This window comes from Streptomyces sp. NPDC055099, from assembly GCF_053607685.1.
Map to the genome: position 1 here is coordinate 112164 of NZ_JBSGUA010000012.1, position 113071 is coordinate 225234.

The 113071-nt window shown below is 69.8% G+C and carries 101 protein-coding genes, 2 tRNA genes and 3 pseudogenes (2 of these 106 only partly in view); 42 read left to right on the plus strand and 64 right to left on the minus strand.

Annotated elements, in window-relative coordinates:
* From ACWFRU_RS27535 to ACWFRU_RS27545, 3 genes are all read right to left on the minus strand, one after another.
* Positions 1-208, minus strand: the 5' end (the start) of a protein-coding gene (locus tag ACWFRU_RS27535; protein WP_453690823.1) for an ATP-binding protein. 2075 nt of this gene lie to the left of the window's left edge; only the first 208 of its 2283 coding nucleotides appear in the window; the start codon lies at positions 206-208; its stop codon lies off the left edge, out of view.
* Positions 198-989, minus strand: a complete 792-nt coding sequence (locus ACWFRU_RS27540; RefSeq protein ID WP_453690824.1) for a response regulator transcription factor — start codon at positions 987-989, stop codon at positions 198-200. Before ACWFRU_RS27540 ends, ACWFRU_RS27535 begins: the two co-directional genes overlap by 11 nt.
* Positions 990-1074: 85 nt before the next feature.
* The gene (locus ACWFRU_RS27545; protein WP_453690825.1) at positions 1075-1500 is read right to left on the minus strand and encodes a hypothetical protein; all 426 of its coding nucleotides are present in this window, start codon (positions 1498-1500) and stop codon (positions 1075-1077) included.
* 273 nt (positions 1501-1773) lie between these two features.
* Between ACWFRU_RS27545 and ACWFRU_RS27550 the strand changes: the two genes are divergently transcribed.
* Complete coding sequence (locus ACWFRU_RS27550; protein ID WP_453690826.1) at positions 1774-2283, plus strand: FxLYD domain-containing protein; 510 nt, start codon at positions 1774-1776, stop codon at positions 2281-2283.
* 1 nt (position 2284) lies between these two features.
* Here ACWFRU_RS27550 and ACWFRU_RS27555 read toward each other — a convergent pair whose 3' ends face one another.
* Positions 2285-2878 (minus strand): TetR/AcrR family transcriptional regulator, encoded by a 594-nt coding sequence (locus tag ACWFRU_RS27555; RefSeq protein ID WP_453690827.1) that lies wholly within the window; start codon positions 2876-2878, stop codon positions 2285-2287.
* Positions 2879-2988: 110 nt separating this feature from the next.
* Between ACWFRU_RS27555 and ACWFRU_RS27560 the strand changes: the two genes are divergently transcribed.
* A complete protein-coding gene (locus ACWFRU_RS27560) occupies positions 2989-3549 on the plus strand; it encodes an LppU/SCO3897 family protein (protein ID WP_453690828.1) in 561 nt (186 codons plus the stop codon).
* A 92-nt stretch (positions 3550-3641) separates the two neighbouring features.
* Here the strand turns inward: ACWFRU_RS27560 and ACWFRU_RS27565 are convergent.
* The 11 genes from ACWFRU_RS27565 to bldG all read right to left on the minus strand — a co-directional run bounded on the left by ACWFRU_RS27565 (position 3642) and on the right by bldG (position 19929).
* Positions 3642-3715 (minus strand) — tRNA-Thr (locus tag ACWFRU_RS27565).
* Between the two features lie 103 nt (positions 3716-3818).
* Positions 3819-5366 (minus strand): alpha/beta hydrolase, encoded by a 1548-nt coding sequence (locus tag ACWFRU_RS27570; protein WP_453690829.1) that lies wholly within the window; start codon positions 5364-5366, stop codon positions 3819-3821.
* A 95-nt stretch (positions 5367-5461) separates the two neighbouring features.
* Positions 5462-6667 (minus strand): DNA polymerase III subunit delta', encoded by a 1206-nt coding sequence (locus ACWFRU_RS27575; RefSeq protein WP_453690830.1) that lies wholly within the window; start codon positions 6665-6667, stop codon positions 5462-5464.
* 160 nt (positions 6668-6827) lie between these two features.
* Complete coding sequence (gene tmk / locus ACWFRU_RS27580; protein ID WP_453690831.1) at positions 6828-10052, minus strand: dTMP kinase; 3225 nt, start codon at positions 10050-10052, stop codon at positions 6828-6830.
* Positions 10053-10162: 110 nt separating this feature from the next.
* Complete coding sequence (topA, locus tag ACWFRU_RS27585; RefSeq protein WP_453690832.1) at positions 10163-13003, minus strand: type I DNA topoisomerase; 2841 nt, start codon at positions 13001-13003, stop codon at positions 10163-10165.
* A gap of 295 nt (positions 13004-13298) precedes the next feature.
* A complete protein-coding gene (locus ACWFRU_RS27590; RefSeq protein WP_453690833.1) occupies positions 13299-13496 on the minus strand; it encodes a hypothetical protein in 198 nt (65 codons plus the stop codon).
* 314 nt (positions 13497-13810) lie between these two features.
* Positions 13811-15343, minus strand: a complete 1533-nt coding sequence (locus tag ACWFRU_RS27595) for a DUF7059 domain-containing protein (protein WP_453690834.1) — start codon at positions 15341-15343, stop codon at positions 13811-13813.
* Between the two features lie 173 nt (positions 15344-15516).
* Positions 15517-16098 carry a small secreted protein gene (locus tag ACWFRU_RS27600; RefSeq protein ID WP_453690835.1) on the minus strand — a complete coding sequence of 194 codons (582 nt, stop codon included), beginning with the start codon at positions 16096-16098 and terminating at the stop codon, positions 15517-15519.
* A gap of 199 nt (positions 16099-16297) precedes the next feature.
* Entirely contained in the window at positions 16298-18706 is a 2409-nt protein-coding gene (locus ACWFRU_RS27605) for a sodium-translocating pyrophosphatase (protein ID WP_453690836.1), read from the minus strand.
* A 329-nt stretch (positions 18707-19035) separates the two neighbouring features.
* Positions 19036-19473, minus strand: coding sequence for an ATP-binding protein (locus ACWFRU_RS27610; protein WP_453690837.1), 438 nt, complete (start codon positions 19471-19473; stop codon positions 19036-19038).
* 114 nt (positions 19474-19587) lie between these two features.
* Positions 19588-19929: an anti-sigma factor antagonist BldG gene (bldG, locus tag ACWFRU_RS27615; protein WP_003975386.1), complete on the minus strand. Its 342-nt coding sequence runs from the start codon at positions 19927-19929 to the stop codon at positions 19588-19590.
* Between the two features lie 80 nt (positions 19930-20009).
* Here bldG and ACWFRU_RS27620 point away from each other — a divergent pair, with 80 nt between their 5' ends.
* The gene (locus ACWFRU_RS27620) at positions 20010-22469 is read left to right on the plus strand and encodes a DEAD/DEAH box helicase (RefSeq protein ID WP_453690838.1); all 2460 of its coding nucleotides are present in this window, start codon (positions 20010-20012) and stop codon (positions 22467-22469) included.
* A gap of 279 nt (positions 22470-22748) precedes the next feature.
* Here ACWFRU_RS27620 and ACWFRU_RS27625 read toward each other — a convergent pair.
* The 7 genes and pseudogenes from ACWFRU_RS27625 to ssd form a co-directional block, all read right to left on the minus strand.
* Positions 22749-22964 (minus strand): annotated as a pseudogene (locus tag ACWFRU_RS27625) (Rv3654c family TadE-like protein); the annotation flags it as partial.
* Positions 22965-23038: 74 nt separating this feature from the next.
* Positions 23039-23431 (minus strand): TadE family type IV pilus minor pilin, encoded by a 393-nt coding sequence (locus ACWFRU_RS27630; RefSeq protein ID WP_453690839.1) that lies wholly within the window; start codon positions 23429-23431, stop codon positions 23039-23041.
* Positions 23418-23621: a DUF4244 domain-containing protein gene (locus ACWFRU_RS27635; RefSeq protein ID WP_453690840.1), complete on the minus strand. Its 204-nt coding sequence runs from the start codon at positions 23619-23621 to the stop codon at positions 23418-23420. The genes ACWFRU_RS27630 and ACWFRU_RS27635 overlap by 14 nt, the downstream gene beginning before the upstream one ends.
* Before the next feature lie 85 nt (positions 23622-23706).
* A complete protein-coding gene (locus tag ACWFRU_RS27640) occupies positions 23707-24504 on the minus strand; it encodes a type II secretion system F family protein (protein WP_453690841.1) in 798 nt (265 codons plus the stop codon).
* Positions 24501-25346, minus strand: a complete 846-nt coding sequence (locus tag ACWFRU_RS27645) for a type II secretion system F family protein (protein ID WP_453690842.1) — start codon at positions 25344-25346, stop codon at positions 24501-24503. The genes ACWFRU_RS27640 and ACWFRU_RS27645 overlap by 4 nt, the downstream gene beginning before the upstream one ends.
* Complete coding sequence (locus ACWFRU_RS27650) at positions 25343-26518, minus strand: TadA family conjugal transfer-associated ATPase (protein ID WP_453690843.1); 1176 nt, start codon at positions 26516-26518, stop codon at positions 25343-25345. Before ACWFRU_RS27650 ends, ACWFRU_RS27645 begins: the two co-directional genes overlap by 4 nt.
* Positions 26515-27651, minus strand: coding sequence for a septum site-determining protein Ssd (gene ssd, locus ACWFRU_RS27655; protein ID WP_453690844.1), 1137 nt, complete (start codon positions 27649-27651; stop codon positions 26515-26517). Before ssd ends, ACWFRU_RS27650 begins: the two co-directional genes overlap by 4 nt.
* Positions 27652-28171: 520 nt before the next feature.
* On the opposite strand from ssd, the gene ACWFRU_RS27660 reads away from it, so the two are divergent.
* Complete coding sequence (locus ACWFRU_RS27660) at positions 28172-29011, plus strand: HAD family hydrolase (protein WP_453690845.1); 840 nt, start codon at positions 28172-28174, stop codon at positions 29009-29011.
* Positions 29012-29387: 376 nt separating this feature from the next.
* Here the strand turns inward: ACWFRU_RS27660 and ACWFRU_RS27665 are convergent, their stop codons facing one another.
* Positions 29388-30203, minus strand: a complete 816-nt coding sequence (locus ACWFRU_RS27665; protein WP_453690846.1) for an oxidoreductase — start codon at positions 30201-30203, stop codon at positions 29388-29390.
* A gap of 101 nt (positions 30204-30304) precedes the next feature.
* Here ACWFRU_RS27665 and ACWFRU_RS27670 point away from each other — a divergent pair, with 101 nt between their 5' ends.
* Positions 30305-31285 (plus strand): ATP-binding protein, encoded by a 981-nt coding sequence (locus ACWFRU_RS27670; RefSeq protein ID WP_453690847.1) that lies wholly within the window; start codon positions 30305-30307, stop codon positions 31283-31285.
* 28 nt (positions 31286-31313) lie between these two features.
* Here ACWFRU_RS27670 and ACWFRU_RS27675 read toward each other — a convergent pair whose 3' ends face one another.
* Positions 31314-32594 carry a hypothetical protein gene (locus tag ACWFRU_RS27675; protein ID WP_453690848.1) on the minus strand — a complete coding sequence of 427 codons (1281 nt, stop codon included), beginning with the start codon at positions 32592-32594 and terminating at the stop codon, positions 31314-31316.
* 398 nt (positions 32595-32992) lie between these two features.
* Here ACWFRU_RS27675 and ACWFRU_RS27680 point away from each other — a divergent pair, with 398 nt between their 5' ends.
* The 6 genes from ACWFRU_RS27680 to ACWFRU_RS27705 all read left to right on the plus strand — a co-directional run bounded on the left by ACWFRU_RS27680 (position 32993) and on the right by ACWFRU_RS27705 (position 40897).
* Positions 32993-35356, plus strand: coding sequence for a bifunctional SulP family inorganic anion transporter/carbonic anhydrase (locus ACWFRU_RS27680; RefSeq protein ID WP_453690849.1), 2364 nt, complete (start codon positions 32993-32995; stop codon positions 35354-35356).
* A gap of 49 nt (positions 35357-35405) precedes the next feature.
* Positions 35406-37409 (plus strand): acetate--CoA ligase, encoded by a 2004-nt coding sequence (acs, locus tag ACWFRU_RS27685; protein WP_453690850.1) that lies wholly within the window; start codon positions 35406-35408, stop codon positions 37407-37409.
* Between the two features lie 207 nt (positions 37410-37616).
* Positions 37617-39020, plus strand: a complete 1404-nt coding sequence (gene nhaA, locus ACWFRU_RS27690; protein WP_453690851.1) for a Na+/H+ antiporter NhaA — start codon at positions 37617-37619, stop codon at positions 39018-39020.
* Positions 39021-39118: 98 nt separating this feature from the next.
* Positions 39119-39625: a phage holin family protein gene (locus ACWFRU_RS27695; RefSeq protein ID WP_451215197.1), complete on the plus strand. Its 507-nt coding sequence runs from the start codon at positions 39119-39121 to the stop codon at positions 39623-39625.
* On the plus strand, positions 39622-40569 hold the full coding sequence (locus ACWFRU_RS27700; RefSeq protein ID WP_363210536.1) for an alpha/beta fold hydrolase: 948 nt from the start codon (positions 39622-39624) through the stop codon (positions 40567-40569). The genes ACWFRU_RS27695 and ACWFRU_RS27700 overlap by 4 nt, the downstream gene beginning before the upstream one ends.
* A gap of 139 nt (positions 40570-40708) precedes the next feature.
* Positions 40709-40897 carry a hypothetical protein gene (locus ACWFRU_RS27705; protein ID WP_451215195.1) on the plus strand — a complete coding sequence of 63 codons (189 nt, stop codon included), beginning with the start codon at positions 40709-40711 and terminating at the stop codon, positions 40895-40897.
* An 88-nt stretch (positions 40898-40985) separates the two neighbouring features.
* Here the strand turns inward: ACWFRU_RS27705 and ACWFRU_RS27710 are convergent, their stop codons facing one another.
* The 3 genes from ACWFRU_RS27710 to nth all read right to left on the minus strand — a co-directional run bounded on the left by ACWFRU_RS27710 (position 40986) and on the right by nth (position 44080).
* Positions 40986-42188 carry a MarP family serine protease gene (locus ACWFRU_RS27710; RefSeq protein ID WP_363210534.1) on the minus strand — a complete coding sequence of 401 codons (1203 nt, stop codon included), beginning with the start codon at positions 42186-42188 and terminating at the stop codon, positions 40986-40988.
* A 49-nt stretch (positions 42189-42237) separates the two neighbouring features.
* The gene (locus tag ACWFRU_RS27715) at positions 42238-43005 is read right to left on the minus strand and encodes an NUDIX hydrolase (protein WP_453690852.1); all 768 of its coding nucleotides are present in this window, start codon (positions 43003-43005) and stop codon (positions 42238-42240) included.
* 106 nt (positions 43006-43111) lie between these two features.
* Positions 43112-44080, minus strand: a complete 969-nt coding sequence (nth, locus tag ACWFRU_RS27720) for an endonuclease III (protein WP_453690853.1) — start codon at positions 44078-44080, stop codon at positions 43112-43114.
* 311 nt (positions 44081-44391) lie between these two features.
* On the opposite strand from nth, the gene ACWFRU_RS27725 reads away from it, so the two are divergent.
* Entirely contained in the window at positions 44392-45066 is a 675-nt protein-coding gene (locus ACWFRU_RS27725) for a Crp/Fnr family transcriptional regulator (protein WP_016642758.1), read from the plus strand.
* 711 nt (positions 45067-45777) lie between these two features.
* Here the strand turns inward: ACWFRU_RS27725 and ACWFRU_RS27730 are convergent.
* The 4 genes from ACWFRU_RS27730 to ACWFRU_RS27745 all read right to left on the minus strand — a co-directional run bounded on the left by ACWFRU_RS27730 (position 45778) and on the right by ACWFRU_RS27745 (position 48282).
* On the minus strand, positions 45778-46608 hold the full coding sequence (locus ACWFRU_RS27730; protein WP_453690854.1) for an MBL fold metallo-hydrolase: 831 nt from the start codon (positions 46606-46608) through the stop codon (positions 45778-45780).
* 64 nt (positions 46609-46672) lie between these two features.
* The gene (locus tag ACWFRU_RS27735) at positions 46673-47566 is read right to left on the minus strand and encodes an NUDIX hydrolase (protein ID WP_453690855.1); all 894 of its coding nucleotides are present in this window, start codon (positions 47564-47566) and stop codon (positions 46673-46675) included.
* 87 nt (positions 47567-47653) lie between these two features.
* On the minus strand, positions 47654-48124 hold the full coding sequence (locus ACWFRU_RS27740; protein ID WP_453690856.1) for a RidA family protein: 471 nt from the start codon (positions 48122-48124) through the stop codon (positions 47654-47656).
* Positions 48121-48282, minus strand: a complete 162-nt coding sequence (locus ACWFRU_RS27745; protein ID WP_010986011.1) for a DUF4177 domain-containing protein — start codon at positions 48280-48282, stop codon at positions 48121-48123. Before ACWFRU_RS27745 ends, ACWFRU_RS27740 begins: the two co-directional genes overlap by 4 nt.
* Before the next feature lie 82 nt (positions 48283-48364).
* On the opposite strand from ACWFRU_RS27745, the gene ACWFRU_RS27750 reads away from it, so the two are divergent.
* Together ACWFRU_RS27750 and ACWFRU_RS27755 are read left to right on the plus strand one after the other, a co-directional pair.
* Positions 48365-49345, plus strand: coding sequence for an ArsA-related P-loop ATPase (locus ACWFRU_RS27750; RefSeq protein WP_453690857.1), 981 nt, complete (start codon positions 48365-48367; stop codon positions 49343-49345).
* Positions 49342-50793, plus strand: coding sequence for an ArsA family ATPase (locus tag ACWFRU_RS27755; protein ID WP_453690858.1), 1452 nt, complete (start codon positions 49342-49344; stop codon positions 50791-50793). Before ACWFRU_RS27750 ends, ACWFRU_RS27755 begins: the two co-directional genes overlap by 4 nt.
* Positions 50794-50862: 69 nt before the next feature.
* On the opposite strand, the gene ACWFRU_RS27760 is transcribed toward ACWFRU_RS27755, so the two are convergent.
* Positions 50863-51207 carry a WhiB family transcriptional regulator gene (locus ACWFRU_RS27760; protein WP_167828965.1) on the minus strand — a complete coding sequence of 115 codons (345 nt, stop codon included), beginning with the start codon at positions 51205-51207 and terminating at the stop codon, positions 50863-50865.
* A gap of 416 nt (positions 51208-51623) precedes the next feature.
* Between ACWFRU_RS27760 and ACWFRU_RS27765 the strand changes: the two genes are divergently transcribed.
* Positions 51624-53900: a transglycosylase domain-containing protein gene (locus ACWFRU_RS27765; RefSeq protein WP_453690859.1), complete on the plus strand. Its 2277-nt coding sequence runs from the start codon at positions 51624-51626 to the stop codon at positions 53898-53900.
* Between the two features lie 156 nt (positions 53901-54056).
* On the opposite strand, the gene ACWFRU_RS27770 is transcribed toward ACWFRU_RS27765, so the two are convergent.
* On the minus strand, positions 54057-54521 hold the full coding sequence (locus ACWFRU_RS27770; RefSeq protein ID WP_365825907.1) for a GatB/YqeY domain-containing protein: 465 nt from the start codon (positions 54519-54521) through the stop codon (positions 54057-54059).
* Positions 54522-54596: 75 nt separating this feature from the next.
* On the opposite strand from ACWFRU_RS27770, the gene ACWFRU_RS27775 reads away from it, so the two are divergent.
* From ACWFRU_RS27775 to ACWFRU_RS27795, 5 genes are all read left to right on the plus strand, one after another.
* Entirely contained in the window at positions 54597-55523 is a 927-nt protein-coding gene (locus tag ACWFRU_RS27775) for a metallophosphoesterase (RefSeq protein ID WP_453690860.1), read from the plus strand.
* Between the two features lie 234 nt (positions 55524-55757).
* Entirely contained in the window at positions 55758-56540 is a 783-nt protein-coding gene (locus ACWFRU_RS27780) for a Pr6Pr family membrane protein (RefSeq protein ID WP_453690861.1), read from the plus strand.
* A gap of 49 nt (positions 56541-56589) precedes the next feature.
* Positions 56590-56663 (plus strand) — tRNA-Pro (locus ACWFRU_RS27785).
* Positions 56664-57081: 418 nt separating this feature from the next.
* The gene (locus ACWFRU_RS27790) at positions 57082-57399 is read left to right on the plus strand and encodes a hypothetical protein (protein WP_453690862.1); all 318 of its coding nucleotides are present in this window, start codon (positions 57082-57084) and stop codon (positions 57397-57399) included.
* A 276-nt stretch (positions 57400-57675) separates the two neighbouring features.
* Complete coding sequence (locus tag ACWFRU_RS27795) at positions 57676-59205, plus strand: hypothetical protein (protein ID WP_453690863.1); 1530 nt, start codon at positions 57676-57678, stop codon at positions 59203-59205.
* Positions 59206-59439: 234 nt separating this feature from the next.
* Here ACWFRU_RS27795 and ACWFRU_RS27800 read toward each other — a convergent pair whose 3' ends face one another.
* Entirely contained in the window at positions 59440-60600 is a 1161-nt protein-coding gene (locus tag ACWFRU_RS27800; RefSeq protein WP_453690864.1) for a hypothetical protein, read from the minus strand.
* Between the two features lie 97 nt (positions 60601-60697).
* Positions 60698-61041: pseudogene (locus ACWFRU_RS27805) on the minus strand (LacI family transcriptional regulator); the annotation flags it as partial.
* A gap of 386 nt (positions 61042-61427) precedes the next feature.
* Here ACWFRU_RS27805 and ACWFRU_RS27810 point away from each other — a divergent pair.
* Entirely contained in the window at positions 61428-62291 is an 864-nt protein-coding gene (locus tag ACWFRU_RS27810) for an aKG-HExxH-type peptide beta-hydroxylase (RefSeq protein ID WP_453690950.1), read from the plus strand.
* Between the two features lie 6 nt (positions 62292-62297).
* On the opposite strand, the gene ACWFRU_RS27815 is transcribed toward ACWFRU_RS27810, so the two are convergent.
* The 7 genes and pseudogenes from ACWFRU_RS27815 to ACWFRU_RS27845 form a co-directional block, all read right to left on the minus strand.
* Positions 62298-62894, minus strand: coding sequence for a pentapeptide repeat-containing protein (locus tag ACWFRU_RS27815; protein ID WP_453690865.1), 597 nt, complete (start codon positions 62892-62894; stop codon positions 62298-62300).
* Positions 62895-63249: 355 nt separating this feature from the next.
* Positions 63250-64542: an MFS transporter gene (locus ACWFRU_RS27820; protein WP_453690866.1), complete on the minus strand. Its 1293-nt coding sequence runs from the start codon at positions 64540-64542 to the stop codon at positions 63250-63252.
* A gap of 172 nt (positions 64543-64714) precedes the next feature.
* Positions 64715-65094 (minus strand): annotated as a pseudogene (locus tag ACWFRU_RS27825) (hypothetical protein); the annotation flags it as partial.
* A 74-nt stretch (positions 65095-65168) separates the two neighbouring features.
* Complete coding sequence (locus ACWFRU_RS27830) at positions 65169-65711, minus strand: flavoprotein (RefSeq protein ID WP_453690867.1); 543 nt, start codon at positions 65709-65711, stop codon at positions 65169-65171.
* The gene (locus tag ACWFRU_RS27835) at positions 65708-66553 is read right to left on the minus strand and encodes a WbqC family protein (protein ID WP_453690868.1); all 846 of its coding nucleotides are present in this window, start codon (positions 66551-66553) and stop codon (positions 65708-65710) included. Before ACWFRU_RS27835 ends, ACWFRU_RS27830 begins: the two co-directional genes overlap by 4 nt.
* On the minus strand, positions 66495-67190 hold the full coding sequence (locus ACWFRU_RS27840) for a YdcF family protein (RefSeq protein ID WP_453690869.1): 696 nt from the start codon (positions 67188-67190) through the stop codon (positions 66495-66497). Before ACWFRU_RS27840 ends, ACWFRU_RS27835 begins: the two co-directional genes overlap by 59 nt.
* Positions 67187-68236 (minus strand): helix-turn-helix domain-containing protein, encoded by a 1050-nt coding sequence (locus tag ACWFRU_RS27845; RefSeq protein ID WP_453690870.1) that lies wholly within the window; start codon positions 68234-68236, stop codon positions 67187-67189. Before ACWFRU_RS27845 ends, ACWFRU_RS27840 begins: the two co-directional genes overlap by 4 nt.
* 121 nt (positions 68237-68357) lie before the next feature.
* On the opposite strand from ACWFRU_RS27845, the gene ACWFRU_RS27850 reads away from it, so the two are divergent.
* The 3 genes from ACWFRU_RS27850 to ACWFRU_RS27860 all read left to right on the plus strand — a co-directional run bounded on the left by ACWFRU_RS27850 (position 68358) and on the right by ACWFRU_RS27860 (position 70795).
* Positions 68358-68780: a hypothetical protein gene (locus tag ACWFRU_RS27850; protein ID WP_453690871.1), complete on the plus strand. Its 423-nt coding sequence runs from the start codon at positions 68358-68360 to the stop codon at positions 68778-68780.
* A complete protein-coding gene (locus ACWFRU_RS27855) occupies positions 68777-69169 on the plus strand; it encodes a hypothetical protein (protein WP_453690872.1) in 393 nt (130 codons plus the stop codon). Before ACWFRU_RS27850 ends, ACWFRU_RS27855 begins: the two co-directional genes overlap by 4 nt.
* A 516-nt stretch (positions 69170-69685) precedes the next feature.
* Positions 69686-70795 (plus strand): NAD-dependent epimerase/dehydratase family protein, encoded by a 1110-nt coding sequence (locus ACWFRU_RS27860; protein ID WP_453690873.1) that lies wholly within the window; start codon positions 69686-69688, stop codon positions 70793-70795.
* Here the strand turns inward: ACWFRU_RS27860 and ACWFRU_RS27865 are convergent.
* Entirely contained in the window at positions 70792-71667 is an 876-nt protein-coding gene (locus ACWFRU_RS27865) for a glycosyltransferase family 2 protein (RefSeq protein WP_453690874.1), read from the minus strand. The two genes, ACWFRU_RS27860 and ACWFRU_RS27865, sit on opposite strands and share 4 nt — an antisense overlap.
* 89 nt (positions 71668-71756) lie before the next feature.
* Here ACWFRU_RS27865 and ACWFRU_RS27870 point away from each other — a divergent pair, with 89 nt between their 5' ends.
* Both ACWFRU_RS27870 and ACWFRU_RS27875 read left to right on the plus strand, forming a co-directional pair.
* The gene (locus ACWFRU_RS27870; RefSeq protein ID WP_453690875.1) at positions 71757-72491 is read left to right on the plus strand and encodes a transferase; all 735 of its coding nucleotides are present in this window, start codon (positions 71757-71759) and stop codon (positions 72489-72491) included.
* Between the two features lie 236 nt (positions 72492-72727).
* Positions 72728-73219: a hypothetical protein gene (locus ACWFRU_RS27875; protein ID WP_453690876.1), complete on the plus strand. Its 492-nt coding sequence runs from the start codon at positions 72728-72730 to the stop codon at positions 73217-73219.
* Between the two features lie 225 nt (positions 73220-73444).
* Here the strand turns inward: ACWFRU_RS27875 and ACWFRU_RS27880 are convergent, their stop codons facing one another.
* The gene (locus tag ACWFRU_RS27880) at positions 73445-74401 is read right to left on the minus strand and encodes a hypothetical protein (RefSeq protein WP_453690877.1); all 957 of its coding nucleotides are present in this window, start codon (positions 74399-74401) and stop codon (positions 73445-73447) included.
* A 426-nt stretch (positions 74402-74827) separates the two neighbouring features.
* Between ACWFRU_RS27880 and ACWFRU_RS27885 the strand changes: the two genes are divergently transcribed.
* A complete protein-coding gene (locus tag ACWFRU_RS27885; RefSeq protein WP_453690878.1) occupies positions 74828-75217 on the plus strand; it encodes a hypothetical protein in 390 nt (129 codons plus the stop codon).
* Positions 75218-76169: 952 nt separating this feature from the next.
* Here ACWFRU_RS27885 and ACWFRU_RS27890 read toward each other — a convergent pair.
* Positions 76170-76526 (minus strand): hypothetical protein, encoded by a 357-nt coding sequence (locus tag ACWFRU_RS27890; RefSeq protein WP_453690879.1) that lies wholly within the window; start codon positions 76524-76526, stop codon positions 76170-76172.
* A gap of 153 nt (positions 76527-76679) precedes the next feature.
* On the opposite strand from ACWFRU_RS27890, the gene ACWFRU_RS27895 reads away from it, so the two are divergent.
* A complete protein-coding gene (locus ACWFRU_RS27895) occupies positions 76680-77540 on the plus strand; it encodes an abortive infection family protein (RefSeq protein WP_453690880.1) in 861 nt (286 codons plus the stop codon).
* 399 nt (positions 77541-77939) lie between these two features.
* Here ACWFRU_RS27895 and ACWFRU_RS27900 read toward each other — a convergent pair whose 3' ends face one another.
* Complete coding sequence (locus ACWFRU_RS27900) at positions 77940-78206, minus strand: hypothetical protein (protein WP_453690881.1); 267 nt, start codon at positions 78204-78206, stop codon at positions 77940-77942.
* 79 nt (positions 78207-78285) lie between these two features.
* Entirely contained in the window at positions 78286-79260 is a 975-nt protein-coding gene (locus ACWFRU_RS27905) for a hypothetical protein (protein WP_453690882.1), read from the minus strand.
* A 484-nt stretch (positions 79261-79744) separates the two neighbouring features.
* Between ACWFRU_RS27905 and ACWFRU_RS27910 the strand changes: the two genes are divergently transcribed.
* On the plus strand, positions 79745-80344 hold the full coding sequence (locus ACWFRU_RS27910; RefSeq protein WP_453690883.1) for a GNAT family N-acetyltransferase: 600 nt from the start codon (positions 79745-79747) through the stop codon (positions 80342-80344).
* 48 nt (positions 80345-80392) lie between these two features.
* Here ACWFRU_RS27910 and ACWFRU_RS27915 read toward each other — a convergent pair whose 3' ends face one another.
* Complete coding sequence (locus ACWFRU_RS27915) at positions 80393-81241, minus strand: class I SAM-dependent methyltransferase (RefSeq protein ID WP_453690884.1); 849 nt, start codon at positions 81239-81241, stop codon at positions 80393-80395.
* Between the two features lie 176 nt (positions 81242-81417).
* On the opposite strand from ACWFRU_RS27915, the gene ACWFRU_RS27920 reads away from it, so the two are divergent.
* Positions 81418-83190: a S9 family peptidase gene (locus ACWFRU_RS27920; protein WP_453690951.1), complete on the plus strand. Its 1773-nt coding sequence runs from the start codon at positions 81418-81420 to the stop codon at positions 83188-83190.
* 135 nt (positions 83191-83325) lie between these two features.
* On the plus strand, positions 83326-84156 hold the full coding sequence (locus ACWFRU_RS27925; protein ID WP_453690885.1) for an SURF1 family protein: 831 nt from the start codon (positions 83326-83328) through the stop codon (positions 84154-84156).
* A 79-nt stretch (positions 84157-84235) separates the two neighbouring features.
* Here the strand turns inward: ACWFRU_RS27925 and ACWFRU_RS27930 are convergent, their stop codons facing one another.
* From ACWFRU_RS27930 to ACWFRU_RS27960, 7 genes are all read right to left on the minus strand, one after another.
* Entirely contained in the window at positions 84236-85531 is a 1296-nt protein-coding gene (locus ACWFRU_RS27930) for a hypothetical protein (protein WP_453690886.1), read from the minus strand.
* Positions 85528-86187 carry a SigE family RNA polymerase sigma factor gene (locus tag ACWFRU_RS27935; protein WP_363210486.1) on the minus strand — a complete coding sequence of 220 codons (660 nt, stop codon included), beginning with the start codon at positions 86185-86187 and terminating at the stop codon, positions 85528-85530. Before ACWFRU_RS27935 ends, ACWFRU_RS27930 begins: the two co-directional genes overlap by 4 nt.
* 366 nt (positions 86188-86553) lie before the next feature.
* Positions 86554-87612, minus strand: coding sequence for an aspartate-semialdehyde dehydrogenase (locus ACWFRU_RS27940; RefSeq protein ID WP_453690887.1), 1059 nt, complete (start codon positions 87610-87612; stop codon positions 86554-86556).
* Positions 87609-88880, minus strand: a complete 1272-nt coding sequence (locus ACWFRU_RS27945; protein WP_249588720.1) for an aspartate kinase — start codon at positions 88878-88880, stop codon at positions 87609-87611. The genes ACWFRU_RS27940 and ACWFRU_RS27945 overlap by 4 nt, the downstream gene beginning before the upstream one ends.
* Before the next feature lie 280 nt (positions 88881-89160).
* Positions 89161-89898 (minus strand): DUF5063 domain-containing protein, encoded by a 738-nt coding sequence (locus ACWFRU_RS27950; protein ID WP_453690888.1) that lies wholly within the window; start codon positions 89896-89898, stop codon positions 89161-89163.
* On the minus strand, positions 89891-90490 hold the full coding sequence (recR, locus tag ACWFRU_RS27955) for a recombination mediator RecR (protein WP_453690889.1): 600 nt from the start codon (positions 90488-90490) through the stop codon (positions 89891-89893). The genes ACWFRU_RS27950 and recR overlap by 8 nt, the downstream gene beginning before the upstream one ends.
* 79 nt (positions 90491-90569) lie before the next feature.
* The gene (locus ACWFRU_RS27960) at positions 90570-90911 is read right to left on the minus strand and encodes a YbaB/EbfC family nucleoid-associated protein (RefSeq protein WP_125514106.1); all 342 of its coding nucleotides are present in this window, start codon (positions 90909-90911) and stop codon (positions 90570-90572) included.
* Between the two features lie 258 nt (positions 90912-91169).
* Between ACWFRU_RS27960 and ACWFRU_RS27965 the strand changes: the two genes are divergently transcribed.
* Positions 91170-91976, plus strand: a complete 807-nt coding sequence (locus ACWFRU_RS27965) for an SLATT domain-containing protein (RefSeq protein WP_453690890.1) — start codon at positions 91170-91172, stop codon at positions 91974-91976.
* Positions 91977-92121: 145 nt separating this feature from the next.
* On the opposite strand, the gene ACWFRU_RS27970 is transcribed toward ACWFRU_RS27965, so the two are convergent.
* The 5 genes from ACWFRU_RS27970 to ACWFRU_RS27990 form a co-directional block, all read right to left on the minus strand.
* Positions 92122-92772 (minus strand): hypothetical protein, encoded by a 651-nt coding sequence (locus ACWFRU_RS27970; protein WP_453690891.1) that lies wholly within the window; start codon positions 92770-92772, stop codon positions 92122-92124.
* Between the two features lie 108 nt (positions 92773-92880).
* Complete coding sequence (locus tag ACWFRU_RS27975; RefSeq protein WP_453690892.1) at positions 92881-95307, minus strand: glycosyltransferase; 2427 nt, start codon at positions 95305-95307, stop codon at positions 92881-92883.
* Positions 95304-96017 carry a GntR family transcriptional regulator gene (locus tag ACWFRU_RS27980; protein ID WP_453690893.1) on the minus strand — a complete coding sequence of 238 codons (714 nt, stop codon included), beginning with the start codon at positions 96015-96017 and terminating at the stop codon, positions 95304-95306. Before ACWFRU_RS27980 ends, ACWFRU_RS27975 begins: the two co-directional genes overlap by 4 nt.
* A 237-nt stretch (positions 96018-96254) precedes the next feature.
* Positions 96255-97622 carry an aminotransferase class III-fold pyridoxal phosphate-dependent enzyme gene (locus tag ACWFRU_RS27985; protein ID WP_453690894.1) on the minus strand — a complete coding sequence of 456 codons (1368 nt, stop codon included), beginning with the start codon at positions 97620-97622 and terminating at the stop codon, positions 96255-96257.
* A gap of 174 nt (positions 97623-97796) precedes the next feature.
* Complete coding sequence (locus ACWFRU_RS27990) at positions 97797-98291, minus strand: hypothetical protein (protein WP_453690895.1); 495 nt, start codon at positions 98289-98291, stop codon at positions 97797-97799.
* Between the two features lie 72 nt (positions 98292-98363).
* Between ACWFRU_RS27990 and ACWFRU_RS27995 the strand changes: the two genes are divergently transcribed.
* Both ACWFRU_RS27995 and ACWFRU_RS28000 read left to right on the plus strand, forming a co-directional pair.
* Positions 98364-99092 carry a response regulator transcription factor gene (locus ACWFRU_RS27995; RefSeq protein ID WP_453690896.1) on the plus strand — a complete coding sequence of 243 codons (729 nt, stop codon included), beginning with the start codon at positions 98364-98366 and terminating at the stop codon, positions 99090-99092.
* Positions 99092-100456: a sensor histidine kinase gene (locus tag ACWFRU_RS28000; RefSeq protein ID WP_453690897.1), complete on the plus strand. Its 1365-nt coding sequence runs from the start codon at positions 99092-99094 to the stop codon at positions 100454-100456. The genes ACWFRU_RS27995 and ACWFRU_RS28000 overlap by 1 nt, the downstream gene beginning before the upstream one ends.
* On the opposite strand, the gene ACWFRU_RS28005 is transcribed toward ACWFRU_RS28000, so the two are convergent.
* Both ACWFRU_RS28005 and ACWFRU_RS28010 read right to left on the minus strand, forming a co-directional pair.
* The gene (locus ACWFRU_RS28005; protein WP_453690898.1) at positions 100389-101201 is read right to left on the minus strand and encodes a VTC domain-containing protein; all 813 of its coding nucleotides are present in this window, start codon (positions 101199-101201) and stop codon (positions 100389-100391) included. The two genes, ACWFRU_RS28000 and ACWFRU_RS28005, sit on opposite strands and share 68 nt — an antisense overlap.
* Entirely contained in the window at positions 101198-101863 is a 666-nt protein-coding gene (locus ACWFRU_RS28010) for a DUF4956 domain-containing protein (protein WP_453690899.1), read from the minus strand. Before ACWFRU_RS28010 ends, ACWFRU_RS28005 begins: the two co-directional genes overlap by 4 nt.
* 148 nt (positions 101864-102011) lie before the next feature.
* On the opposite strand from ACWFRU_RS28010, the gene ACWFRU_RS28015 reads away from it, so the two are divergent.
* The 4 genes from ACWFRU_RS28015 to ACWFRU_RS28030 all read left to right on the plus strand — a co-directional run bounded on the left by ACWFRU_RS28015 (position 102012) and on the right by ACWFRU_RS28030 (position 106914).
* Positions 102012-102608 carry a DJ-1/PfpI family protein gene (locus ACWFRU_RS28015; RefSeq protein ID WP_453690900.1) on the plus strand — a complete coding sequence of 199 codons (597 nt, stop codon included), beginning with the start codon at positions 102012-102014 and terminating at the stop codon, positions 102606-102608.
* Entirely contained in the window at positions 102605-103156 is a 552-nt protein-coding gene (locus ACWFRU_RS28020; RefSeq protein WP_453690901.1) for a MarR family winged helix-turn-helix transcriptional regulator, read from the plus strand. The genes ACWFRU_RS28015 and ACWFRU_RS28020 overlap by 4 nt, the downstream gene beginning before the upstream one ends.
* Before the next feature lie 79 nt (positions 103157-103235).
* Positions 103236-105215, plus strand: coding sequence for a serine/threonine-protein kinase (locus ACWFRU_RS28025; protein ID WP_453690902.1), 1980 nt, complete (start codon positions 103236-103238; stop codon positions 105213-105215).
* 151 nt (positions 105216-105366) lie between these two features.
* Entirely contained in the window at positions 105367-106914 is a 1548-nt protein-coding gene (locus ACWFRU_RS28030; protein ID WP_453690903.1) for a substrate-binding domain-containing protein, read from the plus strand.
* A gap of 6 nt (positions 106915-106920) precedes the next feature.
* On the opposite strand, the gene ACWFRU_RS28035 is transcribed toward ACWFRU_RS28030, so the two are convergent.
* The gene (locus ACWFRU_RS28035; RefSeq protein ID WP_190084094.1) at positions 106921-108204 is read right to left on the minus strand and encodes an adenylosuccinate synthase; all 1284 of its coding nucleotides are present in this window, start codon (positions 108202-108204) and stop codon (positions 106921-106923) included.
* A gap of 131 nt (positions 108205-108335) precedes the next feature.
* On the opposite strand from ACWFRU_RS28035, the gene ACWFRU_RS28040 reads away from it, so the two are divergent.
* A complete protein-coding gene (locus tag ACWFRU_RS28040) occupies positions 108336-109196 on the plus strand; it encodes a diacylglycerol kinase family protein (RefSeq protein ID WP_453690904.1) in 861 nt (286 codons plus the stop codon).
* A 58-nt stretch (positions 109197-109254) separates the two neighbouring features.
* Here ACWFRU_RS28040 and ACWFRU_RS28045 read toward each other — a convergent pair whose 3' ends face one another.
* A complete protein-coding gene (locus ACWFRU_RS28045; RefSeq protein ID WP_453690905.1) occupies positions 109255-109794 on the minus strand; it encodes a GbsR/MarR family transcriptional regulator in 540 nt (179 codons plus the stop codon).
* A gap of 93 nt (positions 109795-109887) precedes the next feature.
* Between ACWFRU_RS28045 and ACWFRU_RS28050 the strand changes: the two genes are divergently transcribed.
* From ACWFRU_RS28050 to ACWFRU_RS28060, 3 genes are all read left to right on the plus strand, one after another.
* A complete protein-coding gene (locus ACWFRU_RS28050) occupies positions 109888-110808 on the plus strand; it encodes an ATP-binding cassette domain-containing protein (RefSeq protein WP_453690906.1) in 921 nt (306 codons plus the stop codon).
* The gene (locus ACWFRU_RS28055) at positions 110805-112415 is read left to right on the plus strand and encodes an ABC transporter permease (protein WP_453690907.1); all 1611 of its coding nucleotides are present in this window, start codon (positions 110805-110807) and stop codon (positions 112413-112415) included. Before ACWFRU_RS28050 ends, ACWFRU_RS28055 begins: the two co-directional genes overlap by 4 nt.
* A 160-nt stretch (positions 112416-112575) precedes the next feature.
* Positions 112576-113071: the 5' end (the start) of a sensor histidine kinase gene (locus ACWFRU_RS28060; protein ID WP_453690952.1), read on the plus strand. Its footprint extends 776 nt past the window's final position; 496 of the gene's 1272 nt are visible here — the first part of the coding sequence; the start codon lies at positions 112576-112578; the stop codon falls past the right edge of the window.

Below are 113071 nucleotides of genomic sequence, written 5' to 3' on the forward strand. Positions count from 1 at the left end.
ACCCGGGCGCGGTCGCCGCGAGGCCGAGCAACTCGTCGTAGACACGCGCGTCGTCGGCGAGCACCTGCCCCTGCTCCTGCCGGATGGCGCCGGACGTGGTCTGCGCGGCGAGCCAGGCGGTGGCGGCGATCGACAGGACCGAGACGAGGACGGAAACCGCGAGCAGCCGAGGCAGCAGGCTCTTGCGGAACGGTATGTCACGCCCCACGACGCGCCGCCGCCCCGAGCGGCGCCCCGGGGGCCGCGGCGAAGGCCGCACCCGTGAGCTTGTAGCCGACACCGAAGACCGTCACGAGATGGCGCGGCCTACGCGGATCGACCTCGATCTTCTTGCGCAGATTCAGTACGTGTACGTCGACGGTGCGCACCGATATGTACCCCGACGATCCATGGATACGATCGAGCAGCTGGGGCCGCGTGAACACCCGCTCCGGCTCCGCCGCAAGCGCCGCGAGCAGCTCGAACTCCCCCGGGGTGCACTCGACGAGTCGCCCGTCGACGGTCACCTCGTGCCGCACCGGATCGACGGTGAGCCCACCGACACGCAGCACCCGCGGCACGGCTTCGCCGCCCTCGACGACGGGATGGTGCGTGCCCTGGGAACGCCGCAGCAGCGTACGGACGCGGGCCATCAGCTCGCGGGGGCTGTACGGCTTCGTCAGATAGTCGTCGGCACCGAGATCGAGACCGAGCAGCAGATCATCCTCGGTGGACCGAGCGGTAAGCATCAGAATCGGAATCCCGGGGGCGGGGCCGACCCCGCTCCCGTGCCCGCTCCCACCCCTCAGGACGCGGGTGACGCCGAGCCCGTCGACGCGCGGCATCATCACGTCGAGCACGAGCAGATCCGGCGGCCTGCGCCGCACCTCGTCGATCGCGGCGCGTCCGTCATGGACGACGGCGACCGTGTGGCCCTCGCGCTCCAGATAGCGGCGGACCAGCTCGGCCTGTTTCTCGTCATCCTCCGCGACCAGGACAAAAGCGCACATGGCGTCGAGCATAAGCGGGCCCGCACGGCCCCAACCGGAATCGGACAGCGGCCTGACAGGATCCACATAACTCCGGACCGGCCGCCTACGCCACGTGCTCGTCCTCGCCCTCGTCCTCGCCGTCGTGAGGCACGACCACGACCTGAAACTCATCCTCGTACACGACCCGCCCAGGATCCGAGGACCGCACCACCCGACACTCGACGCCGTGCGCGTCGAGAATCTCCAGGTAGCCGGGTACGCGCTCGATGAGATGGGTGGCGGTGACCTTGAACCAGGCGACGGCGCAGGGGTTCACTTCGGGGTCGTAGACGGTGGGGTCGACGGTCGAGGGGTCCGGATAGGCGCTGTCGTACCAATCGTTGTTGGTACGCCGAAACAGCTCTTGCTCGGCAGTCAACTTCCCCGCTTTGGCGAGGTTGTTGACCAGCCCGAACACCCCGGTGAAATGGCCCCGCTGATGGCGCGCGGGCGACTGAAACCGAACGTAGGACTCGACGTCATCAATCATCGCGGCATCCTCGCACTCCGCGACGCGGACGCAAGCACGATTTCCCCCTCCCACCGACCCGCCACCGTGCAACCGCTCCGCCGCCATCTCAACCGGACAGATATTTCCCACGCAGACGCAGGATTGGCCGGTTGGGGTGGGATTTTTCGGCGGGTGGGCGCGCGACGCACCCGACACCCCACACCGAGGTCACCGAGCCGGCGACGCCGCAGGCGCACCCATACGGCCCGCTCCACCTCGCGCCCACCCCCCACCACCCCGAAGGTGGTCCGCATGAACCGCACCAAGACCGCCCGCACCAAGCCCGCCCGCGCCCAAGCCACCCGCATCGCAACCACCGCAACCACCACAGCCCTCCTCACCCTCCTCGCCCTCTCCACCACCGCCTGCTCGGAGAGCGACGTGGACAAGGCCAAGGACAGGGCCGCCTCCGCCACGGCCAAGGCGGGCGAAGCCGTCTCGTCAGCGACGGAAGCCGCCGCCTCCAAGATGGCCGAGGTGAAGGACGGGGTGGACTCGAAGGGCGACGTAAAGGTCGAGGGCCCCACCAAGTCAGAGGGAGACAGAACAACAGCCGAGGTCACGGCCACCAACCCCAAGGACAAGAAGGCGGACTACACGATCTCCGTCAACTTCCGCGACAACGACGGCAATCTCCTCGACACGGCCGTCCTCAACATCACCGACGTAGAGCCCGGCAAGTCGAAGTCAGGCACGGCCCGCAGCAACCGCTCCCTCTCAGGCACCCCCAAGGCGGAAATCAGCAGAGCACTACGCCACTGACTCAAGGAACGATCGAGCGCCAGATCCTCTCCGGCAGGACCCGCGCGGCCTGGTCAAGATCCACGTCGTCGAAACCGGCGAGCCAACGACGGGCGGTGGCAACGACGGGCCCCAGGACCAGCCCCTCGAGCAGAGCCATGGGGATCGGGGCGACCTCACCCGAGTCGACGTGCTGCTGCATCCAGGCGGTCAGCGGCGACAGCCTGGCCTCCTGGGCGTCACGGATCTGCCGGGCCTGAGCCATCCCGAGCCGGTCGGCGTACGAGGAGTGCAGGAGACGGGCGGCCTCAGGGTTCTCCTGGATGAACTTCATGTAGGCCCGCACGAGGGCGCGGATACCGGTCCTGGCCGTACGGGACCGCTCCACGGAAGCAGCCATCTCGACGAGCAGCCGCCCGAGCCAGCGCTGCAACAGGGCGCTCATGAGCCCGTCGACGCTGCCGAAGTGGTGGTAGAGACTCCCGAGACTGACACCACTGGCCTTGGTGAGCGCACCGACGGTCACGCCTTGCTCGCCGGAGTCGGCAAACACCCGGAGCGCGGCATCCAGGAGTCGGTCGGCGGTCTCTTCGCCACGTTGTTGCTTGGGGCTCATGGTGGCCCAAGCCTAGAGCACCCACCCCCTAGGCCCAGCCAAGCCACTTCTAGAGCACTTTTCTAGAAAAACACTCCACCAACGCAGTCCACGGGCCCCATACTGACCCGGTGCCCGAACCCACGACGCCAGCACCACGACCAGCCCCCCGCCCGCGCAACTCCGGCCCCGGCTCCACGGCCCGCGGCTGCCTGACAGCACTGGGCGCCGTCGGCGCCGTGGTCGTTCTCATCCTGCTGCTGACCCAGGGGCAGGACGACAACACCGGCACCACCACCGACAACGCAGCCCCCACCCCCTCGACAAGCGGAACTCCCTACACCCCACCCACCAGCACAAGCACGCCCTCGTACACAAGCGCCCCCACCTCCCCCGCCACGGCCGCCCCCACGAGCCAGGCCCCCACCCCCTTCAGATCGGGCACCTGCCTCAACGGCACGCTGCCGGACTCCACGACGGCACAGGAGGTCAACGACGTGGAAGAGGTGTCATGCTCGGCGTCCGACGCCCACTACGAGGTGATCCAGACGATCCCCATGACATCGGAGATGAGCCGCTGCAACGAAAACCCCAGAACGCAGTACGCCTTCTCGTACCGCTACACCCTCAACGGCTCGACGATCAACGAGTACGTCTACTGCTTGATAGGCCTGGGCACCTACGCCCGCTGAGGCCGCCCCGCCCGGAATCCACGACGCCCCACCCGCAAAACGGCAAAGCAAAAGCCCCAGGTCACGGCGAGTGAGTCCTGGGGCTTCAGCGGAGCCGCCTTCGGGATTCGAACCCGAGACCTACGCATTACGAGTGCGTTGCTCTGGCCATCTGAGCTAAGGCGGCGCACGCGTCCCGCACCTATGGTGCGATCAGCAGCGACGCCAAGTCTACACAGTTTCCGGGGGTGCTCCGCACACCCCCGGCGGGCGGACCTCCTGGGCCCGCGTCAACCCTGTGAGCAGCGCTTTCCGTCGTCCGGGGCCTTGCCGTCCAGCAAGTAGGCGTTGATCGCCGAGTCCACGCACTTGCTGCCCCGGCCGTACGCCGTGTGGCCGTCGCCCTCGTAGGTGAGCAGCTTGCCGGAGGAGAGCTGGTCGGCCAGGGCCTCGGCCCAGCGGTAGGGGGTCGCCGGGTCGCGCGTGGTGCCGACCACGACGATCGGAGCCGCGCCTTCCGCCTTGATGCGGTGCGGCTCGCCCGTCGCCTTCACCGGCCAGTACGAGCAGTTCAGCGAGGCCCAGGCCAGGCCCTCGCCGAAGACCGGGGACGCCTTCTCGAAGTCCGGGAGCGACTTCTTCACGTCGGCGGGCGTCTTGAAGGCCGGGGGCAGGTCCAGGCAGTTCACGGCGGCGTTGGCGAACATGAGGTTCGCGTACGTTCCGTCGGCGTCGCGCTCGTAGTAGCTGTCGGAGAGCGAGAGAAGCGGCGCGCCGTCCTTTTCCTTCATCGCGGCGGACAGCGCCGTGCGCAGTTGCGGCCAGGCGCCCTCGTCGTACATCGCCGCGATCACGCCGGTCGTGGCGAGCGCCTCGCCGAGTTTGCGGCCGTCGGAGTCGCCCGCGGGGAGCGGCGCGCGGTCCAGTTCGTCGAAGAACGACTTGAGGCGCTTGCCCGCGTCCGTCGCGTCCTCCGTGCCCAGGGGGCAGTCCGACCGGCGCACGCACTCCTTCGCGAACGACGTGAACGCCGTCTCGAAGCCCGCCGTCTGGTCGCGGTTCATGCGGCGCGCCGGCAGGGACGGGTCCATCGCGCCGTCCAGGACGAGGCGGCCGACCCGGTCGGGGTAGAGCCCGGCGTACGTCGCTCCCAGGAACGTGCCGTACGAGGCGCCCACGTAACTCAGCTTCTCGTCGCCGAGGACCCCTCGCAGGATGTCCATGTCGCGGGCCGCCTCGACCGTGGAGACATGCGGCAGCACCTCGCCGGAGTTCTTCTCGCAGCCGGCCGCGAACTTCTTGAAGGAGTCCGACAGTTCGGCGGTTTCGCGCTCGTCGTCGGGGGTGACGTCGGTCTGCGTGTACGCGTCCATCTGCTTGCCGTCGAGGCAGGTGACGGGCTCGCTGCGGGCCACACCGCGCGGGTCGACGGCGGCCATGTCGTACCGCGCGCGGACCTCCTCGGGGTAGCCGAGGGCCGCGTACGACTGGAGGTAGCCGATCGCCGAGCCGCCGGGGCCGCCCGGGTTGACCAGCAGCGAGCCCAGGCGCTTGCCGGGGCCCGTGGCCTTCTTGCGGGAGACGGCGAGCTTGATCTGCGGGCCGTCCGGCTTCGCGTAGTCCAGCGGCGCCCGCATCGTGGAGCACTCGAAGCCGGGGGCGCCGCATTCGCGCCAGCTCAGCTTCTGGTCGTAGTACGGAGCCAGCTCCTGCGGGGTGGCACGGGGCAGCGCGGCCATGGACGCGTCCGCCGTCGAGCTCCCGGCCGAACAGCCGGAAATGAGCAGTCCGGCGGCCAGGAACACGGTCGCGGGGGTGCGGAGTCCTCTGATGCGCATCACGTGAGCCTAACGCTATGCGTTGACCGCGTTACGCAATGTGCTCGTACGGGTGACTGCGCCGACCGGGGTAGAACGAGGGGCAGCCCCTCGTTCTACCCCGCCCGCAGCGCCACCGTCATCGCCTCCACCGCCAGCAGCGGTGCCACATTGCGGTCCAGTGCGGTGCGGCAGGCGCTGATCGCCTCGATGCGGCGCAGGGTGGACTCGGGTGACGTGCCGCGCGCCAGGCGCTCCAGCATGTCGAGCACCTCCGTGTTGGCCAGGGCCACGCGCGAGCCGAGCTGCAGGGTGAGCACGTCGCGGTAGACACCGGTCAGTTCGATGAGCGCGAGGTCGAGGCTGTCCCGCTGGGTGCGGGTCCTGCGGCGCTTCTGGCGGTCCTCGAGTTCCTTCATGACGCCCGCCGTGCCGCGCGGCATCCGGCCGCCCTTCTCCGCCCCGAGCGCCGCCTTCAGGTCGTCGGTCTCCTTGACGTCGACTTCCTCGGCGACCTGCTTCGCGTCGTCGCCCGCCGTGTCGATCAGCTCCTGGGCGGCCTTGAGACAGCCGCCGATGTCCTGCACCCGCATGGGCAACTTGAGCACGGCGGCACGGCGCTCGCGGGCCCGCGGGTCGGTCGCGAGGCGGCGGGCGCGGCCGATGTGCCCCTGGGTGGCGCGCGCGGCGGCGGAGGCGACGTCCGGCTCGATGCCGTCACGCCGGACGAGTACGTCGGCGACGGCGTCCACCGGAGGCGTACGCAGCGTCAGGTGGCGGCAGCGGGAGCGGATGGTGGGCAGCACGTCCTCCAGCGAGGGCGCGCAGAGCAGCCATACGGTGCGGGGGGCGGGCTCTTCCACGGCCTTCAGCAGGACGTTGCCCGCGCCCTCGGTGAGGCGGTCGGCGTCCTCCAGGACGATGACCTGCCAGCGACCGCTGGCGGGCGAGAGCTGGGCCCGCCTGACCAGGTCGCGGGTCTCCTTGACGCCGATGGACAGCAGGTCCGTACGCACCACCTCGACGTCGGCGTGCGTGCCGACCAGACTCGTGTGGCATCCGTCGCAGAAGCCGCAGCCGGGGGCGCCGCCGAGCGCGCGGTCCGGGCTCGTGCACTGGAGCGCGGCCGCGAAGGCGCGGGCGGCGGTGGACCGCCCGGAGCCGGGCGGTCCGGTGAAGAGCCAGGCGTGCGTCATCTTCGACGCCTCGGGCCGCGGGGAGCCCGAGGCCACGGCGGTGACCAGTGTGTCGGCGTCACGGGCGGCGGCGCCGAGCTGCTCGCTCACCCGCTCCTGGCCCACCAGGTCGTCCCATACGGTCATCGGTCACCGCCTCCGCCCTGCACACCCTGCGTCGCGCCCCGCACGTCACGTCGCGCTGTCGAATTCATTGTGGAGCACGCCACTGACAACGCGGGTCGCGGCACTGACAACACGGTGACAGCGCCGCGACCACGCGGTCCGCTCGCCCGCCCGGCGAGGCTCAGCGCTTGTTCCGCCCCCGGCCGCCGCGACCACCACCGCGGCCACCGCCCCGGCCGTCCTCGTCCTCGTCCCGGTCCCCCAGCAACTCGTCCGCCAGGGTCGGCAGATCGTCCAGCGGAGTCTCCTCCGCCCAGTCCGAACGAGGCCGCTGGACGGGCTCCCCGTGCTCGTCGACCTGGGGCAGCTCACGGGTGCGGTCGTTGCCGCCCTCGGGCCGCTCGTCGCGGAAGTACCCCGGTGGCACCTTGTCCTCCCGTACGGAAGGCAGCACGGCCGTCTCGTCGGCGGCACCCGGCACGGGCGGCTGCGGCAGGACCTCGGTCTCCTCCGAGCCGCGGGTGTCCTGCACCTGCGGAAGCACCGCGGTCTCGTCGGCGGCACCCGGCGCGGACGCGGACGGCGCGGACGCACCGGGCTTCACGACGGGCGTGGGGATCGTCGTCTCGTTGTCCGGCACGGCATCCCGCACGGCATCCGAAGGGGCCGCGGCCTCGGACGCAGCGGGAGCCGCCTTCGAAACGGGACCCGCCTTGGGAGCCGGAGCAGAAGCCGGCTTCGGAGCCGGAGCAGAAGCCGGCTTCGGAGCCGGAGCCGCCTTGGGCGCCGGAGCCGCCGCGCTAGCCGCAGCCGCGGCAGCAGCCGCCGCCGAAGCCGCCGCGAGGCGTCGCGCCTCCTCGGCCCGCAGCAGTGCCTCTTCCGCCTTGCGCTGCTTCTCCACGCGGCGCGCCTCGGCCTCGGCCCGGAGCCGCGCCTCTTCCTCCGCCTCGCGGCGGCGTCGCGCCTCCTCCGCCGCCCGCACCTTCTCCTCGGCGAGCAGGCGGGCCTGCTCCTCCTCGGCCTTGCGCTTGGCCTCCTCGGCGCGCTGCCTGGCCTCCTCGGCCTGGCGCTCGGCCTCGCGGCGCTGCGCCTCCTCCAGCTCGCGGCGCTTGCGCTCCTCCTCCTCGGCGCGGAGCTTGGCGAGCTGCTCCTGGCGCTCGCGCTCGATCCGCTCCTCCTCGGCCTTGCGCGCGGCTTCTTCCTCGGCCTTGCGGCGCGCCTCTTCCTCGGCTGCCTTGCGGGCCTCTTCCTGTGCCTTCACCTCGGCCTCGGAGAGCGGCAGCATCAGGTCGAGCCGGTGCCGGGCGACGGTGGTGACCGCCTCCGGCTCCTGGGCGGCGTCGATCACCAGATAGCGCCCCGGGTCGGCGGCGGCGAGCGTCAGGAAACCGGACCGCACGCGCGCGTGGAACTCGGCGGGCTCCGACTCAAGTCGGTCGGGGGCCTCCGTGAACCGCTCGCGGGCGGCTTCCGGCGCCACGTCGAGCAGCACCGTCAGATGCGGCACGAGGCCGGCCGTCGCCCACCGCGAGATGCGGGCGATCTCGGTCGGGGACAGATCACGGCCCGCGCCCTGATAGGCCACGGACGAGTCGATGTAGCGGTCGGAGATGACCACCGCGCCCCGCTCAAGGGCGGGACGTACGACCGTGTCGACGTGCTCGGCGCGGTCGGCGGCGTACAGGAGCGCCTCGGCGCGGTGCGAGAGACCGGCCGACGACACGTCGAGCAGGATCGACCGCAGCCGCTTGCCGACCGGCGTGGCACCCGGCTCGCGCGTCACGACGACCTCATGGCCCTTGGCCCGGATCCACTCGGCGAGCGCCTCGGCCTGCGTGGACTTGCCCGCGCCGTCACCGCCCTCCAGGGCGATGAAGAAGCCCGTGGGGGCGATCCCCTGCACGGGGTCGTCGCCCCCGCGCAGCGCGTCCCGCAGGTCGTGACGCAGCGGCACGCCCTGCCGGTCGTCGATCTTGGCGAGGACCAGCGCGGCCACCGGCAGGAGCAGCGCGCCCACCAGCATCAGCGTGAAGGCGGCGCCTCCGTGGTCGAACACGAACTTTCCGTTGACGAAGCGGTGCGGCCCGATCGCCGCGGCGACCACGGGGGCGATGAGCGCGCCGAGCGCGACGAAGAGGCGTACGACCGCCTGGAGATGCTCCGTCGTGCGCGCCCTGCGGTAGTCCTCGACCTCCTGGTCGAGGAGCGCGTGCCCGGTGTGCGCGGCGACGCCCGCGGCCACTCCGGCGAGCGCGAGGAGCAGCAGCACGGTCGTCACGTCGGGCACGAGGCCCGCGGCGAGCAGCGCGACGCCGGTGAGGGCGATCGCGAGCGCGAGCAGCCTGCGGCGCGAGAGCGAGGGCAGCAGCGAGGGTGCCGTACGGATGCCGACGACGGTGCCGCCGGTCAGCGCGAGGACGACCAGGCCGTACGTGACGGGCCCGCCGTCCAGGTCCTTGGCGTGCAGCACGGCGACCGCGACGGAGGCCGCGACGGCCCCGGCGATCGCGGCGCAGGCGGCGACGAGCAGCGGGATCGCGCCGGTGCGGCCCCGGTCGGTGCCGCTGCCGGTGCGCGGCCTGCGCAGCCCTTCGAGCGGGCTACGCGCGCGTGGCGTCTGCGTGGCGGGAAGTTCGAGGACGACGACGATCGACAGCGAGGCCGCGAAGAGCCCGGCGGCGACGAACGAGGCGAGCCCCGCCTGGTGCGCCTCGAACCAGTCGAGCCCGGCGCCGAGGAGGTTCCCGATCAGCGTGACGGCGACGAGCGCGGCGGCCGCGATGGGCAGCGCCACGAAGCCCGTACGCAGCGACAGGCGCCGCAGTGCGTCCATGTGGTCCGGCAGCGGCCGCACCGTGGCGCCCTCCAGGGGCGGCGCGGGCAGCAGCGCGGGCGCCGCGCTCTCCCGGCAGACCGTCCAGAAGCGTTCGGCGACGCCGATCACGAAGGCGGTCACGAGCAGCATCGCGAGCGCGTTGTCCGGGGTCCAGTCGATCCACAGCGGCGCGACGATCAGCAGCGCGGCCCGCAGGCCGTCCGAGGCGACCATCGTCCAGCGCCGGTCGAGCGGCCCGTCCGGTGACGTGAGCGAGCTCAGCGGTCCCAGCAGAACCGCCCCGAAGAGCAGCGTCGCGAGAATGCGGGCCCCGAAGACGGCGGTGACCGCGAAGGCGACCCCGCGATACCCGCCCCCGAACGCCCCTTCGGCGATGGCCGCTTGCAGAGCGAGCACCACCAGGACAAGGAGGGCGAGGGCATCGCCGACACCGCCGACGAGCTGGGCGCTCCAGAGCCGCTTCAGTTGCGGCACGCGCAGCAAGGCGCGGACAGCACGCTCTCGGGAATCTGCGACCAGGGCGTCGTCGGGGGCCGGGTTTCCGACCGTTGGCTGCTCGGCACGCGTCATCCGTCCAGCCTATCCGGACGGTGTGACACTCCGAAGGGGCGCCCGAACAAACAGGCGCCCCTTCGGTTCACACATTCACATCGCCGTCACCAGGTGACGTACGCGGCTGCCTACTCGGCGTCGGACGCCTTCGCGGCCGAAGCAGCGGTCTTCTTGGCGGCCGCCGTCTTCGTAGTGGTCTTCTTCGCGGCCGTCGTCTTCTTGGCGGCCGTTTTCTTCGCAGCCGAAGCTGCCGTCTTCTTGGCGGCGGTCTTCTTGGCCGGGGCCTTCTTCGCCGCCTTCTTGGCGGTCTTCTTGGCCGGACCCTTCGCCCGCTTCTCGGCGAGCAGTTCGTAGCCCCGCTCGGCGGTGATGTCCTCGACGCTGTCGGCGGCCCGCAGGGTCGCGTTGGTCTCGCCGTCCGTGACGTACGCCCCGAAGCGGCCGTCCTTGACGACGACGGGCTTCCCGCTGACCGGGTCCTCGCCGAGCTCCTTGAGCGGCGGCTTGGCGGCGGCCCGCCCGCGCTGCTTGGGCTGGGCGTAGATCGCGAGGGCCTCTTCCAGCGTGATGCTGAAGAGCTGCTCCTCGGTCTCGATGGACCGCGAGTCCGTGCCCTTCTTCAGATACGGGCCGTAGCGGCCGTTCTGCGCGGTGATCTCCACGCCTTCGGCGTCCACCCCGACCACACGCGGCAGGGACATCAGCTTCAGGGCGTCCTCGAGCGTCACCGTGTCGAGCGACATGGACTTGAAGAGCGAGGCCGTCCGCGGCTTGACCGCGTTCTTGCCCGTCTTCGGAGTGCCCTCGGGGAGCACCTCGGTGACGTACGGGCCGTAGCGACCGTCCTTGGCGATGATCTCGTGGCCCGACGTGGGGTCGGTGCCGAGCGCGAAGTCACCGCTCGGCTTGGCGAGCAGCTCCTCGGCGTACGCGACGGTCAGCTCGTCCGGCGGCAGGTCGTCGGGCACGTCGGCGCGCTGGTGGCCCTCGGAGTCCTTCTCGCCGCGCTCGATGTACGGGCCGTAGCGGCCGACGCGCAGCAGGATGCCGTCGCCGACGGGGAAGGAGGAGATCTCCCGGGCGTCGATCGCGCCCAGGTCGGTCACCAGTTCCTTGAGCCCGCCGAGGTGGTCGCCGTCGCCGTTGCCCGCGCTGGAGGCGACACCGGAGTCGTCGCCCTCGCCGAAGTAGAACCGCTTCAGCCACGGCACGGCCTGCGCCTCGCCCCGCGCGATGCGGTCGAGGTCGTCCTCCATGCGTGCGGTGAAGTCGTAGTCGACGAGCCGCCCGAAGTGCTTCTCCAGGAGGTTGACCACGGCGAAGGACAAGAAGGACGGCACGAGGGCCGTGCCCTTCTTGAAGACGTAACCGCGGTCGAGGATCGTGCCGAGGATCGACGCGTACGTCGACGGGCGGCCGATCTCGCGCTCTTCGAGCTCCTTGACCAGCGAGGCCTCGGTGTAGCGGGCCGGCGGCTTCGTCGCGTGGCCGTCGACGGTGATCTCGTCGGCGGTCAGCGCGTCGCCCTCGTTGACCTGCGGGAGCCTGCGCTCACGGTCGTCGAGCTCGGCGTTCGGGTCGTCCGCGCCCTCTACGTAGGCCTTCATGAAGCCGTGGAAGGTGATGGTCTTGCCGGACGCGCTGAACTCGGCGTCGCGGCCGTCGGCGGCCGTGCCACCGATCTTCACCGTGACGGAGTTTCCGGTCGCGTCCTTCATCTGGGAGGCGACGGTCCGCTTCCAGATCAGTTCGTAGAGCCGGAACTGGTCGCCGGTCAGACCGGTCTCGGCGGGCGTGCGGAAACGATCACCCGAGGGGCGGATCGCCTCGTGCGCCTCCTGCGCGTTCTTGACCTTCCCGGCGTACGTACGGGGCTTGTCCGGCAGGTAGTCGCTGCCGTACAGCTGCGTGACCTGCGCGCGAGCGGCGGTGATCGCCGTGTCGGACAGCGTCGTGGAGTCCGTACGCATGTAGGTGATGAAGCCGTTCTCGTACAGCTTCTGGGCCACCTGCATCGTGGCCTTCGCGCCGAAGCCGAGCTTGCGGCTGGCCTCCTGCTGCATCGTCGTCGTACGGAACGGCGCGTACGGAGAGCGGCGGTAGGGCTTGGACTCGACGGAGCGGACCGCGAACCTGGTGTTCTCCAGGGCCGTGGCCAGCGCGCGGGCGTTGGTCTCGTCCAGGTGCAGGGTGTCGGACTTGAGCTGTCCGACCGAGTTGAAGTCGCGGCCCTGGGCGATGCGCTTGCCGTCGACCGTGGTGAGGCGCGCGACGAGCTGCGAGGGGTCGGAGGCGTCACCGGTGCGGCCGGTGCCGAAGGTGCCCGTCAGGTCCCAGTACTCGGCGGAGCGGAAGGCGATGCGCTCGCGCTCACGCTCGACGACGAGGCGGGTCGCCACGGACTGGACGCGGCCGGCCGACAGGCGCGGCATGACCTTCTTCCACAGGACCGGCGAGACCTCGTAGCCGTAGAGACGGTCGAGGATGCGGCGGGTCTCCTGGGCGTCGACCATGCGCTTGTTGAGCTCGCGCGGGTTGGCGACGGCGCCCTGGATCGCGGCCTTGGTGATCTCGTGGAAGACCATCCGCTTGACCGGGACCTTGGGCTTCAGGACCTCGAGGAGGTGCCACGCGATGGCTTCGCCCTCGCGGTCCTCATCGGTGGCGAGGAAGAGTTCGTCGGAGTCCTTCAGCAGGTCCTTGAGCTTCTTGACCTGCGCCTTCTTGTCGGCGTTGACGACATAGATGGGCTCGAAGTCGTTCTCGACGTCCACGCCGAGGCGGCGCACCTCGCCGGTGTACTTGTCGGGTACCTCCGCGGCGCCGTTGGGGAGGTCGCGGATGTGCCCGACGCTCGCCTCGACTACGTAGCCGGGGCCGAGGTAACCCTTGATCGTCTTCGCCTTGGCAGGCGACTCGACGATGACGAGTCGGCGGCCGCCCTTTGCGGTCTCGCTGGTCGGGGACAACTTCGCTCTTCTCTCCGGTCGGTACTCGGGGCCGTGCTGCGTGGCTTCGGGGCCATGCTGCGTGGCCTCGCTCGGTGCGCTTGAGTTGCGCTGACGCTGCGGAGTGTGACGGTACATCCCGCCCCCGTGTCAAACGGGAAAAGCCCGCAACGGCCACTCGAACGGTAACCCGACTACCGCCATTCCTGCCGCCCGGAGTGGCGACCTGCCCTTTGACCACCGGCTTCACCACCGGGTCGGCACCGGCGCCGGGCCTACGGCCCGTACGCGTCCCGCGGCCACCGGCCGCTTCCGGTCAGAGGCGAGTGAAACACCACAGTCCGAGCACCAGTGCGCCCGAGCCGGCGAGCGCGGCGAGTGTCGCCGATGCGACAGGGTTCACACCGTCGGCGACCGGCGCGCGGTGTGCCACGCGTGCCCCGGTCCACAGCAGCAGTCCCGCTCCGAACAGCGCGAACACCGTGCCCGCGAAGATCGCTGGTCCACTCTCCATGTCATTGCCTCCCCGTACCGAGTTCCCGGATCGGCAAACTGACACGCCCGGGAATCCGGGGCGCGAACCTCGGGTGAACGGAGGGCGCCCGGCCAGAAACACCGGCCGCCGCCCGGCCCGACTCGACCGGAACCGATCGCCGCGGGGCTGGTTCGTGCAGTCCACCTTCTCGATGTACGCCGGGCGGTCGCCGACGTCCATCCATCCCACCCACAACGCGGGATCCATCTCCGCGAAACGTACGAGACACGCCGTACGCGTACCGCCAACGGCCCGGCGGTCCCGCGCGTCGGCGGCAGGGGACGACAGGCCGCCTACAGGTCGACCGGCTCCAGGAAGCCCTGCTCGACGAGGAGCCGGATCTGCGCGGGCGTGCGGTCCCGCAGCAACACGGGGTCCTCGCCCACCAGTTGCGCGATGGCGTCGAGAATCCGCCCGGCGCTCAGCGTGCCGTCGCACACGCCGGCGAAGCCCGCGCCCACCGTGTCCACCTTGGTGGCCCGCCGCATCCCGCGGTGCTGGCGCAGCACGACGTGCTCGGGGTCCTCGGCGCCGGGCAGCCCGACCTGCTCCTGCACGACCTCGTCCGCGAGCTTGAAGTGCCCAGCGAGCAGCGCGGCGTCGTCGTGCGTCCGCAGGAAGTCCTGCCGCGCGAAGTGCTCCCGCACCGTCTCGCCCAGCGGCTGCTCGACGGGGTGCGGCCACTCCTCGACGGTCACGGACGGCTCGGCGGGCCCGGCCCCTGCCGCGGACTTGCGCAGCGTGATCCACCCGAACCCGACCGCGCGTGTCTTGCGGGCGTCGAACTCGTCGAGCCACGCGTCGTATCGCGCCGCGTACTCCTCGGGGTCCGTGCGATGGTCCCCGGCGTCGCGCAGCCACAGCTCGGCGTACTGCGTGACGTCCTGCACCTCACGCTGCACGATCCACGCGTCGCATCCGCGCGGCACCCATGACCGGAGCCGCTCGGTCCACTCCTCGCCTTCCACGTGCTGCCAGTTGGCGAGGAAGTGCGCATACCCCCCTTCGTTCAACCGCTCCCCTGCCTGCTGAACGAGCGACCGGCACAGATCGTCCCCGCCCATCCCGCCGTCGCGGTAGGTGAGCCGCGCTCCGGGCGAGATCACGAACGGCGGATTGGACACGATCAGGTCGTACGTCTCCTCGCCCACGGGTTCGAAGAGGGAGCCTTCGCGCAGGTCCGCCTCAGGAGCGCCGGACAGCGCCAGCGTGAGCCGCGTGATGTGCAGCGCACGGGGGTTGAGGTCGGTCGCCGTCACCCGCGTCGCGTGTTGCGCGGCGTGCAACGCCTGGATGCCGGAGCCGGTGCCGAGGTCAAGAGCGCTGGCCACAGGCGTACGCACGGTGAGTCCGGCGAGCGTCGTCGACGCCCCGCCGACTCCCAGGACGACGCCTTCGTCATGGCTGCCGATGCCACCGGCGCCGCCGACCGCGCACCCCAGGTCCGAGACGATGAACCAGTCCTCGCCGCCCGGCCCGCCGTAGGGCCGTACGTCCACCGTCGCCTTCAGCGCGCCCTCACCGTCCGCCGCCGACAGCCAACCGCTCTCCTGTAGAGGGCCGACCGGCAAAACGGCCGCCACGCGCGCGTGCGGCACCGAACGCTGCAGCAGGAAGAGCCGTACGAGCGTCTCCAGCGGGCCTTCGCCGCGGGTGGCCCGCAGTGCGGGCACGGTCTCGCTGCGGGCGAGCGCCGTGTAGGCGGGCGCCCCGAGCAGCTCCAGCAGCCCGTCAGCGGTGAAGTCGGCCTCCAGCAGGGCTTCCCGCAACTGGGCGGAGACGTCGGCACGATCGGACGAGGGCAGGGGGGCGCTAGCGATACTCACCCCCTCATTGTGACCCGCATTCGCTTGTATTTACCGCTGTGGGCAATCGTTCCGCAGGGCGGAACGGGTGGGCACAGCCCGAAGCTGCCGGGGCACGGGCAACGAGACGCTGCCCCGGCGCCGGGGGATCTTTCCCAAGGCTCCGGGGCAGCAGGCAAGAAGGGGGGCAACCCTTAGGCCGCCGAAGGCGTGGCGCTGGCCGACTTGCAGCTCTCCTGCTTGCTCATCGCCTTGCCCACCTCGCCCTCCTGCAACTTCTCCAGCGCCTCGTTGCCGCTCTTGCTCAGCTTGTCCAGCTCGCCCGCGACGCTCTTGAGTCCGTCCGCGAAGTCCGCCTGGTTCTTGGTGTCCAGGCCGTCGACCTTCTTCTTCAGGTCGCCGTACGACTTGGAGATGGCGTTCAGTTCCTTGACCGCGTCGTCGGTCTTCTTCTGGCCGCCGTCGACCGGCGGGGCGCCCGCGTCCTTCACCGCGGCGCCCATCGCCTTGTAGGCGTCGGACATGTCCTGGAACGCCTTGGAGTCGGTCTTCTGGACGTCCTCCGGCGAGCTGTTGTCCGAGGTCTCCTTCTGGATCGCGGCGTTGGCGGCGGCGATCTTCTTCGACTGCGGCTGAACCGAGTCACAGACGTCCTTGGCCCAGGAGTCCAGCTTCTCGTTGCCGTCGTCGCTGCAGCCCGACAGCGCCAGTACCAGTACCGCACCGCCGGACAGTGCGGCTGCAAGCTTCTTGTTCACCGGATTGGTCCCTTCCATGGCTCTCGGCCCCGGAACTTACACGCCAACCGGGTTACAACCGCATGCCGGGGGTCCGGTACCACCCCTATTGAAGCCATTTGCACCAAGGGGAGAGCGCATGAGAAGGCTCACCAGGCAGCGCACGGCACACACGAAAGGCGGACGCCGCGTCAAGACGCGCCGCCCGCCCCTGTGTTGGGCAGAGTCTGACCCGGCGTTACGAGACCACGGCCGGATCAGGCGAGCTTTTTACCGGCTCCGCACCACCCTCCTCCTCGTCGCCCACGGCGATGCCCCGCCTCTTGGAGACGTACACCGCGCCGATGATGACGAGGATCGAGAGCACCGCGATCAGTGCCCGCATCCCCGCGCTCGCGTCGTCCCCGTAGCTGAACTGGACGACCGCGGGCGCGATGAGCAGCGCCACCAGGTTCATCACCTTCAGGAGCGGGTTGATCGCGGGCCCCGCGGTGTCCTTGAACGGGTCACCGACGGTGTCACCGATCACCACCGCGGCATGGGCCTCACTGCCCTTGCCGCCGTGGTGGCCGTCCTCGACGAGCTTCTTCGCGTTGTCCCAGGCACCACCGGAGTTGGCGAGGAAGACCGCCATCAGCGTGCCGGTGCCGATCGCGCCCGCCAGGAACGAGCCGAGCGCGCCGACGCCGAGCGAGAAGCCGACCGCGATCGGCGTGAGCACGGCGAGCAGACCTGGCGTGGCCAGCTCGCGCAGCGCGTCCTTGGTGCAGATGTCGACGACGCGCCCGTACTCCGGTTCCTCGGAGTAGTCCATGATCCCGGGGCGCTCGCGGAACTGCCGCCGCACCTCGTAGACCACCGCTCCGGCCGACCTCGACACCGCGTTGATCGCGAGCCCCGAGAAGAGGAAGACGACCGCGGCGCCCAGGATCAGGCCGACCAGATTGTTGGGCTGCGAGATGTCCATGACCAGGTTCATCGGGGCGCCGTCGCCCATTTTCTCGCCGACGTCCTTGGCCGCGCTCGCGATGGCGTCGCGATACGAGCCGAAGAGCGCCGCGGCCGCGAGGACGGCCGTGGCGATGGCGATGCCCTTGGTGATGGCCTTGGTGGTGTTGCCGACGGCGTCCAGGTCGGTGAGGACCTGCGCGCCGGCGCCTTCGACGTCACCGGACATCTCGGCGATGCCCTGCGCGTTGTCGGAGACCGGACCGAAGGTGTCCATGGCGACGATCACGCCGACCGTGGTGAGCAGGCCGGTTCCGGCGAGCGCCACCGCGAACAGGGCGAGCATGATCGACGTGCCGCCGAGCAGGAACGCCCCGTAGACGCCGAGCCCGATCAGGAGCGCGGTGTAGACGGCCGATTCGAGCCCGATCGAGATACCGGCCAGGACGACGGTGGCCGGTCCGGTGAGGGACGTCTTGCCGATGTCCTTCACCGGACGCCTGCTGGTCTCCGTGAAGTAGCCGGTGAGCTGCTGGATCAGCGCGGCCATGACGATGCCGATCGCGACGGCGACGACCGCGAGGACCCGCGGATCGCCGTCGTGACCGGCGATCGCCGTGTCCGTGACACCGTTCAGGTCGGAGTACGAGCCCGGCAGGTAGACGTAGACCGCCGCGGCCACGAGCGCCAGCGAGATGAACGCGGAGATGAAGAACCCGCGGTTGATGGCGGTCATGCCGCTGCGGTCGGAGCGCCTGGGCGCCACCGCGAAGATCCCGATCATCGCCGTCACGACGCCGATCGCCGGAACGATCAGCGGGAAGGCGAGTCCGGAGTCGCCGAAGGCGACCTTGCCGAGGATCAGCGCGGCGACCAGGGTCACGGCGTACGACTCGAAGAGGTCGGCGGCCATGCCCGCGCAGTCGCCGACGTTGTCGCCCACGTTGTCGGCGATGGTCGCGGCGTTCCTCGGGTCGTCCTCCGGAATGCCCTGCTCGACCTTGCCGACCAGGTCGGCGCCGACGTCGGCGGCCTTGGTGAAGATGCCGCCGCCGACACGCATGAACATCGCGATCAGCGCCGCCCCGAGGCCGAAGCCTTCCAGGACCTTCGGCGCGTCGGCCGCGTAGACGAGCACCACACAGGAGGCGCCCAGAAGACCGAGCCCCACCGTGAACATGCCGACAACGCCGCCCGTGCGGAAAGCGATCTTCATGGCCTTGTGTGAAACGGCGGTGAGATCCTTTTCGGGTTCTCCTTCCGCCGGAGTGGCCTCTCGGGCGGCTGCCGCCACACGAACATTGCTGCGTACGGCGAGCCACATGCCGATATAGCCGGTGGTCGCCGAGAACGCCGCACCGATCAAGAAGAAGATCGATCGGCCGGCACGCTGATTCCAGTCGTCTGCGGGCAGCAGCATGAGCAGGAAGAACACCACGACGGCGAAAACACCGAGAGTGCGCAACTGCCTGCCTAGGTAGGCATTGGCGCCCTCCTGGATCGCCTTCGCGATCTTCTTCATGCTGTCGGTGCCCTCGTCGGCCGCGAGTACCTGGCGTACGAGCACCCAGGCGACCACGAGAGCCGCCACCGCGACGGCCGCGATGACCATCACGATGAGGCGGTTGTCGTCGGTCAGTACTGCGGCTGCGAAGGTTGAGGGATGGTCAAACTGATGAGGGGTAGAAAGCCCCGCCATTCGTCCTCCTTGACGCTTGGGCTGAGCTCAAGATGTGGACGGATTGTAGGGAGCTGAACCTGATCAAAACAGAGCGCCGCAAACGGAATTGGCGCGAGATTGCTTCCCAGCAAATGATCGCGACCACAGATTGGCCCCGAAAGCGGTAATGCCCCAAAAGCGTTGACGGCGACCGCCAGTCCCGAGGCAATTGACCGGGGCAATGATCCAAAAAGAAAAAGGCCCTGCTCCCGAACGGGGAGCAAGACCTTGATGTGGCGAGGTGGAGCCGAAAGCCGCCGGACCGGGGCCCGGCTCAGGAACCGGCGCGTGGACGGCTCAGGATTGGCTCAGACGAGCGGCACCGGGGCCGTCGGCCACGTCATCCGGATGAGGCCGCCGCCCTCGCCGGCGGTGACCTCCACGTCGTCCACGAGCCCGCTGATGACGGCGAGACCCATCTCGTCCTCACCCTCGGCCTCCGGATCGTCGGCCGCACCGGACCCCGAGCCGGATGTCCCGTCGCCGGGAGTCGCGTGGGGGGCCTCGTCGCCGACCTCGATGGAGAACTGCTTCTCGTCCTCGATCAGGGCCACCCGCACCGGCGCCGAGACGCCGCTGCTCTGGTGCAGCCCGACGGCGCGCGTGCAGGCCTCACCGACAGCGAGCCTGACCTCGTCGAGGACGGCCTCGTCCACTCCGGCCCTGCGCGCGACCGCCGCCGCCACGAGCCGAGCGGTTCTGACGTGCTCGGGCAGCGCGCTGAAGCGGAGTTCAACGGTGGCCATGCATTCCCCCTCGGACATACGCGCGTGCTGTCAGGGGGCCGGGCCGAGGGCCCGGTCCCCTGCTGTACTGCCACCCCCGGGCCGCGCAAGCAGGCGACCCGGGACATCCGGCTCTCAGTCGGTGGCCGCGACCGCTTCCTCGACCGAGGTGTGAATGGGGAACACCTTGGTCAGGCCGGTGATGCGGAAGATCTTCAAAATGCGTTCCTGGTTGCAGACCAGGCGCAGCGAGCCCTCATGGGCACGCACCCGCTTCAGGCCGCCGACCAGTACGCCGAGTCCGGTGGAGTCGAGGAAGTCCACGCCCTCCATGTCGACGACCAGGTGGAAACTGCCGTCGTTCACCAACTCGACCAACTGTTCGCGCAACTTGGGCGCGGTATAAACATCGATTTCGCCACCGACCTCGACGACCGTACGATCGCCGACGGTACGGGTCGACAGGGACAGGTCCACGGATCCTCCAGCACCTTGCTATCGAGCGGTCATCCCTCGGGACACCTCGGCAGAGCCCCCAGGACGGATCGCCAGCCGCGATGGCATTCAATCACTTACAGGCAGGCGTGCACGACGCCTTGGGACCATTGTCCATCCCGCCAGTGACACACTCGGTGCCGATGGCCAACTTTTCTCCGCCCGGAGGACCCGCCACGGGCGCCCCGGTACGCACGTCTCCACGGACGGTCCTGGACCGGCTCACCGCGGGGCCGAGCCGTGCTTCGCGCGTCACTCATACGGAGCACTTGCCCCCGCGCGAGGCCCGGTATGCAGTCTGGCCTGATCGCATTCGCTCCGAGGTCGTCGCCGCGGTGCAGTCTGCCGGGATCGAGCACCCCTGGGCCCACCAGGCACTCGCCGCCGAGCACGCCCTGGACGGCGAGTCGGTCGTCGTCGCCACCGGAACCGCCTCGGGCAAGTCGCTGGCGTATCTCACTCCCGTGCTCTCGGCGCTCCTGGACGGCTCCGAGGCCCCCAACGGGCGTGGCGCGACCGCGCTGTACCTGGCCCCCACGAAGGCCCTGGCCGCCGACCAGCGCCGCGCCGTACGCGCGCTCGCGGAACCCCTCGGCAACGCGATCCGCCCCGCCGTGTACGACGGCGACACCCCCGTCGAAGAACGCGAATGGGTACGTCAGTACGCCAACTACGTCCTGACCAACCCCGACATGCTGCACCGCGGGATACTCCCGTCCCACCCCCGCTGGTCCTCCTTCCTGCGCGCCCTGCGCTATGTCGTCATCGACGAGTGCCACACCTACCGCGGCGTCTTCGGCTCCCACGTCGCCCAGGTCCTGCGCCGCCTGCGCCGCCTCTGCGCCCGCTACGGCTCCGACCCCGTCTTCCTCCTCGCCTCCGCCACCTCCGCCGAGCCGGCCATCGCCGCGGAACGCCTCACCGGACTTCCCGTGAAGGAGGTCGCCGACGACGCCTCGCCCCGCGGCGACCTCGTCTTCGCCCTCTGGGAACCGCCGCTCACCGAACTGCCCGGCGAGAAGGGCGCGCCGGTCCGCCGCACCGCCACCGCCGAGACGGCGGACCTGCTGACCGATCTGACCGTCCAGGGCGTCCGCTCGGTCGCCTTCGTACGCTCCCGGCGCGGCGCCGAGCTGATCTCGGTGATCGCCCAGGAACGCCTCTCCGAGGTCGACCGCTCCCTGGCCCGCCGCGTGGCCGCCTACCGGGGCGGATATCTCCCCGAGGAACGCCGCGCCCTGGAGCGAGCCCTGCACTCCGGGGAACTTCTCGGCCTCGCGGCCACCACCGCCCTCGAACTCGGCGTGGACGTCTCCGGTCTCGACGCCGTGATCATCTCCGGCTATCCGGGCACCCGCGCCTCGCTCTGGCAGCAGGCGGGCCGTGCCGGACGCTCCGGGCAGGGCGCGCTGGCCGTCCTCGTCGCCCGCGACGACCCGCTGGACACGTATCTCGTCCACCATCCCGAGGCGCTCTTCCAGCAGCCGGTGGAGTCGACCGTCCTCGACCCCGACAACCCGTACGTCCTCGCGCCCCACCTCTGCGCCGCCGCAGCGGAGCTTCCGCTCACGGACGACGACCTGGCCCTCTTCGGCCCGGCCACCGAGGACCTGCTCCCGCAGCTCGAGGCCGCGAAGCTGCTGCGCCGCCGTACGAAGGCCTGGCACTGGACCCGCAGGGAGCGGGCCGCCGACCTCACCGACATCCGCGGCGAGGGCGGGAGGCCCGTCCAGATCGTCGAGGAGGGCACGGGCCGGCTCCTCGGCACCGTCGACGCGTCCGCCGCGCACACCGCCGTCCACGAGGGCGCGGTCCACCTTCATCAGGGCCGTACGTATCTCGTGCGCCGTCTGGACCTGGAGGACTCGGTCGCCTTGGTCGAGGAGGCCGGTCCGCCGTACTCCACGACCGCCCGCGACACCACGGCCATCTCCATCCTGGAGACGGACACCGAGATCCCCTGGGGTCCGGGCCGCCTCTGCTACGGCTCCGTGGAAGTAACCAACCAGGTCGTCTCCTTCCTGCGCCGCAAGCTGATCACCGGCGAGGTCCTCGGTGAGACCAAGCTGGACCTGCCGCCCCGCACGCTGCGCACCCGGGCGGTCTGGTGGACGGTCACCGAGGACCAGCTGGACGCCGCCCGGGTCAATCCGGAGATCCTCGGCGGCGCCCTGCACGCCGCCGAGCACGCCTCCATCGGCATGCTGCCGCTCTTCGCGACCTGTGACCGGTGGGACATCGGCGGCGTCTCCGTGCCGCTCCATCCGGACACGCTCCTGCCGACCGTCTTCGTGTACGACGGCCACCCCGGCGGCGCGGGCTTCGCCGAGCGGGCCTTCCACACGGCCCGGGAATGGCTGACGGCCACCCGTCAGGCCATCGCCTCCTGCGAGTGCGAGGCCGGCTGCCCCTCCTGCATCCAGTCCCCGAAGTGCGGCAACGGCAACGACCCCCTGCACAAGCGTGGCGCGATCCGTCTCCTCACCACCCTCCTCAAGGACGCGCCCTCGCCCGAAGGGTGAGAGGGCGCGAGCCGTCCGCCTCGGGTCTCGCTCCTGGCCTACGCGTCGAGGTGTGGGTCCCGCCCTCGCCTCAGGCTTCCGCCCAGCAAGCCCCACAAGGGCGTCTGGCCGCCCTCCGGCGCCGCGTGACGCCCGCACCTCCGGCCGCCACCCGGTGGGCGCCACAGCCCCTGCTACCGGCCTTGGCTCTGCCTCCGGCTCCGGAGTGACCGGTCCCGCCGGGCCCGCCCGGGATCTGACCTCCGTCACGAACGGGCCGAAGCCCGCTGCGGCCGTGACATCCGAGATCTCGCCGTGCACCGCGCACCGCACGAGGCTCGCCCCCTGGGCCTCGGCCACCCGACCGGCGGTGGCACACGCCCCCGTACGCCCCTCCATCCAGTGGTCGGCGGCCGCCAGTGCCGCCAAGTCGGCCGCGCCGCCCGCTCGATGGCGGGCCACGATCACCTGCCCCATCGCGAGGACCGCGCCACAGATCACGCACAGCACGGCCATCACGACGACGACCCACACGGTGGCGGCCCCCCGGTCCGAGGCCTTCCCGGCAGCCCGCCACCCGGCCCGCCCTCTCACGCGCCCACCCCCACCGTCTCCTCCGCCAACGCCACCGCCTCCGACCGCAGGCGCAGCCCGAGTCCCAGCACCCCGGGCCCCGGCGAGTCCGCCACGACCTCCACCCGCACCAGGTCGCCGTCACGCCGCACGGCCACCGCCGCGCCCCGCGGCGCCGTCTGCCGGGCCGCGGCCACGGCCGCGCTCTCGGGGTCCTGCCGAGCCATCACCCGCGCCCCTGCCCGCGCCGCGTCCACGCACTGGATCTGCGCGGACGCGGTCAGCAACGCCCAGACCAGCGCCATCGTGAACAGCACGAGCGTGGGCAGTACCACGGCCGCCTCGGCCGTCACGAAGCCCTGGTCACCGCCGCGGCCCCGCCGGCCCTGCGCCCGTTCAGAACTGGACATCGAGCGCCTTCTCCACGACCGCCTGCAACGCCGCCCTGACCTGCCCGCTCGTCACCACCTTGTAGAGCAGTCCGGCGAACCCCACCGCCGCGATGAGCCCCATCGCGTACTCCGAGGTGACCATCCCCGCGTCCCCTCGCACCCCGCGCGACCGGACCTTCGTCGCCCGCGCACACAGCTGTCCCCACATCACAACCCCCGTGTAATTTCCGTACGTTCTGTCATCGCGTTCCGTCATCGCGTTCTGTCATCGCGACTTCGATCGGTCGAGCCGCTCAGACGCCGCTCAACAACCCACCCGCCAGGCCGATCAGCACCGGCAGCACCCCCACCGCGATGAACGCGGGCAGGAAGCACAGCCCCACCGGCGCCGTCATCAGCACGCCGGCCCTGCGCGCAGCCGCCGTCGCCGCACGGCTCCGATCCGCCCTGCAGTCCGCGGCGAGACGCGCCACCCGCTCGGCCGCCGGAGCCCCGGAGTCCCCCGCCCGCTCCAGCAGGCGGGCCAGCGCCGCCGTGCCCGGTATCGCGGCCAACTCCCGCCAGGAATCGGCGGGTTCACCACCGAGCCGTACCTCCGCCGCGCCCTGCGCCAGCCGTTCACCGACCGGCCCCTTCAGCGCGTCACCCACAGCCTGAGCGGCCACGACAGGCCCCGCCCCGGCGGCGACGCAGGCCGCCAACAGGTCCGCGGCAAGCGGCAGGTGACGAGCGGCCTCCGCCGCATCGAGTTCGGCGACGCGCGCCCCTCGCCCCCGCCACCAGCGCCACACCCCATACCCGGCACCCGCCCCCACCAGAAGCCTTACGACACCGCCCACCAGCACCCACCCGGCACTCACCGCCCCGGCCACCGCCAGCCACCCCCGCACCGCGCCCCGCCACCGGAACCAATGCCTCCGCCGATCCCGATCCCGAGCCCCCGGCAGCCGCTCCACCACGCCGAGCACGACTCCCGTACGCGCCCGAACCTCCCGCTCTCGCCGCGCGGCCAGCGCAGCCGACATCAGCCACAGCACCGCCGCCACACTCCACAGACCCACCCCGAGCCCGTGGACACCAGCAAGGCTCATCGCTCCTCCGCCCCTCGTACGATCCGCAGCGCCCACCACACGCCGGCCCCTTCCAACGCCCCGCCCACCGCCAGGCACCCGACCCCCGCCCCGGTGTGCAGCAGCACCCGCAGAGGCTCCGCGCCCAACGCGCTCCCCATCAGCAGCCCGAGGACCGGCAGCCCCGCGAGCATCACCGCGGTCGACCGAGCCCCTGCCAACTGAGCCCGAAGGTCCGCGCGTTGGTCCCGCTCCACCCGGAGCGCTCCCTCCAACCGCTCGAGCCCCGCCGCCAGCCCGGCGCCACGGTCCACGGCCACCCGCCAGCACGCCGCGAGCCCCACAAGCCCCCGCGCCCCTGGCTCCCGCGCCGCATCCTCCAGCGCTGCCGGCACGTCACCGCCGAACCGCGCCGCCGCAAGGACCCCGGCCCGCGCCTCACCGAGCCCGGCGCCGGCCTGGGCCGCCACGGTCCGCAATGCCTCCCCCGGCTGCCGCCCGGCCCGCACCTCGCCCGCGAGCGACCCGCACAGCGCGATCACTTCAGTGGCCCGGCGCTCCTCGTCGAGCCGTGCGTCCCCGCCACGCCGTACGCGCCGTACCAGCGGCACTCCGGCCGCCCCTAGGGCCAGCGGAAGCACGGACTCCCCGAGGAGCGCGACCACGGCCCCGCCCACCAGCACCCACCATTCGTGTCCCACCCGGCCGCCGACGCGGGCCATGGCCCGCCGCCATGCCGAAGGCCCCGCCGAGACCTCACCCCCGAGCACCGCCCGCGTACGCCGCCACTCGCGGTCCCGTCCGATCCACAGCCAGGCCGAGCCTCCCGCGCACACGACCGCCGCCAAGCCCATCGCGCTCATGGCGCCTCACTCCGATCACCGCTCACCAGCAGCGACTTCAGTCGCTCCCAGCCCCGCTCCCGGACGAACTCCTTCTCGCCCCACCGCAGCGCCGGCACCGTCACCACGAGGCCGGAGGGATCTCGTTCCAGGACATGCACCTCGGCGATCCGCCGGCGGCCTGCCCGGTCCCGTACGAGATGGAGGACCACGGAGAGCGCGGCCGCCAACTGGCTGTGCAGCGCCGCCCGGTCGAGCCCCGCCGCCGTGCCCAGTGCCTCCAGCCGGGCGGGCACGTCCCCGGCGGCATTGGCGTGGACCGTGCCGCTGCCGCCCTCATGTCCGGTGTTCAGGGCGGCCAGCAGATGGACCACCTCCGCGCCCCGCACCTCGCCCACGACGAGCCGGTCGGGGCGCATCCGCAGCGCCTGCCGCACCAGGTCGTCGAGGCCCACCTGACCGGCCCCCTCCTGGTTCGCGGGCCTGGATTCCAGGCGCACGACGTGCGGGTGATCGGGGCGCAGCTCCGCCGAATCCTCGGCGAGCACGATCCGCTCGCCCGGCCCGACGAGACCGAGAAGGGCGCTCAGGAGCGTCGTCTTGCCCGACCCCGTCCCGCCGCTGATCACGTACGAGAGCCGGGCGTCGATCAGAGCTCGTAGTACCCGGTCCCCGCCCGGCGGCACCGTCCCCGCCGCGGTCAGTTCCGCGAGGGTGAAGGCCCGGGGGCGTACGACACGCAAGGAGAGGCACGTCGAACCCACGGCGACCGGGGGCAGCACCGCGTGGAGGCGGGTGCCGTCGGGGAGCCGTGCGTCCACCCAGGGCCTGGCGTCGTCGAGGCGTCGCCCCGCCACGGCGGCGAGCCGCTGTGCGAGCCGCCGCACGGCCGCCGCGTCCTGGAAGGACACCCCGGTCAGTTCCAGTCCGCCGCCGCGGTCCACCCACACCCGGTCGGGCGCGGACACCAGCACATCGGTCACCGAGTCGTCCGCGATCAGTGCCTCCAGCGGCCCTGCGCCCACCAGCTCGGATCGAAGCCGCTCGGCCGTCCCGAGGATTTCCGCGTCGCCGAGCACCCGTCCCTGGGCCCGCAGCGCCTCGGCGACGCGGGCCGGGGTCGGCTCCGTGCCGTTCTCCGCGAGCCACTGGCGCACTCCGTCCAGCATCCGGGCCCCGACGACGGCGCTCATGAGCCGCTCCCGGTGGCGTCCACCGGGACCCGGTCCCAGAAGGCGGTGCAGAACCGGGCCAGCGGGCCTCGCGCGACGCCTCCGGGCGGCATGCCCCCGGCCTGCGCGGCCAGCAGGTCCGCTTCCCTCGGTACCTCGCCGACGAGCGGCAGTCCGAGCAGCCGCGCGACCTCTTCCGCGTCGAATTCCCCGGGGCCGTCCTGCGCACCGAATCCGCGACCGGCGCCGCCCCTGCCGACCACCACCCGCAGGTCCTGGAGCACCATGCCCACCGCGGAGGCGACCCGCCTGGCGCCCGCGACCGCGCGCAGTTCCGCGGGCACCACCAGGAGCCCCAGATCCACCTGGGCCAGCGCCTCGGCCACCCCTTCGTCCACGCGGCGCGGCAGGTCCACGACCACCACCCCGCCCCGCCTGCGGGCCGCGGCGACCACCGCCCGCATGGCTTCGGGCGCGATGACCACCGCGTCACCCCGATCCCAGCTCAGGACCCGCAGGGAGTGCAGCTCGGGCAACGACTCCTCGAGCGCGCCCCCGCCGACCCGGCCCCTGGACTGCGCGAAGGCGGGCCAGCGGAGTCCGTCGGCGGTCTCGCCGCCCAGCAGTACGTCGAGTCCGCCGCCGAGCGGGTCGGCGTCCACGAGCATCGTGCGCCGCCCCGCGCGGGCCGCCGTGACGGCGAGGGCGCACGCCAGCGTCGAGGCTCCGGCGCCGCCGCTCCCGCCGATCACGCCCACCGTGAGCGCGGGCCGCCCCACTCCCTCGGCGACATCGGCGATGCGGTCCACCAGCCAGCGCTCGCCGTCGGGCAGGACCAGCACATGGTCGGCACCGATCTCCACCGCGCGCTGCCAGACCCCGGAGTCGTCCTGGTCCCGGCCGACCAGCACCACCCCGCGCCTGCGCACGGCGCCCCGCACCCGGTCCACCGCGTCGTCCCCGACGAGGATGAGCGGCGCCGCGTCCCAGCCGCCTCTGCGCTCCGGCACGCCGTGCCGCACCTCGGGCCGCGCCCCGGCCGCGGCGCACAGCCGCAGCAGGTCGTCCAGCAGGTCCACGTCTTCCGTGACGATCAGCGGTCCGCCCTGCCGTCCGTCGGACGGCGACCCGTCACGTGTCATCACTCCGGCCACGATCTCCAGCCCCCTCTCACTGCAAGCCCGTTGAATGCCGCGTTCCACATCAGCGATGAGTCGGCCAAAGCAATCCGGCCATGAACTTCGCGTGCAGAAGCGGCGGAATCAGCGTGCAGCGGTCCTGGATAACGTGTGGATCTTGGTCAATAACTGTGGACAAGGCGAGGGCTGTGAATATCCCCTTCACCCATACCGGTGACATCTCGAAGGTTTCCACAGAGCAGCCCGACAACTACACACCGTGACGGATCTTGGGCAGGCGAAAGATCGCCCAGAACGGCCGTCAGGCGGTGTCAGGCGATCAGTTGAGGGTCGAAAGAGGCCCGGAAAACCCATCCGGACATGCGACGACCCCCGCCGGGGGGGAGAGCGGGGGTCGTCCCCACGGTCCGACTCGGGGGGGGAGGAGCCAGACCGGGTTAGCACGGTCGCGAACGATCCGTGACTTCCATGGTGTACCCGAGAGCCTTCTCAGGCAAACCCACGCGCCTCACCTTACGCCGAATGGTGGGCGCCTATGCTCGGCCTCGTGGAAAACCACTCGTTGCCTCGCACAGCCGCCTTCTTTGACCTGGACAAGACGGTCATTGCGAAGTCGAGCACACTCACCTTCAGCAAGTCGTTCTACCAAGGCGGCCTGATCAACCGCAGGGCGGTTCTGCGCACCGCATATGCACAGTTCGTCTTCCTCGCCGGCGGAGCCGACCACGACCAGATGGAGCGGATGCGCGAGTATCTCTCCGCTCTGTGCCGTGGATGGAACGTGCAGCAGGTCAAGGAAATCGTCGCCGAGACGCTGCACGACCTGATCGACCCGATCATCTACGACGAGGCCGCATCCCTCATCGAGGAGCACCACACCGCAGGCCGGGACGTCGTCATCGTCTCCACGTCGGGCGCCGAGGTCGTCGAGCCGATCGGCGAACTGCTCGGCGCGGACCGCGTGGTGGCGACCCGGATGGTGGTCGGCGACGACGGCTGCTTCACCGGCGAGGTGGAGTACTACGCCTATGGCCCCACCAAGGCGGCCGCGATCAAGGAACTCGCGCAATCCGAGGGATATGACCTCGCCCGCTGCCATGCCTACAGCGACTCCGCGACCGATGTCCCCATGCTCGAATCCGTGGGGCATCCACACGCGGTCAACCCCGATCGGGCCCTTCGCCGTGAGGCTCTCGCGCGCGGGTGGCCGATTCTCGACTTCCACCGCCCGGTCCGGCTCAAGGAGCGTCGCCAGACACCCTCCCGGCCCGCACTCGTCGCGGTGGCGGCCGTGGGCGCCGCCGCGGCCACGGCGGGTCTTGTGTGGTTCGTGAGTCGTCGCCGGACCTCGCGCGCCCGATTCACCCTTGTTTGAACCTAAAAGTAAAGAAGTAGTGCCAGTACTTCCGCTTGTCCCAGGACAGGAGTACAAAGGAGTCAACGGCCCGCGAGACCAAGGACATCCGAGAGGATTACCTTTAAACGCAACCAAGGCCCCACGGACCGAAGCATGAACACCGAGCACCCACGCGACGTCGACCCGTCGATTACGGGCCAGCCGCACCAGGTGACGGGCCAAGTTCCCGACCTGATGGGCAACCTTCGAGGACGCTTGGTAACCCGGTGAACATGCCAGCGGCGGTACGAGAAGTTTCGTACCGCCGCATCTTTGTGCAAGCCGACCTCTGTGCGAGCCGACCTCTGTGTAAGCCAACCTCTGTGCAGGTCGCCGCAGCCCCGCGCGCAGTCTTCTACGCGGCGCCGCGCTGCATCGCCTCGCAGACCGCCGTCGACTCCCTGACCCCCAGTTCGACCGCACGCCCGCAGTGGGCGATCCAGGCCGCCATCCCCTCCGGCGTCCCGGACGCGTAGCCGTCGAGCGCCCCCACGTAGGCCGCGCGCCCCTGTTCCGCGTGCCCCGCCTCCGCCGGGCAGACGGACTTCGGGTCGAGGCCGCTGCCCACCAGGACGATGCGCTCGGCCGCCCGCGCGACCAGGCCGTTGTGCGAGCCGAAGGGCCGCAGGCTGAGCAGTTCGCCGTGCACCACGGCCGCCGTCACGAGGGCCGGCGCGGAGCCGCCCGCGATGATCAACTGCGAAAGACCCTCCAGGCGGCCCGCCACCTCGTCGGAGTCCGGCACCGCCAGCTCGACCAGCGGCTCGTCGACCGGCTCGCCCGCCAGGCGCGGCCGTCCCGCCGCCTCGTCGTTCTCGGCGGCGGCCACCAGGTGGAGGCGCGCGAGGACCCGGAGCGGCGACTGCCGCCAGATAGACAGGAGTTGACCGGCTTCCGCGGTCAGCCGCAGCGCCGCGCCGATTGTGCGGGCCTCGCCGTCGCCGCCGAAGTCGCTGCGGCGGCGTACTTCTTCGAGCGCCCAGTCGGCGCCGGAGAGCGCCGCCGAGCCGCGTGCGCCGCGCAGCGCCGCCTCGGAAGTGACCTCATTGCTGCGGCGCCGCATGATCCGGTGCCCGTAGACCCGGTCCACGGCCTTGCGCACGGAGTCCACGGAGTCGGCCACGCCAGGCAGTGCGCCCAGGGCCGCGAGCGGATCGGCTGTCGTACTCATGAGTACGACCCTACGCACCTCGGACGCCCGCCCCACGAAGGAGTGGTCTTCTTCACGCCGCATCGATACGTCACGTGATCATACGGCTACCCTTGGTGAACATGAAGATCGCTTTCGTAGGGAAGGGCGGCAGCGGCAAGACCACGCTGTCCTCGCTGTTCATCCGCCACCTCGCCGCCACCGGAGCACCGGTCCTCGCGGTGGACGCCGACATCAACCAGCACCTGGGCCCCGCACTCGGACTCGACGAGGCCGACGCCGCCGCCCTGCCCGCCATGGGCGCGCGCCTCGCCCTGATCAAGGACTACCTGCGGGGCTCCAACCCGCGGATCGCCTCCGCCGACACGATGATCAAGACGACACCGCCCGGCGAGGGCTCGCGCATCCTGCGGGTGCGCGAGGACAACCCCGTGTACGACGCGTGTGCGCGGCCGGTGGAACTCGACGACACGGCCGTGCGTTTGATGGTCACCGGGCCGTTCACCGAAGCCGACCTCGGTGTCGCCTGCTACCACTCCAAGACGGGGGCGGTGGAGCTGCTCCTGAACCACCTGGTCGACGGACGCGACGAGTACGCGGTCGTGGACATGACCGCGGGTTCGGACTCCTTCGCCTCCGGCATGTTCACCCGCTTCGACATGACGTTCCTGGTGGCCGAGCCGACCCGGAAGGGGGTCTCCGTCTATCGCCAGTACAAGGAATACGCACGGGACTTCGGCGTCGACCTCAAGGTCGTCGGCAACAAGGTGCAGGGCCAGGACGACGTCGACTTCCTGCGCGAGCAGGTCGGCGACGACCTCCTGGTGACGGTCGGGCACTCGGACTGGGTGCGCGCCATGGAGAAGGGCCGCCCGCCCCGGTTCGAGTTCCTGGAGGACGACAACCGCCGCTCCCTGCAGGCCCTGCAGAGCGCCGTCGACACCTCGTACGACCGCAGGGACTGGGACCGCTACACCCGTCAGATGGTCCACTTCCACCTGAAGAACGCGCAGAGCTGGGGCAACGAACGGACGGGTGCCGACCTGGCTGCCCAGGTCGACCCCGACTTCGTCCTGCGTGAGCGGACCGTCGCCACGGCCTGAGCCAGGCCAGGGGCGCTGCGGCGAAGGGCTACGGCTTGGCTGCCGGAGCGCCCGGTACGCCCTTCGGGGCCGGTGCCGGCCTGGCGGAGAGAAAGGACTTCCAGCCCTCCTTGGGCGCCTTGCCGACCGGGAGCTTGGTGAGGCGCTGGACGGTCTGCGGGTCCTGGGCGTCGAGCCAGTCGGCGAGTTGCCGGAAGGAGACACAGCGCACGTCGGGCTTGGTGCAGACCGACTCGATCGTCTCCTCGATGGCGCGCATGTATGTGCCGCCGTTCCAGGACTCGAAGTGGTTGCCGATGATCAGCGGGGCGCGGTTGCCCTTGTAGGCGCGCTCGAAGCCCTGGAGCAGCCCGTCACGCATCTGGTCGCCCCAGTACTCGTGCTTGCTGGGGTCGCCCTGTGACGTCGTGCCCGACTGGTTCACCATGAAGTTGTAGTCCATGGTCAGCGTCTCGAACTTGCGGCCGGGGACGGGGACCAGCTGCATCGACAGGTCCCAGAGGCCTTCCTTCTTCTTGGGCCAGACCTGGTTGTTGACGCCGCTGGTGTCGTAGCGGAAGCCCAGGTCGCGGGCGGCCCGCATGAAGTTCTTCTGGCCTTCGAGGCAGGGCGTGCGGGCTCCGATGAGCTCCTTGTCGTAGTCGAAGGGCAGCGGCTGCGCCTTCTTCATGCCCGTGTTCGTCTTCCAGGCCTTCACGAACGACTTGGCCTGCTCGATCTCGCTCTTCCAGTCGTCGACCGACCATTCGCCCACGCCGCGGCCGGCGCCGCAGAAGTGGCCGTTGAAGTGGGTGCCGACCTCGTTGCCCTCGAGCCAGGCGCCGCGGAGCTGCTCCACGGTGTCCTTGATTCCCTTGCGGTCGTTGAAGCCGATGTCCGAGGCGCCGGACTGGTGTTGCGGCGGGTCGTAGAGCTTCCGCTTCGCCTCGGGGAGCATGTACACGCCGCTGAGGAAGTACGTCATCGTGGCGTCGTTGCGCTTGGCCACCTTGCGGAAGTGCGAGAAGAGCTTCTGGCTGTCCTCGCCGGCGCCGTCCCAGGAGAAGACCACGAACTGGGGCGGCTTCTGGCCGGGTCTCAGCCGTGCGGGCTCGGGCAGGTGCGGCTGGCGGCCGGTGAAGGCGGTGGAACCGTCGCCGATCATGCGGACCGCGCTCTTGGGGGCGGGGGCGGGAGGTGCCTTCTTGGCGCCCGGGGCGCCTGACTTGGAGCCGGTGTCGCCGCTGGAGCAACCGGCCAGTACCGCGACGCATGCCACGAGGGCGGTGGTGCCCGCGGCGATCCGCTGGATCCTCTGGGTGGCGGCCATCTTCCGCCCACCTTCTTCCTTCGAGTCGGCTTCGAATGGGGCACGGCTGCAGGGGACTGCAGGGAGCCCACGGGGGCACTTCAGGGGTCACCACCGGGAAGCGATTGGTCCGTAATTGCCCGGGAATGAACCACAGCGCCGCCAACGTCGCACGGGGTCATGAGCCCCGTGGTGCGACAAGCCGACAAAATGCTTTATTCACCCTTCGGAGTGATCTAGTGCCCCATTTGCCCCGCTTGTCTATCCATAGCCTTTACTCTCCATTACGATTCGTTTACCGAGAGTTGAGATATCCCGCCGCTGCAACGCCGTGACCCACGGCCGCGACCCCGCCCACCGGAGACCTCCGGAGGGCCCCCTGTTCCGCGACCGCGCTGCCCCGGAGGAGACGGGAAACCATGTCTGCCTGCGTCCCCACCCACGCCACCGACTCGGCCCACGACTCACGCGACCACGAGCCCCACGCGCCGCCGCCCGGCAAGATCCGCAAGGGTCGTAAGTTCCGCATCGCCGGCGCCGACGTATCCGCGTCGATCGCCGTCTTCTTGATCGCCCTACCGCTGTCCCTCGGCATCGCGCTCGCCACCGGCGCGCCGCTCCAGGCGGGCCTCGTCGCCGCCGCCGTAGGCGGCCTGGTCGCCGGCTGGGTCGGCGGAGCGCCGCTGCAGGTCAGCGGGCCCGCCGCAGGGCTCACGGTCGTCACCGCCGACCTCATCCACCAGTACGGCTGGCGGACCACCTGCGCCATCACCGTGCTCGCCGGGCTCTGCCAACTCGCCCTCGGCTGCCTGCACGTGGCCCGTACGGCGCTCGCCGTCAGTCCGGCCGTCGTGCACGGCATGCTGGCCGGCATCGGGGTCACCATCGCCGTCGCCCAGCTGCACATCGTGCTCGGCGGCACCCCGCAGAGTTCCGTGCTCGACAACCTCCGTGGTCTGCCCGCCCAGTTGGCCGACGTACATCCGGCGGCGCTGTCGATCAGCCTGCTGACCCTGGCGTTGCTGCTGCTCTGGCCGCGGATCCCCGGGCGCACGGGCAAGGCCCTGCGTGTCGTGCCGGCTCCCCTGGTGTCCGTCGCCGCCGCCACGGCCGTCGCCGTGGTCGCCGGGCTGAGCGTGGCCAAGGTCGATCTGCCGTCGTGGCGCAGTCACGCGCTGGTCGGCCTGCCGGAGGGGCCCGCCCTCGGGCTCGTCGCCGCCGTCCTCACGGTCACGCTGGTCTGCAGCGTGCAGTCACTGCTCGGCGCCGTCGCCGTGGACAAGCTGGTCTCCGCGCGGCGCGACCCGCAAGCCGGCGGCATCCGCTCCGACCTCAACCGCGAACTGCTCGGCCAGGGCGCCGCCAACGCCGTGTCCGGAGCGCTCGGCGGGCTCCCCGTCGCCGGGGTCGCGGTGCGCAGCGTGGCCAATGTGCGGGCGGGGGCGGTCAGCCGGAACTCCACGATGCTGCACGGCGTTTGGGTAGTAGTGGCCGCCCTGCTCCTGGTCCCCCTCCTGGAGCTGATCCCGCTCGCCGCGCTCGCCGCCCTGGTGATGGCGGTCGGCATCCAGATGGTGAGCCTGAACCACATCCGCACCATCACCCGCCACCGCGAGATCCTCGTGTACACGACCACGACGCTCGGCGTGGTCCTCCTCGGGGTGCTCGAAGGCGTGACCATCGGTGTCGCCGTGGCCGTGGCCGTCGCGCTGCACCGCCTCGCCCGCACCCGGATCACGCACACCGATGAGGACGGTGTCCACCACGTGCGCGTGCGCGGACAGTTGACCTTCCTCGCCGTGCCGCGCCTCAGCAGGGCGCTGCATCTTGTGCCGCACGGCGCTTCGGCCGTCGTCGAGCTGGACGGATCATTCATGGACCACGCGGCGTACGAAGCCTTGCAGTGCTGGCAGGACGCGCACACCGCGCAGGGTGGCGCCGTCGAGGTGACCGGGCGTGCCGGGACGCGGATCGCCGAGCCCGCCAGTTCGTCGCACTCCTGCTGCCGGCCCTGGACGGCCTGGCGCAACCACCACTGCGACCGCCCCCAGGAAGCGCCGCAAGGGGAGACACGTCCCAGCGGGCATCAACTGGCAAGCGGCATCAGCGCGTTCCAGCGCAACACTGCGCCGCACGTGCGGGGGGAGCTGGCCCGGCTCGCCCGCGAGGGGCAGCAGCCCTCGCAGCTCTTCTTGACCTGCGCCGACTCCCGGCTCGTGACCTCGATGATCACGTCGAGCGGTCCCGGCGACCTCTTCGTCGTGCGCAACGTCGGCAATCTGGTGCCCCTGCCGGGCGCCGAGAGCGGCGACGACTCGGTGGCCGCGGCGATCGAGTACGCGGTGGACGTGCTGCGGGTGCGGTCCATCACCGTGTGCGGGCACTCCGGGTGCGGGGCGATGCAGGCGCTGCTCACCACTCCGCCCGGGGGCGCCCAGACGCCCCTGAAGCGGTGGCTGCGGCACGGGATGCCGAGCCTCGAGCGCATGGCGGCCCACGAGAAGGAGGGCTGGGCGCGGCTCGCCGGGCGGGCGCCGGCCGACGCCGTCGAGCAGCTCTGCCTGACCAATGTGGTCCAGCAGTTGGCACATCTGCGTGGCCACGAGTCGGTGGCGCGGCGCATGGCCGAGGGCTCCCTCGAACTGCATGGCATGTACTTCCATGTCGGCGAGGCGCAGGCCTATCTGCTGACCGACAGCCCGGACGACGTATTCGACCAGGTGACGCCGTCACCGCACCAGGGAGAACCCCGCGAGGAGCCGCCGAGCCGAGTAAAGGTCTAAACCAATTTTCGGCAAGCTCTTGTCACCAGGGGTTCGGGTCTGATGAGCTGTGGCTTTGGACACAACGGACACCCTGGGAATGGGAGATGTCGTGAGCAACGAAAGCCTGGCCAACCTTCTTAAAGAAGAGCGAAGGTTCGCGCCGCCGGCCGACCTGGCGGCCAACGCCAACGTCACCGCGGAGGCGTACGAACAGGCCAAGGCTGACCGGCTCGGCTTCTGGGCCGAGCAGGCCCGCCGGCTGACCTGGGCCACCGAGCCGACCGAGACGCTCGACTGGACGAACCCGCCGTTCGCGAAGTGGTTCGCCGACGGCAAGCTCAACGTCGCGTACAACTGCGTGGACCGTCACGTCGAGGCGGGCAACGGCGACCGTGTGGCGATCCACTTCGAGGGTGAGCCCGGCGACAGCCGGGCCATCACCTACGCCGAGCTCAAGGACGAGGTCAGCCGGGCGGCCAACGCGCTGACCGAGCTGGGTGTCCGGCAAGGTGACCGTGTCGCCGTCTACCTGCCGATGATCCCCGAGGCCGTCATCTCGATGCTGGCCTGTGCCCGCATCGGCGCCGCGCACTCCGTGGTCTTCGGCGGGTTCTCCGCCGACGCCATCGCCAAGCGCGTGGCGGACGCCGACGCCAAGGTCGTCATCACCTCCGACGGCGGCTACCGCAGGGGCAAGCCCGCCGCCCTCAAGCCCGCCGTCGACGACGCCGTGTCGCGCGACGACAGCTCCGTCGAACACGTCCTGGTCGTGCGCCGCACCGGGCAGGACGTGGCGTGGACCGAGGGCCGCGACGTGTGGTGGCACGAGCTGACCGAGCGCCAGTCGGCCGAGCACACCCCCGAGGCCTTCGACGCCGAGAACCCGCTCTTCATCCTCTACACCTCGGGGACGACGGGTAAGCCCAAGGGCATCCTGCACACCTCCGGTGGCTATCTGACGCAGGCCGCGTACACCCACCACGCCGTCTTCGACCTCAAGCCGGAGAGCGACGTCTACTGGTGCACGGCCGACATCGGCTGGGTCACCGGGCACTCGTACATCACGTACGGCCCGCTGGCGAACGGCGCGACGCAGGTCATGTACGAGGGCACGCCCGACACCCCGCACCAGGGGCGCTTCTGGGAGATCGTCCAGAAGTACGGCGTCACGATCCTCTACACGGCGCCGACGGCGATTCGTACGTTCATGAAGTGGGGCGACGACATCCCCGCGAAGTTCGACCTGTCCAGCCTGCGGGTCCTCGGGTCGGTCGGTGAGCCGATCAACCCCGAGGCCTGGATGTGGTACCGCAAGAACATCGGCGCCGACTCGTGCCCCATCGTGGACACCTGGTGGCAGACCGAGACCGGCGCGATGATGATCTCGCCGCTGCCGGGCGTCACCGGGACCAAGCCGGGCAGCGCCCAGCGCGCCCTGCCCGGGATCTCGGCGACCGTCGTCGACGACGAGGCGCGCGAGGTGCCGGACGGCGGGGGCGGCTACCTCGTCCTGACCGAGCCGTGGCCCTCGATGCTGCGGACCATCTGGGGCGACGACCAGCGCTTCATCGACACCTACTGGTCGCGCTTCGAGGGCAAGTACTTCGCCGGTGACGGCGCCAAGAAGGACGACGACGGCGACATCTGGCTCCTGGGCCGCGTGGACGACGTGATGCTCGTGTCCGGGCACAACATCTCCACCACCGAGGTCGAATCCGCCCTCGTCTCCCACCCCTCGGTCGCCGAGGCGGCCGTCGTGGGCGCGGCCGACGAGACCACCGGACAGGCCATCGTCGCCTTCGTGATCCTGCGCGGCACGGCCGACGCCGACGACGAGGGCCTCGTAGCGGACCTGCGCAACCACGTCGGCGCCACGCTGGGGCCGATCGCCAAGCCCAAGCGCATCCTCCCAGTGGCCGAACTGCCCAAGACGCGCTCCGGGAAGATCATGCGACGCCTGCTCCGCGACGTCGCCGAGAACCGCGAGCTGGGCGACGTCACCACCCTCACGGACTCCTCCGTGATGGACCTGATCCAGACCAAGCTGCCGGCCGCGCCGAGCGAGGACTAGCCAGACCGCGGAACCGAGCCGAAGAGGGGCGCCCGGCAGCACGCCGGGCGCCCCTCTTGCGCATAAAGTGACGATCGCCGGATAGGTCCGGTCGCATGTTGGGTACGCTGAGGCTCGCGTCAACATCGCGACAAGAAGAACCTAGGTGCGCCGGGAAGTCTGGTCGGCAAGTGATTCGTCCTGCCCACCGACCGGAGGTCGACCCCCGTGGCCGCGCCCAGCAACGCACCCCGCAACAACCGCAAGGTCCTCGGACGGCTCTCGCTGCCCGAGCGGAACTTCGTCGCGAACGCGCTGCGTGCCGAGACCGTCGGTGGCGTCCTCCTCCTCGTGGCCGCCGTCACCGCGCTGATCTGGGCGAACACCGCCGGCGGGTCGTACGAGACCGTGAGCGGCTTCCACATCGGGCCCGCCTCTCTCGGCCTCGACCTCTCCATCGCGCACTGGGCGGCCGACGGACTGCTCGCCGTCTTCTTCTTCGTCGCCGGAATCGAACTCAAGCGTGAGCTCGTCGCGGGCGACCTGCGCGACCCGAAGGCCGCCGCGCTGCCCGTCATCGCCGCGCTCTGCGGCATGGCCGCACCGGCTCTCGTGTACGTCCTGGTCAACACCGTCGGCGGCGGCTCCATGGACGGCTGGGCGGTGCCGACCGCCACCGACATCGCCTTCGCGCTCGCCGTCCTCGCGGTCATCGGCACCTCGCTGCCGTCCGCGCTGCGCGCCTTCCTGCTCACGCTCGCCGTCGTCGACGACCTCTTCGCGATCCTGATCATCGCGGTGTTCTTCACCAGCGAGCTCAACTTCGCGGCGCTCGGCGGCGCGGTCATCGGCCTCGCCGTCTTCTGGCTGCTGCTCCGCAAGGGCGTACGCGGCTGGTACGTCTACGTTCCGCTGGCCCTGGTCATCTGGGGCCTGATGTACAACAGCGGCATCCACGCCACGATCGCCGGTGTCGCGATGGGCCTGATGCTGCGCTGCACCCGGCGCGAGGGCGAGGAGCACTCGCCCGGCGAGCACATCGAGCACCTGGTGCGCCCCCTCTCCGCGGGACTCGCCGTACCGCTGTTCGCGCTGTTCAGCGCCGGTGTGGCGGTGTCGGGCGGCGCGCTCGGGGACGTATTCAGCAAGCCGGAGACGCTCGGTGTCGTCCTCGGTCTCGTGGTCGGCAAGACGGTCGGCATCTTCGGCGGCACCTGGCTCGCGGCCCGCTTCACCAAGGCCGAACTCAACGACGACCTCGCCTGGGCCGACGTGTTCGCGGTCGCCTCGCTGGCCGGCATCGGCTTCACCGTCTCGCTCCTGATCGGCGAACTCGCCTTCACCGAGGACCCGCTGCTCACCGGCGAGATCAAGGCAGCCGTCCTGATGGGGTCTCTCATCGCGGCCGTGCTCTCGGGGATCCTGCTCAAGGTGCGCAATGCCCGCTACCGCGCGCTGTACGAGCACGAGGAGCGCGACGAGGACCTCGACGGCATCCCGGACGTGTACGAACAGGGCAAGCCGGAGTACCACCTGCGGATGGCCGCGATCTATGAGAAGAAGGCGGCCGAACACCGCAGGCTTGCCGAAGTGTCGGCCGGGGCACGCGCCGAAGACGACGGTCCGGCATGATCTGAGCAGACTTGACTGCGCAGACTGAGCTGAGCGGTCGTACCGGAACAGACGTATGTGAGCAGGCTTACGCAGGCTTACGGAGAAGGGGAGAAGCGATGAGCGCACCCGACGGGCCCGTCGGCACCGAACGCAGCCTCGGCCAGCTGGTCTCCACGGCGACGAGCGAGATGTCGGCGCTGGTGCACGACGAGATCGCGCTGGCCAAGGCCCAGCTGCGGCAGGACGTCAAGCGGGGTGCGGTCGGCGGCGGCGCGTTCGCCGCCGCGGGGGCGGTGCTGCTCTTCTCGCTCCCGATGCTGAGCTTCGCCCTGGCCTACGGCATCCGTACCTGGAGCGGCTGGAACATGGCCATCTGCTTCGTGCTGTCCTTCGCGGCGAACGTGCTGGTCGCGGGCGTGCTCGCCCTGATCGGCGTCGTCTTCGCCAAGAAGGCCAAGAAGGGCAAGGGGCCGCAGAAGGCCGCCGCTTCGGCCAAGCAGACGGCTGCCGTACTGCAGAACGTGAAGCCGCACCCGCGTTCGGTGGGCCCCGCGCCCGCCGTGGGCGCCACCCTCGACCGTGGCAGTGAGAAGCCTGCGGCTGTGGCACGCTCGTCTTCATGACGGACCCCGCCACGCCCGCCCCCCATCCGGCCCAACCGGCGTCACTCGTACGCATCGAAGGACCGTGGACCCATCGGGACGTCGCCGCCAACGGCGCCCGCTTCCACATCGCCGAGATGGGTGACGGGCCGCTCGTGCTGCTGCTGCACGGCTTCCCGCAGTTCTGGTGGACCTGGCGGCACCAGATGGTGGCGCTCGCCGACGCGGGCTTCCGGGCGGTCGCGATGGACCTGCGGGGCGTGGGCGGCAGCGACCGTACGCCGCGGGGTTACGACCCCGCGAACCTCGCGCTCGACATCACGGGCGTCGTGCGGTCGCTCGGGGAGCCGGACGCCGCGCTCGTCGGGCACGACCTGGGCGGCTACCTCGCGTGGACGGCGGCCGTGATGCGGCCCAAGCTGGTGCGCCGCCTCGCCGTCTCCTCGATGCCGCACCCGCGGCGCTGGCGCTCGGCGATGCTGTCGGACCGCAAGCAGACCGCCGCCGCCTCGTACGTGTGGGGTTTCCAGCGGCCGTGGGTGCCGGAGCGTCAACTCGTCGCCGACGACGCCGCTCTGGTGGGGCGTCTGGTGCGGGACTGGTCGGGGCCGCGGCTGCCGGACGACGAGTCGGTGGAGACGTACCGCCGTGCCATGACGATCCCGTCGACGGCACACTGCTCCGTCGAGCCGTACCGCTGGATGGTGCGGTCGATGGCCCGTCCCGACGGCATCCAGTTCAACCGGCGCATGAAGCGCCCCGTGCGGGTTCCCACGCTGCATCTGCACGGCTCGCTGGACCCCGTGATGCGCACGCGCAGCGCGGCCGGCTCGGGTGAGTACGTCGAAGCGCCCTACCGGTGGCGGCTGTTCGACGGTCTGGGGCACTTCCCGCAGGAGGAGGACCCCGTCGCCTTCTCCACCGAGCTGGTCAACTGGCTGAAGGACCCCGAGCCGGACCGGTAGGCCGTACGGACCCGTGTGCGGGGGTCGAATCCAAGCCAGGGGAACACCTGTTCTTCGAACGGCCAATTGCCTCCCGCATAGGCCAATTGGGGCCCGTGGGCGCGATTACCGACCTTGGGGCACGGGCACACGTCGGGGTATGGGCTGGACGCACGACTACAGTGACGCAGCACGCAACCGCCGCTCAGCCATCGCGCTGAACAGCCGTGAGAGGGGCGGTCCCCATGATCCGGGCCATGAAGGCCCCGCTCAAGGCATCGGCATCCCCCGCATCCTGCGCCGCAGGGCCCGCTGGGTCTCGGCGCGGCTGAGGCATACGCGCGACTGAGGCATACGCGCCGCCAGGGCATCACGCGGCCAGGGCGTACGCGCGACTCATCCGGACCGATCCGGCTGCTCCCCCGACTGCGCGCCGACTAGAGCGCGCAGCCCTCGCTGTCGACCTCTTGGTTGGCGGTGCGGCCTGCCTTGATGTCCTCGCGGACCTCGTCGGCGGTGAGGGCGTAACCGGTGTCCGGGTCGTCGAGCGACTTCGCGAACACCACGCCGTAGACCTTGCCTTCGGGCGTGAGCAGCGGGCCGCCCGAGTTGCCCTGGCGGACGGTCGCGTAGAGCGAGTACACGTCGCGGCGCACGGTGCCCCGGTGGTAGATGTCCGGGCCGTTGGCCGTGATGCGACCACGCACGCGCGCGGGGCGGACGTCGTACGGGCCGTTCTCCGGGAAGCCCGCGACGATCGCGTTGTCACCGCTGGCCGCGTCCTTCGACGTGAACTGCAGCGCGGGTGCGTCCAGCGTCGGCACGTCCAGTACGGCGATGTCGCGCTCCCAGTCGTAGAGCACGACCTTCGCGTCGTACGTCCGACCGTCTCCGCCTATCTGCACCGTCGGCTCGTCCACGCCGCCGACCACGTGCGCGTTGGTCATCACGCGGCGCTCGGAGAAGACGAAGCCGGTGCCTTCGAGGACCTTGCCGCAGCCGCGCGCCTCGCCCTGCACCTTCACGATGGAGCGCCTGGCCTTCGTGGCGACCTCGCTCTTGGCGAGCTTGGGGTCGGGGGCCTGGACCTCGGTGATGGGCTCGTTCGAGAACGGGCTGAAGACCTGCGGGAAGCCGTTGCGCGCGAGGACCGAGGAGAAGTCCGCGAACCAGGTGTCCGCCTGGTCGGGCAGCGTGCGCGAAACGCCGAGCAGGATCTTGGAGTTGCGTACTTCCTTGCCGACCGTCGGCAGCGTCGTGCCCGCGAGGGCGGAGCCGATCAGCCAGGCCACCAGGAGCATCGCCAGTACGTTGACCAGCGCGCCGCCCGTGGCGTCCAGGGCCCGGGCCGGCTGCCAAGTGATGTACCGGCGGAGCTTGTTGCCCAGGTGCGTGGTGAAGGCCTGGCCGATGGAGGCGCAGACGATCACGATGACCACGGCCACGACGGCGGCCGTCGTGCTCACCGCTCCCTCGTCGTCCGTGAGGGCGCCCCAGATGATGGGCAGCAGGTACACCGCGACGAGTCCGCCGCCCAGAAAACCGATCACCGACAGGATGCCGACGACGAATCCCTGGCGGTAGCCGACGACCGCGAACCACACGGCGGCGACCACCAAAAGGATGTCCAGCACGTTCACCGATTCAATCCTCGCCTCGCATCGCGGTCGCCACGTCCCCGCAACCTTGTCATGCGCGCCAGTCGAGCGGCACCTGCTTGGTGCGGTCCCAGGGGCGCTCCCAGCCTGCGAAGTGCAGGATTCTGTCGATCACTCCAGCCGTAAAACCCCAGACCAGAGCGGATTCGACGAGGAAGGCCGGGCCTTGGTGGCCGCTCGGATGAACCGTCGTCGCGCGGTTGCCGGGATCCGTGAGATCGGACACGGGGACCGTGAAGACGCGGGCGGTCTCGGCCGGATCGACGACGCCCACGGGGGTGGGGGTGCGCCACCAGCCGAGCACCGGGGTCACCACGAAGTCGCTCACCGGGATGAAGAGCTTGGGCAGCACGCCGAAGAGCTGGACACCCCGGGGGTCGAGTCCGGTCTCCTCCTCGGCCTCGCGCAGGGCGGCGCGCAGGGGGCCGTCGGTCAGCGGATCGCCGTCCTCGGGGTCGAGGGAGCCGCCGGGGAAGGAAGGCTGCCCCGCGTGCGAGCGCAGGTTCCCCGCGCGCTCCATCAGGAGCAGCTCGGGGCCGTGTGTGCCCTCTCCGAAGAGGATCAGTACGGCGGACTGGCGTCCGGCGCCGCTCTTCGGGGGCAGGAAGCGGCTGAGTTGGGTCGGCCGGACCGTCTCGGCCGCGTGTGCGACCGGATCCAGCCAGGCGGGGAGGCCTTCGGTGCTGAGGCGCACGGGTCCGATGGGGCTGCCGGTGCGGCCGGGGCCAGGACCGGGGCTGTGGCCGGGACCCTGGCCAGGGCCGTTGCCGGGGTTTTGGTAGCCGTTCCCATCTCTCATGTGCGTATTGCTCGTGTCCGTTGTCTCGCTCGTGTCACTCGCGTGCGTCATCGGCACCCCCGTCCAACTGTGGACAACGCCTGTGGCCCCTCGGTTGGTTCCTCGCTCATGCGGCGCCCAGCGGGGGCGCGGCCTTCCCCGGGTAGTCCGGCGGGGGCTTGAGGCGCTGGCCCGGCAGGCCGCCCATCTCGTACTTCAGGAGCTTCTTCGCCTTCTCCGGGTCGGTCTCGCCCTCCCCGTACGCCGGACAGAGATCGGCGATCGGGCAGGCGCCGCAGGCGGGCTTGCGGGAGTGGCAGATCCGGCGGCCGTGGAAGATCACGCGGTGCGAGAGCATCGTCCACTCGCTCTTCGGGAAGAGCTCGGCGACGGCGGCCTCGACCTTCACCGGGTCGGTCTCCTCGGTCCACTTCCAGCGCCTGACGAGCCGTCCGAAGTGGGTGTCCACGGTGATGCCGGGGACCCCGAAGGCGTTCCCGAGCACGACGAACGCGGTCTTGCGTCCCACGCCGGGGAGCTTGACCAGGTCCTCTATGCGGCCGGGGACCTCGCCGCCGTGGTTGTCCCTGAGGGCCTTGGCGAGCCCCATGATCGACTTCGTCTTCGCCCGGAAGAACCCGGTCGGCCGGATCAACTCCTCGACCTCTTCGGGGCTGGCGGCCGCGAGGTCCTCCGGGGTCGGGTACGCGGCGAAGAGGCGCGGGGTCGTCTGGTTCACCCGCAGGTCGGTCGTCTGCGCGGAGAGGACCGTGGCGATGAGCAGCTCGAAGGGGTTCTCGAAGTCCAACTCGGGGTGGGCGTACGAGTACACCTCGGCGAGCTCGCGGTTGATGCGGCGGGCACGGCGGACCAGGGCGGTGTGGGACTCGGGTTTGGTGGTGGCCTTGGGCTTGGGTTTGGGCTTGGCCGGTGCGGGCTTCTTGTCGGCGGCGGTCTTCTTCGCGGCTGGAGCAGTCTTCTTCGCGGCGGCGGTCTTCTTGGCTGCCGTGGCCTTCTTTGCCGCGGGGGCCTTCTTGGCCGGGGTGGATTTCGCCTCGGCGGGGGTGGCCTGAATCTGCTCCGAAGGCTTGCTCACCGGTGGCACCCTTGTCCCTTTTGTCGCATTCTCTGACCGAGTGGATGTATGTTCGCCCACAGCGGAATCCGGTTGGGCTGTAGCCTTCCCGGTACTCCTGGCCTGTGCTCCCACCGGCTTTTTGGACACCCGGCCAGCCTAGAGCCCGACACTGACATCCGCCCTGGACCCCATGGATCGGCCCCCAATTGGCCCCCTCCCGCACAGCATGCGACGTCAGTGCGGCAGACTTGTGACTGATCACACTGTTTGGACCGTCCGGCAAAATGGGGAGCACGGTCCCCTGATGCAGGTCGACAAGGAGAGAACTCGTGGACGACGTTCTGCGGCGCGCCCCGCTCTTCGCGGCGCTCGATGACGAGCAGGCCGCGGAGCTCCGCGCCTCCATGAGTGAGGTGACGCTCGCGCGCGGGGATGCGCTTTTCCATGAAGGTGACCCCGGAGACCGCCTTTACGTGGTCACCGAGGGCAAGGTGAAGCTTCACCGCACCTCACCCGACGGCCGCGAGAACATGCTCGCGGTGCTCGGCCCCGGCGAGCTCATCGGTGAGCTCTCGCTGTTCGACCCGGGTCCGCGTACGGCCACCGCCTCCGCGCTCACCGAGGTCAAGCTGCTCGGCCTGGGCCACGGCGACCTTCAGCCGTGGCTGAACGCGCGGCCCGAGGTGGCCGCGGCGCTGCTGCGTGCCGTCGCGCGGCGCCTGCGCAAGACGAACGACCAGATGTCCGATCTGGTCTTCTCCGACGTGCCCGGGCGTGTGGCCCGCGCCCTTCTCGACCTGTCGCGCCGCTTCGGCGTGCAGTCCGAAGAGGGCATCCACGTCGTGCACGACCTCACGCAGGAGGAGCTGGCCCAGCTGGTCGGCGCGTCCCGCGAGACGGTCAACAAGGCGCTGGCGGACTTCGCCGGGCGCGGCTGGCTTCGGCTTGAGGCTCGCGCGGTGATTTTGCTGGATGTGGAGCGGTTGGCGAAGCGGTCTCGCTGACGCGGTTTCGCTGACGCTGTTTCGTACGTGGATGGGGTCCCGCCTCTTTGAGGCTGGGCCCCATCCGTGCTTCCGCACAAGCTTTTCCCACCCACCCACCTGATTGCCCCGCGGTGAAGGGTGGGTGGGTTCGCGCCTTGGCGGGGTGGGCGGGTGCCGCCTTGGTGGGGAGCGGGCGGGTGGGTGGCGCCTCGGTAGCGGCGGGCGGGTGGGTGCCGCCTTGGTGGCGGCGGGTGGCCGGTGCCGCCTCGGTAGCGGCGGGTGGCCGGTGCCGCCTCGGTGGGGCGGGTGGGTGCCGCCTTGGTGCAAGTGGGCGGGTGGGTGCCGCCTCGATGCGGCGGGTGCGTGGGTGCCGCTCTCGTGAGGGTGGGTAAGTGCCGAGGCCGTTGTTGGTCGGTGGATCTGGTTCGGGTGGGTGGGCGCGTGGCCCCGGAGCAGGCGGGCGCGTGCCGGCTCGGGTGGGTGGGCACGTGGCTCCAGAGCGGGTGGGCGCGTGCCGACTGGGGTGGTGCGCGAGCGGGGCCTCAGTGTGGGTGGGCGCGTGCCGGCTCGCGTGGCCGGGCGCGCGGCCCCAGAACGGGGGGGGCGCGTGCCGCGTGAGGCAGGTGCGTACCCGCTGTACGGGGTGAGTGCCTGCCGCCTGGGCGGTGGGTGCCACTGGGAGCGCATCGCCCACAGCAGATGACGCCCGCCTGTTGCGGCTCGGTCAGATCAGATCAAGCCGTGTTCCCGGAGATAGTCCAGTTGCGCCCTTACCGACAGTTCCGCTGCCGGCCACAAGGAGCGGTCCACGTCCGCGTAGACGTGGGCGACCACGTCCGACGGGGCCGCGTGGCCGTTCTCCACGGCCGTCTCGACCTGGGCCAGGCGGTTCGCGCGGTGGGCCAGGTAGAACTCGACGGCGCCCTGGGCGTCCTCCAGGACCGGACCGTGGCCCGGCAGGACCGTGTGCACGCCGTCGTCGACCGTCAGGGACCGCAGGCGCCGCAGGGAGTCCAGGTAGTCCCCCAGGCGGCCGTCAGGGTGCGCCACGACCGTCGTACCGCGGCCCAGGACCGTATCCCCCGTCAGGACCGCCTGATCGGCCGGGAGATGGAAGCAGAGGGAGTCCGCGGTGTGGCCCGGCGTCGGGACCACCCGCAGTTCAAGGCCGCCCGTCGTGATCACGTCACCCGCGCCGAGGCCCTCGTCGCCCAGCCGCAGCGCGGGGTCGAGGGCCCGGACCTTGGTGCCGGTCAGCTCGGCGAAGCGCGCGGCGCCCTCCGCGTGGTCGGGGTGGCCGTGGGTGAGGAGGGTGAGCGCGACCCGTTGCCCGGCCTGCTCTGCCGTGGCGATGACGTGCCGGAGGTGCGCGTCGTCCAGGGGCCCCGGGTCGACGACGACCGCGAGCCCGGAGCCCGGCTCGGACACGATCCAGGTGTTGGTCCCGTCCAGCGTCATCGCGGACGCGTTGGGGGCAAGGACGTTGACCGCGCGGGCGGTGGCGGGACCGCTGAGGACTCCGCCCCGGGGCTGCCCGGGAAGGGCGGCGGCTTCGGTCATGCGGGGGTGACTCCCGTCCGGTTCGTGGCAGGGGAAGCAGGATCAGCCGTGACCGTGACCGTGGTCATGCTGTACCCCCCGTAGGGATGTGCTTGGTGAATTCCTCGTGGCCCGGCCACGTCAGCACCAACTCGCCGTCCTCCAGCCGCGCTTGCGCCAGCACCGGGGTGAGGTCGCGCTCCGGGGCCGCGGCCAGGGCGTCCGCGGCCGACCCGTAGGGGCTCAGTTGGCGCAGGGTCGCGATGGTGGGCGGCATCATCAGGAGGTCGCCCCTGTCGTAGCCCGCCGTGGCCTCCTCCGGAGCGATCCACACCGTACGGTCGGCCTCCGTGGAGGCGTTGCGCGTGCGCTGCCCCTCCGGGAGTGCCGCCACGAAGAAGAACGTGTCGTAGCGCTTCGGCTCGAACTCCGGAGTGATCCACCGGGCCCAGGCGCCGAGCAGGTCACTACGGAGGACCAGGCTGCGGCGGTCGAGGAACTCCGCGAAGGAGAATTCACGGGCCACCAGTGCCTCGCGGTCGGCCTCCCAGTCGTCGCCCGTGGTGTCGCCGACGACGCTCGACGGGGTCGGCCCCGCGAGCAGTACACCCGCCTCCTCGAACGTCTCGCGCACGGCGGCGCACACGATCGCCTGGGCGCCGGGCTCGTCCACGCCGAGGCGCGCGGCCCACGTCGCCAGGGACGGGCCCGCCCAGCGCACGAGGCGGTCGTCGTCACGCGGGTCCACTCCCCCGCCCGGATACGCGTACGCGCCTCCGGCGAAGGCCATGGAGGCGCGTCTGCGCAGCATGTGTACGGCGGGGCCCGCCACGGAGCCACGGGCATCCCGGGAAACCCGGGAGTCCCGCAGAAGCATGACCGTGGCCGCCCGGCGCGGAGTCGCCGGCGTCAGTTCGCCGCTGCTCAGCGCACGGATGCGGTCGGGCCACTCCGGGGGGTACCACTGCCCATTAGCCATGGGCGGAGGCTATCCCCTGGTGGGCTGATGTTCGAGAGGCAACCATCGGGTGCCAGAAGGCAGCGATCAAGCCAAGTAGAGGCCGGACTACGCCTCGGTCAGCTCCACCTGGATCTCGACCTCGACCGGCGCGTCCAGCGGCAGGACCGCCACACCCACGGCGCTGCGGGCGTGCACGCCCTTGTCGCCGAGCACCTCGCCGAGCAGCTCGCTCGTGCCGTTGAGCACCGCGGGCTGGCCCGTGAAGTCCGGGGCCGAGGCCACGAAGCCGACGACCTTCACGACGCGGACGATCCGGTCGAGGTCACCGGCGACGGACTTCACCGCGGCGAGCGCGTTGAGCGCGCACGTGCGGGCCAGTTCCTTGGCCTCCTCGGGGGTCACCTCTCCGCCGACCTTGCCGGTCACCGGAAGCTTGCCCTCCACCATCGGGAGCTGGCCCGCGGTGTAGACGTACACACCCGACTGGACGGCCGGCTGGTAGGCGGCGAGCGGCGGCACGACCTCGGGCAGCGTCAGGCCGAGCTCGGCCAGCTTCGCCTCGACGTTGCCGCTCATGCCTGCCTCTCGCGCTTCAGGTAGGCCACGAGCTGCTCAGGGTTGTTCGGCCCGGGCACGACCTGGACGAGCTCCCAGCCGTCCTCGCCCCAGGTGTCCAGAATCTGCTTCGTGGCATGGACGAGCAGCGGCACGGTTGCGTATTCCCACTTGGTCATATGGCCGACTGTAGCCGTTGTGAGGCACTGCTCACGGTGGCCTCCTGCTTAGCCCGGACGGCGACTGGTTAGGCTCGGAAGTGTGAGCAGGCTCCAGGTCGTCAGCGGCAAGGGCGGTACCGGCAAGACCACGGTGGCCGCCGCACTCGCGCTCGCCCTCGCGACGGAGGGCAAGCGCACCCTCCTCGTGGAGGTCGAGGGCAGACAAGGCATCGCGCAGCTCTTCGAGACCGAAGCGCTGCCGTATGAGGAGCGGAAGATCGCCGTCGCTCCCGGGGGCGGGGAGGTGTATGCCCTCGCCATCGACCCTGAACTGGCGTTGCTCGACTACCTCCAGATGTTCTACAAGCTGGGGGGCGCGGGACGCGCGCTCAAGAAACTCGGCGCCATCGACTTCGCCACCACGGTCGCGCCCGGTCTGCGGGACGTCCTGCTGACCGGCAAGGCCTGCGAGGCCGTACGCCGCAAGGACAAGAGCGGGCGTTACGCGTACGACTGCGTGGTGATGGACGCGCCGCCCACCGGCCGCATCACACGCTTCCTGAACGTGAACGACGAGGTCGCGGGCCTCGCCAAGATCGGCCCCATACACAATCAGGCGCAGGCCGTGATGCGCGTCCTGAAGTCTCCGGAGACGGCGGTTCACCTGGTGACGCTCCTCGAGGAGATGCCCGTCCAGGAGACCGCCGACGGGATCGCGGAGCTGCGCGCGGCACAGCTTCCCGTGGGGCGCGTCATCGTGAACATGGTGCGGCCCGCGCTCCTCGACGAGGCATCCCTGGAACTCGGGCTCGACCAGGCCCCGCGTACCGCCATCGCCAAGTCCCTGTCCGCCGCCGGGCTCGGCGGGGCCCGCCGCGGCGGCGTCGCCGAGCGCCTCGTCGACCCGCTCCTGGAGCAGGCCGCCGAGTACGCCGAGCGGCATGCCCTGGAGGGCTCCCAGCGGGCCGTTCTGGGCGATCTGGACCTCCCCCTGCACGAACTTCCCCTGCTGGCCGGGGGAATGGACCTGGCGGGGCTCTACGAACTCGCCACGGAACTGCGGAAGCAAGGGATCGCATGACCTCGGACCCGGCACGACACCCGGACACGACACGCCCCCTGGACCCGGCCCGCACGCTCGACGTGGACGCCCTGCTCGACGACCCGAAGACCCGCATCGTGGTGTGCTGCGGCTCCGGAGGCGTCGGAAAGACGACCACGGCCGCCGCGCTGGGCCTGCGCGCCGCCGAACGGGGCCGCAAGGTCGTCGTCCTGACCATCGACCCGGCGCGCCGGCTCGCCCAGTCCATGGGGATCGACTCGCTCGACAACGTCCCGCGCCAGGTCAAGGCCATCGAGGGCACATCGGGCGACGGCGAGCTGCACGCCATGATGCTCGACATGAAGCGCACGTTCGACGAGATCGTCGAGGCGCACGCCGACAAGGAGCGCGCGGCCGCGATCCTCGGCAACCCCTTCTACCAGTCGCTTTCGGCGGGCTTCGCGGGCACGCAGGAGTACATGGCGATGGAGAAGCTGGGGCAGCTTCGCTCCCGTGACGAGTGGGACCTGATCGTCGTCGACACGCCGCCGTCGCGTTCGGCCCTCGACTTCCTCGACGCGCCGAAGCGGCTCGGGTCCTTCCTGGACGGGAAGCTGATCCGGGTGCTCATGGCCCCCGCGAAGGTGGGCGGCCGGGCCGGGATGAAGTTCCTGAACGTCGGGATGTCGATGATGACGGGGGCCCTGGGCAAGCTGCTCGGCGGTCAACTGCTGCGTGACGTCCAGACGTTCGTGGCCGCCATGGACACCATGTTCGGCGGCTTTCGCACCCGCGCCGACGCCACGTACCGGCTGCTCCAGGCGCCGGGCACGGCGTTCCTCGTGGTGGCGTCGCCGGAGCGGGACGCGCTGCGGGAAGCGGCGTACTTCGTGGAGCGCCTGGCGGCCGACGACATGCCGCTCGCCGGTCTCGTGCTGAACAAGGTGCACGGCAGCGGCGCCGCTCAGCTCTCGGCCGAGCGGGCGCTTGCCGCCGCGGAAAATCTTGAAGAGAGCCGCATTGTGGATCAGGAGGACGGGAAGGAAGGTGTTCGTAACTCCCGCGAGGCTTCACCCGAGGCGTCCCACGAGACATCCCCCGAGGCTCCCGGCAACTCCCACGAAGTCCCCGGCAGTTCCGAGACTCCCGCACCTTCTGACGCACTTTCCGAAGAGACCGCCGAAGAGACCTCTGCGGCCACTGAGGCAGCCTCTGAAGCCTCCGCCGAAGAAGCCCTCGCCGAACCTCATGACAAGCAGCAGCCCGTGGCACAGCTGACCGCCGGTCTGCTGCGACTGCACGCGGAACGCATGCAGCTGCTCGCGCGCGAACAGCGCACGCGCGATCGCTTCACCGCGCTTCACCCCGAGGTGGCCGTGGCCGAAGTGACGGCGCTGCCGGGCGACGTGCACGACCTGGCAGGCCTCCGGGCCATCGGGGAACGGCTCGCGGCCGGTGCTGATGGTGATGCGGCCGGAGCTGCCTGAGCAGCAGGTTCCACCCACTGCCACGCGGTCGGTGGGGGCACTCCCCCACCGCCACGCGGCCGACGGGCGCTAACCCACTGCCGCGTAGCTCTCGTACGTCTCGTCGTCCTCCAAGTCCACGGGCAGCAGGCCCGCGCCACGCTCGTACTCGGAGCGCGCCGTCTCCAGCAGACGGCGCCACGAGGTGACCGTGGGACGCCTGCGCAGCAATGCGCGGCGCTCCCGCTCAGTCATGCCACCCCACACGCCGAATTCGACGCGGTTGTCCAGCGCGTCGGCCAGGCACTCCGTGCGCACCGGGCATCCGGTGCACACCGCCTTGGCCCTGTTCTGCGCTGCTCCTTGAACGAACAGTTCATCTGGATCGGTAGTGCGGCAGGCCGCCTGCGCACTCCAGTCGGTTACCCAGCCCATACCGGCGCCGTCCTCTCCCGAATCGAGGCTCCCCCACGGCGGCAGCGGCATATTCACCGCCGCCAGTTGAGGACGTTACGGAAGGTGGGCACAGCGCAACACCCCCTTCGGGCCCAATCTTGAATGGCCCGAACGGACTATGCGTAAGCGGCAGATCACCCGACGGAGTGAGCTGGCGACATGCGTGATTAACCCGGCAAATGCGGGCACTTCAGCTGAGTCACAACGGGCATCGAATGCCGCATGAGGCCAATTCGGGCACTTCCCCGGGCCGGCTGGATGAGCGGAGGGGGACCCCATTCGGGATTCGGGACCGAGAGAGGGGTTGTTGCCGAACCGCACTGCTGTGACAGTTGAGAGCAGCTTAGGCCAAGGCATTGAGGCGTGTCCGGCGAATCAGAACGTAGGCTGCCCCCATGGGAAAGAAGCGCTCGGGCGGTGGTCTGTCACCAACTCAGCAGGCCGCGAAGTTCCTAGGTGTCAGCGTGCTCGCGGGTGCCGTGCTGGCAGGTATCGCCCTGCCCGCGGCCGGTGCGCTCGGCCTCGCGGCGAAGGGTTCGGTGGAGGAGTTCGACGAGATCCCGTCCAACTTGGAGCAGCCGCCGCTGAGTCAGCGCACCACGATCCTCGACAGCGAGGGCGGCTCCATCGCCACGGTCTACTCGCGTGACCGCACGGTGGTCCCCCTCAAGGAGATCTCGCCGTACATGCAGAAGGCGATCGTCGCGATCGAGGACTCGCGCTTCTACGAGCACGGGGCGATCGACGCGAAGGGCATCCTCCGCGCGCTGAACCAGAACGCGCAGAGCGGCGGCGTCTCCCAGGGCGCGTCCACGCTCACGCAGCAGTACGTGAAGAACGTCTTCGTCGAAGAGGCGGGCAACGACCCGACGAAGGTCGCCGAGGCCACCCAGCAGACCCTCGGGCGCAAGATCCGCGAGCTGAAGTACGCGATCCAGGTCGAGGAGAAGCTGGGCAAGAAGCGCATCCTCAGCAACTACCTGAACATCACCTACTTCGGGCAGCAGGCGTACGGGGTCGAGGCCGCGGCCCAGCGCTACTTCTCCAAGCCCGCCAAGGATCTGCAGGTCCAGGAGGCCGCGCTGCTCGCCGGCATCGTGCAGTCCCCCAGCCGGTACGACCCCGTGAACGACTCCGAGGAAGCCACCAAGCGCCGCAACACGGTGCTGCAGCGGATGGCGGAGACGCACGACCTCACGCAGGCGGAGGCCGCGGAGGCGAAGAAGAAGCCGCTCGGCCTCAAGGTGAGCAAGCCCAAGAACGGCTGCATCACGGCGGTCAGCGGCGCCGGGTTCTTCTGTGACTACGTACGCGAGGTCTTCCTCTCCGACCCGGTCTTCGGCAAGACCCAGAAGGACCGGGCCAAGGTCTGGAACCAGGGCGGTCTGCGGATCAAGACGACCCTCGACCCGCAGGCCCAGGAGTCCGTGCAGGCCTCGATAAAGGATCACGTCTACCAGAAGGACGACGTGGCGACGGCGGCCACCATCGTCGAGCCGGGCACCGGCAAGGTCCTGGGCATGGGCCAGTCGCGGCCCTACGGGATCAATCTCAAGGACAACGAGACCTCGATGAACCTGTCCGTGGACAACGCCATGGGCGGCGGCGCGGGCTACCAGCCGGGTTCGACCTTCAAGCCGATCGTGGCGGCGGCGGCCCTGGAGGGCGGGATGCCCGCCACGAAGAGCTACGACTCTCCGTACGAGATGCCCTACCCGAGCAGCGTCGCGGCGTGCGACGGCAAGAAGTGGGCGAACACGGGGAACTGGAAGCTCACCAACGAGAACGAGTCCGAGGTCGGCCCGTACGACATGCGGGAAGCGACCGCGAAGTCGGTCAACACGTACTACGTGGAGATGATCGGCGACATCGGGATCTGCCCGGTCACGCAGATGGCCGAGAAGATGGGCGTCGAGCGGGCCGACGGCAAGAAGATCGACCAGGCGCCGTCGATCGCGCTCGGCACCCAGGAGATGTCGCCACTGACGATGGCGGGCGCGTACGCGACGTTCGCCGCGCGCGGCAAGTACTGCTCGCCCGTCGCGATCGAGTCGATCGCCGCTCCGGGCGGGAAGTCGCTGCCGGTGCCGAAGTCGACGTGCTCGCGCGCGATGTCGACGAAGACGGCGGACACGATCAACACCCTCCTGAAGGGCGTGGTCGAGGACGGAACCGGCAAGCAGGCCGGCCTCGGCTCGCGTGCGAGCGCGGGCAAGACGGGTACGACCGACTTCCGTTACGCCGCCTGGTTCGTGGGCTACACCCCGAACATGTCGGGCGCGGTGTGGGTCGGCGACCCGGAGCACAAGCGGCAGATGGTCGACATCACCATCGGCGGACGGCCGTACGGCAAGGTCTTCGGTGGTGAGGTCCCCGGTCCGATCTGGCGGGACGCGATGAGCGGTGCGCTCGCGGGCAAGCCGGCGCCGGGCTTCAACACCGTCCACATCCCGGGCGGCGACAAGGACAAGGACAAGCACCACGACGACAACAAGCCGCCGGGCGACGGTGGTGGCGGTGACGGCGGTGGAGGCGGCGGCACCAACGGCGGGGGCGGCGGGGGCGGCGATCCCTGGCCTGACATCTCCCTGCCGCCGGACGTCATCGGCGGCGGCGGGAACGGCGGGGGCGGCAACGGCAATGGGGGCGGGATCGGCGGTTGGGGTCGCTAGGCCCCCGGCCCCGGTCACTCCTTGTCTCCAGTGCGTGGATACGTGAATGGGGGCGCCCCCTTTGATCGGGGGGCGCCCCCATTCGCGTACACGCCTGCTGTATGTACGCGCCTGCTGGCCTGCGTGGGTCGCTGTCTGCTCAGCCCGCGAGCAGGCTCAGCCCGCGAGCAGCTTCTTGACGACGGCGGCGACGCGGCCGCCCTCGGCCAGGCCCGCGACCTTCGGGTTCACGATCTTCATGACCTGGCCCATGGCACGCGGCCCCTCGGCACCGGCGGCCTTCGCCTCCTCGACGGCCTGGGCGACGATCGCCTGGAGCTCGTCCTCGGAGAGCTGCTTCGGCAGGTACTCGGCGAGGACCTCGCCCTCCGCCTTCTCCTTGGCGGCCTGCTCGGCGCGACCGCCCTGGGCGAAGGCCTCCGCGGCCTCGCGGCGCTTCTTGGCCTCGCGGGCGATCACCTTCTGCACCTCGTCGTCGGAGAGTTCGCGGGCCGTCTTGCCCGAGACCTCCTCCTTCGTGATGGCGGTGAGGGTCAGCCGGAGCGTGGAGGAGCGCAGCTCGTCACGCCCCCTGATCGCGGCGGTGAGGTCTTCCTGAAGCTTCGACTTGAGCGTGGTCATGCGGTGATTGTCGCAGGTGCGTACGGCCCGACGCCCGCCGATTTACGGGGCCTTCGGGTCTGACACGATGGGAGGATGCGCGCGCAATACGCAGTACCCCTGGGAATCGCGGCGACGGCCGCCGCCGGTCTGGCCTACTCGGTGGGCATCGAAGCCCGCTTCTTCCGACTGCGACGGATCACCGTGCCGGTCCTTCCACCCGGGATGCGACCGCTCAGAGTTCTCCAGGTGTCGGACATCCACATGGTGTCGGGGCAGCGCAAGAAGCAGCGCTGGCTGCGTTCGCTCGCGGGTCTCCGTCCCGACTTCGTGATCAACACCGGGGACAACCTCTCCGACCCGGAGGGCGTGCCGGAGACGCTGGACGCGCTCGGCCCGCTGATGCAGTTCCCCGGGGCGTACGTCTTCGGCTCGAACGACTACTACGGCCCCAAGCCGCGCAACCCCGTCCGCTACCTGGTCGAGAAGTCGCAGGGCAAGCACGGCCTGAACGGCAACGCACCCGCCGTCGGCGTGATCCACAACCCGTGGGAGGACCTGCGCGACGGCTTCGACGCCGCGGGCTGGGTGAACCTGACGAACACGCGGGGCGCCCTGAAGATCGAGGGCTACGAGATCGGGCTCACCGGCCTGGACGACCCGCACATCAAACGCGACCGGTACGCGCGCGTGGCGGGCGGTCCGGACACGGGCGCCGACTTCTCGATGGGCATCGTGCACGCTCCGTACCTGCGCGCGCTCGACGCCTTCGCGGCCGACGGCTACCCCTTGATCCTCGCTGGTCACACGCATGGCGGCCAGGTGTGCATCCCCTTCTACGGGGCGCTGGTCACCAACTGCGACCTGGACACGGAGCGCGTGAAGGGCCTCTCCACGCACGAGGCGGAGGGCCGGACGTCGTACATGCACGTCTCCGCGGGCTGCGGCGCCAACCGCTACACCCCGATGCGCTTCGCCTGCCCTCCGGAGGCGACGTTGTTGACGTTGGTGGCGGGCGGCTGAGGGGCGCTGGGCGGTGGGCGGTGGGCGCCGGGTGCCTGTGGTCGGTGTCAGGCGCCCGGTGGGTGCCTGTGGCCGGCGTCAGGCACCCGGCGCCGGGTGTCTGTGGTCGGTGTCAGGCGCCCGGCGCCGGGTGTCTGTGGTCAGTGTCAGGCGCCCGGTGGGTGCCTGTGGCCGGCGTCAGGCACCCGGCGCTGACGGCGCGCGCGTGAGCGCAACGGTGCTTAGCGTGGGGGCATGATCGCGCGGACAACGTCGTCGTACGCCCCGACCGACATCACGGTGCCCGGACTGTGCCGCCCGGTGACCGCGGCCTTCCGGGCGCTGATCGCCCTGGCCGCGGTCACCGGCGTCGTCATCGACCTGGCCATCGGCAGCCCGCTGCGTGTGCTCAGCTACTTCACCCTCCAGAGCAATGTCCTGGTGGCGGTGGTCTTCGCGCTCGGCGCACGCCGCGCGTGGCAGGGCCGGCGCGCGCTGCCTCCGGTGGTGACCGGCGGCACGCTTCTCTTCATCTCGATCACGGGCCTCGTCTACCACTTCGTCCTGGCCAACGGCTCCAGCGGCTTCGCCATGACGGACGACATAGACGCGCTCTCCGGCTGGCGTTCGCTCGCCAATCAGCTTATGCACACCGTGACCCCGATCGGCGCGCTCCTCGACTGGCTCCTGCTGACACCGCCCCTGGCCCTCAGCTCCACCTCGCGCGGCGGCCTGCGCTGGCGCCACGCGGCGCTGTGGCTGCTCTACCCGCTCGCCTACCTGGGCTTCGCCCTGATCCGCGGGGCGCTCATGGCCCCCGGCTCACCGGCGCGCTACCCCTACCCGTTCCTGGACGTCGACGCCCACGGCTATACGGGAGTCCTCACCAACGCCGTCATCCTCGGCCTGGCCTTCTACGCCCTGGCCCTGCTCCTGGTGGCCCTGGACGGCCTCCGCCCGGGCCCACGCCGGCGCGGGCCCAGAACCCCGGCCCGCGAAAACCGGATTTCGTCTCCGGGCGCCGGTCCGCTAAAGTAATCGATGTCGCCACGGCCAGCAGCAATGCGGGCGGGTGGAGCAACGACATCGGGGTGTAGCGCAGCTTGGCAGCGCGCTTCGTTCGGGACGAAGAGGTCGTGGGTTCAAATCCCGCCACCCCGACAGCCGTAACACCAGGTCAAGGGCCTGATCCGCATTGCGGGTCAGGCCCTTCCTGCGTCTCAGGTGATCGTTTGGGAGAAATCTGGGAGAAGACCTTGGCCGGCTTCTCCCAGCGGTATCTGCCCTCCTCCCTTACGGTGAGGTGCCTAACAGGGACCGCCGTATGCGCGTTCGTGAATCGGCGGCCCCAAGACCAGCACGGTTGGAACCGAGCCAACCAGGGGGGCCAGTGGAGCCGAGAAGTGCAGCAGCAGTAGGAATCGACTTTCCGTACACCGCGCGTACCACCTGCTACATCGAGGTTCATGATGACGGCAGAGTCACTCATGGCAACGATCGGGCCGCCTACGAGCGCGCCGCCGCCGGAAAATCGCGGTTGTTCGCGGTCTGGCCCGGCGAGTGGTCGAGCCACCTTTTCGTGATCGACGACCTCGACGAGTACGCCAAAGCTCAGGGGATCAAGCACGACCAGAACAGGACCGGGCTGGAGGAACACGTCCACGACGTGGAGTGGACCGAGGCGACGGGCCGCAACCCCAATCCCCGGAGTCCGTACATCAGCATCCGGCTCAAGCTGACATGCGGATGCGAGATCCGTGACTTGGGCACGTTCGCGAGCCAGATGCAGGAGCAGCGGGGTTGGGCCATCGCGACCAGCGTTGGGTGGGGCAGCAGCAGTGGCCCCGAAGGTACGTCCTACTCCCTGCGGGTGCGACGGAAGAGTCTCGGCATCTAAGCACCTACAGCAAGGGCAGCAACCTTCCGAAAAACCGTCCGCGGGCCTCGTACCTACGGCAGGCTGACCGCAAGGAGGGTACATATGGGGCGGGCATCTCGAAAGAAGCGTGAGCAGCGGTCAGCAGGACAGCGCAGGCCGGCGCGGGCGGCTGTGCCAACACCTACAGATCCGCGCACCGAAGGTGAAGCCGCTCTGGGGCGGCTGATGCGCACCAACTCCCCAGGCAAGGTCAGCCTGGCAGGAGCGTACGCGTTCGGTTACGGAGCTCTAGGCATGGCGCAGTTGGAGGGGGACGACCAACCTTGGTTCCATGACATCGACCCCCTGGATGCCCTGTTCTTAGGCACCGCATGGCCGCAGAAGTTCAGGGACGAGTTCGAATTCGCCAACGCACGTGACGGCTGGCTCCGGATTCTTCGTGGCACGGTGCACTGGAAGGGCATCGAGAGCTTCGTCCGCGAGGTCGTTACCGCAAGCGAGGAATACAACCTCCCAGTGGATGAAGGGGAGTTGATGCTGAAGCTGACGGGCCGGTTGGAGGTGCTTGGCCTCGATCAGCGCAAGTTGCCCGTCAACTGCCTGCCGGGGTCGGCACTGGCCGGGACGCGTCCGATCGAAGGACCTCCTCCCGATCAGGTACTGCCGGAACCTTTGGTCGACGCAAACGACAGGATCGCTCGTTTCTGGGAGGGCACTCAGATCGACCTCCCCCACGACGGAACGCCCCTTGACGCACTGCGACATGGGGTCTACCTGCTCACCCAAATGGGTCTGCGCCTGGACGACGACCCCATGGCGCTCCTCCCTGCCCTCTATCTCGCCCTGGTGGCGAAGGACGGTGAAGAGATCAGCGATGCGGGCGAGCGGGCAGTGGCCTGGGCCTACGCGCTGCCTCCAGGATCTTCGCTGATTCCGGTCGCTGACGTCCTCCTCTTGGGACCTGCTCAAGGTCTGAGCACGAATGAGATGCTCACTCGGCTCTTCTCCCTCACCAACCTCGGGGAGCCCGTCAGCAGCGCGGACAGGCGATGGACCAGCTCTCCTGGCTGCGCGCTGATCGATCTCGCTTTCGAGCAAGGCTTCTCACAGGTCATCACTCGCAACGGCAAGGTCGTTCGCATCGACGACACCGCGGTTGCCTCCTTCAAAGCGCAGCTTCGTCGGTTCGAGGAGAAATTCGGCCGGCCTCCTGGCCCTGACGATCCCGTGTTCTTCGATCCCGACGCGGAAACACCCCAGGTGCCTTCCCTGAGGAGCATCGAGACCCACGGTGTCGAACTGCTGGAGACCATCGGCCTGTCTGCGGCCTGGATCTTTGCCTATCGCGAGACCAAGGGGTTGCTGCCGCGCCTTGATGGCACGTTTCTGACCGATCGCGATGCCTCTGAGTGGAACGCAGCGATCGCTCGTTACGTGGAACAGGCCGACGCCGAGTTCCCAGATTTCGAAGCCAACATGGAGATCCTTCGGACCAACTTCCTGGCCAGGGAAGTGATGACAGCGGTCCAGGATCCCGAGCACGGCCGCGAGCTCGTAGCCACCTTGGACGGTGGAAGTGGAGGGGAACTGCTCGGATCTTTCCTCGACCGCATGGCCCCCTCGCTGGAGGAGCTCGTACAGGAGGACCCATCGCTTCTGGACTCCGCTGCCGAGTTTGCCAGGGCTTGGGATGGCGCAACGCTGCAGGATCGGGTGTCCGTCATCGCTGGTGCGCTCTCTGATCTCGACCGGAAGGACACTGCGGCCGTACTCACCGTCGCTGCGGCGTTCTTTGCCAGCCAGACCGCGCCAGAGTCGGACTGAGTTGCTGAGTCAGGGGCCCGAACCATAAGCGAATCGAGCCCCTGGCTGGTGGCGGTGACCTTCCAGTGGGTGCCTCTGTCGATGTCCGCCGAGCAAAATCGATCCCCGCCGCGCGGGGCGACAGCTGGCGGAACTCTGTACGGCCTGCCCCCGTCTCCTGCACTACGGGCTGGGCGGACGCTCTAAGCAGCTACCACCGCGTCGCCAAGCGTTGTTGGGGGGATCGCGGCGTACTTACGCGTGGCCTCCAGTGTGCGCCGCCCCCTCGGGTTCATCCGCCGCGGACGGGTGGACGTACCTGCCCTTGTTAAACGGGGTGAACCACGCCTTGAACGACATCGGCGCCACGCCGAGAGCCTCTCCGACGGCGCTCTCGTCGATGCCGTCCATGGAGTCGTCATAGAGCCACTCGTGATCCATGTCCTCGTAAACGTTGTCAGCGAACGAGTCGAGTGCGGCCGAGACGCCGTCGTCGAGCAGCCCGAAAGTCTCCAGGGTCACGTGCGTCTCAGTCAGTAGTAGTTTCAGCGCGAGTTCCTCAGCGACGCAGCTCAGCTGCTGGAAGCTGCCGTCTGTGAAGCGGGTGGTCATGGCGATGACCGTCACCAGGAAGCGGCGAGCGAAACGGGCGTCGTACTGGAGGGCGTATCGCTCGGGAAGGTCCTCGAAGTGCCACAGGGGACCGTCGTATTCAGCAGCGGTGGTGTCCTCCTCCGTCAGAGTCTGCACGTCTTGGAACAGCTCGTCCACCAAGATGTCCGTCGCGTACACCAAAGCACCAGCAGCGAGTTTGGCGTCCTCCGGCGAAGTGGCGAACTCGCCGGCACCTTCTTCGTCCTCTTCGTCCTCTTCGTCGTCCAAGACGCCGAACATCACGGGTGGGAAGGAGCGCAGCTGATCCGCCCGTGCAAGCATCTGACCGCGTACCACCTCGGCTTGCGCCTCGGCGTCGTAGCCCTCGCTCTCGTCCTCGGGCGTGGGGCTCTCGGTATGCCGCGCCTTTCGGTCCGCCAGATTGTCGGGCGGGGCATCGGGACCGTCGGCAGCGGCGAGACTCTCCTGGGCGAGCTCCGGGTGCAGTTCGACCTCACATCGCTCGATCTGCCAGTCAGCCAACAGCTCGGATCGTTCCAGCAGTTCACCCACCACTGACCGGACGGCCTCCTCTGCGAACTCCAGAGCTGACGCATCCACAAACACCTTCAGAAGTGCGCCGCCTGGGTAGACGGCCACGATGGTGTCGAGAAGATCGACTTCCATGCCGTCGGGTCCCTCGATCGCCTCGACAGAGGCAAAACCATCCTCGATGAGCGCCACCGCGCCGGCGCGTTGAAGGGGGTCCATCTCCGGAGAGCTCTTGGGTATGAGGGCGTCCACAGTCACTACGTATGTCACGCCCCTGATCCTGGCAGCGATATGCCGGGTGACGGGAAGGAATCCGGTAAACGCCCGCAGTGCCCCGCAGCAGCACTGCGGGGCACTGCTGAGTTGCTCAGCGAACGCGCAGGAGGTCGTTGAACACGCGCACGGGGGACGTGGGACACATCGCGTGTCGGACGTCGAGCGCCGCCTCCCACTGCTCGGTCAGACCAGCCATGAGGCGTCGGCGCATGCCAGGCGTGACGTGCGCATGGCGCGCCGAGACAGAACCGGAGATGTGGCCCATACATTCGTTTATGAGGACCTTCTCGGCGCCGAGGTCCTCCATCATCGTGCGGTGGGTGTGGCGGAGGCCGTGGGGAGTGAGGCCCTTGGCGATCGGAGCCAGCAGGCGTCGAGGTCGGCGATCGCCTGCTCGACGCGGACGTCGCCGAGGGCGGGAACAGGGATCCAGGGAGGGAATACTCCTCTGCATCAGCCGATGCTATTGCCGAATGACGGCTCTGCTCCGCGCCTCAGGCGATTGGGTTAGTTCTTAGCGGCGTACGCCCACACGTCTGCTGGGAGCGGGTGATTCAGCCTCCACAACACGCGCATCGGCTTGCTTCCTTCGTGCTCGACATAGTCGGCCGGCCCTATCAACACCCAGGGCTCCGCGCCCCCGTAAGCGGATCGCATTTGCCGACGGACAAACAGCAGGACGTGTGAGTGGGACGGCTGGACTTCCTAAACGGCGTCAGCGCGCTGAAGCGCTGTCCGTCTTGAGTGCGTCCGGGGCGATGAGGAGTTCGCCCCGGACACGCTTTCCGGCCGCTATTGAGGGAGAGTTCCTGGTGCACTTCATGAACATCGGCCACACTTACGAGAACACGGCCCGACTCATCCACGCTGTGCGCGATGAATACCCCAGCGCCGGCGACCTGCCACTGGCCTACCGAGATGCCATCTCATCACCGCAACAACGCTCGATCCCTGTCAACGGTGAGGGATTGTCGATCTCCTACGAGGACGGGGAGTGGTCGAAGTTCTGCATCCAGAACGGCATCTTCGAGAACATCTTCAAGGGATCCACTCCGACCGACACGGAAGCCCGAGCCACATGGCACGCCAAGGTCACCGAGGCGCTGGAACACATCCAGGACATTAGTCCGGACCTCCGTCGCATGGTCGACCTGCTGGTGACGGACTTGGTCGTTCTCAACAGCGGGGCAGATGGCGGCGGATCCGCTTCACACATGCCGGGCATCGTGATCATGAGCCCCAGTCCCACGTGGGACATACCCGACTACGCCATGTGCCTCGTTCACGAGGCCATGCACCTCAACCTCTTCGTGGGGGACAAGGTCTACCGCACCTTCAACCGCCCATCCAGCGAACTGGATTCCCCGGAGTACTACGTCCTGTCTGCGGTGAAGATCGGTCAACAGCGCCCGCTCGACAAGGCGTTCCACGCGGCTATCGTGACTATTCCCCTGCTGTTCATGGAATACCGCCGCGGCCTGGACCTGGGCCCTTCGGGAACGGGATCGTTCCCGCTACGAGAGTCCTGCGAGGATCTGAAGAAGCACCGAGACGTCTTCACCGACTACGGGAAGATGCTGCTCGACGAGCTGTGCAGCTTTGTCGAGGATGCCAATTTCGAGTTCGTGGCGCGCACGATCTCAAGCCCGGAGTATGCGGGGTACAGACCCAATGTGGCTGTCTGAATTCGACTAATCCTCGAAGAGGATTCCCGTTTCCCGCGCAAGGCTCAGGGCCAGCTCCATGGCTCCTGGGCCTTGCACGGTTGCCCCCTTCAGGCTCGCTGCTCCGCCGACGTCAATGAGGGTGCATTTCTCGAACCTCACGGTGCCCATCTGCGCATTCGCGAACTGGGCCCCGGTCAAGTCGCAATCCTCAAAGCGCACATTGTGCAGTGCAGCCGACTGGAAGTCGGCCCCAGCTAGCTTACAACCAGAGAAAACAACACTATACAGTTTCATGTGGCGGTACAGTGCCGGGTCGCTTCGACACCCGTTGAAGCGCACATCTCGAAATGTGCCTGATTTCCACGACGAGCCTGTAATGCGACTTCCCTCGACAGTGCATCGGATGAGTGACACGTCGTGGGCGGATACCTCAGCAAAATCGCAGGTAGTGAACACGCTGTCGCTGAACTGGCTTCTGCGTAGCTCGGTACCCGTGAAGCGCGAATTCTCAAATCGGCAGCCCTCGACCTCGACGGCTTCGACATCCAGGCCGATGAAGCCGGCAGCCTCGTATGCGATGCCCTTGATGATCGCATCATCGTCCAGTCCGTCTCTTGGCATCTCGGGAGACTGCAACGACGGGCGCAGTTTTGGGCCTGCTGGGTTCTTGACCTGCGCTGTCCGACGGGTCTGCCGAGCTACCTGAGCCATATAGGGTTTTCCAATTCCGGATTGTGGTTGCGCTCATGGGGACTACGGGCGCGGATTCTCACTCTAGGCGCCGCGTTGCCGCACGGCGGACGGAACTCTGGAGAGGCGCGATCTTTCCAGCCAGCGCCAGACCGGAAGGAATGGTGTGGACTGCCGCCCTCACCGCGGTGACCAGGTCCGGAGCCAGTGCAGCAGGCATCCTCCATAGCCCGGTCATTGGCGTGAACACCCTTAAGGCGGCCGTGTGTCCCCTGGGGCACGCGTGTCACGCGTCCTGCTTTGCTGAATGGCCCGGACGGCTCTGCCCGATTCCCGTCAGAACACCGGTCAGGGCGACGCACACGACGCTGACGCCGATACCCAGGCACGTCGCTGTGACACCAACCCCAGCTGCCGCGGTCGTGACTGCGGCAGCCCCCAGCGGGCCCAGCGCGGAGTGGGTCGTCCAGAACGCGGCAGTGACCCGCCCCAGGAGATGGCTGAGGGTTACCTCTTGGCGCAGCGACATGGAACAGGTCCCCGCGATGCTGGTGCAGAACAGCATCACCGCGGCGAGCACGCCGACCACCAGAACGCTTTCCGACAGGCCCAGGCACAGCACAGCGGTACCGCCCACCGTAAAGGCCCCGATCCAGCTGACACCGAAGCCGAGGCGTTCTCGGACGCGCGCGACGACGAAGGATGCCAGACAGGTGCCGAGTGTCCCGGCGGTCAGGACGAAGCCGACGGTGCTGTCCGGGTGTCCCAGGTCCTCCTTGACGCGGAAGATGACCAGGTCGGTGAGCCCGTAGGTCAGGAAGGTCAGCAGCGAGAGCAGCACGGTCAGGGGGCGCAACACCGGGTGCGCCCACAGGAATCGGACGCCGGCCAAAAATTCCCCGCGCACACCGGCTCGTTCAGCGGCATCACGCGTGGTGGCCCCCTTGTCGGGGCGGATCTTCACGAACAGGATGCCGACAGCGGAGAGGGCGAAGGTGGCGGAGTCGATGCCGATGGCCGCAGCTGGGCCGAAGCTGGAGGCGATGAAGCCTGCCAGTGCCGGGCCGCCGGCGCTGGCAGCGGCGTACGTGCCGAACAGATGGCCATTGGCCTTGGTGATTTGACTGGGCGCGACAATGGCGGGGATCACCGTCACGTAAGCCACCCGGAACAGCATCATGAAGACGCCGGCGGCCGGGACAACCGCATAGACCAGCCATATCGGTGTGGCGAAAAGCCACACGACCGGGATGAGCGCGAAGAGCAGGCAACGCGCCGCGTCAGCCACCATGAGGAGACGGCGGCGGTCTACGCGGTCGACGATTACACCGGCGAACAACCCGGTGCCGATTGAGGCGACGCCGGTCAAGCTGGTGACAAGGCCCATCTGCACTACCGAACCGGTGCTGTGCAGGACAAGAAGCGGGATCGCTACATACGAGAACGAATCACCGAGGGCCGACAGGGTCTGAATGGTGAGAAATATCCGGTAGTTGGGGTTGGCCCATAAACCAGGAGGATCTTGTTCCGTCCTGTCCGCTGCCGACGTCACGCCGCCGCGCGCACCACGTGTAGACACGAACCCTCCTTGGCGATGGCCGCCGCGATTAGATCACAGCTGCCAGTCCGTGTCTCCAGCACCTACGTGCGTCGTCGCGGCTTGGCCGGATCGCCATGGCTCACGACCTGACCCACTTCCTGGGATCCCCTCGCGCCCCAATAGACGACCACGGGCGGCACAGGAGACTTGGTCAGGCCGCGTCGGAGGCCCTGTGCCGCAGAGGCTGGGAAGTTGACCATGCGTGCACGATGGCCAAGTGCTGGGGCTGGAGCCCTACGAGCGGGTCCGGCTGTGTTGATCCAGGCGGCGGGGCACGCCGAGCCAGGTGTCGACGAATTCGCGTTTCCATAGGTAGCCGTTGGGGTGGCTGGTGGTGATCTGGGGGCGTGGCAGATCGACGTACGAGAAGGCCGGGAGGCCGAGGAGCGGGCCGATCATGGTGGCTGCATTCTGGCGCCAACTGGTACACCACCACGGGGTGATGAGACCGGGGCGGATGACGTCTATGAGGAGCAGCTCGTGCGCCCGGTTGAGCCAGACCGCGACCGGGTCGGCGGGGGTTCCGGCCGGCGGGGAGTACTTGTGTGGCCTTACGCGTCAACCACCTCGCCCAGAGGTCGGCGCCAGGAGTTCGACGACGGTGATCACGTTCCCGTGGACAGCCCAGGCGCGAGGAGATCCAGGGCTTCTTCCCAGCGGAAGGCGTCGTCGTCTCCCGACTCGGGGCAGTGGGGCTCATAGCCGCCGAAGAGCACACCCATCTCGCGCAGCCGGGCGATGCTCTCACGGTACGCGGGGTGTGCTGCCAGGGATGGGTTCACGCGGGGCAGCACTGCGGTGGGGATGCCGGCGCCGTACGCCTCGCACAGGGTGGCCACGGCAAGGGTATCGGCGATGCCCGCCGCCCACTTGTTGATGGTGTTGAAGGTGGCCGGGGCAACCACGATCCCGTCCGCGGGCGGGAAGGGGCGCGGGTCGTCCGGTGTGCGCCAGGCCGACCGGATCGGGCGGCCGGTCTGGGCCTCGATGGCGTTCTGGTCGATGAAGCCGAGCCCCTGCGGGGTGGCGATCACGCCGACGTCCCAGTTCTGCTCCTGCGCCACAGTGATCAACTTGCCGACACCGTCGGCTATCCCGGCCGCGCAGACGATGACATACAGGAAGGGTTTGGTGGGCTCTTCGGTCATGTGAGGACTCCTGGGCCGCGGTCGCGGCTGTGCGGTGGTGCGGAGAGGGTAGAGCGGTGGCCGTGGGTGTGGAGTTCTGCCGCCAGTGTCTCCGGACCGGCCATGGCCAGCGCCCGCAGCGCGCTCACCTCGCGTGCCGCCCGCCAGACCTTCATCTGTCCGCTCGCCGGGACGGAGAAGGGGGTGACCGCGATGCTGTGATCGTCGAAGGGCGCGGGATCGAGGTACCGCATCCCGCCCGTGCCGCAGAGGTAGGCGGTGCTCCCCGTAGCGGCGGCCAGATCGGCCAGGCGCTCGGACCGTCCGCCGCGGGCGGTCAGCTCGCTGCTGCGGAAGACCTCGCCGTGCCAACCCAGCGTGGTGAGCAGGGTGCGCGTGGAGGTCTCAGCGATGTCCGCCAGGTGATCCGTGGTCGTGAAGCCCGCCAGGACCGGGACCAATGCCTCGTGGATGACGTGCCAGTAGCGGCTGCGGCCGTAGTGCTGCTGGATGAGTTGGGCGGTGGTGCGCCGGGATCTGTCGGGGGCGGCGAGCCGTGCCTGGTGGATCAGTGTGGGACGGCCGTGGGGCAGGTGGGTGGGGAGCGTCAGCCACTGGCGCGTCCCTGGATCGTTCAGGTTCGCCAGCCGGGTTCGGTGCTGATAGTCCCGCCTGGCGAACTGGACGTCGTCCAGGATGATCCACCGGTCGGCTGCGTACAGCTTGGCCAGGGTCGCCAGTCTGGGGAACAGGTTCGGTTGGTGGATCGCGCACGCCGAACCGGGGCGCGGGGTGGCGGGTCTGTCAGGTGCTGATGAGGCGGCTGTCGAAGCCGGCGCGCAGGAGGCGGTTGTATGCGTCATAGACGTCTCCAGGTACGTCCTGCTCGATGGCGAACCCCTGCTTCGGGTAGTCGATGACCCGCTGCAGGTCGCCCACGAGCATGTCGACGACGAGTTTCTCGTCGCCGATGGACTTGATGTAGTCGTCGAGTTCCAGTGGCTCGGAGGCGCAGATGATCTCGGGCTCCGGCCAGAGTTTGCGGCAGGTCGCGTAGGAGCGGCGCTCCATGTAGGGCTTGGAGATCAGCAGCAGCGAGTCGACGCCCACGCCCGTTTCCTGCAGCAGCTCGCGGGAGAGCGTGATGTTCTGTCCGGTGTTCGCGGCCTTCGGTTCGACGAGGATGGCCTCGTCGGGGACGCCCAGGCTCAGGGCGTGTTCGCGGTAGTGGACTGCCTCGCCGCGCGGGAAGCGGGCGCGGGTGGTGGGGCTGTTGCCGCCGGTGAAGACGACGACCGGGAAGAGGTTGGCACGGTAGAGGTCGGCGGCGGTGGTGGCTACGCCGAGGTCGTGGCTGCCCAGGCCGATCGCCGCGGAGCAGGGGCGCGGTTCGTGGCCCATCTGGTGGTAGTCCCAGATCAATGTGGCGTCGTGGAACTGCTCGTCGGTGATCGTGTGCTGTTCGCGGTCCGGCACTGGCACTCCCTGGTTCCTGCTCATCCTTGCTGGCCCTTTCGGATGCCCTCGATGCTGCGCAGTTGATGGCTCAGGCCGTACTGCTGAGCGATCTGCGTCGCCTGGTCGAGGACGGACAGCCCATCATTCCGGGTCGCCGGGTCGGACAGAAGGATGTGCCCGTACGCGGTATCGAGGCGTACGCGCTGCATGGGGGAATCGACCGTGCCGGTGGTGCGTGCGATACCGATGTAGTGCAGTGCCTGGGTGATGTCGCCAGCACCGCGGTGGGCCAGGGCCAGTTTCTGGTGGGCGACCGACCAGTCGTCGGGCTCGCCCAGGTCTTCGAAGTCGTGGGTCGCGGAGAGCATGACCTGCGCGGCGTACTCGTTGTTGCCCTCCTTGCTGAGAGCGGTGCCTACCCACAGGCGGGCGCGGGCCTGGTCGCGGGGGCTGAGGCGCTCGTCGGTGGCGAGCTGCTCGTACTGGCGCGCCGATGTGTCGAGGTGTCCCGCCATTTCGTTGACCACGGCGAGCGACAACTCGATCTGGGCGACGCGGCGCGGAATGTCCAGGTCGCCGAACAGGCTGTGTGCGGTGCCGTAGGACTGGCGCGCGGAAAGCGGCCCCAGGATGGCGCCCTGGTCGCGCTGCAGGTCGCCGAGGAGGACCAGTGAACGGCCGTAGAGGTAACGGCCTTTGGCGTCCAGGTCGTGCGGCTTCCGGGCGCCGAGCCAGCGGTTCAGGAGGCTGGAGGCGAAGGTGAAGTTCTGGCGGCTGAGACAGACGATGGCGCGGTCGATGTCCTCGGTCCACGTCTCGTAGTCCGCCGGATTGCCTTTGAGGCTCTGATCGTCGGGAGGGCGCAGGGCGTCGAAGCGCGCTTGGGTCGACGGGTCCGCGCGTGTGAGTGCGGTGTCCAGGATGGCCTGCGTGTCCGGCCGTGGCACTGTGTCCGCCCCGAGGCGTTCCCACTTGGCGACCGTGCGCAGCGCGACGCCCAGGTGCTCGGCGAAGGCGCGCATGCTCATCCGCAGCGCGGCGCGCAGGGCACTCGCCTCTCGGCCGGTCCACTGCTGCACGCCGATCACGGGCTGCCTCCCCTCTGTCACGTATGGAAGCACGCGCTGTGACTGCGACGGGCGTGAAGTGCAACGGAAGTACAACAGGAGCTCATTTCAAGGCCGTTGGACTGCCTCGACGCTGATGGGCATGGAATTCGCATCCCTCACGGAGCAGCTGCCGGTGAACGGCCCTTACGTGTATGGCTACCTGCGGCACACGACCGGCGGCCTCGTCCGGCACACGGCGCTGGTCGGTTCCCTCACTGAGTACTGCCGACAGCACGAGCTGACGCTCTGCGGTGTCTTCACGGAACGCGCACCGGCGACGGTCATCGTTCGCTCGCCGAGTTTCGTCGGGCTGCTCGACACCCTCGAACTGCCCCACACCTACGGGGTGGTGATCCCTGCGCGGAGCCACCTGGGGCCCAAGCAGATCGCGGACGAACGCGAACGGCAGATAGCCGCCACCAATGCCCGCCTGATCGTGGTCCGACCCGCTCAAGCACAGCGTCGGCGCACCGGTGCCACCAGCGTGGGCCCGCTCGTGCGGCAGAGAGGAGGTGCGGAATGACGATGCCCCTGCGCGACGCGCTGCGCGCGGCGCCGCCCCTGGACGACCTGTCAGGTCTTCACCTGCTGGAGGCCGGCAGGGGCTGGGACGTGGTGCGAGTGCCGGCCCAGGAGGGCTTTCTCGCCCTGGCTCGGCTACGGGACGCGGGAGAGCCCCTCGGCCCAGTGCTCTACGACCGGCCCGGCGACCACCTGTACTTCGCGGTCCGCACAGGGTCGGCCGACAGCTGGGAGCGCCTGCCTGTCCGCTTCCTTTCCCAAGGGGGTTGGTTCGTCGTGCCCCATCCCGACCATCACGACGAGTGGTTCGGCGGCTGGTGCGAACTGCCCGGCGACGGGACCCTCACCGATCCCGACGTCCTCCGCCGCGCGCTGAGGGCCGGGTCGTGAGCAGCGCGGCGCGGGCGCGGCTTGCCCAGCTCATCGAGGAGCAAGGCAGCAGTGGGGTACTGAGGCTCGCCGCCTCGGAGGGAGCGGACCTTGCGCCGGGCTCCATGGAGTACCCGCCCTGCCGGTGCCCACAGTGCCGCGCCGCGACAGCCCCGCCAGCCAGTGCCAGTGCCTCGCTCAGCGCCAAGGTCCGCGCGGTGAACGAACGAAGCGGAGGCGAACGACCGTGAGACGGCTCACCGCCCGCATTGCCTCTCGAATCGGCCGCTTGGCGGGACCACTTCTCATCATCACCATCTCGGGCTCAATCGGCTTCGCGCTCGGAGTGACGCTCGCCGACCCGATGCCGTGAGCGTCCCATGCCTTTCTGAGACGCCCCCGAGTCGGAGATCCGGAACAACCCCATGGCGACCGCATCGGGGCAAGGGTCGCAACCCAGCACCACCACATGCGCACGAGCCCGAAGGAACCCCAGCTCGTCCTGAGCGGGATCCGCCGCATCCACCAGGAGGCAGTGTGAACGACCGGCTCCGCGTACTTCGCTCGCTGGCAGGCAAGGCCGTCCTCGTCACAGGGGGCGCAGGACTGATCGGCTCACGGATCACTCACCGTTTGCGTGAGCTGGGCGCCCGCCCAGTGGCTCTGTGCGCCCTCGACGCCTACCCCATCGAGGTCTACGAGCACCTGTTCGACGTGAACCCAGACTGCCAGGATATCGTGGTGGGCGACGTCCGCGACCAGGCCCTGGTCCAGCGACTGGTCGGCGAGAGCGACTTCGTCATCCACGCTGCGGCACTGGCCGATGTCGCCGCCTGCACGCGCTCGCCCCAGGCCGCGATCGACAGCAACATCACCGGTACGCAGACGGTGCTCTCTGCCGCTGCGGCCTCCGACCGGCTCCAGCGGTTGGTGTTCGTGTCATCGGCGTCGGTGTACGGCAACGGCAACCCCGAGGACTGGGCCGGGCCGCACGACGAGCACCGGGGCGCGCGGGAGCTGCTGGCGGACATCTACGGGCGTACGCCGCCGCGCTTCGCGGAGTCCCGTCCGCTGCGCCCTCTGTCGGTGTACGCCAACACCAAGGCGTTCGGGGAAGTGCAGACCAAGCTGGGCCTGGGCGCTGTGGGCACCTCGCATGCGATCGTGCGGTACTTCTCCGTCTACGGCGAGCCGCAGGTCATCAAGCCCGGCAGCCACTCGTGGGTGGTGGCCTGGTTCGCCTCTCGCGTCGCCCTGGGCCTGCCGCTGCACCTCAACGGCGGCGGCCACCAGGTCCGCGACCTGGTGCACGTCGACGACATCGCAGAGGGCACCCTCCTGGCGCTGGCCGCACCGGAGGCCCATGCCGAGACGGTGAACATCGGCACCGGGCGGCCCACCCCGATTCGCCGCGTCGCCGAACTGATCGCGGAACGGAGTGATGGTGCCGAGCTGGTGGAGACGCCCATGCCACCCGGCGACCCGCTGGGCGGCTGTGCCTCCACCGTGCACATGGAGCGGATCCTGGGCTGGCAGCCACGGATCACGCTGGAAGAGGGTGTCGCCCGCTACACGCGCTGGATCAAGCGGACGCCGAGCGCGCTGCCCGCGTGGCTGCACGCGGAAGCTGGCAGGGCACACGCCTAGACGATCGGCGGGCGGCCCAGGCGCGCCATGCGTACGACGGTGCGCCAGCGCATGGGCTGCCTCCGGCCGCCGGAGGTGAAAAGGCCCTCCCGGAAGCCACCGAACCAGGCCCGCAGACCGGCTCGGGAGCGTGTCCTGGCCAGCGTGAGGGCCGCCCAGACGCCGAGGTAGACGGGAGCGAGGAGGGCGGGCAGATGCCGTTTGGCCAGCCATACGCGGTTGCGTGCGGTCATCCGGTAGTAGACCGCGTGCCGGGCCGGCGAGGTCTTCGGGTGCTGCAGCAGCAGCGCCGGTTCGTACACCACCCGCCACCGCGCATCGATCGCCCGCCAGGCCAGATCGGTCTCCTCGTGCGTGAAGAAGAACGCGTCCGGCCACGTCCCGACCTGCTCCAGCATCCGCATCGACAGGGCGTGGCCGCCGCCGAGGAAGGTGGTGACCTCGCCGCCCTGCATCGGGTCCTTGGCCCGCAGCCGGGGCACGTGCCGGCGCTGCGTCTCCCCGTGCTCGTCGGCGATGCGGAACGACACGATGCCAAGGCGGTCATCGACGGCGTACATCCCGGCCAGATGGCTGAGCACATCGGCATCCACCAGCAGACCGTCGTCGTCCAGATCCACCACCACGTCCACGTCACCGAACCGGCGCAGCTCCTCGATGGCCACGTTGCGCCCGCCGGCCACGCCGAGGTTCTCGTCCAGCTCCACCCCGTGCGCGCCCGCGGGCAGTTCGGGCAGCGGCGCCCCGTTGCCCACCACGACCACCCGCGTCGGCTCCAGATCCTGCTTGGCCACCGAATCCAGCAGCGCACGCAGCTCGGCGGGCCGGTTGCCCATGGTGAGGATCGCGATACCGAAGCGTGGGTGACTCACGGGTGAACTCCATCCATACGCCGCCTGAGGCAGGCGAGCCTACCGACGAACCCAGCCCTCAACCGACCAAGTCCCGGCAGGAGACCCCCATGCCCGCACTACCGCTGGGCGACTACATCACGCCCCCGCAGGACACCGACCTCGCCAGTACCGCGTACGGGCAACTCGGCGACCTGGACCTCGCGGAGTTCCTCGCCGACTGGCCCGCCCTGCACACAGAGGCCCTCCGCCTGATCCGCCACCGCATCCACCCGACGGCCCGTATCCACCCCCACGCCATCGTCGGCGACAACGTCATCATCGGAGCCCACGCCCGCGTCTGGGAGTTCAGCACCGTGCGCGGCCACACCGTGATCGGGGAGGGCGCCAGCATCGGCTTCAACTGCGAAGTCACCAACGCCTACATCGGACAGGGCAGCATCCTGGGCCACCGCATCGGCCTCAACCGAACTCTGATCGGCGCCGACACCCACCTGTCTGCACTCGTCACCGTCGCAGCCATCCACCTCGGCCAGGACATGCGGCGCCCGGACCGGGAAGTCATCCTCCGCCTGCCCGAGGGTCTGTACAGGTGTGGCACCCCACAGTTCGGGGCACTAATCGGCGACCACGTCCAGACCGGCAACAACATCAGCCTCGGCCCAGGCGTCGCCCTCGGCCGCGACTGCCAGATCAACTCCGGAGTCACGCTGGGCCCCGCACGCGTGATTCCCGCAGGCCACCTCGTCGCGTTGGTCACTGCTCCCCATGTACGTGTGCACCCACGCACGGGGCGCACAGCTCGAGGAGACCACCTCGCGCATGATGTGAGTACACCGTCGTAGCTGACCAAGGGCGCAACCTTCCAGGAAGCGCCGAACTCGCCCGCCGCCGGGGGCCTGAGATGTGCTGCTAGCCCGTACGTGGCCTGTCGAAACTTGCAGGACGGAAGCCTTCCTGAGTTGTCATGATGCGCCCTGTTGTAGGCGCTTCAGCAGGGGGTCGGTCGAACTCGATCACTAGCCAGCTCATTGCGTACAACCAGCCACTTGAGCCCATCGCTTCCCGCTAGCTTGCGCGCGTGGCCTCTCATCGTCATGACGGCAGCCAGATCGCTACCGAACTGGAGACCCTGTTTACCGGCATAGGGCTCCCGGTCGCAGACACCGATGATCGGACCCGGGCTGTGGGCATATTGATCACTTCCGCTGGGACCCGAGCAGCTTCGGTCGAGTGGTTCGTGTCCGCAACCGCGCGCCATGCGGCTGCACGCGAGCAGACCGAAGGCATGCCAGAAGGCCGTGCTGGCCTGCTCCATCGAGCGGCCCGCGGGTATCTCCACCACGCCCTCACCGGTCTCCTCCAGGAGTTCGGCTACTCGGTCGCACAGACTCACACCGGGTTGCGTATTGAAGGGCTTCCTGGGGTGTCCGCTGGAGCTGAAACGGCCAGCAGCCTCGCTGACTCGCTGAGAACGACTTTGGACAGCCTCGACGACATGCGGGACCGCAAGAAGGGTGAGGATGGTGAGGATGGGGACGACGGATTGGCCGGTGTTCCCGCCCGCGTATAGCCCCGGGCTCGGATCGCGCCGGTCGCGCGGCACTAGCGCAAGGCTGCAGCGCACAGCATGGCTGGGCTCTCGTGGACGCGGTATCGACCGCCCGGGGCGGCTTCGGTCGGCTCGGGCGCTGCTTCGTTTGCGGCCCGATGAGTGAGCGGATAGTGCGGCAAGGCTGGGTGTCAGGCAGCCTGTTGGACGCACGTGGCGGCCTGGAGGACTGGGCTCCCTGGACTCTCAGCCCTGCCGTGCGCCGCGCGATCCATCCTTCGCGATGCCGAGAACGCCCTGCGCCTTACTGATGAATTCCAAGATGTCGTTGGCGACGTCACCTCCGGTACGGGCGAACGTGTCCTCAGGGGTCGCACCATGTTCGGACCCCAGGGCATACGCCAGCATGTCGTTCACCTCAGTAGCGGTCAGCGTCTCCGATTCCACTAACAGGGCGCTGGCCGACATGTAGTGGTCGATGCTTGCGCGCAGACGGTCAATAACGTCGGAGGAGGGCCTGACCGTTTCGTAAAAGGGGACAGGTCCACCCTCGTCGCGCATCTGCACAAGTCTGGCCCCACCAAATGGACCGTCGTCGTGGGACCAGATCTCCATGCCCCATGGCCGGTGTTCATGAGTGGGCAGCGCTGGGAAATGTCGCGTCCCTGAGCCGTTGGCGATGCCCAAGCACCACTTACGTGCGGTGGCCGCCCACAGCCCTTGGACCCCCTCCAGAGCGTCCTGGGACTCACTGAGCAGCAGTCGGAGCGATCTCTGATTGCCCGTTCCGCGGAGCTTCGCCCACGCGGCGCGCACCTCGGAATGCACCTCGCATACAGCGATCCCGGCACCTGCCTCGTTGTAGACCTCCCAAGCTGCCTCAGACACCTCTTCCGGACCCTCCAGAAATACAAGGGAAGCCGCTTCCTCGATGCGGTCACGCGCCCGGTTCGCCTCACGGGTGTCGAGAGCAGGGCTATAGAAGTCCCGGTGCAACTTCTCCATCTCGACCTGTAGTTGATGTGCTGTCGTGATGAACGCGGCGTACGTCTGGCGACGTGCCGCTTCGGTCTGGCTGCTCTTGTCGGTGTCGGACTGGATACGGGCCGCTTCTACCGCTGCACGAGCAGTGGCTTCCGCAGTGGTGGTCGTTGCCTGCGCTTGGATGCGGGCTCCAAGGAGAGCTCCGCCAGCACCAATCACGACGCCAATAGGTCCAGAAACGGCAGTTAGCTCTGCACCGTCCAACCCAGCCCCCCACGTAGCAGCGACTTCTCCCTACTAGCCGGTGGAGAACTATGCACCTTCGCCCCCAACTACCCTCACCCCAAGCCTAGTTGCTGGTGATGAGTTCGATGGGCGAGAAACTGCCCTCGGTCTGACGAAGATGCCGTCTGGCCTCCACTCATCTGGCGATCGACACGGCAACGACCAGCCGCCGGCCAGGAGCAGGACGAGGGTTCCCGCAGCAGCATCAAAGCTGTAATCCAGGTCTTCGGGACCGGGATTGACGGCCTGTCATCAAGCAGGCCGTTAGTCACACAGTCGGATGACTTCGCGAGCCGTGGCAGTTTCCAGCCAGTGGCTGAGCAGTTACCCCGACGAACTCAAGCACGGAGGAGGCTCACAGTGACCTTTGAATCAAAGATGACGCCTGAAAGAAGAGCGGAGCTCGCCGACCTCGTCATTGGTAAGACCAAGACGACTCAGGAGCTGAGCGAGGAGTACGAGATCCCCCGCAAGACCATCGAGAGTTGGGTGCAGAAGCGCAGAAAGGAACTCGGTATGCCGCTGGGGCCACGAGGAGGGGACAGGAGCCTCCCACCGAGCGCCCTCCGCAGAATCGAGAAGGAGAAGGAACAGCGAACTGCAGCAGAGGCCGAGGCCGCCTCCTGCCGGGACGAACTGACCACAGCGAAGCGGCAGATCGCCCAGATGAACGAAGTCCTCCGCGGAATGCAGGTGACGCTGGAGTACTACATGCGGCTGCGACCCTCAGGCGGAGAAGTCGGGGCATGAACGGCCCCGCCTGGACCAACGCCGTGACGCCCATCGTCCACCCCCGACCCCACAGCCGAGGGGCGTCGGTGGGTTGGCGTACTGGTATCCCTCATCGGCCTCACCGGATGCGCGAACACTCCGCCCGGCCACCAGGAGCTGCTGACCAAGGCCGCAGGGATCCCCGAGATCACGATCCACTGCCCGAAGAATGTGTGGGAGAAAACCGAGCGGTCCTACTTCAACGCTCGTGCCTCCAAACCCGTCCGCGGAATGGTGACCGTCCACATGTCGGGGACCGGTCTCGTCGATTACCTGGAATCGCTCAATATGAACGGTCACGATCGTGTGGACCCAGACCCCGTGGCCGCCAGGATGTACGAGGCCATCGTTCCCACCGTGTCCGCTGTCCGGCCCGAAGAGAGGGGCGGCAAGTACGTCCCGAACATCACGGTCCGAGACTTGGATGTACGGTCGGCCCGTCAGGCTGGCTGAGAGCCCACAGACAGCAGTACCAGGAGCGAACCGAAGAACGCTGGCGCCGACCTCCACCGCGTCGCGATGTCTCGCGTAGGCAATTCGGTGCATCACTTGCCTGGCTGGGGCAGGAACCTACAGGTGGTGGGCCAGCACATGCGTGAGCGGACGGCGCTTCATTGCCTGTTCTCCGACAGATCAGGCAACAGCCGATACCTGCCTTGACCAGGTGTCCTCGGACAGAGAAGGACAGCCCGGACCCACCCGGACGGCCCCCTCCAGGACTTTTGATCCACTGGTCAAGGTTCCAATCCCCCAGGGCTCGTCTGCTGACCGACTGCGGCCACATGAAGTCGCCTTGGTCCGAACTTCACAGACTGGCGTCTGCTCAGGACGCCTCCAAGGCCGCCGTGCCGAACGCAACGACTTCTGGGCGCACCGTCATGTCAGCTAGCGAGTCCCGGTGGCCAGCGCAGACGTGAGCAGAGCACGTCGGTTAATGACCAGGCTGCGGCCACCGCTGGCGTACCGTCTGCTGCTCATCGAGCCACCGCACATGGGAGGTGATGTCCAGCGTAAGGTCCGCCATGAAGTGGGCGATGTCGACGTAGTAGGCGTAGTAGCCCTCGCGAGTCAGCTCACGGAGCCGGCCGACGCTGGAGACGATGCCCGCCTGGTCTCCGCGAACGGAGTGGTGGAAGGCGTGCGCGAGCTCCAACTTGGCCCGGCCGAAAAGCAGGCCCGACGTGCTGATCTCCACTGCCAGCACCTGCGCCCGGTCCTCGACTCCCGTGCCGGTGCCGGTGTCACGCAGGAGCGCTGCGATCCGTACGTCCAGGGTCGCGGCACTCACAGGGTTGAGGCTTGTCCTTCGTCCTGAGTCGAAGGACAACAGAGTCATCCAGCTGTGGAAGGACTGGCTGGGGCGGTAGTCGCTCTCTGGAGCGAACTCCGCACTGTGAAAAGGCCGTGACGGCCGTTACGGTCTGCTCCTATCTTCGGAACTATGACCGTCACCGCACGGCGGGAGCTGGTGAGCCCCGCGACCCGCAACGCCTTCCGCTCTCTGGCTACGGACCTGACCATTCGGATCGTGGCTGAACTGTGGGAGGACCACGGGTTCGCTCCCATCCCTCCGGATGAGCTGAAGTACCAGGACTCGGGCCAGCGTCGGACCGAGTTCATGCTCTACGCGGAGGGTGTGGACTGGTCTGATCCGAACCAGGTGCGGCGTGTACTCCTGGTCTTCGAGGACTTCATCCGCGCATACCGGAACCCAGACGATCAGGGGACACCGAAGTGGTTGGACGACATCAGGGTGCGCCTGGAGCGGGACGGCTTCACTCTCGATGGGGAGGGAAGGATCTCCTGGTCCAACCCGCCGGTGCTGGTCCGTGATCTGAGCACTCTGAGCGACGCATCGGGCATCGCGATCGAGCTAGAGCGCATTCGGAGGGACCTGACCACGGATCCTCACGGGGCCATCGGCGCGGCTAAGCAGCTCATTGAGGCGACTGCGAAGACCGCTCTTGGTGAGCTGAACATCGAGGTCGACAAGAACGCAGCACTCCCCGCTCTCATCAGCACGGTCCAGAAGGCGCTGAAGCTCGACGCCGGCTCGGCACCTGACGGGCCAGATGGCAGCAAGGCCGTGAAGAAGATCCTTTCGGGCTCGGTGAACATCGCGGTCGGAGTCGCCGAGCTACGTAACCAGGGATTCGGCAGCGGTCACGGCCAGGCGAGCGCGCCGTCCGGCCTTGGAGTGCGCCATGCCCGCCTGACAGTCAACGCCGCCATCACCTGGTGCGAGTTGATTCTCGACACTCTGTCAGACCCCACTGCACCGTGGCGCAGGGCCCAGGTCTAATTGCTCCACCAAACGGCACGCAGGAACCTGCAGCGGGTCGCGCGAACTTGCTTCCGCAATGCGACTTGCAGATGAGGCACGGATGCGATGCCACAGACGAGCGCCCAGCGCTGGGAGAATTCTGGGAGAAGATCTTCCCCCGGAGGCCAACGGAGACCCCGCCGCACCACCTCAGGCCAATCCCCTGACCTGCGTGTTTACAAAATCCGCAGGTGTGGATCATGCCCGAACCTCATTCGGGACGAAGAGGTCGTGGGTTCAAATCCCGCCACCCCGACAGCTGAAACAACAGGCGAGGCGCCTACCGGATTCGGTGGGCGCCTCGTCTGTTTCTGTGTGCGTGTGGGCCGCGTGAGCCCCTGGCCGGTGGCGGTGGTCAGGGGCTCATGTGTGAGGGGGTCAGTTCTGCGAGCTGGTGCGGCCTCGTATCGCGTGTGCGGCGGTGATGGTTGCGGCCATCCAGAAGCAGGCGCCGGACACCGCGATTCCGGGCGGTGCGTCGAGGAGCAGGGCCAGGACACACACCACGGCGAAGACGACGACGCCGCAGGCTATCGATGGGGTGTCACGCCAGGCGGGTGTGGTCGGTCTACCTGCGAAGAACAGGACCCCGATGGACAGGAGCACCATCAGGGCTCCGCTGTAGATGAGCCATGTGCTGCTCAAAGCCATTCTCCGCTCGTGTTGCTGGTCTTGCTGGTCTTGCTGGTTTTGCTGGTCTTGTTCGTGGGTGTTGCTGGTGGTCTTACTTGCAGTTTCCGCCGGAGTATTGGCCGGGGATGAAGATTCCTGCCGCGAACTTGACCTTGATGCACTTCTTGGCGTTCTTCGCCTTCAGCGCCGTCGTGGTGATGACCGCGGCGTGCGCGCCCCAGTAGATGTTCAGTCCCGGCGGGAGGAAACCCGAGACCACGCCGGACAGAGCGCCATTGTTGGCGATCGCCCTGGTCTCCTTCTTGTTGAAGTACGCGGTGCCCGTCACGATGCCCCACGTCATCTTTGGGTCGGCGACCACCGGGAACGCGGTGCTCCCGGTGGTCTCGACCGTCTGGATGAGGTCGGTGCCGTCCAGCTTGTAACTGGTGGGCACACTCTTGCCGTTCGCGTCCTTGGCCCACGGTGCGTCGATCGTGGCGACCGGGACGTGAACTCCCTCGCCGGCCTCACGCGTGATCTCGAAGCCGCCCTGGCCGTCTTCGGTGATGCTCGCGTCCTGCGGGATGTTGAGCCGGAAACGGTGGGTCTCGGAGGCCTTGTCGTCCTTGAGCGTGACCAAGGTGCGGGCTCCGCCGTCCTTGGTCGGCTGCACCGCGATGTCCGTGGCGGGAGCGGCGTCGGGGTAGATCACCGTGCCCGCGCCGGCCTTGACTCCGGTGACGTCCTTGGCACCCGGCAGCGTCAGGCCGAACGACGAGCCGCTGTCGTCCGCGGCATGCAGGGCGCCATTCGCCTTCTCCGGTGCGGTGACCGTGAGGGCGGCCCCGTCCGCGGCTGTGACCGCCTTGGCCGGCGTGCCCGGAGCCGCCGTCGACGCGGCGATGTCAACTGTCCCCGTGGCGGATTCCACGACAGCGGCAGCCCGGGCCGCTCCATCCGAATGCCGGGTGGTGGTGGCCGCGTTGGCCGGGATCGCCGAGGCGAACAGGGCTGCCCCGGCGATGGCGGACACAGCAGCCAGGGACAGCTTGCTGAACTGGTGACGGTGTGTGCTGTTCTGCACGCGCCGTACTCCTTTGAACGTGCTTTTGCAGGCAATGCTCGCAACCCGGCCCTGTAGGGGCGAGGGGTGCTAGTCGGGCCTTGTGGTCAAGATCAACTCCATCACGCCCAGAACGGGCACGCTGTGGCGGAAGCCATAATTTTGCCTTCGATTTTCCTCAAAATGCCAGGCAATGAGCCGGGGATAACCTTTTAATCTCAGGTCACGGATTCTTGGAACCTTTGATGACCAAGGCTCGTCCGGGTCCGGGTTACTCGGTCTGCGTGGGCGCTTGAGGCCGCGCTGCTCCCGGAGGCCGGTCACCTCCGTGCGCTCCTCGCCGCCGCCCTCGGCGAACGCCCATCCGCCGGGTCCTCGTGACGTCACCGTGGAATTGGCCCCCACACGCCCCGTTCCGCTAGTCGTTCCGTGGTGTCACCATGCGGAGTCCAGGGGTGTCGAGGGGTGTCGAGGGGACCCTCGACGGGGGCGGGCGGAGGAACGAATGACTGAGGTCTTCTTGCGGCGGCTGACCCGATGGCAGGCGGAGCAGCAGCGGGAAGCGGTCGCCGACGTGTATGTCGAGGCCTACGAAGGGGACGCGGGCGCCGAGTACCGCGACCGGCAGGGATTCCTGCGGCTTTTCGAGAACACCGTGCAGCGGCCCGACTTCGACATGGTCGTGGCCGACGCGGCGGGCCTGGTCGGCTGTCTCTACGGATACCGCGCGGACCGTACCGGCGACTGGTGGAAGGGGTTCCGGGGCGTTCTGCCCGCAGAGGTGGAGGAACGCACGGCCTCGGGCCGGGTCTTCCTCCTGACCGAGCTGATGGTGGTGCCCGCGTATCGGCGCCTTGGCATCTCGGAGCGCCTGCGCACCCTGCTGCTCGTACGGCACGCCACGGATCTGGTCGTCGCGGTCATCAAGCGGGACGACGACCTGGGGCGTGAGGTCCTGCGCTCGTGGGGCTGGACGAAGCTCGGGGAGTTCGATCCGGCAGGACCGGGTTCCACGGCCCCGCCCCGTCGCGGGGAGACCGAGGCGGCGCAGCCCGACGGGCTCGTGTGGGAGGGGTGGATGCGGCCGACGGGCGCGCGTCCCTGAGCTGCTCGCCCCGCTCGTCCCACTCGTCCACTCGTTCCAAGGGGTACCTCAAGTCCTCGTCTTGCTGGCCTTGCTGGCCTTGCTGGCCTTCAGGGAGTACATGAGGGGGATGCGCGGGCGCGATGCCGGGAACCGGTAGGCGCCGTCGCGTCGTTCGAGGGTGCCGAAGCGTTCGAAGAGTGTCGTGTCGTGCTCGTGGAGGAACTCGATCCGCAGGCCAGCCGCCGCCAGGGCCGAGACGACCTCGCCCACCGGGTGCTGCCACTCCACGGTGCGGTTGTGGACCGTGGGGGTGGTGTTGTCCGCGTAGCCGCCGGGGGTCTCCTCGATCCAGGCGTCGCGGGCGAAGTAGTCGTACTCGATCCGCGAGCCCGTGGCGTCGTCCAGGATGTCCGTGAGCGGATGGAACTCCGAGAGGTAGAGGAAGCCGCCGGGTGCGACGAGCGCGGCCGCGGTCTCGGCCCACCGCTGGATGTCGGGGAGCCAGCACAGGGCGCCCACTCCGGTGTAGACGATGTCGTACGAGGAGTCCGGCACCGCATCCACTGAGTCGTACACGTCCGCGGCCACGAAGGACGCCTGGTCGGCGCTGAGGCCGAGCTCGGCGGCGAGGTCGCGGGCCGCGTCCACGGCGGGCTCGGAGAAGTCGAGGCCGACCACGCGGGAGGCGCCGTGCCGGGCCCACGAGAGGGTGTCGAGGCCGAGGTGGCACTGGAGGTGAAGCAGGGAGCGCCCGGTGACGTCACCGACCTCGGCGAGCTCGAAGTCGCGCAGCGGGTCCTTTCCCGCGCGGAAGGCCGAGAGGTCGTAGTAGTCGCTGGCCAAGTGGAGAGGGACACGCTCGTCCCAGCGTTTTCGGTTGGCCTCGCGCCAGTCGGACGGGGTCGGTGAGTACATTCCAGAAAGTTATCCACAGGCTGGGGGCCCTCGCCAGCGGATTGTCGGCGCGTACGTGCACTATGGGGTCCATGAGCGACTTGGGTGCGGGTGCAGGGAAGACGACGCCGACGGGTGCGGGCGGGGGCGCGGCTGCGGACGGGGACTCGGGTGCGGGCGGGGACTCGGGTGCGGTGATGCCGGACTGGGAGAAGCGGTTCCGTGCGCCGCGGGTCTCCCTGCCGGACTGGGCGGAGGACGCCCCCGACCGCTCCTTGTTCGTGTCGAACGCGACAGGGACGTACGAGCTGTACGCGTGGGATCGCGCGACCGGCGAGCAGCGCCAGGTGACGGACCGGCCGAACGGCACGACGGACGGGCTGCTCACGCCGGACGGCGAGTGGATCTGGTGGTTCAACGACACGGACGGCGACGAGTTCGGCGTGTGGATGCGCCAGCCGTTCACCGGCGGCACCGACGAACCCGCGGTGCCGGGACTCGACCCGTCGTATCCGGCGGGCCTCGTCCTCGCGCGGGACGGACGGATGTCCGTGATCGGCCGCTCGACGGACGACGAGGGCTCGACGATCCATGTCGTACGGTCCCCCGGCGCGGACCCCGTCGAGATCTACCGCCATCGCGAGTCCGCGGGCGTCGGCGACCTCTCCCACGACGGTTCGCTGATCGCGGTCGAGCACACGGAGCACGGCGACGCGATGCACTCCACCCTCCGGGTGATCAGGCCGGACGGCTCCACGGTCGCCGAGCTCGACGACACCGAGGGCGGCACGGTCGAGCTGGGCCTCGAGGTCCTCGGCTTCGCGCCGGTCGACGGGGACACGCGGCTCCTCGTCGGGCATCAGCGGCGCGGCCGCTGGGAGCCGATGGTGTGGGACGTCGCGACGGGCGAGGAGACGGACCTGGCGCTCGACCTGCCGGGTGACGTGAGCGCCGAGTGGTATCCGGACGGCTCCGCCCTGCTCATCGCGCACAGCTTCGAGGCCCGCAGCGAGCTGTTCCGGTACGGATTCGCCTCGGGTGACCTCGTCAGGGTCGACACGCCCGCGGGGTCGGTGTCGGGGGCGACGGCGCGGCCGGACGGCAGCGTGGAGTACCTGTGGTCGTCGGCCGCCGAGCCGCCGGTGGTGCGCTCGACGGCGGGCGGTGTCGTCCTCGACCCGCCCGGCATGAAGGCCCCGGCGTCCGTGCCGGTGGAGGACGTGTGGGTGGAGGGTCCCGGCGGCCGGGTGCACGCCCTCGTACAGAAGCCCGCCGACGTGACCGGCCCCCTCCCCACGGTCTTCGAGATCCACGGCGGCCCGACGTGGCACGACAGCGACGCGTTCGCGGCGGGCCCCGCGGCCTGGGTCGACCACGGGTACGCGGTGGTGCGCGTGAACTACCGCGGCTCGACCGGATACGGCAGGGAGTGGACGGACGCCCTCAAGCACCGGGTCGGCCTGATCGAGCTGGAGGACATCGCCGCGGTGCGGGAGTGGGCCGTGACGTCGGGCCTCTCGGACCCGGACCGCATCGTCCTGGCCGGCGGCTCCTGGGGCGGGTATCTCACGCTCCTCGGCGTCGGCACGCAGCCCGACGCCTGGGCGGTGGGCCTGGCCGCGGTCCCCGTCGCGGACTACGTGACGGCGTACCACGACGAGATGGAGGCCCTGAAGGCCATGGACCGCACGCTCCTCGGCGGCACGCCGGAGGAGGTCCCGGAGCGCTTCGAGGCCTCGTCCCCGCTGACGTACGTGGACGCGGTGAAGGCCCCGGTCTACATCTCCGCGGGCGTGAACGACCCGCGCTGCCCGATCCGCCAGGTCGAGAACTACGTGGACCGGCTCAAGGCGCGGGACGCGGTGCACGAGGTGTACCGCTATGACGCCGGGCACGGCTCGCTCGTCGTGGACGAGCGGATCAAGCAGGTGCGGTTGGAACTGGACTTCGCCGAGCGGCACCTCCGCTAGCCGGGCCGCGCGGGGCCGGGGGCCCCGGGGGGCGAGGGGAGGTTGCAGTCCAAAGGGCCGGAGGGTCCCCGGGGGGGCGGCGGATTCGGCAACCCCGCGGCCCCTCCCCGGCGGACGCCCCCGTACCGTGGGGGTGTGTACCGGTTCCTGCTGACGCCCCGCTGGTGGGGGATCAACGTCTTCGTACTGCTGGCCATCCCCGTCTGCGTCTTCATGGGGTCATGGCAGCTGGGGCGGTTCGAGGACCGCGTCGAGGCGCATGACGCCGCGCAGCAGCAGGCGGACCGGCAGGCCTCGCCCACCCGGTCCGAGGAGAAGGCCCGACCGCTGGACTCCATGCTCCCCGTGGACCAGGAGACGTCCGGGGAACAGGTGTCGGCCACGGGACGGTACGGCAGGCAACTGCTCGTGCCGGGCCGGGAGTTGGACGACAAGTCCGGGTACTACGTCCTGACTCTGCTGCGCACCGAGAACGGCAAGGACCTGCCCGTCGTACGTGGCTGGCTGCCCGGCAAGGCGAGCGCGGCGAAGGCTCCCGCGGCGCCTTCCGGCGAGGTCACCGTGACAGGCGCGCTCCAGGCCTCCGAGAGCCCCGGGTCGAACGGGGTCAGCTCGGCCGGAGGGCTGCCGGACGGACAGCTCGGCGCCATCAGCGCGGCCTCGCTGGTGAACGTGGTCCAGGGCGATGTGTACGACGCCTGGGTCACCCTGGCGAAGGGCGACTCCGGGATGAAGGCGGTGCCCGCGGCGGCGCCGGAGAACTCCGGGCTCGACCTCAAGGCCTTCCAGAACCTCGGTTACACCGGCGAGTGGTTCGTGTTCGCGGGGTTCGTCGTCTTCATGTGGTTTCGCCTGTTCCGGCGGGAGCGGGAGTTCGCGCGGGACGCCGAGCTGGGGCTGCTGCCGGAGGAGCCCGCCGCGGGGGACGGAACGGCCGACTCGGCTGCCGGGGTCCGCGCGGGCTGACTCCCGCCTCTCACGCTCACCGATACGACGATGGCCGGGCCGGAACCTTGGAAAGGTTCCGGCCCGGCCATCTCTGTCCTTACGACGCCGAAAGCATCCCCGTCCGGTACACCGTCCCCGCGCACGCGTTGACGATCGTCGCGCCCGCGGCGGGCGAACCCTGGGGGGCGGTCAGGGAGACCGTCACGCCGCCGTCCAGTACGCCGCCGTCCTCGCGCACCATCTGGGGCTCCACGCCACCGGTGGTGCCGCCGTCCGTGCCGCCGCCGTTCTCGGTGGGGGTCGGGTCGGGCGAAGGCTCTCCGCTGTCCGTCGGACACGCCTCCGAGGGCACCCAGGCGAACTTCACCTCGTACGCGGCACCCGGCTGGAGGACCAGTGAGCTGACCGCCTGCGACGGGTCCGGGAGGCCTGTCGCCGCGTCGCCCGCCACATGGTCGGTGACGACGATCTTCGCGGGATCGGCCGCTCCCGTCGTCGCCGTGCTCACGCTGCCCGGGGAGCTGACCGTGCAACTGCTGCCGGAGACGTTGGCGACGCGGAAGGTGCCGTACACCTTGCCGTCGGCCTCGGCGACGCCCGCGCTGCCCGAGGCGTTGCCGAGCTGGTCCACCGTGCAGGCGGGCGAGCCCGCGGACTCCGTGCCCGCCGGGTCGTCGGGGCCGCCGGTCGCGCCGCCGCTGGCCTCACCCTTCCCCTTGCCGTCCTTCTTGTCCTTCTTGTCCTTCTTGTCCTTGGACTTGGAGGGGCCGGAGCCGCTGCTCTCGCCCTTCTCCCCGCCGCCGGCGTCCTTGCCCTGGCTCGAACCGCCCTGCGTCTGCTCGCTGTTGCCCGCGATCGACGGCCGGTCGTCCGAGCCGCCGCCGGAGTTCGTCACGTGCACGAGAGCGGGGATGGCGGTGCCGATGAAGAGCGCGGCGGCCGCCATGCCGACCACGGCCTGCCGCTTGCGCTGCCGTCGCGCCGGCACCGCATGCCGCAGACGCTCCAGGGCGCGGTCTCCGGGCTCGATGTCCTGGACCGCCGAGCGCATCATCCGGCGCAGCGCCAGCTCGTCGCCGCCGGAGCCTTCGTCACCACCGAAGAGGGAATCCAACGGGGAACCCGCCCCGGGGCCCTTGCTCCCGGCGGGCTCTGCGGACTCGGCAGCCTCAGCGGGCTCTGCGGGCTCAGCAGGCTCTGCAGCCCCGGAGTCCTCGGTCACGGGCTCTTCGGCCCCGGAACCCTCGGACCCCGTCCCGCCGTCAGCCGCACCTGTCTCGTTCTCGGAGGCGGTGGGCTCGTCGCCCTGGCCGTGATTCACAGTTCCGTCCCCAGCACGCTGCTCCAACTCGGCGCTCTCGTCCTGCTCGCGCCCGTACTCATGCTTGCTCATGCCGGTGCCTCCATGGCGACCCGCAGAGCCGCGATCCCGCGCGAGCCGTACGCCTTCACCGACCCCAGCGATATACCCAGGGTCTCGGCGACCTGCGCCTCGGTCATGTCCGCGAAGTACCGCAGGACCAGAACCTCGCGCTGCCGGCGCTGGAGACCGCGCATCGCCTTGATCAGCTCGTCACGCTCAAGGAGGTCGTACGCACCCTCCTCGGCGCTCGCCATGTCGGGCATCGGCTTCGAGAGCAGCTTCAGCCCGAGGATGCGGCGACGCAGCGCGGACCGCGAGAGGTTCACGACGGTCTGCCGCAGATAGGCGAGCGTCTTCTCCGGGTCCCGGACGCGTTTGCGCGCCGAGTGCACCCGGATGAACGCCTCCTGCACGACGTCCTCGCAGGAGGCCGTGTCGTCGAGAAGCAGCGCCGCCAGGCCGAGGAGCGACCTGTAGTGGGCGCGGTAGGTCTCGGTCAGGTGGTCGACTGTGGTGCCCGCGCTCATCGCCTCTTCAGCGCCCTCGCGCTGCGTCGGGATGCGGGCCGATCTCGTGGTGGGCATGGGGGCGATCACCGGCATGCCGGCGGGCGCACGGGGACGGCGGGGCGGGCGCAGGGTCGCACCCCTCGCCTGAACCGCTGTGAAATCGAGAACCTCTGCCACGCCAGTTGGACACGCCTACCCCCTGGAGGGTTGTACGCATCGCGCGGCGCGTTTGCGGCAGGCAGCGTCGCCGTCGGTGACGCTGCATCAATTGCCCCCATGCGTACCAGCTCTTCCCCTATGCCCAATTTTCGCAGCGCTCAGGTCACGCCCCCGGGAGGGCGCTCGCAAAGACGCGCCCCGCCCTGCTGCTGGTTGCAGAGGACGGGGACGAATATCTTCGAACGCTTATGACGAATCTTCGAACGCGGCAATGGTCCAGATCAAGCGATCCCGGCCACCAAGTTGGACACAGAATTTACACAGATCCCACAGAGGCTTCCGCGCTGGGGACCGGTCGGGGGCTGAGATCGGGACCGTTCAGGTCTAGCGGCCGGTGAGCTCCGCCGCCACCAGCTCCGCGATCTGGGCCGTGTTCAGCGCGGCCCCCTTGCGCAGATTGTCCCCGCACACGAACAGCTCGAGGGCCGTCGGATCGTCGAGTGCGCGCCGCACCCGGCCCACCCAGGTGGGGTCGGTGCCCACCACGTCGGCGGGCGTCGGGAACTCCCCGGCGGCCGGGTCGTCGAACAGCACGACGCCCGGGGCGGTGGCCAGGATCTCGCGCGCGCGGTCCACCGTGACCTCGTCCTCGAAGCGCGCGTGCACGGTCAGGGAGTGCGTGGTCACGACCGGCACGCGTACACAGGTCGCCGCGACCTTCAGGCCGGGCAGGCCGAGGATCTTGCGGGACTCGTCCCGCACCTTCATCTCCTCGGACGACCAGCCGTCGTCCCGCAGGGTCCCGGCCCACGGCACCACGTTCAGCGCCACCGGCTCCGGGAAGGGACCGGTGTCGTCGCCGACGGCACGGCGTACGTCACCGGGGCTCGTGCCGAGATCCGAACCGGCCACCAGCTTCAGCTGACGGCGCAAGGTGTCGACGCCGTCCCGCCCAGCGCCGCTCACGGCCTGGTACGAGGAGACGATCAGCTCGCGCAGGCCGAACTCGGCGTGCAGCGCGCCGATGGCCACGATCATCGAGAGCGTCGTGCAGTTGGGGTTGGCGACGATGCCGCGCGGGCGTACGCGCGCGGCGTGCGGATTGACCTCAGGGACGACCAGCGGCACGTCCGGGTCCATCCGGAAGGCGGCGGAGTTGTCCACGACGACGACGCCCTTGGACGCCGCGATGGGCGCCCACTGGGCGCTGACCTCGTCGGGGACGTCGAACATGGCCACGTCGACACCGTCGAAGACTTCCTCGGTAAGCGCGTGGACCTCGATCTCCTCACCGCGCACGGCCAGCTTCTTGCCGGCCGAGCGCGGTGAGGCCACGAGTCGGATCTCGCCCCAGATGTCGGCGTGCTGCGACAGGATCTGGAGCATGACCGCGCCGACGGCCCCGGTCGCTCCGACGACCGCGAGCGTCGGCTTTCCGGTCATCGCCCGGTGCCTCCATAGACCACGGCCTCGTCCGTGTCGGAGTCGAGGCCGAAGGCGGTGTGCACGGCGCGCACGGACTCGTTCGCGTCATCGGCGCGGGTCACGACCGAGATGCGGATCTCGGAGGTCGAGATCAGCTCGATGTTCACACCCGCGTCGCTGAGCGCCTCGAAGAAGGCGGCGGTGACGCCGGGGTTCGTCTTCATGCCCGCGCCGACCAGCGAGATCTTGGCGATCTGGTCGTCGTAACGGAGCGAGTCGAAGCCGATGGCCGACCGCGTCTTCTCCAGGGCGTCGATGGCCTTGCGGCCCTCGGCCTTGGGCAGGGTGAACGAGATGTCCGTGAGTCCGGTCGAAGCGGCCGAGACGTTCTGGACGATCATGTCGATGTTGACCCCGGAGTCCGCGATGGCGCGGAAGATCGAGGCGGCCTCACCCGGCTTGTCCGGCACGCCGACGACCGTGATCTTGGCCTCCGAGGTGTCGTGCGCGACACCGGAGATGATGGCCTGCTCCACCTTGCGGTCCCCTTGCGGTTCGTTGCTGACCCACGTGCCCTGCAGTCCGCTGAAGGACGAGCGCACGTGAATCGGGATGTTGTAACGGCGGGCGTACTCCACGCAGCGGTGGAGCAGCACCTTGGACCCGGAGCTCGCGAGCTCCAGCATGTCCTCGAACGAGATCCAGTCGATCTTCTGGGCCTTCTTCACCACACGGGGGTCGGCGGTGAAAACGCCGTCCACGTCCGTGTAGATCTCGCAGACCTCGGCGTCGAGCGCGGCGGCGAGGGCGACAGCGGTCGTGTCCGACCCGCCGCGGCCCAGCGTGGTGATGTTCTTGCCCTCCTGGCTGACACCCTGGAACCCCGCGACGATGGCGATGTTGCCCTCGTCGATGGAGGCCCGGATGCGGCCCGGCGTGACATCGATGATCCGCGCTTTGTTGTGGACGGAGTCGGTGATGACACCGGCCTGGCTGCCCGTGAACGACTGGGCCGCGTGACCCAGGTTTTTGATCGCCATGGCCAGAAGGGCCATGGAGATCCGCTCCCCGGCGGTCAGCAGCATGTCGAATTCACGCCCGGCAGGAATCGGGGATACCTGTCCGGCAAGATCGATCAACTCATCCGTCGTGTCACCCATGGCGGACACCACGACAACGACCTGATGGCCGTTCTTCTTGGCGTCGACAATCCTCTTGGCGACCCGCTTGATGCCCTCGGCATCGGCTACGGAGGAGCCTCCGTACTTCTGCACGACAAGGCTCACGTGCGCTCCTCGCTCAGTCCGTCTTCACCGCACTGCTGCGGTCGGCTCAGTCTAACGAGCGGCCGAAATTCGCCGCACAGATACCGCATGGTGAGATGTCCCGCCCACCAGGTGATCATCCGCCGGCATACGCGCCCGCTGCTCGGGACGTACGTTTCGACCGCTCGGCTTGGCACATGCCCAGCCGGGAGTCGGACACTCCGGAAAGTGGGGCGGGTCACAGCGAGCTGCCGAGGGGAGGGCGCGGGGCCGACGGCCCCGGCCCCGCTCCTCCCAGGGGTTACTTGACCGTCCTGAGGCCCAGGGGCCCGGCGATCTCCTCCGCCATGACCTTGCCCGCCGCCTCCGCGAGGGCCTCTTCCGCCAGGTCCTCGTCCGTGTCCAGGCCGTCGAGGTCTTCCAGGGGCTGGTTCAGGCGGACGTGGGCGACCAGGGACTGCAGGGCGCGGAGGGTGGCCGAGGCCGTGGAGCCCCAGTTGGAGAAGTACGAGAACTGCCACCACCACAGGGCCTCGGTCGTGCGGCCCGCGCGGTAGTGGGCCAGGCCGTGGGAGAGGTCCGCGACGACGTCGGCGAGGTCGTCGGAGATGCGGGCCGGCACCGGGGCCTTGCGCGGTTCGTACGGGTCGAAGACCTCGGAGTAGACGTCCACCGGCTCCAGCATGGCCGCCAGGCGTTCGCGCAGGTCGTCCACGTCGCGCTCGGGGCCGAGGTCCGGTTCGTAGCGCTCCTCGGGGACGATGTCCTCGTGCGCGCCCAGGCGGCCGCCGGCGAGGAGGAGCTGGGAGACCTCCAGGAGGAGGAAGGGCACGGCCGAGTCCGGCTCGTCGCCCTTGGCGACCTCCGTCACCGCCACGATGAAGCTCTCGATCTGGTCCGAGATCTGCACCGCGAAGGAGTCCGGGTCCTGGGCGGAGGCGTGCAGCAGGACGGCCGGCTCGGGAGCCAGGACCGCGGCCTGAGCCGGGGCCGGGGTTTCTGCCGGATGCGTGGACTTCTCTTGCTGCTTCTTAGACATCTAGGAGTCGTCTCCCCTCGAAGGCGCGGCCCAGGGTGACCTCGTCCGCGTATTCCAGATCTCCCCCGACAGGGAGCCCGCTGGCCAGGCGGGTGACCTTCAGGCCCATGGGCTTGATCATCCGTGCGAGGTACGTCGCCGTCGCCTCGCCCTCCAGGTTCGGGTCCGTGGCCAGAATCAGCTCCGTGACCACGCCGTCCGCCAGGCGCGCGAGGAGTTCTCGTATGCGCAGGTCGTCCGGGCCGACCCCTTCGATCGGGCTGATCGCTCCGCCCAGTACGTGGTACTTCCCCCGGAACTCGCGCGTACGCTCGATCGCCACGACGTCCTTCGGCTCCTCGACCACGCAGATGACGCTGAGGTCGCGGCGCGGGTCGCGGCAGATGTTGCAGAGCTCTTCCTGCGCGACGTTCCCGCAGGTCGCGCAGAAGCGGACCTTGTCCTTCACCTCAAGGAGGGCGTGGGCGAGGCGGCGTACGTCCGTCGGCTCGGTCTGCAGGATGTGGAAGGCGATCCGCTGCGCGCTCTTGGGACCGACGCCGGGCAGCCTGCCCAACTCGTCGATGAGGTCCTGAACCACGCCTTCGTACACGGGGTGCCTTTCCCTTTCCTGTTCCTGCTTTTGCCGAGTATGGAGCTTTGATACGTACGGTAGTTGGCCCGTGGCCCTCTTAGAAGGGAAGGCCCGGGATGCCTCCGCCGCCCAGGCCCTGTGCCAGCGGGCCGAGCTTCTGCTGCTGGAGCGTCTGCGCGTTCTCGTTCGCCGCCTGGACCGCCGCGACGACCAGGTCCGCGAGGGTCTCGGTGTCCTCCGGGTCGACCGCCTTGGGGTCGATCACCAGGCCGCGCAGCTCACCGGAACCGGTGACCGTCGCCTTGACGAGGCCGCCGCCCGCCTGGCCTTCGACCTCCGTGCGCGCGAGCTCCTCCTGCGCGGTCGCGAGGTCCTGCTGCATCTTCTGGGCCTGCTGGAGCAGCTGCTGCATGTTGGGCTGGCCACCACCGGGGATCACGATCAGCTCCTGGTTTCGTCGGTCTTCTGGTGGGTCTGTGGGTGGGTCTGGAAATGCTTTTTCCACCTGGAATGAGCCTACGTGGTCGAGGGTGCGCTCGCCCCAGCACTCTTTCGAGTGAGCCCGGCCGTCCTCCTATACCTGATCAAGCACCTCTTCCGGGCGGAAATCCCGCGAAAACGGGCTCACGGCCACCCATTGGGCGGTAGGACTGGGGCTGCGCATGCGCACCAACTGTCACAGAAGAGGGAGTGCCGGGTGAGCCAGCCGGAGATGCAGCCCGAGGGGGTGCCCCAGGAGGGGCAGGGTGCCGGGGCGGGTGCGCACCAGGGCGGTCCTGGAGGTGTTCCCGGCGGCGGTCACGGGGGGATGTCCGGGGGTGCGGACTGCTCGCGGAACGGGGACCTGACGGGGCGGGCCTTTCCTCTCGGCGACTGGGGCGAGCCCGCCCAGCGGCTCGACGAGCTGTACCGGTGGGTGGAGCGGGGGGCGCTCAACACCGCCGAGTGGTATCTCTCCGACCGGGCCTGGAAGCGGCGCGGGGCGCGGCTGGCGCGGGTGGGGGCGGCGGCGGGGGCCGTGGGCGCGGGGGTTCTTCCGCTGCTCGATCTGGCGGGGGCGGTGGCGGGTGTCGCCACCTGGGGGTTCGTCTCGTTGCTCGCGGGGGCGGCGTGCGTGGCGTGCGACCGGTTCTTCGGGCTGACGTCCGGGTGGATGCGGGACGTGGCCACCGCGCAGGCCGTGCAGCGGCGGCTTCAGGTGCTGCAGTTCGACTGGGCGTCGGAGAGCGTGCGGGAGGTTCTCGGGCCCACCGAGGGGACCGCCAGTGAGGCCGCCGAGCGATGTCTCGGGGTGCTTCGGCGGTTCTCGGAGGATGTGACGGAGCTTGTGCGGGCCGAGACGGCGGACTGGATGGTGGAGTTCCGGTCGGGGCCTGCGCCATTGGCCATGCAGGCGGTGGTTCCCGCCTCCCGGGGGGAGGCGGGCGCCGCTCCCGTCCGTGCCGCGTTGCCGCCGGGGGCGCGCCCGAACATGCCTCGGCAGCGGCCGCCGGAGCCTCGGTGAGGGGGCGGATGCGGGGCGGTGCGGGGCGGGGGCGGGAACCCTGCGGGGCTTTCCCCAATCCCGCCCCTTCCCGAAACCATGGGGCTCCGCCCCCTGGACCCCCGAAAAGATGGCCTCAAACGCCGGCCGGGCTGAAAAGTAGTGGTCAGCTGTAGATGATCATTGAGCCCTGCGCCAGGCTTCGGGTCGTTGCCGCGTGGAGGCCCAGCCATACGTGGCGTTCCCTCGCGAAGGGGCTGTCGTCCGGTGGGGCCGGGGCCGCCGGTTCCTCCAGGGAGGTGGGGGCCTCGGGCGGGGTCGGCGGGCGAGGGGGGTTGGCCGCGTCGATGCCGATGGACGGGGCCACGAACTCCAGCTCCCGGAGCAGCGCCTGGGACGAGCCCAACGGCCCGCCGCCCGAGAGAAGTTCGTCGTTCGAGAGCGGCGCGGAGAAGTCGACGGGGACGTACGCCCCCGCGTGGTCGTAGTGCCAGACCAGATGCGACTGCTGGGCCGTCGCGTCGAACATCTCCAGCAACTGCTCGTAGTCCCCGCCCAGTTCGTCCACCGGCGTGACCTCGAGGCCGCAGACCTGGAGCAGATACGCCCGGCGCAGGAAATGCAGCGCGTCGTAGTCGAAGCCCGCGACCGGGGCCACGTCCCCGGAGAGGCCCGGCATGTAGGCGAAGACGGGAACGGGCGGCAGACCGGCCTCGTGCAGCGCCTTGTCGTACGTCGCGATCTCCTCCGCGAAGGGATTGTCGGGGCTGTGGCACAGCACGTCGACGAGCGGGACCAGCCACAGGTCACAGGCCAAGGGTGCTCCTCAGGTCAGGCTCAAAAGGCTCATACTCGGGCGGCATGTCGGACGTCGGACGTTCCTCGTGTGCGGACAGTGCAGGCAGCGTAGTCCGGGCGGACGCCCCTAGCTCCCCTTGTGCAGATCCCAGATCCACACCCCGTCTACCCACTTTCCGGGGCGGTCAAGGAGATCCTCCACCGTCTCCCGCAGTGCGGCGTCGTGCTCCTGCGGCGCGAGGACCAGGACGCCCGCCTTCCAGTACGCCAGATCCTCGCGCGCCGCCCTGCGCCACGCGTCCGTGATCTGCGGGGCGCGGCCCGCCGAGCGCACGTCCCGCAGGAGGTTGGAGGTGTTGCGGGGGGACGCGCCGTAGATGCCGACGCGGTCCGGCCCCCACGGTCCGTTGAAGTAGCCGCCGGGCAGGCTGAAGCCCAGGTCGGCGGTGGTCTGCCAGTGCAGCGCCTCCGCGCCCGCCGGGTCCGGCAGCGGTATCGGTACGAGGGTCTCGCCCTCGCCCACGTACTTCCGCCATGTCCCGTCGGCGATGAACTCCGGCGGCTGTGACCGCTCCACCGCCTTCAGCGGCGCCGGCACGATCGGCAGGAGCGCGAGGGCGACCGCGGCCACGCCCGCGTACCGCGCGGCCGTCATGGGGCGCGCGGAGGCGAGGAGGCCGGCCAGCGCGAGCGCCACCAGCATGCCGAGCGCCGGGGCGCACACCATGGCCACCCGCGACTCGATGACCGACTCGAAGAGGGGAGCGTGGGCGAGGGGCGCCCAGGGTCCCGGCAGCACGATGTCCGTGAGCGGGATGCGGAACTTCGGGCCGAGGGAGAGGAAGGCCGCCGCGAGGACGGTGAAGGCCAGCGCCTTCACCACCGTCCGCTCCCAGAGGCGTACGACGATCGCGAAGGACAGCGCGACCAGGGGCCAGCCGTAGAACGCGTTCTGCTCGGTCGGGTTCTGGGAGAGGGCGGACGCCGTCTCCTCGTTGCCCGCCAGCGAGCGTTCCGCGAAGGAGATGAGCGCCAGCGGACTGTTGCCCGCGTTGTCGCCGTGCAGCACGCTCGTGTAGCTCTGCGGCCCGAAGAACTGCCAGTAGAGCGGGAACGCGACCAGCGGCAGGGTCACCACCACCGCCACTGAGAGGCCGCGCGCCAAGGGGCGGAACGTTTCCCTCGCCACGTCACGGCGCGCCACCCCGTATGCCGCGGCGAACAGCAGCATGCCCACCGCCGCGAGCAGCAGCGGCTCCTCCCCCAGGAAGATCTGGTACGTCGTGAAGAGCCCGAGGACGACCCCGTCGCGTACGACCCGGTTGCCCTCGCAGAGGCGCAGCGCCCTGTCGATGATCGGCGGGATCATGAACAGGACCATGAAGTTCGGGTGCGCGTGCGCGTGACTGATCATCGGTGGCGCGAAGGCCGCCAGTGCCGCGCCGACGGCTGCCGCGCCCCGGTGGCCCACGAGACGTTTGCGGATCAGCCAGTACCAGGCGACGGCGGTCGCGGCCAGGCCCAGTGTCATCGCCGCGTTGAGGGAGACGGCCGGGCCGAAGAGCCAGGTCACGGGGGCGAAGGGGACGGAGAGGCCGAGCATGACCGTGTTGGCCATGAGGTTCACGCCGTCGGGGAAGTTCTGGAGGTGCGTGATGAGGGGGTTGTGGAGGTGGCGGACGTTGTCCGCCGTCACCGCGAAGAACCACTCCCACTGGTTCTGGTCCTGGAGGGAGTCGGGCAGGTAGCGGGCGTTCGGTGCGATCAAGCGGCCCGAGTAGAGGGTGACCGCCATGGCCAGGAAGAGGGCCACCACGAGCAGGTCCCTCGGGCGGGCCGTACGGGCCTTGAGCGAGGTCAGCTCGGCCAGGACCTTCACGTAGTCGAACGGGCGGACCTTCGAGCCCTCCTGGTGCGCCCAGCGCACCGGCACCTCGGCGACCGGCCAGCCGGAGCGGCGGAAGTACTGCAGTATCTCGACGTCTATGCCCCAGCCGCGCAGCCGGGACGCGGCGAAGGCCTCGCGGGCACGGTCGCCGTCGAAGAGCTTGAAGCCGCACTGGGTGTCGCGGACTCCGGGGACGGCGACCGTGCGTATCAGGAAGTTGCCGGTACGGCCCAGGAGTTCACGCAGGCGGTGCTGGTGGGCCTCGATCGTGGCGCCGGCGCCCGCGCGGGAGCCGATCGCGGCCGCGTGGCCGTCGGTGAGCGCCTTGTCGAGGCACTCCAACTCCTCGATGGGCGTGGCCAGGTCGGCGTCGGTGATCAGGACGCGGGCGCCGCGCGAGGCGAGGACGCCCAGGCGCAGGGCGTGGCCCTTGCCGCGGTTGCGGCCGGAGTGGATGAGCCGGACGCGGGGGTCGGCGGCCTCGGCGTCGGCCGCGATGTCGAGGGTGCCGTCGGTGGAGCCGTCGTCCACGACGATCAGCTCCCACCGGGTGCGGTCGCCGTCCGCGTACTCCTGGTCGAGATACGCCTGGATCGCGGCGAGCGTGGGGGCCAGGCGCCGCTCCTCGTCGAAGGCGGGGACGACGACGGTCAGATCCACGCTCATGCAGCGGCCAGCCGCTCGATGAGGGCGAGTGAGTGGGCGTTGTACTCCTCGATGATCGCGTGCGCGGCCTTGGGGTCGCGGTGCGCGAGGGCGTCGACGAGCTCGGTGTGCCGGGCCCACAGGGTGCCGCGCAGGTCGCCGTCGCCGCGTTCGACGGCGCGGCGCAGGTAGGTGACGGCGCAGACCCAGGACTGGACGCGGATGCGGTGCAGGAAGTCCGAGAGGTAGGGGTTGCCGAAGAGGGCGCTGAGCTCGCGCCAGAAGCGCAGGTCGTAGCCGATGAGGACGTTCAGGTCGCCCGCGCAGGCGGCGCGCGCGGCTTCCTCGCCACGGCGGCGTACGGAGATCAGCGCGGCGGTGGTCTCCTTGTGGCTCTTGGGGCCCAGCGGGGTGCCGTTCTTCGCGAGGTCGCGGAAGATTCCGTCGGCGACGAGGCCGCGGGCCTCCAGCATGCCGCGGTAGTCGGCGAGGGTGTGCTCGTGGACGCGGTAGCCGCGGTGCTGGTCGGCGTCCAGGAGGCCCTGCGCGGCGAGGTTCACCAGGGCCTCGCGGACCGGCGTCGCGGAGACGCCGTACTGCTCGGCGATCTCCTTGACGGTGAACTCCTGCCCCGGCTCCAGACGGCCGCCGAGGATCTCGTCGCGCAGCGCGTCGGCGATCTGCTGGCGCAGAGTGCTGCGGATGACGGCGGAGCCGTCGGTGCCGGGCATCTGGGTTCCCTCGCGGAGTCGTCTTGGCGGTCGTCGTTCGCTTACGAGCACGTCAGACTACGCGGTCGGGGTTCCCGGGGGCCGGGCCGCGTTTCGGCGCACGGACCCCGGGAGCGTTTCCGGGTGCGGGCCCGGGGCTGCTCCCGGGGAGCGCTTTAGGGTGCGGCGCCGCCCGTGCCCGTGCCGCCGCTTCGCGGCGGTCAGGGTCCCGTGAAGGCGGGCACGGACCCTCCGGGGTCAGGACACGTGCTCGTCCGCCACGCTCAGCGCAGCGTCCAGCGCCGCGAGGCCCTCCTTGGCCTCCGTGTCCGTGATGTTGCACGGCGGGACCACGTGGGTGCGGTTCATGTTGATGAAGGGCCACAGGCCCTGCTTCTTCGCGGCGGCGCCGAACGCGGCCATCGGGGCGTTCGCCTCGCCCGTGGCGTTGTACGGGACGAGGGGCTCGCGGGTCTCCTTGTCCTTGACCAGCTCAAGGGCCCAGAACATGCCGAGGCCACGGACCTCGCCGACGCTCGGGTGCCGCTCGGCGAGCTCCGCGAGGGCGGGGGCGATGATCTCCGACCCGACGCGGGCCGCGTTCTCGACGACGCCCTCCTCCTCCATGACGTTGATCGTCGCCACGGCGGCGGCGCAGGCCAGCGGGTGCCCCGAGTACGTGAGGCCGCCCGGGTAGGGCCTGCGGGCGAACGTCTCGGCGATGGCGGAGGAGATCGCGACACCGCCGAGCGGGACGTAACCGGAGTTCACGCCCTTGGCGAAGGTGAGCAGGTCGGGCACGATCCCGCCGTCGAAGTGCTCGGCGGCGAACCACTTGCCGGTGCGGCCGAAGCCCGCCATCACCTCGTCGAGGACGAAGACGATGCCGTGGCGGTCGCAGATCTCGCGTACGCCCTTGAGGTAGCCCGGCGGCGGGGTCATGATGCCGGCGGTTCCGGGGACCGACTCCAGGATGATCGCCGCGATCGTCTGCGGGCCCTCGAAGGCGATGGTGTCCTCGAGGTGCTGGAGGGCGCGCTCGCACTCCTGCTGCTCGTTCTCGGCGTAGAAGGGGCTGCGGTAGAGGAACGGCGCCCAGAAGTGGACGACGCCCGACGTGCCGTTGTCGGAGGCCCAGCGGCGGGGGTCGCCGGTGAGGTTGATCGCGGTGGAGGTGCCGCCGTGGTACGAGCGGTAGGCGGAGAGGACCTTGGGCCGGCCGGTGTGCAGGCGCGCCATGCGGGTCGCGTTCTCCACGGCCTCGGCGCCGCCGTTGGTGAAGAAGATCTTGTCGAGGTCGCCGGGGGTGCGCTCGGCGATGAGGCGTGCGGCCTCGGAGCGGGCCTCCACGGCGAAGGCGGGGGCGAAGGTGGTCATCTCCGCCGCCTGCTTCTGGATGGCGGCGACGACCTTGGGGTGCTGGTATCCGATGTTGGTGAAGACGAGGCCGCTGGTGAAGTCGAGGTAGCGGTTGCCGTCGTAGTCCCAGAAGTACGAGCCCTCGGCGCCGGCTACGGCGAGGGGGTCGATCAGCTCCTGTGCGGACCAGGAGTGGAACACGTGCGCGCGGTCTGCTGCCTTGACGGCGGCGCCGACCTGGGGGTTCGGGTTCGGCTGAGGGGTCATGTGGGCGAGGGTAAATGTCCACGATGCGGATGGGACATGGGCGGTGTGTTTTGCGGGGGCGGGGGGTTCTGGACAGTGTGTATGGCCTTTGGTGTCCGTACCCCCATCACCGGCTTCGCCGAGTTCGTCCTCAAACGCCGGACGGGCTGGAACCCAGCCGCCGGACGGGCTGCATCAGTCGTCCTCATCCGCCACCACCCTCGCCCGCGGCTCGCCCCCCTCCCCGCAGCGGATCTCGTACGGCAGGTCCTCCCGGTCCTCGTCGTCGTCGCTCGGTTCCGCCTCCAGGCGGGCCACCCTGGCCGGGCCCCGTTCCACGTCGTCGTCGATGTGGAAGCCGTCCGCCGGGCTCCAGGACACGAGGTACACCGTGCCGTCGGGCCGGCACTCGACCGTCGCCGTGCCGCCCGTGAAACGCAGGGTCGACCGGTCGGAGGTCTTCTTCGCGGGCGCGCTCGGTGTGGCCGATGTCGGGGACGGGGGCGGGGACGTTCGGGGTGTCGCCGACGTCGCCGCGAGCGCCCTCTCCACCGCCGCCTCGTCCAGTGGACGGCTGTGTGCCGCGCCCCCGCTGTCCGCGGTGGCCAACTGCCAGGCGCCGAGCGCCCCGGCGGCCGTGCCAAGCCCCACCCATGCCGCGGTCACCACCGCGCTCCGCCACTTCCTCATCCGGCCACTGTGCCGCACAGTTTCCTAACGCCCGGTTAAGGGCTGCCCAAAGCACCTGACTACGGTGGATGTATGGCGCATCTTCTTGTCGTGGAGGACGATCCCCAGCTGCGCGGTGCCCTCGTGCGGGCCCTGCGCGACAAAGGGCACGCCGTCGCCACCGCGCCCAGCGGCATGGCGGGCCTGGACGCGGCGGTCACCCACCGCCCCGACCTCGTCGTGCTCGACCTGGGGCTGCCGGACGTGGACGGCGGGCAGGTGCTTCGCATGCTCCGCGCCGTCAGCGACGTACCCGTCATCGTCGCGACCGCGCGCGACGACGAGCCGGAGATGGTGGCGATCCTGGAGGACGGAGCCGACGACTACATCGTCAAGCCGTTCGGCGCCGCCCAGTTGGACGCCCGCGTCAAGGCCGTCCTGCGGCGCCTCGGCGCGGCCGACGTGGCGGAGGAGCCCCTGCGGGTGGGAGGGCTGTCCGTGGACCCGGCTGCCCGTGAAGTCACCCTGGACGAGCGCCCCTTGGACCTCACCCCGCGTGAGTTCGACCTCCTCGCCTACCTCGCGCACCGCCCCGGCCAGGTGATATCCCGCCGCGAACTCCTCGCCGAGGTGTGGCAACAACCCCTGGGCGGCGCCGACAAGACGGTCGACGTCCACCTCTCCTGGCTCCGCAGAAAACTCGGCGAGACGGCTCAGGCCCCCCGCTACCTCCACACGGTCCGCACGGTGGGCGTGAAGCTGACCCCACCGGAGGTGCCGGACGGCGCGGCGCCCCCCGAACAAGGCCCCGGGGCCCGCTGATGCGGCGCAGGCTTCTCCTCCTCACCGCCGCCACCACCGCCCTCGTGCTCACCGCTCTCCTCGTGCCCCTCACCCTCCTCACCCGCACCCACGCCGCCGACCGCACCACCGCCGAGGCCACCGCTCGGGCCCAGTGGGTGGCGCACGCGCTCGGGCCCGCTCTCGCGGGGCCCGACGAGCGCGAGACCGCCGAGCAGACCGTGGAGAGCGTCAACACGCAGAATCTGCCGACCACTTCGATCGTTCTCGGCGATGGCACCGTCATCGGGCCAGGGCCCCGCGGGCGCGTCTCGGACGCCGTACGGCTGGCCCGCACCGGTCGCGCCTTCACCTACGAGCCCTCCACCGGCGGCCGGCAGGTCCTCGTCCCCGTCCAGGGCGCGACCGGCGGCACCGCGGTCGTGCAGGTCACGGTCACCGAGCGGCAGTTGTACGCGGGCACCATGACGTCCTGGCTCGTGCTCGCCGGGATCGGGGTCGGCCTCGTGCTCATCGGGCTGCTCCTCGCCGACCGCCTCGGCGCCCGTCTGGTCGGCGCCACCCGCCGCCTGGCCGGCACCGCGGACCGGCTCGCCGCGGGCGACCTCACCGCGCGCGCCACTCCCGAGGGCCCTCCCGAGCTGCGCCTGGTCGCGGGCGAGCTGAACCGCCTCGCCACCCGCATCGACGAACTCCTCGCCGCCGAGCGCGAGAACGCCGCCGACCTCGCCCACCGCCTGCGCACCCCCGTCGCCGCCCTGCGCCTGGACGCCGAGACGCTCCTCGCCCGAAGCGACTCCGAGGAGGCGCACCGCGTCGCCGCGGACGTCGCCGCCCTGGAACGCAGCGTCGACGACGTGATCCGCAAGGCCCGCAGGACGTTCCGGGACGCCCCGTACGCGGACCTGGCGGCCGTGGCCCGCGAACGTGCGACGTTCTGGCTGCCGTTGGCCGAGGATCAGGGGCGGACGACCGAGATCGTCACGGCAGGGAAGGACGCGCGCCCCGAACCCGTGCCCGTGCCCGTTTCCGAGGACGATCTGGCCGCCGCCATCGACGCCCTCATCGGCAACGTCCTGGACCACACCCCCCAGGGCACCCCGTTCCGCATCACCGTCCGCACCGACCCGGCGGGCGGCGCCGAGCTCACCGTCGCCGACGAGGGCCCCGGCCTCCCGCCCACTTACGCGGCCGAACGCGGCACCAGCGGCGGCGGTTCCACCGGCCTGGGCCTGGACATCGCGCGCCGCACGGCCGAGGACGCGGGCGGCACCTTCGACATCACGTCGGACGCCACCCGCGGCACCCGCGTGACCCTCACCTTCCCGCGGGCGACCCCGCGGCCCGCGGAAACGCGACCCGGACCGCCCGCGCCCAGCGGTTGATCCCCAACTCGGGCCGCAGCGCAGCGAAGCCGCCGCAGTACTTCGTGAAGTCCGCGGCCCGCACCCCGTACCGGTGCAGGACCCGGTCAGCCTCCGTCAGATGCCCCTGCGTCTTGGTCTCCACCAGGACGAGCCCGGAGTCCGCCGCCACCGACCGCCCGGTGGCCACGTCTCGCACGACGAGCCCCGCGTCGCACGTGATCCGCTGGCCGTCGGCCACGAAGGTCGCCCGCTGGTACTCGGTGACCAGCGCCCTTCTCAGCCCGCCGGGCGCCTCGATCCCGTACGACCCGCTCAGGACCCCCGCGAGGAATCCCTGGCGCTCGGCGTCGAGCACGCGGTCCTCACCCTGGAGGCGCTGGCGGTGCTTGACGGTCTCGCCGCGGCCGCTCTTCAGCTTGATCTCGAACTGCCGCTCGCCGCTGTCCTGGTAGACCCGCTCCCGGATGCGGTAGCGCAGCCGTCTGCCCTGCCGGTGGTGGTGGTAGGTCAGGAGCTCGGGGGTGTCGTAGTACGTCGAGTGGTAGCTGAACCAGCGCTTTCCGCCGATGCTCAGGGCCCGGAAGGGGCCCGAGGCGCGGCGCGGGTCGGTGAGCAGCGCCGCCAGGTCGTCGAAGATCTCGACCGGCACGAGGTAGCTGTTGTCGTAGCGGGCGAGCAGTTCGGCGCGTGCGTTGACCTCGTCGAGCGAGATGGGGTGCGCGGCGAGCGCGGCCCGTCCGATGGCGCGTACGGCGGGGTTCACACGGTCTCCTTCTGGTGGGGGACGGCAGGCGTGCGGGACCGGGTCGTGCGGCGTCGTGGTGCTGTACGTACGAACTCCCCGGGCCTCTCGGAAGGTTCCGGTTGCCGGAAACGGACTTCCAGAACCATCAGGTCCCGTACGTAGTCGACCTCCCGGACGTTCCAGCCGAGCGGCTGTCCGAGGCGCCGCGCCAGCTCGGCGCGGAGCGCGGTCTCCTCCCGGTACACGGCGTCCAGGGTGATGACCGCGCGCCGGTCGGCGGCGAAGAGGCGCGGGTGGTCGGCGCCGTACATCACCAGGAGCAGCACGGCCGCGAGCCCGGCGGCGACCGGGAGATCCAGGCCCGGAAGCCCGCAGAGGAGCCCCAGGACGAGGGTGATGAAGTAGTACGCCACTTCCTGGTGCTGGAGCGCGTCCGAGCGGAGCCGCACGATCGAGAGCACCCCGAAGAGCCCGAACCCGAGCGCGAGCCCGCCGTTGCCGCCCGCGCTCGCGAGGGCGGAGACGACCGCGAAGAGCGCGACGTTCAGGGCGAGATAGGCGGGGACCAACTCCCTTCTGCGGTGCCGCGGATAGAAGACCCCGAAGGTCAGCAGGGTCACGGCCACCAGGTCGAGGCCGAGGTGGGCGGCCATCTGTCCGAGGTTCTCTGCGCTGTCCATGACCGGGACGCTAGGGACCGGCGGGTTAAGGGCGCCCCCGGCGAGGGTTAACGGGCCACGGTCTCCAAGAAATACATTGACAGCATGCTGTCGAGATGACAGCATACTTACATCGCAGCACGACGGAGCCCAGCCAACGGAGGCAGTTATGTCCCGCAAGCCCGTGCACCTCGCCGTTTACGACACGTTCGCCGACTGGGAGACCGGATTCGCCACGGCGTTCCTCGCCCGCGCCGGGTACGAGATCCGGACCGTCGCCGCGGACGCGTCGGCCCTCGTCACCACGGCCGGCGGCGTCCGCATCCAGCCCGACCTGGCCCTCGCCGACCTGCGGCCCGAGGACAGCGCGCTGCTGATACTGGCGGGCGCCGACCTGTGGGACGCGGGCGACGACCTCGCCCCCTTCGGCCGCGCGGCCCGCGCCTTCCTCGACGCGGACGTGCCGGTCGCCGCGATCTGCGGGGCCACCGCGGGCCTCGCACGGGAGGGGCTGCTCGACGACCGCGCGCACACCAGCGCGGTGTCGTTCTACCTCGCGGCCACCGGTTACAAGGGCGGCGAGCGGTACGTGGACGTGGACGCCGTCACCGACGGCGGGCTCACCACGGCGGGGCCGACCGAGCCCGTGGCCTTCGCACGCGAGATCCTCGGGCGGCTCGGCGCCTTCGAGGGCGCGAAGCTCGACGCCTGGTACCGCCTGTTCCACGACTCGGACGCGTCGGCCTACGAGGTGCTCGAATCGTGAGCGACGACGCGGGCCGCGCGGTGCGGGAGCAGCAGGAGCTGTTCTCCCGCACCGCCCTCGGGATCTTCCGGCTCAACGGCCAGTTCCTCTCCGTGGCCGACGAGTTGACGAAGCCGGGCGGGCTCACCGCCGCCTGGTGGCAGGTGCTCGGCGCCGTCCTGCGCGAGCCCCTGCCCGTCGCCGGGATCGCCCGCTCGATGGGCATCACCCGGCAGAGCGTGCAGCGCATCGCCGATCTGCTCGTGCGGCGCGGCCTCGCCGAGTACGTGCCGAACCCCGCCCATCGCCGCGCGAAGCTCCTGCGTCCCACGGACGAGGGCCTGGCCGCCGTCCGCAGGATCAGCCCCGGCCACGCGGACGTGGCAGCGCGGCTCGCCGGAGCACTCGGCGAACAGGAATTCGCGGAGACCGTACGGGTATTGGAGCGGCTTTCCGAAGTACTGGCCGAGAAAGTCCTTCCCGCCATGGAAGAAAACGCGGCGGCGGATACGGCAGCGGACCTGAGGGCGGATACGGCGGATACGGAACAACCCGTTACGGAGCCGTAGCAGGCAGTCCGCACCCCGATGTCCTGCCGCCCCACTATCCTCGATCTGTTGCACACCAACGGGGGAGGTCGGCGCGGCGATGGAGAAACTGGGGTCCGGGGATCCACAGCGAATAGGCGCCTATCGGCTGCTCGCGCGACTTGGCGCGGGCGGCATGGGGCACGTCTATCTCGCGCGGTCCGACCGAGGGCGGACGGTCGCGGTGAAGCTCGTGCGGGAAGAGCTCGCCGAGCAGGAGGAGTTCAGGAACCGCTTCCGGCAGGAGGTGCAGGCGGCGCGGCGGGTCGGCGGCGCGTGGACGGCGCCGGTGCTCGACGCGGACACCGAGGCGACGATCCCCTGGCTGGCCACGGGATATGTGGCGGGCCCCTCTCTGCAGAGCGTCATCTCGCAGGACCACGGGCCGCTGCCCGAGCGGTCCGTGAAGATACTGGCGGCCGGGCTCGCCAACGCGCTCAAGGACATCCACGCGGCGGGCCTCATCCACCGCGACCTCAAGCCGTCGAACGTGCTCGTCACGATCGACGGACCGCGCGTCATCGACTTCGGCATCGCCCGCGCCCTGGAGACCGTGACCGACGGCGGCCTGACCCGCACCGGCGCGCTCGTCGGCTCGCCCGGCTTCATGGCTCCCGAGCAGGTGCGGGGCGACCGGATCACCCCGGCCTGCGACGTGTTCTGCCTGGGTTCCGTCCTCGCGTACGCGGCTTCGGGCGCGCTGCCGTTCGGCACGGCCAACAGCGGCGTGCACGCGATGATGTTCCGTATCGCGCAGGAGGAACCGAACCTTCAGGGGCTGCCGGAGGAACTGGCCGAGCTGGTCGGCGACTGTCTGCGCAAGAATCCCGCCGACCGGCCGACGCTGCGACAGCTCCTGGAGCGGACGGGGGCCGAGGACACGCTCGGCGACGGCGGCCGGACGCGCGACCCCTGGCTTCCGGGTGCGCTGGTGGCCCAACTCGGCCGCCACGCCGTGCAGTTGCTGGACACGGAGAATCCGGACGAGGGCGGCGGGGAGACTCCGTCCGCGAAGGATTCCGCGACCCAGGATCCGGCGGCGAAGGGTCCCGGTGCGCCGGTCTCGCTCGCGCCGCCGAAGGAGCTGGCCGCGGGCAGCGGGGCCGCGGCGGCCTCCGCCGCCTCCCCCGAAGGGAACGGCGCCGGGCCGGGGCCCGCCGCCGGTGACACCCCGCCGCCACCGGGCAAGCCGGGCGGGGCGACCCCCTTGGACCACCTCCCCACGATGATCACGGGGCAGACACCGCCGCCCACTCCCCCGCCAGGACAGGCGTACGGCTATCCCCAGCAGCACCCCCAACAGCACCCTCAGTCCCAGCAGCACCCCCAGCAACCGCCGCCGCCCGGTTACGGCTACCCCCAGCAGGGCGCGTACGGCCCCACGCCTCCCTACGGACCCACACCTCCGTACGGGCCCCTCGTCCACCCCCAGGGCGAGCCCCCGCGCCGCAGCAGCCGGTCCACCGCCGCGCTCATCGCGGTCGCCGTCATAGTGGCCATAGGAGCGGGCGGCACGGTGTACGCGGTGATGAAGGGCGAGGGCAGCACGAAGGCGGGCGGCACGAGCTCCGACTCCCCGTCCAACAGCGCGCCTTCGACACCGGGCAGCCCCTCCGGCGAGGGTTCCTCGGAGCCCGATGACCCGGCCACGTCCCCGGCGTCCGAGGACAAGAACAAGGACGACGAGGGCACGATCCCGGACAAGTTCCTCGGCACCTGGAGCGGGTCCATCCAGAACGACCTGGGCAGCAACTCCCGTCAGCTCGTCCTCCAGCAGGGCGAGGTCGGTGACACCGTCATCTCGATCACGGCGGACGGCCCGACCGACACGGGCGGCACCTATCACTGCGTGTTCCAGGGCAAGTTGGAGTCGGCGAGCGGCAACACCCTGAGCATCGGTCCGACGGACGTGATCGTCGGACAGCCCGCGAGTTCCTGCAGGCCGGGCCAGGCGAGCACGGTGACGCTGCTCTCGAACGGCAGGCTGCACCGGGACACCACGGGCACGGACAAGGGGCTCACGTATGACAGGGAGGGCTGAACCAGCCGTCGGCAAGGAGGGCTGAACCAGCCGCTGGCAGCGAGGGCTGAACGGCCCTCCCCACGCGGCCAGTTGAACCCCCGGCGAACAGATCACGTCCGGACGGACAAGCGTGGTCCGGCGGCCGGCACCGCCGCCTACCGTGCCGCCCATGAACTGGTTGAGCACCGAAAACGTCATCGCCGTGCTCGCCATCCTGGTCGGCATCGCCGGCGCGTTCGTCCCCGTGCTCCTCGAACGCCGCGTACCGCGCCGCAAGCGCATCGGCTACCGCAAGCAGATGGACACGGCGATAGGCGACAACGTCCGTACGGGCGACGCCAACGCGCGGCTCGGCCTCTTCGACGAGGCCCCCGAGATGTCGGACGCGACGCTCGTGCTGCTGCGCGTCGAGAACGACGGCTCGCTGCCGATCGACGTGGCCGACTACACGGGCCGCTCGCCGCACGGCCTGACGGCGGTCTTCGAGGACCGCACGATCCGCGCGGTGGCGGTGACGCTGCCGCCCGAGGCGGACCATCTGATGGAGCACTTCGCGCCCGGCACGGGCCTCGGCTACGAGTCCGGCAGACTGCACATCCCGCGCGTTCCGCTCAACCGGGGCGAGTACTACAAGCTCCTCGTCCTGCTGACCGGCGGCCCCGTGGACAGCGGCTACACGGTCATCGGCGGCATCCAGGGCGGCGAGACGCACGAGAACCACAGCGCCGCGCCCGACGAGAAGCCGCCCGTGTTCAGCAGGCTGTCGCAGCGGGTGGCCATCGCGCTGAGCCTGGTGATCCTCGGCCTCGCGGGCCTCATCCTGCGCCCCGACGCCGAGCCGCCGCCGTCGTACTGCGAGACGGGCAGCCTCACCCTGACCGGGTCGACCGCGTTCGAGCCGGTGGCCACCGAGCTCGCCGAGAAGTACATGAACGCGTGCGAGGGCTCCGACATCGAGGTGAGCGCGCACGGGAGCCGGGGCGGCGTCAGGGAGCTGGCCGCGACGGACGCGGAGCCCGGCGAGGGCGCACCTCCGGTGATCGCCTTCTCCGACGGGCCGCGCCCCGGCAGCTACACGCAGCTGAGCGAGACGCGGGTGGCTGTCTCCCTGTTCGCCGTCGTCCTGAACGACAGGGTGCCGCTCAAGAACCTCTCCACAAGGGACGTACGCCGCCTCTTCAGCGGCCAGATCCGCAACTGGAAGGAGCTGCCGGGCGGCCCCGACCTGCCGGTGGTCCTGGTCAGCCGGGGGTCGAGCTCCGGCACGCGGGTCACTCTCCAGCAGCGGGTACTCAAGGGCGCCCCGGAGATCCAGGAGTCCTCGAGCGACTGCCTGACGAAAGACATCGGCCCCCGGGCGCCGGTGATCCGCTGCGAACTCGACTCCACGGAACAGGTCCTGGACACGGTCGCCGCCACTCCGGGCGCGGTCGGCTACAGCGAACTGCGCGACACGACCGCCCTCAAGGGCGTGCACCGCGTGAGCCTGGACGGCCACACGCCGTCCGTCGACCACATCCAGTCCAGCGGCTACCCGTACCGCGAGATCGAGTACGCCTACACCTACGGCAGCCCGCCCGCCGACTCGCTGGCGTCGAGCTTCCTCGCGTACGCGATCCGCGGGAACGGCCAGGACGTGGTCCGCACCCACGGGCATCTGCCGTGCCAGACGCCCGTGGGACTGCGGATGTGCGGGGAGAACCGGTCCGCCGGATGAGAACCGCTAGATGAACGAGTTGATCTCGATCGTCTCCGTGCGGCCCGGACCCACGCCGATCGCGGAGATCGGGGCGCCGGACATCTCCTCCAGGGCCTTCACGTAACCCTGCGCGTTCTTCGGCAGGTCGGAGAAGGTCTGGGCCTTGGTGATGTCCTCGGACCAGCCGGGGAGGTACTCGTAGACGGGCTTCGCGTGGTGGAAGTCCGTCTGGTTGTACGGGAGTTCCTCGACGCGCTTGCCGTCGATCTCGTACGCCACGCAGACCGGGATCTGCTCCCAGCCGGTCAGGACGTCCAGCTTCGTGAGGAAGAAGTCCGTCAGGCCGTTCACCCGGGTCGCGTACCGCGCGATCGGCGCGTCGAACCAGCCGCAGCGGCGGTCACGGCCGGTGGTGACACCGCGCTCGCCACCGATGCGGCGCAGGTCCTCGCCGTCCTGGTCGAAGAGCTCGGTCGGGAACGGGCCCGCGCCGACACGCGTGGTGTACGCCTTCAGGATGCCGATGACGCGGCTGATCTTCGTCGGGCCGACGCCCGTACCCGTGCAGGCGCCGCCCGCGGTCGGGTTCGAGGAGGTGACGAAGGGGTACGTGCCGTGGTCCACGTCCAGGAGGGTGCCCTGGCCGCCCTCGAACAGGACGACCTTGTCCTGGTCGAGCGCGTCGTTGAGGATCAGCGTCGTGTCGGCGACGTACTGCTTGATGTTCTCGCCGTGCTCCAGGAGCTGCTCGACGATCTGGCCGACCTCGATGGCGCGGCGGTTGTAGAGCTTGGTGAGGAGCTGGTTCTTGACCTCGAGGGCCGCCTCGACCTTCTGCTCCAGGATCGACTGGTCGTAGAGGTCCTGGACGCGGATGCCGGTGCGGTTGATCTTGTCGGCGTACGTCGGGCCGATGCCGCGGCCGGTCGTGCCGATCTTGCGCTTGCCGAGGAAGCGTTCCGTCACCTTGTCGACGGTCACGTTGTACGGCGTGATGATGTGCGCGTTACCGCTGATCAGCAGCTTCGACGTGTCGACGCCGCGCTCGTTCAGACCGCTCAGCTCGGAGAGCAGGACCGACGGGTCGACGACGACTCCGTTGCCGATGACTGGCACGCAGTCCGGGGAGAGAATCCCGGAAGGGAGGAGATGCAGCGCGTACTTCTGGTCGCCTACGACGACCGTGTGGCCGGCATTGTTGCCGCCCTGGTATCGCACCACATAGTCCACGGAGCCACCGAGCAGGTCAGTGGCCTTTCCCTTGCCTTCGTCACCCCACTGAGCACCGAGCAGCACAAGTGCGGGCACAGGCGTACACCCCTTCCGGGCGGGGCATGTCCAAGGTCAGGGGCCGTAGCCGCCATATGGGTGTGCCTTGGATGCTGCCCCGGAATAGACGAAGCCCCTGGCGCAATAGCGCAAGGGGCTCTTGCACAAAGATGCTACCCGAGGACTCAGAAAAGGGGCGCACGTTGTCGGCTCGCGACCAGCTGCTAGTCGTCATCGACCCGGTCGCCCGGCGCACGGACGGTGAGTCGGTACGGATCGCGAAGGACGTGCTCGGCGCGGGCGCCTCCGTTCGCGTCTGCCTGCCCGAAGGCCCCGAGGACTTCGCGAAAGCCCTGGCCAGGAGGGGCGCGCGGCGTCCTGTGGTGATCGGTGACGACCGTGCTCTGGCGCGGGCCGTGGGGGTGCTCCACCGGGAGCGGGAGCTCGCGCGATGCGCACTCTCCGTAGTTCCGGTGGGTGCCTCGCAGACGCTCACGCGGGCGCTCGGAGTGCCCGCCGGGGCGGTCGCGGCGGCGCGAGCGGTGCTCGAAGGGTCCGAGCGGCGGCTGGATCTGCTCGTCGACGACCGGGACGGCGTGGTCCTCGGGGAGCTGCGCATCCCGCCGGTCGCCGCCTCCGCCACCGGGGGCATACCGATGGACGGCCACCCGTGGCTGCGGACCTGCCAGTCCTTCGTGCGCACGCTCGCCGCGCGGCCCTCGCGGGTCGCCTCGGCGCCGGGGCCCGCTCCGGCGCGGCTGCGGGTGGAGGCCGACGGGGTGGTCGTGGTGGACCTGGACCAGCCGGTCGAGCGGGTCGCGGTGAACCCCGCCGACGACGGTTTCGCGGAGGTGGAGGTGCGCCCCTCTTCGGTGGGCGCCGAGGCGTCGCCGCTGCGGGTGCGGGCCCGGACGGTCACGGTGTCGGGGGCGGATTTCCGCTACCGGGCGGACGCGGTGGTGGGCGGTCCGGTGCGTACGCGTACGTGGTCGGTGCGGGCCAGTGCCTGGGGCTTGACGCTGCCTCGCTGAGCGCGGCCACGATGTCCTGCTGGCCGGGTCCTACTTGTCGGGTCCTGCTGGCCAGGTACTACTTGCCGAACAGGCTCTCGCGGTGCACCCGCCAGCGTTCCAGCATCTCCGCCAGCTCGTGCTCGATGAACTCGAAGAAGGCGAGCGTCTCGGCCAGGCGGCGGCCCGCCGGGGTGTCGGCGCCCAGGCTGGCGACACCGTCGCTCAGGGCGTTCTCCCAGCGCTTGAGGATGCCGTCACGGTTGGCCAGCGCCTCGTACCACTGGTTGCTGTGCACCCGGAAGATGTCCCGGCGCGAGCCGGGCTCGCGCTCCCGGGACACCATGTGCTGCTGCGTGAGATAGCGGACCGCCCCCGAGACGGCCGCGGGGCTCACCTGGAGCCGCTCGCCGAGCTCCGCCGATGTCAGCGCGCCCGAGTCCGCGGCGAGGAGTGCCGCGAAGATCCTTGCGGGCATCCTCGGCATCCCGGCCTCGACCAGCTGCGCGGCGAACTGTTCGACGAAGCGGCCGACGAGCTCGCCGTCCCGGTCGCTCCCGTGCTCGCCGTCGTGCTCGCCGTCACGATCGCTCGGCAGCGGCGCTGACTCCTTGGGCATGTGCTGATCATCTCCCCTGTGCGGTACTCCGTCACCGAGTTTATACGCTTCCTTAACTTCACAAATTTGTGAAACCCGCGTACGTTCAGAAACATGACGAAGGCAATCACCGTCTCCGGACTGCACAAGTCGTTCGGCCGGACGCACGCGCTCGACGGCCTCGACCTCGATGTCGAGGCCGGTGAGGTGCACGGTTTCCTCGGCCCCAACGGCGCCGGGAAGTCCACGGCCATCCGCGTCCTGCTCGGCCTGCTCCGCGCCGACTCCGGCGCCGCGCAGCTCCTCGGCAAGGACCCGTGGAGCGACGCGGTCGAACTGCACCGGCGCGTGGCGTACGTCCCCGGCGACGTCACCCTGTGGCGCAACCTCTCCGGCGGCGAGGTCATCGATCTGTACGGGAAGCTGCGCGGCGGCCTCGACGGGGCCCGACGGGCGGATCTCGTCGAGCGGTTCGAACTCGACCCCACCAAGAAGGGCCGTACGTACTCCAAGGGCAACCGGCAGAAGGTCGCCCTCGTCGCCGCCTTCGCGTCCGACGTGGACCTGCTGATCCTCGACGAGCCCACCTCCGGGCTCGACCCGCTCATGGAGGAGGTCTTCCAGGCGTGCGTCGAGGAGGAGCGCGACAGGGGCCGCACCATCCTCCTGTCCTCGCACATCCTCAGCGAGGTGGAGACGCTGTGCGACCGCGTCAGCATCATCAGGAAGGGGCGGACCGTCGAGTCCGGCTCGCTCGCCGACCTGCGCCATCTGACCCGGACCAGCGTCACCGCCGAGCTCGCGGGGCCGCCGAACGGGCTGGCGCGGCTGCCCGGCGTCCATGACGTCGACGTGTCCGGACAGGGGGACGCGGGCGGGCATCGCGTCAAGCTCCAGGTCGACACCGACAAGCTGGACGCCGTGCTGCGTTCGCTCACCGAGTCCGGGGTCCGCTCGCTCCTCTCCACGCCGCCGACGCTGGAGGAGCTGTTCCTGCGGCACTACCAGGACGAGGCGGAGGCGGTCGCGCGATGACCGCCGTCACCGGAGCTCCGGGGTTCGTTCCCCGCCGCTCCCGTCAACTCGCGGGTACCGGCGCCCTGTTGAGGCTCGCTCTGCGCCGCGACCGCGTCATGATGCCCGTCTGGATCATCGTCGTCGCCGGCTTGGTCCTCGCGATGCCGGGGTCCCTGGAGAAGACCTACGCCACCGCCGCCGAGCGGGCCGACGCCATGCGGTCGATGAACGCCAACTCCTCGATGCGGGCGCTGTACTCGCCGGTGTTCGGGGACTCGATCGGCGCGTTGTCCGCCTGGCGCATCGGGGTCTACGCCGCGATCCTCGCCGCCGTGATGAGCCTGATCATCGTCGTACGGCACACACGCGAGGAGGAGGAGACCGGGCGCCAGGAGATGCTGTCCGCCGGGATGGTGGGTCGGCGGGCGCCCTTGAGCGCCGCGCTGCTCGCCGCCTTCACGGCGAACGCCGCCGTGGGGCTGCTCGTCGCGGGCGGGATGGCCGGGCAGGGCTCGGCCGGGGCCCTCGCGCTCGGGCTCGGCGTCGCGGGCACCGGCATGCTCTTCGCCACCATGGCGGCGATCGTCGCCCAGCTCACGGAGAGCGCGCGGCTCGCCAAGGGACTGACGTCCGGGGTGCTGGGGGCCGCGTACGTGCTGAAGGCCGCCGGTGACGCCGGGAGCGAGCGCGGGGAGTCCGTGCTGACCTGGCTCTCGCCCCTCGGCTGGACGGAGAATGTACGGGCCTACGCCGGTGAGCGGTGGTGGGTGCTGCTCCTGACCGCCTCCGCGATCGTGGCGCAGGGCGCGGTCGCGTACGGCCTGGCGGGGCGGCGTGACGTCGGCATGAGCTTCCTGCCTACCCGGCCGGGGCCCGCGAAGGGTGCGATCGGCACGGCGGGCGGGCTCGCGTGGCGGTTGCAGCGGGGCAGCGTGCTCGGCTGGACGCTCGGGTATCTGCTGGCCGGTGTCGTCTTCGGCGGGATGGTCGAGGGGGCGGCGGACATCGTCGGCGACAACCGGAACACGCGGGAGGTCATCGAGCGGATGGGCGGCCAGTCCGGCCTCACGGAAGCGTTCCTCGCCACGATGGTCGGCCTGCTCGGGATGGTCGCCTCGCTGTACGTCGTCGCCTGCGTCCTGCGGCTGCACGGCGAGGAGACGTCGCAGCGGGCGGAGCCGGTCCTCGCGGGGGCGGTGGGGCGGCTGCGGTGGGCCGGCGGTCATCTGGTGATCGCCTTCGGCGGTGCGGTGCTGCTGATGCTGGTGGGCGGGCTCGGGCTCTTCCTCGGGCACGGGAAGGATCTCGGGCCGATCCTGGGGGCGTGCCTGGTGCAGGTGGCGGCGGTGTGGGCGGTCGGCGGGCTCGCGGTGCTCCTTGTGGGGGCGTTCCCCCGGGCGGCGGTGGGTGCGTGGGGGGTGGCGGGGGTGTGCCTCGCGATCGGCTGGATCGGCCCCGCGCTGGACCTTCCGCAGGTGGCGCTGGACGTCTCCCCCTTCGGCCACCTCCCGAAGCTGCCGGGCTCCGCGATGTCCTGGGGGCCGGTGGCTGCACTCCTCGCCTCGGCGGCGCTCCTGCTGGCCACCGGCCTGACGGCTTTGCGCCGCAGAGACCTGCTGACCTGACCCCGGGGCTGCCGCCCCGTCGCCCCGTGTAGTACCTGCGACGGACCCTCAAGGACCCCTCCCTGGCGGGACGACCCCGCGGGTTTGTCCCCGTACCTTCGTAAGCGTGACCAATGCGACCAAGACCGCCACCAGCGGCAACCGCAGCCCGGAGTTCCGTATGGCCGCGGAGGCGCTCGGAGGACTTCGGCAGGACCTCTTCCGGGATGCCTTCGCCTACCGCCCGCTGCAGGCGATGCGTACGGACGGCCCGCTGACCCGGCGCCTGCCCTCCCGCATACGCCCGTACGCGCGCTGGACCCCGCACGCCGCGGTCGCCGCCGCGGCCTTCTTCACCGCCCTGCTCGGCTACGCGGACGAGCCCGTCGGCCTCGACTACGTGATCACCGGACTCGTACCGGCCGCCGCCATCCTCATGACCCTGCTCAGGCCCGTCGGCGCCTGGTGGCTCCTGCTCGCGGTCACGCCCTTCGCCGGCGCCCTCAGCGGCCCCTGGGGCGACTTCCCGTGGCCCCCGAGCGTCTTCTTCGCGCACCTCACCGTGATGACGGTCATCACCCTGCGGACCCGCCCCCGCACCGCCGCGTGGATGTGGGTGGGCACGGCGCTCTACGGCACCGCCGCCGAGGTCTTCCTCAGCCCGGGCTACGGCACGA

Excerpts from the sequence above, each read along its gene's own strand:
- ACWFRU_RS27540 (WP_453690824.1), bottom strand. The coding sequence starts at position 989 with ATGTGCGCTTTTGTCCTGGTCGCGGAGGATGACGAGAAACAGGCCGAG.
- ACWFRU_RS27545 (WP_453690825.1), bottom strand. The coding sequence starts at position 1,500 with ATGATTGATGACGTCGAGTCCTACGTTCGGTTTCAGTCGCCCGCGCGC.
- ACWFRU_RS27550 (WP_453690826.1), top strand. The coding sequence starts at position 1,774 with ATGAACCGCACCAAGACCGCCCGCACCAAGCCCGCCCGCGCCCAAGCC.
- ACWFRU_RS27555 (WP_453690827.1), bottom strand. The coding sequence starts at position 2,878 with ATGAGCCCCAAGCAACAACGTGGCGAAGAGACCGCCGACCGACTCCTG.
- ACWFRU_RS27570 (WP_453690829.1), bottom strand. The coding sequence starts at position 5,366 with ATGCGCATCAGAGGACTCCGCACCCCCGCGACCGTGTTCCTGGCCGCC.
- ACWFRU_RS27575 (WP_453690830.1), bottom strand. The coding sequence starts at position 6,667 with ATGACCGTATGGGACGACCTGGTGGGCCAGGAGCGGGTGAGCGAGCAG.
- tmk (WP_453690831.1), bottom strand. The coding sequence starts at position 10,052 with ATGACGCGTGCCGAGCAGCCAACGGTCGGAAACCCGGCCCCCGACGAC.
- ACWFRU_RS27590 (WP_453690833.1), bottom strand. The coding sequence starts at position 13,496 with ATGGAGAGTGGACCAGCGATCTTCGCGGGCACGGTGTTCGCGCTGTTC.
- ACWFRU_RS27600 (WP_453690835.1), bottom strand. The coding sequence starts at position 16,098 with ATGGAAGGGACCAATCCGGTGAACAAGAAGCTTGCAGCCGCACTGTCC.
- ACWFRU_RS27605 (WP_453690836.1), bottom strand. The coding sequence starts at position 18,706 with ATGGCGGGGCTTTCTACCCCTCATCAGTTTGACCATCCCTCAACCTTC.
- ACWFRU_RS27610 (WP_453690837.1), bottom strand. The coding sequence starts at position 19,473 with ATGGCCACCGTTGAACTCCGCTTCAGCGCGCTGCCCGAGCACGTCAGA.
- ACWFRU_RS27620 (WP_453690838.1), top strand. The coding sequence starts at position 20,010 with ATGGCATTCAATCACTTACAGGCAGGCGTGCACGACGCCTTGGGACCA.
- ACWFRU_RS27630 (WP_453690839.1), bottom strand. The coding sequence starts at position 23,431 with ATGTCCAGTTCTGAACGGGCGCAGGGCCGGCGGGGCCGCGGCGGTGAC.
- ACWFRU_RS27635 (WP_453690840.1), bottom strand. The coding sequence starts at position 23,621 with ATGTGGGGACAGCTGTGTGCGCGGGCGACGAAGGTCCGGTCGCGCGGG.
- ACWFRU_RS27640 (WP_453690841.1), bottom strand. The coding sequence starts at position 24,504 with ATGAGCCTTGCTGGTGTCCACGGGCTCGGGGTGGGTCTGTGGAGTGTG.
- ACWFRU_RS27645 (WP_453690842.1), bottom strand. The coding sequence starts at position 25,346 with ATGAGCGCGATGGGCTTGGCGGCGGTCGTGTGCGCGGGAGGCTCGGCC.
- ACWFRU_RS27650 (WP_453690843.1), bottom strand. The coding sequence starts at position 26,518 with ATGAGCGCCGTCGTCGGGGCCCGGATGCTGGACGGAGTGCGCCAGTGG.
- ACWFRU_RS27660 (WP_453690845.1), top strand. The coding sequence starts at position 28,172 with ATGCTCGGCCTCGTGGAAAACCACTCGTTGCCTCGCACAGCCGCCTTC.
- ACWFRU_RS27665 (WP_453690846.1), bottom strand. The coding sequence starts at position 30,203 with ATGAGTACGACAGCCGATCCGCTCGCGGCCCTGGGCGCACTGCCTGGC.
- ACWFRU_RS27670 (WP_453690847.1), top strand. The coding sequence starts at position 30,305 with ATGAAGATCGCTTTCGTAGGGAAGGGCGGCAGCGGCAAGACCACGCTG.
- ACWFRU_RS27675 (WP_453690848.1), bottom strand. The coding sequence starts at position 32,594 with ATGGCCGCCACCCAGAGGATCCAGCGGATCGCCGCGGGCACCACCGCC.
- ACWFRU_RS27680 (WP_453690849.1), top strand. The coding sequence starts at position 32,993 with ATGTCTGCCTGCGTCCCCACCCACGCCACCGACTCGGCCCACGACTCA.
- ACWFRU_RS27695 (WP_451215197.1), top strand. The coding sequence starts at position 39,119 with ATGAGCGCACCCGACGGGCCCGTCGGCACCGAACGCAGCCTCGGCCAG.
- ACWFRU_RS27700 (WP_363210536.1), top strand. The coding sequence starts at position 39,622 with ATGACGGACCCCGCCACGCCCGCCCCCCATCCGGCCCAACCGGCGTCA.
- ACWFRU_RS27705 (WP_451215195.1), top strand. The coding sequence starts at position 40,709 with ATGGGCTGGACGCACGACTACAGTGACGCAGCACGCAACCGCCGCTCA.
- ACWFRU_RS27715 (WP_453690852.1), bottom strand. The coding sequence starts at position 43,005 with ATGAGAGATGGGAACGGCTACCAAAACCCCGGCAACGGCCCTGGCCAG.
- ACWFRU_RS27730 (WP_453690854.1), bottom strand. The coding sequence starts at position 46,608 with ATGACCGAAGCCGCCGCCCTTCCCGGGCAGCCCCGGGGCGGAGTCCTC.
- ACWFRU_RS27735 (WP_453690855.1), bottom strand. The coding sequence starts at position 47,566 with ATGGCTAATGGGCAGTGGTACCCCCCGGAGTGGCCCGACCGCATCCGT.
- ACWFRU_RS27740 (WP_453690856.1), bottom strand. The coding sequence starts at position 48,124 with ATGAGCGGCAACGTCGAGGCGAAGCTGGCCGAGCTCGGCCTGACGCTG.
- ACWFRU_RS27745 (WP_010986011.1), bottom strand. The coding sequence starts at position 48,282 with ATGACCAAGTGGGAATACGCAACCGTGCCGCTGCTCGTCCATGCCACG.
- ACWFRU_RS27755 (WP_453690858.1), top strand. The coding sequence starts at position 49,342 with ATGACCTCGGACCCGGCACGACACCCGGACACGACACGCCCCCTGGAC.
- ACWFRU_RS27760 (WP_167828965.1), bottom strand. The coding sequence starts at position 51,207 with ATGGGCTGGGTAACCGACTGGAGTGCGCAGGCGGCCTGCCGCACTACC.
- ACWFRU_RS27765 (WP_453690859.1), top strand. The coding sequence starts at position 51,624 with ATGGGAAAGAAGCGCTCGGGCGGTGGTCTGTCACCAACTCAGCAGGCC.
- ACWFRU_RS27770 (WP_365825907.1), bottom strand. The coding sequence starts at position 54,521 with ATGACCACGCTCAAGTCGAAGCTTCAGGAAGACCTCACCGCCGCGATC.
- ACWFRU_RS27775 (WP_453690860.1), top strand. The coding sequence starts at position 54,597 with ATGCGCGCGCAATACGCAGTACCCCTGGGAATCGCGGCGACGGCCGCC.
- ACWFRU_RS27780 (WP_453690861.1), top strand. The coding sequence starts at position 55,758 with ATGATCGCGCGGACAACGTCGTCGTACGCCCCGACCGACATCACGGTG.
- ACWFRU_RS27795 (WP_453690863.1), top strand. The coding sequence starts at position 57,676 with ATGGCGCAGTTGGAGGGGGACGACCAACCTTGGTTCCATGACATCGAC.
- ACWFRU_RS27810 (WP_453690950.1), top strand. The coding sequence starts at position 61,428 with ATGAACATCGGCCACACTTACGAGAACACGGCCCGACTCATCCACGCT.
- ACWFRU_RS27815 (WP_453690865.1), bottom strand. The coding sequence starts at position 62,894 with ATGCCAAGAGACGGACTGGACGATGATGCGATCATCAAGGGCATCGCA.
- ACWFRU_RS27830 (WP_453690867.1), bottom strand. The coding sequence starts at position 65,711 with ATGACCGAAGAGCCCACCAAACCCTTCCTGTATGTCATCGTCTGCGCG.
- ACWFRU_RS27835 (WP_453690868.1), bottom strand. The coding sequence starts at position 66,553 with ATGACGCATACAACCGCCTCCTGCGCGCCGGCTTCGACAGCCGCCTCA.
- ACWFRU_RS27840 (WP_453690869.1), bottom strand. The coding sequence starts at position 67,190 with ATGAGCAGGAACCAGGGAGTGCCAGTGCCGGACCGCGAACAGCACACG.
- ACWFRU_RS27850 (WP_453690871.1), top strand. The coding sequence starts at position 68,358 with ATGGAATTCGCATCCCTCACGGAGCAGCTGCCGGTGAACGGCCCTTAC.
- ACWFRU_RS27855 (WP_453690872.1), top strand. The coding sequence starts at position 68,777 with ATGACGATGCCCCTGCGCGACGCGCTGCGCGCGGCGCCGCCCCTGGAC.
- ACWFRU_RS27870 (WP_453690875.1), top strand. The coding sequence starts at position 71,757 with ATGCCCGCACTACCGCTGGGCGACTACATCACGCCCCCGCAGGACACC.
- ACWFRU_RS27895 (WP_453690880.1), top strand. The coding sequence starts at position 76,680 with ATGACCGTCACCGCACGGCGGGAGCTGGTGAGCCCCGCGACCCGCAAC.
- ACWFRU_RS27910 (WP_453690883.1), top strand. The coding sequence starts at position 79,745 with ATGACTGAGGTCTTCTTGCGGCGGCTGACCCGATGGCAGGCGGAGCAG.
- ACWFRU_RS27915 (WP_453690884.1), bottom strand. The coding sequence starts at position 81,241 with ATGTACTCACCGACCCCGTCCGACTGGCGCGAGGCCAACCGAAAACGC.
- ACWFRU_RS27920 (WP_453690951.1), top strand. The coding sequence starts at position 81,418 with ATGCCGGACTGGGAGAAGCGGTTCCGTGCGCCGCGGGTCTCCCTGCCG.
- ACWFRU_RS27930 (WP_453690886.1), bottom strand. The coding sequence starts at position 85,531 with ATGAGCAAGCATGAGTACGGGCGCGAGCAGGACGAGAGCGCCGAGTTG.
- ACWFRU_RS27940 (WP_453690887.1), bottom strand. The coding sequence starts at position 87,612 with ATGACCGGAAAGCCGACGCTCGCGGTCGTCGGAGCGACCGGGGCCGTC.
- ACWFRU_RS27950 (WP_453690888.1), bottom strand. The coding sequence starts at position 89,898 with ATGTCTAAGAAGCAGCAAGAGAAGTCCACGCATCCGGCAGAAACCCCG.
- ACWFRU_RS27975 (WP_453690892.1), bottom strand. The coding sequence starts at position 95,307 with ATGAGCGTGGATCTGACCGTCGTCGTCCCCGCCTTCGACGAGGAGCGG.
- ACWFRU_RS27980 (WP_453690893.1), bottom strand. The coding sequence starts at position 96,017 with ATGCCCGGCACCGACGGCTCCGCCGTCATCCGCAGCACTCTGCGCCAG.
- ACWFRU_RS27985 (WP_453690894.1), bottom strand. The coding sequence starts at position 97,622 with ATGACCCCTCAGCCGAACCCGAACCCCCAGGTCGGCGCCGCCGTCAAG.
- ACWFRU_RS27990 (WP_453690895.1), bottom strand. The coding sequence starts at position 98,291 with ATGAGGAAGTGGCGGAGCGCGGTGGTGACCGCGGCATGGGTGGGGCTT.
- ACWFRU_RS27995 (WP_453690896.1), top strand. The coding sequence starts at position 98,364 with ATGGCGCATCTTCTTGTCGTGGAGGACGATCCCCAGCTGCGCGGTGCC.
- ACWFRU_RS28000 (WP_453690897.1), top strand. The coding sequence starts at position 99,092 with ATGCGGCGCAGGCTTCTCCTCCTCACCGCCGCCACCACCGCCCTCGTG.
- ACWFRU_RS28010 (WP_453690899.1), bottom strand. The coding sequence starts at position 101,863 with ATGGACAGCGCAGAGAACCTCGGACAGATGGCCGCCCACCTCGGCCTC.
- ACWFRU_RS28015 (WP_453690900.1), top strand. The coding sequence starts at position 102,012 with ATGTCCCGCAAGCCCGTGCACCTCGCCGTTTACGACACGTTCGCCGAC.
- ACWFRU_RS28025 (WP_453690902.1), top strand. The coding sequence starts at position 103,236 with ATGGAGAAACTGGGGTCCGGGGATCCACAGCGAATAGGCGCCTATCGG.
- ACWFRU_RS28030 (WP_453690903.1), top strand. The coding sequence starts at position 105,367 with ATGAACTGGTTGAGCACCGAAAACGTCATCGCCGTGCTCGCCATCCTG.
- ACWFRU_RS28040 (WP_453690904.1), top strand. The coding sequence starts at position 108,336 with ATGCTACCCGAGGACTCAGAAAAGGGGCGCACGTTGTCGGCTCGCGAC.
- ACWFRU_RS28045 (WP_453690905.1), bottom strand. The coding sequence starts at position 109,794 with ATGCCCAAGGAGTCAGCGCCGCTGCCGAGCGATCGTGACGGCGAGCAC.
- ACWFRU_RS28050 (WP_453690906.1), top strand. The coding sequence starts at position 109,888 with ATGACGAAGGCAATCACCGTCTCCGGACTGCACAAGTCGTTCGGCCGG.
- ACWFRU_RS28055 (WP_453690907.1), top strand. The coding sequence starts at position 110,805 with ATGACCGCCGTCACCGGAGCTCCGGGGTTCGTTCCCCGCCGCTCCCGT.